The sequence below is a fragment of the Kitasatospora sp. NPDC086791 genome (assembly GCF_040685975.1).
Lineage (GTDB): Bacteria > Actinomycetota > Actinomycetes > Streptomycetales > Streptomycetaceae > Kitasatospora.
Map to the genome: position 1 here is coordinate 112,186 of NZ_JBFBOC010000010.1, position 115,343 is coordinate 227,528.

The 115,343-nt window shown below is 72.2% G+C and carries 90 protein-coding genes and 2 pseudogenes (1 of these 92 running past the window's edge); 39 read left to right on the forward strand and 53 right to left on the reverse strand.

What is annotated here, in order from left to right; all coding sequences use genetic code 11:
- Positions 1-34: 34 nt before the first annotated feature.
- From AB0Q99_RS16600 to AB0Q99_RS16640, 9 genes are all read right to left on the reverse strand, one after another.
- Entirely contained in the window at positions 35-694 is a 660-nt protein-coding gene (locus AB0Q99_RS16600) for a Uma2 family endonuclease (RefSeq protein ID WP_363572296.1), read from the reverse strand.
- A 125-nt stretch (positions 695-819) separates the two neighbouring features.
- On the reverse strand, positions 820-1,194 hold the full coding sequence (locus tag AB0Q99_RS16605; RefSeq protein WP_363572298.1) for a metal-sulfur cluster assembly factor: 375 nt from the start codon (positions 1,192-1,194) through the stop codon (positions 820-822).
- 21 nt (positions 1,195-1,215) lie between these two features.
- A complete protein-coding gene (gene sufU, locus AB0Q99_RS16610) occupies positions 1,216-1,668 on the reverse strand; it encodes a Fe-S cluster assembly sulfur transfer protein SufU (protein ID WP_363572300.1) in 453 nt (150 codons plus the stop codon).
- Positions 1,669-1,683: 15 nt separating this feature from the next.
- Positions 1,684-2,943 (reverse strand): cysteine desulfurase, encoded by a 1,260-nt coding sequence (locus AB0Q99_RS16615; protein WP_363572302.1) that lies wholly within the window; start codon positions 2,941-2,943, stop codon positions 1,684-1,686.
- The gene (gene sufC / locus AB0Q99_RS16620; protein ID WP_063349527.1) at positions 2,940-3,704 is read right to left on the reverse strand and encodes a Fe-S cluster assembly ATPase SufC; all 765 of its coding nucleotides are present in this window, start codon (positions 3,702-3,704) and stop codon (positions 2,940-2,942) included. Before sufC ends, AB0Q99_RS16615 begins: the two co-directional genes overlap by 4 nt.
- A gap of 6 nt (positions 3,705-3,710) precedes the next feature.
- Entirely contained in the window at positions 3,711-4,028 is a 318-nt protein-coding gene (locus AB0Q99_RS16625) for a bifunctional 3-phenylpropionate/cinnamic acid dioxygenase ferredoxin subunit (RefSeq protein WP_063349526.1), read from the reverse strand.
- Positions 4,029-4,033: 5 nt separating this feature from the next.
- Positions 4,034-5,281, reverse strand: a complete 1,248-nt coding sequence (gene sufD, locus AB0Q99_RS16630; protein WP_363572304.1) for a Fe-S cluster assembly protein SufD — start codon at positions 5,279-5,281, stop codon at positions 4,034-4,036.
- A 56-nt stretch (positions 5,282-5,337) separates the two neighbouring features.
- Positions 5,338-6,753 carry a Fe-S cluster assembly protein SufB gene (gene sufB, locus AB0Q99_RS16635; protein ID WP_363572305.1) on the reverse strand — a complete coding sequence of 472 codons (1,416 nt, stop codon included), beginning with the start codon at positions 6,751-6,753 and terminating at the stop codon, positions 5,338-5,340.
- Between the two features lie 9 nt (positions 6,754-6,762).
- Positions 6,763-7,605, reverse strand: a complete 843-nt coding sequence (locus tag AB0Q99_RS16640; RefSeq protein ID WP_363572307.1) for a helix-turn-helix domain-containing protein — start codon at positions 7,603-7,605, stop codon at positions 6,763-6,765.
- A 164-nt stretch (positions 7,606-7,769) separates the two neighbouring features.
- Between AB0Q99_RS16640 and AB0Q99_RS16645 the strand changes: the two genes are divergently transcribed.
- Complete coding sequence (locus AB0Q99_RS16645) at positions 7,770-8,696, forward strand: ABC transporter ATP-binding protein (protein WP_363572309.1); 927 nt, start codon at positions 7,770-7,772, stop codon at positions 8,694-8,696.
- Positions 8,693-9,493: an ABC transporter permease gene (locus AB0Q99_RS16650; protein WP_363572311.1), complete on the forward strand. Its 801-nt coding sequence runs from the start codon at positions 8,693-8,695 to the stop codon at positions 9,491-9,493. The genes AB0Q99_RS16645 and AB0Q99_RS16650 overlap by 4 nt, the downstream gene beginning before the upstream one ends.
- A 101-nt stretch (positions 9,494-9,594) precedes the next feature.
- Here the strand turns inward: AB0Q99_RS16650 and AB0Q99_RS16655 are convergent, their stop codons facing one another.
- Both AB0Q99_RS16655 and AB0Q99_RS16660 read right to left on the reverse strand, forming a co-directional pair.
- Positions 9,595-10,278 carry an LAETG motif-containing sortase-dependent surface protein gene (locus AB0Q99_RS16655; RefSeq protein WP_363572313.1) on the reverse strand — a complete coding sequence of 228 codons (684 nt, stop codon included), beginning with the start codon at positions 10,276-10,278 and terminating at the stop codon, positions 9,595-9,597.
- Between the two features lie 317 nt (positions 10,279-10,595).
- Positions 10,596-11,915: a choice-of-anchor A family protein gene (locus AB0Q99_RS16660; protein ID WP_363572315.1), complete on the reverse strand. Its 1,320-nt coding sequence runs from the start codon at positions 11,913-11,915 to the stop codon at positions 10,596-10,598.
- A gap of 354 nt (positions 11,916-12,269) precedes the next feature.
- Here AB0Q99_RS16660 and AB0Q99_RS16665 point away from each other — a divergent pair, with 354 nt between their 5' ends.
- Positions 12,270-13,217: a COX15/CtaA family protein gene (locus AB0Q99_RS16665; RefSeq protein ID WP_363572490.1), complete on the forward strand. Its 948-nt coding sequence runs from the start codon at positions 12,270-12,272 to the stop codon at positions 13,215-13,217.
- Positions 13,218-13,286: 69 nt separating this feature from the next.
- Here the strand turns inward: AB0Q99_RS16665 and AB0Q99_RS16670 are convergent, their stop codons facing one another.
- The gene (locus AB0Q99_RS16670) at positions 13,287-13,619 is read right to left on the reverse strand and encodes a hypothetical protein (protein ID WP_363572317.1); all 333 of its coding nucleotides are present in this window, start codon (positions 13,617-13,619) and stop codon (positions 13,287-13,289) included.
- 149 nt (positions 13,620-13,768) lie between these two features.
- Between AB0Q99_RS16670 and AB0Q99_RS16675 the strand changes: the two genes are divergently transcribed.
- Positions 13,769-14,410 carry a DUF2461 domain-containing protein gene (locus tag AB0Q99_RS16675; protein ID WP_363572319.1) on the forward strand — a complete coding sequence of 214 codons (642 nt, stop codon included), beginning with the start codon at positions 13,769-13,771 and terminating at the stop codon, positions 14,408-14,410.
- A 93-nt stretch (positions 14,411-14,503) separates the two neighbouring features.
- Here the strand turns inward: AB0Q99_RS16675 and AB0Q99_RS16680 are convergent, their stop codons facing one another.
- Positions 14,504-15,451: a heme o synthase gene (locus AB0Q99_RS16680; protein WP_363572321.1), complete on the reverse strand. Its 948-nt coding sequence runs from the start codon at positions 15,449-15,451 to the stop codon at positions 14,504-14,506.
- A 464-nt stretch (positions 15,452-15,915) separates the two neighbouring features.
- Here AB0Q99_RS16680 and tkt point away from each other — a divergent pair, with 464 nt between their 5' ends.
- The 5 genes from tkt to pgl all read left to right on the forward strand — a co-directional run bounded on the left by tkt (position 15,916) and on the right by pgl (position 22,737).
- Positions 15,916-18,015: a transketolase gene (tkt, locus tag AB0Q99_RS16685; protein WP_363572323.1), complete on the forward strand. Its 2,100-nt coding sequence runs from the start codon at positions 15,916-15,918 to the stop codon at positions 18,013-18,015.
- Positions 18,016-18,103: 88 nt separating this feature from the next.
- On the forward strand, positions 18,104-19,246 hold the full coding sequence (gene tal / locus AB0Q99_RS16690; protein ID WP_363572325.1) for a transaldolase: 1,143 nt from the start codon (positions 18,104-18,106) through the stop codon (positions 19,244-19,246).
- Between the two features lie 61 nt (positions 19,247-19,307).
- Positions 19,308-20,864 carry a glucose-6-phosphate dehydrogenase gene (gene zwf, locus AB0Q99_RS16695; protein WP_363572492.1) on the forward strand — a complete coding sequence of 519 codons (1,557 nt, stop codon included), beginning with the start codon at positions 19,308-19,310 and terminating at the stop codon, positions 20,862-20,864.
- Complete coding sequence (gene opcA / locus AB0Q99_RS16700) at positions 20,861-21,952, forward strand: glucose-6-phosphate dehydrogenase assembly protein OpcA (protein ID WP_363572327.1); 1,092 nt, start codon at positions 20,861-20,863, stop codon at positions 21,950-21,952. The genes zwf and opcA overlap by 4 nt, the downstream gene beginning before the upstream one ends.
- On the forward strand, positions 21,949-22,737 hold the full coding sequence (gene pgl / locus AB0Q99_RS16705) for a 6-phosphogluconolactonase (RefSeq protein WP_363572329.1): 789 nt from the start codon (positions 21,949-21,951) through the stop codon (positions 22,735-22,737). Before opcA ends, pgl begins: the two co-directional genes overlap by 4 nt.
- Before the next feature lie 101 nt (positions 22,738-22,838).
- On the opposite strand, the gene AB0Q99_RS16710 is transcribed toward pgl, so the two are convergent.
- The 11 genes from AB0Q99_RS16710 to uvrA all read right to left on the reverse strand — a co-directional run bounded on the left by AB0Q99_RS16710 (position 22,839) and on the right by uvrA (position 35,882).
- Positions 22,839-23,174 carry an RNA polymerase-binding protein RbpA gene (locus AB0Q99_RS16710; RefSeq protein WP_030055963.1) on the reverse strand — a complete coding sequence of 112 codons (336 nt, stop codon included), beginning with the start codon at positions 23,172-23,174 and terminating at the stop codon, positions 22,839-22,841.
- Positions 23,175-23,331: 157 nt separating this feature from the next.
- Entirely contained in the window at positions 23,332-23,568 is a 237-nt protein-coding gene (gene secG / locus AB0Q99_RS16715; protein ID WP_189916417.1) for a preprotein translocase subunit SecG, read from the reverse strand.
- A gap of 87 nt (positions 23,569-23,655) precedes the next feature.
- The gene (gene tpiA / locus AB0Q99_RS16720; RefSeq protein ID WP_363572331.1) at positions 23,656-24,441 is read right to left on the reverse strand and encodes a triose-phosphate isomerase; all 786 of its coding nucleotides are present in this window, start codon (positions 24,439-24,441) and stop codon (positions 23,656-23,658) included.
- 6 nt (positions 24,442-24,447) lie between these two features.
- A complete protein-coding gene (locus AB0Q99_RS16725) occupies positions 24,448-25,659 on the reverse strand; it encodes a phosphoglycerate kinase (RefSeq protein ID WP_363572333.1) in 1,212 nt (403 codons plus the stop codon).
- A gap of 152 nt (positions 25,660-25,811) precedes the next feature.
- Positions 25,812-26,819, reverse strand: a complete 1,008-nt coding sequence (gene gap / locus AB0Q99_RS16730) for a type I glyceraldehyde-3-phosphate dehydrogenase (RefSeq protein ID WP_363572335.1) — start codon at positions 26,817-26,819, stop codon at positions 25,812-25,814.
- Between the two features lie 301 nt (positions 26,820-27,120).
- On the reverse strand, positions 27,121-28,101 hold the full coding sequence (gene whiA, locus AB0Q99_RS16735; RefSeq protein WP_030238424.1) for a DNA-binding protein WhiA: 981 nt from the start codon (positions 28,099-28,101) through the stop codon (positions 27,121-27,123).
- Positions 28,092-29,177, reverse strand: a complete 1,086-nt coding sequence (yvcK, locus tag AB0Q99_RS16740) for a uridine diphosphate-N-acetylglucosamine-binding protein YvcK (RefSeq protein WP_363572337.1) — start codon at positions 29,175-29,177, stop codon at positions 28,092-28,094. The genes whiA and yvcK overlap by 10 nt, the downstream gene beginning before the upstream one ends.
- A gap of 77 nt (positions 29,178-29,254) precedes the next feature.
- Positions 29,255-30,139 (reverse strand): RNase adapter RapZ, encoded by an 885-nt coding sequence (rapZ, locus tag AB0Q99_RS16745; protein WP_363572339.1) that lies wholly within the window; start codon positions 30,137-30,139, stop codon positions 29,255-29,257.
- 118 nt (positions 30,140-30,257) lie between these two features.
- Positions 30,258-32,303, reverse strand: coding sequence for an excinuclease ABC subunit UvrC (gene uvrC / locus AB0Q99_RS16750; RefSeq protein WP_363572341.1), 2,046 nt, complete (start codon positions 32,301-32,303; stop codon positions 30,258-30,260).
- An 84-nt stretch (positions 32,304-32,387) separates the two neighbouring features.
- A complete protein-coding gene (locus AB0Q99_RS16755; protein ID WP_363572343.1) occupies positions 32,388-32,840 on the reverse strand; it encodes a Rieske (2Fe-2S) protein in 453 nt (150 codons plus the stop codon).
- A 126-nt stretch (positions 32,841-32,966) separates the two neighbouring features.
- On the reverse strand, positions 32,967-35,882 hold the full coding sequence (gene uvrA, locus AB0Q99_RS16760) for an excinuclease ABC subunit UvrA (RefSeq protein ID WP_363572345.1): 2,916 nt from the start codon (positions 35,880-35,882) through the stop codon (positions 32,967-32,969).
- Positions 35,883-36,159: 277 nt separating this feature from the next.
- On the opposite strand from uvrA, the gene AB0Q99_RS16765 reads away from it, so the two are divergent.
- Positions 36,160-36,897 carry a maleylpyruvate isomerase family mycothiol-dependent enzyme gene (locus tag AB0Q99_RS16765; RefSeq protein ID WP_363572347.1) on the forward strand — a complete coding sequence of 246 codons (738 nt, stop codon included), beginning with the start codon at positions 36,160-36,162 and terminating at the stop codon, positions 36,895-36,897.
- Positions 36,898-36,954: 57 nt separating this feature from the next.
- Positions 36,955-37,608: an MBL fold metallo-hydrolase gene (locus tag AB0Q99_RS16770; RefSeq protein WP_363572349.1), complete on the forward strand. Its 654-nt coding sequence runs from the start codon at positions 36,955-36,957 to the stop codon at positions 37,606-37,608.
- 260 nt (positions 37,609-37,868) lie between these two features.
- Here AB0Q99_RS16770 and AB0Q99_RS16775 read toward each other — a convergent pair whose 3' ends face one another.
- Positions 37,869-38,069: a hypothetical protein gene (locus AB0Q99_RS16775; protein WP_363572351.1), complete on the reverse strand. Its 201-nt coding sequence runs from the start codon at positions 38,067-38,069 to the stop codon at positions 37,869-37,871.
- 166 nt (positions 38,070-38,235) lie between these two features.
- Between AB0Q99_RS16775 and AB0Q99_RS16780 the strand changes: the two genes are divergently transcribed.
- The gene (locus tag AB0Q99_RS16780; RefSeq protein ID WP_363572353.1) at positions 38,236-38,991 is read left to right on the forward strand and encodes a GntR family transcriptional regulator; all 756 of its coding nucleotides are present in this window, start codon (positions 38,236-38,238) and stop codon (positions 38,989-38,991) included.
- 54 nt (positions 38,992-39,045) lie between these two features.
- On the opposite strand, the gene AB0Q99_RS16785 is transcribed toward AB0Q99_RS16780, so the two are convergent.
- The 4 genes from AB0Q99_RS16785 to zapE form a co-directional block, all read right to left on the reverse strand.
- On the reverse strand, positions 39,046-40,026 hold the full coding sequence (locus AB0Q99_RS16785) for a TerC family protein (protein WP_363572355.1): 981 nt from the start codon (positions 40,024-40,026) through the stop codon (positions 39,046-39,048).
- Positions 40,027-40,217: 191 nt separating this feature from the next.
- Positions 40,218-40,796, reverse strand: a complete 579-nt coding sequence (locus AB0Q99_RS16790; protein ID WP_363572357.1) for a TerD family protein — start codon at positions 40,794-40,796, stop codon at positions 40,218-40,220.
- A 270-nt stretch (positions 40,797-41,066) separates the two neighbouring features.
- On the reverse strand, positions 41,067-43,157 hold the full coding sequence (gene uvrB / locus AB0Q99_RS16795; protein ID WP_363572359.1) for an excinuclease ABC subunit UvrB: 2,091 nt from the start codon (positions 43,155-43,157) through the stop codon (positions 41,067-41,069).
- Between the two features lie 36 nt (positions 43,158-43,193).
- Positions 43,194-44,237: a cell division protein ZapE gene (gene zapE / locus AB0Q99_RS16800; RefSeq protein ID WP_363572494.1), complete on the reverse strand. Its 1,044-nt coding sequence runs from the start codon at positions 44,235-44,237 to the stop codon at positions 43,194-43,196.
- A gap of 158 nt (positions 44,238-44,395) precedes the next feature.
- Here zapE and AB0Q99_RS16805 point away from each other — a divergent pair, with 158 nt between their 5' ends.
- The 4 genes from AB0Q99_RS16805 (at position 44,396) to msrB (ending at position 47,802) form a co-directional block, all read left to right on the forward strand.
- Positions 44,396-45,166 carry a pyrimidine reductase family protein gene (locus AB0Q99_RS16805; protein WP_363572361.1) on the forward strand — a complete coding sequence of 257 codons (771 nt, stop codon included), beginning with the start codon at positions 44,396-44,398 and terminating at the stop codon, positions 45,164-45,166.
- A gap of 73 nt (positions 45,167-45,239) precedes the next feature.
- Positions 45,240-45,701: an indole-3-glycerol phosphate synthase gene (locus tag AB0Q99_RS16810; RefSeq protein ID WP_363572363.1), complete on the forward strand. Its 462-nt coding sequence runs from the start codon at positions 45,240-45,242 to the stop codon at positions 45,699-45,701.
- Between the two features lie 258 nt (positions 45,702-45,959).
- On the forward strand, positions 45,960-47,369 hold the full coding sequence (gene murC, locus AB0Q99_RS16815) for a UDP-N-acetylmuramate--L-alanine ligase (RefSeq protein WP_363572365.1): 1,410 nt from the start codon (positions 45,960-45,962) through the stop codon (positions 47,367-47,369).
- 28 nt (positions 47,370-47,397) lie between these two features.
- A complete protein-coding gene (gene msrB, locus AB0Q99_RS16820) occupies positions 47,398-47,802 on the forward strand; it encodes a peptide-methionine (R)-S-oxide reductase MsrB (protein ID WP_363572367.1) in 405 nt (134 codons plus the stop codon).
- 85 nt (positions 47,803-47,887) lie between these two features.
- On the opposite strand, the gene AB0Q99_RS16825 is transcribed toward msrB, so the two are convergent.
- The 7 genes from AB0Q99_RS16825 to AB0Q99_RS16855 form a co-directional block, all read right to left on the reverse strand.
- Positions 47,888-49,081 carry a cytochrome P450 gene (locus tag AB0Q99_RS16825; RefSeq protein WP_363572369.1) on the reverse strand — a complete coding sequence of 398 codons (1,194 nt, stop codon included), beginning with the start codon at positions 49,079-49,081 and terminating at the stop codon, positions 47,888-47,890.
- Complete coding sequence (locus AB0Q99_RS16830; protein WP_363572371.1) at positions 49,078-49,698, reverse strand: ATP/GTP-binding protein; 621 nt, start codon at positions 49,696-49,698, stop codon at positions 49,078-49,080. Before AB0Q99_RS16830 ends, AB0Q99_RS16825 begins: the two co-directional genes overlap by 4 nt.
- Positions 49,676-50,038 carry a DUF742 domain-containing protein gene (locus AB0Q99_RS16835; RefSeq protein WP_363572373.1) on the reverse strand — a complete coding sequence of 121 codons (363 nt, stop codon included), beginning with the start codon at positions 50,036-50,038 and terminating at the stop codon, positions 49,676-49,678. Before AB0Q99_RS16835 ends, AB0Q99_RS16830 begins: the two co-directional genes overlap by 23 nt.
- Complete coding sequence (locus AB0Q99_RS16840) at positions 50,035-50,466, reverse strand: roadblock/LC7 domain-containing protein (protein ID WP_363572375.1); 432 nt, start codon at positions 50,464-50,466, stop codon at positions 50,035-50,037. Before AB0Q99_RS16840 ends, AB0Q99_RS16835 begins: the two co-directional genes overlap by 4 nt.
- Positions 50,463-52,433 (reverse strand): ATP-binding protein, encoded by a 1,971-nt coding sequence (locus AB0Q99_RS16845; protein WP_363572377.1) that lies wholly within the window; start codon positions 52,431-52,433, stop codon positions 50,463-50,465. The genes AB0Q99_RS16840 and AB0Q99_RS16845 overlap by 4 nt, the downstream gene beginning before the upstream one ends.
- A gap of 92 nt (positions 52,434-52,525) precedes the next feature.
- Positions 52,526-53,539, reverse strand: a complete 1,014-nt coding sequence (locus AB0Q99_RS16850; RefSeq protein ID WP_363572379.1) for an MBL fold metallo-hydrolase — start codon at positions 53,537-53,539, stop codon at positions 52,526-52,528.
- Positions 53,540-53,660: 121 nt separating this feature from the next.
- Positions 53,661-54,464 (reverse strand): hypothetical protein, encoded by an 804-nt coding sequence (locus AB0Q99_RS16855; RefSeq protein ID WP_363572381.1) that lies wholly within the window; start codon positions 54,462-54,464, stop codon positions 53,661-53,663.
- 400 nt (positions 54,465-54,864) lie between these two features.
- Between AB0Q99_RS16855 and AB0Q99_RS16860 the strand changes: the two are divergent.
- The 3 genes and pseudogenes from AB0Q99_RS16860 (at position 54,865) to AB0Q99_RS16870 (ending at position 58,204) form a co-directional block, all read left to right on the forward strand.
- A pseudogene (locus AB0Q99_RS16860) lies at positions 54,865-56,171 on the forward strand (DUF692 domain-containing protein).
- Between the two features lie 30 nt (positions 56,172-56,201).
- Complete coding sequence (locus AB0Q99_RS16865; RefSeq protein ID WP_363572383.1) at positions 56,202-57,293, forward strand: TIGR04222 domain-containing membrane protein; 1,092 nt, start codon at positions 56,202-56,204, stop codon at positions 57,291-57,293.
- Between the two features lie 128 nt (positions 57,294-57,421).
- On the forward strand, positions 57,422-58,204 hold the full coding sequence (locus AB0Q99_RS16870) for a TIGR04222 domain-containing membrane protein (protein ID WP_363572385.1): 783 nt from the start codon (positions 57,422-57,424) through the stop codon (positions 58,202-58,204).
- A 132-nt stretch (positions 58,205-58,336) separates the two neighbouring features.
- Here the strand turns inward: AB0Q99_RS16870 and hemQ are convergent, their stop codons facing one another.
- From hemQ to AB0Q99_RS16885, 3 genes are read right to left on the reverse strand one after another with little or no spacing between them, the layout of a single operon-like run.
- On the reverse strand, positions 58,337-59,062 hold the full coding sequence (gene hemQ / locus AB0Q99_RS16875) for a hydrogen peroxide-dependent heme synthase (protein ID WP_363572387.1): 726 nt from the start codon (positions 59,060-59,062) through the stop codon (positions 58,337-58,339).
- Entirely contained in the window at positions 59,059-60,489 is a 1,431-nt protein-coding gene (gene hemG / locus AB0Q99_RS16880) for a protoporphyrinogen oxidase (RefSeq protein ID WP_363572389.1), read from the reverse strand. The genes hemQ and hemG overlap by 4 nt, the downstream gene beginning before the upstream one ends.
- A 34-nt stretch (positions 60,490-60,523) precedes the next feature.
- Positions 60,524-61,114, reverse strand: coding sequence for a Uma2 family endonuclease (locus AB0Q99_RS16885; RefSeq protein WP_363572391.1), 591 nt, complete (start codon positions 61,112-61,114; stop codon positions 60,524-60,526).
- Between the two features lie 55 nt (positions 61,115-61,169).
- Between AB0Q99_RS16885 and AB0Q99_RS16890 the strand changes: the two genes are divergently transcribed.
- Together AB0Q99_RS16890 and AB0Q99_RS16895 are read left to right on the forward strand one after the other, a co-directional pair.
- Positions 61,170-61,610: a DUF523 domain-containing protein gene (locus tag AB0Q99_RS16890; RefSeq protein ID WP_363572393.1), complete on the forward strand. Its 441-nt coding sequence runs from the start codon at positions 61,170-61,172 to the stop codon at positions 61,608-61,610.
- A gap of 116 nt (positions 61,611-61,726) precedes the next feature.
- Positions 61,727-62,674: a DUF4349 domain-containing protein gene (locus tag AB0Q99_RS16895; RefSeq protein ID WP_363572395.1), complete on the forward strand. Its 948-nt coding sequence runs from the start codon at positions 61,727-61,729 to the stop codon at positions 62,672-62,674.
- 61 nt (positions 62,675-62,735) lie between these two features.
- Here AB0Q99_RS16895 and hemE read toward each other — a convergent pair whose 3' ends face one another.
- Complete coding sequence (hemE, locus tag AB0Q99_RS16900) at positions 62,736-63,791, reverse strand: uroporphyrinogen decarboxylase (RefSeq protein WP_363572496.1); 1,056 nt, start codon at positions 63,789-63,791, stop codon at positions 62,736-62,738.
- A gap of 194 nt (positions 63,792-63,985) precedes the next feature.
- Here hemE and AB0Q99_RS16905 point away from each other — a divergent pair, with 194 nt between their 5' ends.
- The 5 genes from AB0Q99_RS16905 to AB0Q99_RS16925 all read left to right on the forward strand — a co-directional run bounded on the left by AB0Q99_RS16905 (position 63,986) and on the right by AB0Q99_RS16925 (position 70,755).
- Positions 63,986-64,648, forward strand: a complete 663-nt coding sequence (locus tag AB0Q99_RS16905) for a DUF3000 domain-containing protein (protein ID WP_363572397.1) — start codon at positions 63,986-63,988, stop codon at positions 64,646-64,648.
- A 320-nt stretch (positions 64,649-64,968) separates the two neighbouring features.
- Positions 64,969-65,694 (forward strand): response regulator transcription factor, encoded by a 726-nt coding sequence (locus AB0Q99_RS16910; protein WP_363572399.1) that lies wholly within the window; start codon positions 64,969-64,971, stop codon positions 65,692-65,694.
- A gap of 239 nt (positions 65,695-65,933) precedes the next feature.
- Positions 65,934-67,175 (forward strand): ribonuclease D, encoded by a 1,242-nt coding sequence (locus AB0Q99_RS16915; protein WP_363572401.1) that lies wholly within the window; start codon positions 65,934-65,936, stop codon positions 67,173-67,175.
- A gap of 230 nt (positions 67,176-67,405) precedes the next feature.
- Entirely contained in the window at positions 67,406-68,623 is a 1,218-nt protein-coding gene (locus AB0Q99_RS16920) for an acetyl-CoA C-acyltransferase (protein WP_363572403.1), read from the forward strand.
- A 2-nt stretch (positions 68,624-68,625) separates the two neighbouring features.
- Positions 68,626-70,755, forward strand: a complete 2,130-nt coding sequence (locus tag AB0Q99_RS16925) for a 3-hydroxyacyl-CoA dehydrogenase NAD-binding domain-containing protein (protein WP_363572405.1) — start codon at positions 68,626-68,628, stop codon at positions 70,753-70,755.
- Between the two features lie 151 nt (positions 70,756-70,906).
- Here AB0Q99_RS16925 and AB0Q99_RS16930 read toward each other — a convergent pair whose 3' ends face one another.
- From AB0Q99_RS16930 to AB0Q99_RS16940, 3 genes are all read right to left on the reverse strand, one after another.
- Positions 70,907-72,433: a glycosyltransferase family 39 protein gene (locus AB0Q99_RS16930; protein ID WP_363572406.1), complete on the reverse strand. Its 1,527-nt coding sequence runs from the start codon at positions 72,431-72,433 to the stop codon at positions 70,907-70,909.
- Between the two features lie 154 nt (positions 72,434-72,587).
- Positions 72,588-74,492 (reverse strand): 1-deoxy-D-xylulose-5-phosphate synthase, encoded by a 1,905-nt coding sequence (gene dxs, locus AB0Q99_RS16935; protein WP_363572408.1) that lies wholly within the window; start codon positions 74,490-74,492, stop codon positions 72,588-72,590.
- A 280-nt stretch (positions 74,493-74,772) separates the two neighbouring features.
- Positions 74,773-75,951, reverse strand: a complete 1,179-nt coding sequence (locus tag AB0Q99_RS16940; RefSeq protein WP_363572410.1) for an ROK family transcriptional regulator — start codon at positions 75,949-75,951, stop codon at positions 74,773-74,775.
- A gap of 554 nt (positions 75,952-76,505) precedes the next feature.
- Here AB0Q99_RS16940 and AB0Q99_RS16945 point away from each other — a divergent pair.
- Together AB0Q99_RS16945 and pepN are read left to right on the forward strand one after the other, a co-directional pair.
- Positions 76,506-78,185 (forward strand): PQQ-binding-like beta-propeller repeat protein, encoded by a 1,680-nt coding sequence (locus AB0Q99_RS16945; protein ID WP_363572412.1) that lies wholly within the window; start codon positions 76,506-76,508, stop codon positions 78,183-78,185.
- Between the two features lie 182 nt (positions 78,186-78,367).
- Positions 78,368-80,953, forward strand: a complete 2,586-nt coding sequence (gene pepN / locus AB0Q99_RS16950; protein WP_363572414.1) for an aminopeptidase N — start codon at positions 78,368-78,370, stop codon at positions 80,951-80,953.
- 155 nt (positions 80,954-81,108) lie between these two features.
- Here pepN and AB0Q99_RS16955 read toward each other — a convergent pair whose 3' ends face one another.
- From AB0Q99_RS16955 to AB0Q99_RS16985, 7 genes and pseudogenes are all read right to left on the reverse strand, one after another.
- Positions 81,109-81,336, reverse strand: a complete 228-nt coding sequence (locus AB0Q99_RS16955; RefSeq protein WP_363572416.1) for a hypothetical protein — start codon at positions 81,334-81,336, stop codon at positions 81,109-81,111.
- A 76-nt stretch (positions 81,337-81,412) separates the two neighbouring features.
- On the reverse strand, positions 81,413-83,437 hold the full coding sequence (gene malQ, locus AB0Q99_RS16960) for a 4-alpha-glucanotransferase (protein ID WP_363572498.1): 2,025 nt from the start codon (positions 83,435-83,437) through the stop codon (positions 81,413-81,415).
- 201 nt (positions 83,438-83,638) lie between these two features.
- Positions 83,639-83,989: a DUF3710 domain-containing protein gene (locus tag AB0Q99_RS16965; RefSeq protein ID WP_363572500.1), complete on the reverse strand. Its 351-nt coding sequence runs from the start codon at positions 83,987-83,989 to the stop codon at positions 83,639-83,641.
- A 26-nt stretch (positions 83,990-84,015) separates the two neighbouring features.
- Positions 84,016-84,645, reverse strand: a complete 630-nt coding sequence (locus AB0Q99_RS16970) for a hypothetical protein (RefSeq protein WP_363572506.1) — start codon at positions 84,643-84,645, stop codon at positions 84,016-84,018.
- 173 nt (positions 84,646-84,818) lie between these two features.
- A pseudogene (locus AB0Q99_RS16975) lies at positions 84,819-85,079 on the reverse strand (4-alpha-glucanotransferase); the annotation flags it as partial.
- 354 nt (positions 85,080-85,433) lie between these two features.
- Positions 85,434-85,847: a hypothetical protein gene (locus AB0Q99_RS16980; protein WP_363572418.1), complete on the reverse strand. Its 414-nt coding sequence runs from the start codon at positions 85,845-85,847 to the stop codon at positions 85,434-85,436.
- 18 nt (positions 85,848-85,865) lie between these two features.
- Complete coding sequence (locus tag AB0Q99_RS16985) at positions 85,866-93,149, reverse strand: RHS repeat-associated core domain-containing protein (protein WP_363572420.1); 7,284 nt, start codon at positions 93,147-93,149, stop codon at positions 85,866-85,868.
- Positions 93,150-93,736: 587 nt separating this feature from the next.
- Between AB0Q99_RS16985 and AB0Q99_RS16990 the strand changes: the two genes are divergently transcribed.
- Both AB0Q99_RS16990 and AB0Q99_RS16995 read left to right on the forward strand, forming a co-directional pair.
- The gene (locus AB0Q99_RS16990) at positions 93,737-97,813 is read left to right on the forward strand and encodes a ricin-type beta-trefoil lectin domain protein (RefSeq protein ID WP_363572422.1); all 4,077 of its coding nucleotides are present in this window, start codon (positions 93,737-93,739) and stop codon (positions 97,811-97,813) included.
- A gap of 359 nt (positions 97,814-98,172) precedes the next feature.
- Positions 98,173-102,126 carry a beta-N-acetylglucosaminidase domain-containing protein gene (locus AB0Q99_RS16995; RefSeq protein ID WP_363572424.1) on the forward strand — a complete coding sequence of 1,318 codons (3,954 nt, stop codon included), beginning with the start codon at positions 98,173-98,175 and terminating at the stop codon, positions 102,124-102,126.
- Between the two features lie 163 nt (positions 102,127-102,289).
- Here AB0Q99_RS16995 and AB0Q99_RS17000 read toward each other — a convergent pair whose 3' ends face one another.
- Positions 102,290-102,934, reverse strand: a complete 645-nt coding sequence (locus AB0Q99_RS17000; protein ID WP_363572426.1) for an HNH endonuclease — start codon at positions 102,932-102,934, stop codon at positions 102,290-102,292.
- A 491-nt stretch (positions 102,935-103,425) separates the two neighbouring features.
- Here AB0Q99_RS17000 and AB0Q99_RS17005 point away from each other — a divergent pair, with 491 nt between their 5' ends.
- The 8 genes from AB0Q99_RS17005 to AB0Q99_RS17040 all read left to right on the forward strand — a co-directional run bounded on the left by AB0Q99_RS17005 (position 103,426) and on the right by AB0Q99_RS17040 (position 112,840).
- Positions 103,426-104,610: a mechanosensitive ion channel family protein gene (locus AB0Q99_RS17005; protein ID WP_363572428.1), complete on the forward strand. Its 1,185-nt coding sequence runs from the start codon at positions 103,426-103,428 to the stop codon at positions 104,608-104,610.
- A gap of 278 nt (positions 104,611-104,888) precedes the next feature.
- Positions 104,889-106,079 carry an ROK family transcriptional regulator gene (locus tag AB0Q99_RS17010; RefSeq protein WP_363572430.1) on the forward strand — a complete coding sequence of 397 codons (1,191 nt, stop codon included), beginning with the start codon at positions 104,889-104,891 and terminating at the stop codon, positions 106,077-106,079.
- 145 nt (positions 106,080-106,224) lie between these two features.
- Positions 106,225-107,580: an ABC transporter substrate-binding protein gene (locus AB0Q99_RS17015; protein ID WP_363572432.1), complete on the forward strand. Its 1,356-nt coding sequence runs from the start codon at positions 106,225-106,227 to the stop codon at positions 107,578-107,580.
- 27 nt (positions 107,581-107,607) lie between these two features.
- A complete protein-coding gene (locus tag AB0Q99_RS17020; protein ID WP_363572434.1) occupies positions 107,608-108,624 on the forward strand; it encodes a sugar ABC transporter permease in 1,017 nt (338 codons plus the stop codon).
- A gap of 21 nt (positions 108,625-108,645) precedes the next feature.
- A complete protein-coding gene (locus AB0Q99_RS17025) occupies positions 108,646-109,581 on the forward strand; it encodes a carbohydrate ABC transporter permease (RefSeq protein ID WP_363572436.1) in 936 nt (311 codons plus the stop codon).
- Positions 109,581-110,894 (forward strand): 6-phospho-beta-glucosidase, encoded by a 1,314-nt coding sequence (locus AB0Q99_RS17030; protein WP_363572438.1) that lies wholly within the window; start codon positions 109,581-109,583, stop codon positions 110,892-110,894. The genes AB0Q99_RS17025 and AB0Q99_RS17030 overlap by 1 nt, the downstream gene beginning before the upstream one ends.
- A gap of 144 nt (positions 110,895-111,038) precedes the next feature.
- Positions 111,039-112,058 carry a BadF/BadG/BcrA/BcrD ATPase family protein gene (locus AB0Q99_RS17035; protein ID WP_363572440.1) on the forward strand — a complete coding sequence of 340 codons (1,020 nt, stop codon included), beginning with the start codon at positions 111,039-111,041 and terminating at the stop codon, positions 112,056-112,058.
- A 125-nt stretch (positions 112,059-112,183) separates the two neighbouring features.
- The gene (locus AB0Q99_RS17040) at positions 112,184-112,840 is read left to right on the forward strand and encodes a hypothetical protein (protein ID WP_363572442.1); all 657 of its coding nucleotides are present in this window, start codon (positions 112,184-112,186) and stop codon (positions 112,838-112,840) included.
- Positions 112,841-112,892: 52 nt separating this feature from the next.
- On the opposite strand, the gene AB0Q99_RS17045 is transcribed toward AB0Q99_RS17040, so the two are convergent.
- Positions 112,893-113,552 (reverse strand): response regulator transcription factor, encoded by a 660-nt coding sequence (locus tag AB0Q99_RS17045; RefSeq protein ID WP_363572444.1) that lies wholly within the window; start codon positions 113,550-113,552, stop codon positions 112,893-112,895.
- Positions 113,549-114,727, reverse strand: coding sequence for a histidine kinase (locus AB0Q99_RS17050; protein WP_363572446.1), 1,179 nt, complete (start codon positions 114,725-114,727; stop codon positions 113,549-113,551). The genes AB0Q99_RS17045 and AB0Q99_RS17050 overlap by 4 nt, the downstream gene beginning before the upstream one ends.
- 134 nt (positions 114,728-114,861) lie before the next feature.
- Here AB0Q99_RS17050 and AB0Q99_RS17055 point away from each other — a divergent pair, with 134 nt between their 5' ends.
- Positions 114,862-115,343, forward strand: partial view of an ATP-binding cassette domain-containing protein gene (locus AB0Q99_RS17055; RefSeq protein ID WP_363572448.1) — the 5' portion only. It continues 430 nt past the right edge of the window; the window shows 482 of its 912 coding nt (coding positions 1-482); its start codon is at positions 114,862-114,864; its stop codon lies off the right edge, out of view.

A 115,343-nucleotide genomic window follows, 5' to 3' on the forward strand; every position in this document is an offset into this window, starting at 1 on the left:
GAAGAAGTCCCGGGCAGCGGCGTCGGTGCCACACCTAGGCACTCCACGGCTTCCAGGCATCCGTGGTGATCTCGACGTCGAACGGCTCCGGCAGCCTGACGGACTCGCCGAACTTCCACTCGCCCAGCACCTCGTACGTCCCCTCGCCCCGGTCCGGCCCACCCAACAGCGTGACGCCGGGCTGCCGCGGATCACGATCCACCAGCAGGTAGTACGGCACCCCGACGCGGGCGTAACCGCTCCACTTGGTGGGTTTGACCTGGCGGCCGAACATCGGGCGCCGGTCGTGGCCGGCGGTGGAGGACGAGGTCACCTCGACCACCAGCTCGGCTTCGTGCGGGTGAAGGTGCAGAACGTCCTCCGCGCGCTTCTCCGCGTCGGTGTCCTTGCTCACCACCACCATGTCGGGGGTGTAACCGTCCCCGATCTCGATCAGATCCAGGTTGATGGTCTGCACCGCCCGCCACGGAAAGGCCGAATCACGCAGCCGGGCAGCGAGAAAGGACTCCTGGATGTCCGAGAGGATCCCACCATGGGCGTAAACAGGCGCCGGTGACACGACGATCTCCCCTCCGACCACTTCCACCCGCGTACCGTCGTCCGGGAGCCGGAGGTACTCCTCCAGTTCCCCCCCGACCCACATGGCGTACGGCGAGTCAGGCAGAAGCAACTGCGCGAACGCAACGACCGACATGACTTCGCTCCCTCCGGGGTCGCGGCACCAGCCTCGCCGCCCGCTGGCAGATATACCACTGCCGCGCGAACCTTTCCCTCGAAGGAGCGGTTCGCGCGGCAGCAGGTTGACGAACGACCCGTCCGTCAGACGTTGAAGCCCAGGGCGCGGAGCTGCTCGCGGCCGTCGTCGGTGATCTTGTCCGGGCCCCACGGCGGCATCCAGACCCAGTTGATGCGCAGGTCCTTCACCAGGCCGTCGGTGGCGGTCTTGGCCTGGTCCTCGATGACGTCGGTCAGCGGGCAGGCCGCCGAGGTGAGCGTCATGTCGATGGTGGCCACGTCGGACTCGTCGATGTGGACGCCGTAGATCAGGCCCAGGTTGACGACGTCGATGCCCAGTTCGGGGTCGACGACGTCCATCAGGGCCTCGGTCAGGTCCTCGACCGACACGGTGCCGGCCGTGGTGCCGACGATGATGCCGGTCGGCTCCTCCGCAGCGGAGGTGGTCTCGTCACTCATGGTCTGTCCTCCTCTGCGGGATCAGTCGTTCACGGCGGGGTGCTGGGCGAGCGCCTGGGCGGTGGCGTCCTTCCAGGCCATCCAGCTGAGCAGGGCGCACTTGACCCGGGCCGGGTACTTGGAGACGCCGGCGAACGCGACCGCGTCCTCCAGCACCTCCTCGTCGCCCTCGCCCTGGCCCTTGCTCTGCATCAGCTCCAGGAAGGCCTCCTGGACCGCCTGCGCCTCGCCCACGGACTTGCCGACCACCAGGTCGTTGAGCACCGAGGCGCTCGCCTGGCTGATCGAACAGCCCTGGGACTCGTACGAGACGTCGGTCACCGTCGCGCCGTCGAGCTTCACCCGCAGGGTGATCTCGTCGCCGCACGTCGGGTTGACGTGGTGCACTTCGGCGTCGCCGTCCCGCAGCCCCTTGCCGTGGGGGTTGCGGTAGTGGTCCAGGATGATGTCCTGGTACATCGAGTCGAGCTTCATGTCTCGCGCGTCCCGTCAGCCGAAGAAGTTCCGGACGTGGTGCAGGCCGTCGATCAGCGCGTCGACCTCGCCCGGCGTCGAGTACAGGTAGAACGACGCCCGCGTGGTCGCCGGAATTCCGTACCGGAGGCAGACCGGCCGCGCGCAGTGGTGGCCGACGCGCACGGCGATGCCCTGCTCGTCCAGCACCTGACCCACGTCGTGCGGGTGGATGTCACCGAGGGTGAAGGAGATCGCGGCACCGCGGTCCACGGCCGTGCGCGGGCCGATGATCCGCAGGTCGGGGACCTCCAGCAGCCGCTCGACGGCGTACTCGGTGATCGCGTGCTCGTGCGCCGCGATCTTCTCCATCCCGATGCCGGACAGGTAGTCGATGGCCGCGCCGAGTCCGACCGCCTGGGCGATCGGCGGGGTGCCGGCCTCGAACTTGTGCGGCGCCGGGGCGTAGGTGGACGAGCCCATGGTGACGGTCTCGATCATCTCGCCGCCACCGAGGAACGGCGGGAGGTCCTCCAGCAGCTCCTGGCGGCCCCAGAGCACGCCGATGCCGGTCGGGGCCAGCATCTTGTGGCCGGTGAAGGCGACGAAGTCGGCCTCCAGCGCCTGCACGTCCAGCACCATGTGCGGCGCGGCCTGCGAGGCGTCGATGACGACCAGCGCGCCGACCGACTGGGCCTTGCGGACTATCGTCTCGACCGGGTTGACCGTGCCGAGCAGGTTGGAGACCAGGGTGAAGGAGACCACCTTGGTCTTCTCGGTGATCAGCTCGTCGATGTTCGACAGGTCGAGCCGGCCCTCGTCGGTCAGCCCGAACCACCGCAGCTTCGCACCGGTGCGCTGCGACAGCAGCTGCCACGGGACGATGTTGGAGTGGTGCTCCATCTCCGTGATGACGATCTCGGAGTCGGCGTCGACCTTGTACGGCTCGTCGGCCCAACCGAGCATGTTGGCCACGAGGTTGAGCGACTCCGAGGCGTTCTTGGTGAAGATCACCTCGTTGCGGCTCGGCGCGTTGACGAAGGCCGCGACCTTGTCCCGGGCGCCCTCGTACAGCGCGGTGGCCTCCTCGGCGAGCACGTGCACGCCGCGGTGGACGTTGGCGTTGTGCCGCTCGTAGTAGGCGGTCAGTGCCTCCAGCACCTGGCGCGGCTTCTGCGACGTCGCCGCGTTGTCCAGGTAGACCAGCGGCTTGTCGTCGTGCAGCAGCCGCTGCAGGACCGGGAAGTCCTTGCGGATCGCGTCGGTGTCGAGCAGACCCGTGAACGCGTGCGTCACGCGGACGCGCCCCCCTTCACATACGCCTCGTAGCCCTCGTTCTCCAGCTTGTCGGCCAGCTCGGCACCGCCGGACTCGACGATGCGGCCGCCCGCGAAGACGTGGACGTAGTCGGGCTTGATGTACCGCAGGATGCGGGTGTAGTGGGTCACCAGCAGGGTGCCGACCTCGCCGGTCGAGCGGACCCGGTTGATGCCCTCGGAGACGATCCGCAGCGCGTCGACGTCCAGGCCGGAGTCGGTCTCGTCGAGGATCGCGATCTTCGGCTTGAGCAGTTCGAGCTGGAGGATCTCGTGGCGCTTCTTCTCGCCGCCGGAGAAACCCTCGTTGACGTTGCGCTCGGCGAAGGCCGGGTCCATCTGCAGGGCGGCCATCGCCTCCTTGACCTCCTTCACCCACAGCCGCAGCTTCGGGGCCTCGCCGCGGACGGCGGTGGCGGCGGTGCGCAGGAAGTTGCTGACCGAGACGCCAGGGACCTCGACCGGGTACTGCATGGCCAGGAAGACGCCGGCCTTGGCGCGCTCGTCGACGGACATCTCCAGGACGTCCTCGCCGTCCAGCAGCACCGAGCCGCCGGTGACGGTGTACTTGGGGTGGCCGGCGAGCGAGTAGGCCAGGGTGGACTTGCCGGAGCCGTTCGGACCCATGATGGCGTGGGTCTCGCCCTGCTTCACGGTCAGGTCGACGCCCTTCAGGATCTCGCGCGGGCCGTTCTCGGCCTCGACGGAGACGTGCAGGTCGCGGATTTCAAGGGTTGCCATGTGTACTCAGGACTCCTGGTTGACGGAGACGAGCACATCGTCCCCTTCGATCTTTACGGGGTAGACAGCGACCGGCTTGGTGGCGGGCAGGCCGGAGGGCTTGCCGGTGCGCAGGTCGAAGCTGGAGCCGTGCAGCCAGCACTCGATCATGCAGTCCTCGACCTCGCCCTCGGAGAGCGAGACGTTCGCGTGCGAGCAGGTGTCGTTGATCGCGAACACCCCCTCGTCGGTGCGGACGACGGAGACCGGCACGCCGTTGAGGTCCACGCGCTTGGGCACGTCCTCCTGGAGGTCGCTCAGCGCGCAGGCACGGAGGAAGGTCATCGCGTTCAGACCGCCGCTTCCAGCTCGGCGTCGATCTTCTCCATGAGCTGCTCCTGGATCTCGGCCACGCCGATCTGCTGGAGCAGCTCGGCGAAGAAGCCGCGCACCACCAGGCGGCGGGCCTCGTCCGCCGGAATGCCGCGGGCCTGCAGGTAGAACAGCTGCTCGTCGTCGAAGCGGCCGGTCGCCGAGGCGTGGCCGGCGCCGACGATCTCGCCGGTCTCGATCTCCAGGTTCGGGATCGAGTCGACCCGGGCACCGTCGGTGAGCACCAGGTTGCGGTTGAGCTCGTAGGTGTCGGTGCCGAGCGCGGCGGCGCGGATCAGCACGTCGCCGACCCAGACCGCGTGCGCGTCCTGGCCCTGCAGCGCGCCCTTGTACGCCACGTTCGACCGGCAGTGCGGCGTGTCGTGGTCGATCACCAGGCGGTGCTCCAGGTGCTGGCCGGCGTCGGCGAAGTAGAGGCCGAACAGCTCGGCCTCGCCGCCGGGGCCCGCGTAGTTGACCCGCGGGTGCAGGCGGACCAGGTCGCCGCCGAAGGTCACGACCACGGACTTGTACGTGGCGTCCCGGCCGACCAGCGCGTTGTGCTGGGCGACGTGGACGGCGTCCCGCTCCCAGTCCTGGACGGAGACGAAGGTGAGCTTGGCGCCGTCGCCGACCAGCAGCTCGACGTTGGCGGCCCGGATACCGGTGCCCACGTGGTTGAGCACCACGACGGCCTCGGCGAACGGCTTGACGTCGATCACCACGTGGGCGAAGCGGACGCCCCCCTCGCCGCGCACGTCGATCCTGACCGGCTCGGTCAGCACCGCGTCCTTGGGGACGGTCACCACCAGGGCCTGCTCGAAGGCGCTGAACGCCTGCGCGGCCACCCGGTCCACCGGCGTGCCGGCCTTGCCCAGGCGGGCGTCGTCCCGGCCGACGGTCTCGGCGGTGACGCCGTCCGGCAGCGTGAACTCGACCTTGTCCTCACCGCGCCCGGCGGTGGCGGCGGTCCCGTCGTGCAGCCCGCCGAGGCGGTGCAGCGGGGTGAACCGCCAGTCCTCCTCGCGGCCGTGCGGCACCGGGAAGTCGTTCACGTCGAAGGACGGCTTGACCGCGACGCGCGCGTCGATCGGCTGCTGGACCGTCGCCCGGCCGGTGCCGGGGCCGGCGAGCTGCGCGCCCGCGCCGGCGGTGCCGACCTCGATCGACCCGGCGGTGGTGGAGCCGGTGGTGTTCGCGGTGACATTCAAAGGCGTCTCAGCCATGGCTGTTCGTTGTGCTCTCTTCCTCGGAAATCAGTGGATGGCGGCTGCGGTCGGGGTCAGCCGACCGCGCCCTCCATCTGCAGCTCGATCAGCCGGTTGAGCTCCAGCGCGTACTCCATCGGCAGCTCGCGCGCGATCGGCTCGACGAAGCCGCGGACGATCATCGCCATCGCCTCGGTCTCGGTCAGACCGCGGCTCATCAGGTAGAACAGCTGGTCCTCGCTGACCTTGGAGACGGTCGCCTCGTGGCCCATGGACACGTCGTCCTCGCGGACGTCCACGTACGGGTAGGTGTCCGAGCGGGAGACGGTGTCGACCAGCAGCGCGTCGCACAGCACGTTGGACTTGGAACCGTGCGCGCCCTCGCCGATCTCGATCAGACCGCGGTAGGAGGTCCGGCCGCCGCCGCGCGCCACCGACTTGGAGACGATGTGCGAGGAGGTGTTCGGCGCCATGTGCACCATCTTGGCGCCGGCGTCCTGGTGCTGGCCCTCGCCCGCGAAGGCGATCGACAGGGTCTCGCCCTTGGCGTGCTCGCCCATCAGGTAGACGGCCGGGTACTTCATGGTGACCTTGGAGCCGATGTTGCCGTCGATCCACTCCATGGTCGCGCCCTCGTACGCCACGGCGCGCTTGGTGACCAGGTTGTAGACGTTGTTCGACCAGTTCTGGATGGTCGTGTAGCGGCAGCGGCCGCCCTTCTTGACGATGATCTCCACGACCGCGGAGTGCAGCGAGTCGGAGGAGTAGATCGGCGCGGTGCAGCCCTCGACGTAGTGGACGTAGGCGTCCTCGTCGACGATGATCAGCGTCCGCTCGAACTGGCCCATGTTCTCGGTGTTGATCCGGAAGTAGGCCTGCAGCGGGATGTCGACGCGCACGCCCTTCGGCACGTAGATGAACGAGCCGCCGGACCACACCGCGGTGTTCAGCGCGGCGAACTTGTTGTCGCCGGCCGGGATGACGGTGCCGAAGTACTCCCTGAACAGCTCCGGGTGCTCGCGCAGCGCGGTGTCGGTGTCCAGGAAGATGACGCCCTGCTCCTCCAGGTCCTCGCGGATCTGGTGGTAGACGACCTCGGACTCGTACTGGGCGGCGACACCGGCGACCAGGCGCTGCTTCTCCGCCTCCGGGATGCCCAGCTTGTCGTAGGTGGCCTTGATGTCCGCCGGCAGGTCCTCCCAGGACTCGGCCTGCTTCTCGGTGGAGCGGACGAAGTACTTGATGTTGTCGAAGTCGATGCCGGTGAGGTCGGAGCCCCAGGTCGGCATGGGCTTCTTGCCGAACAGCTTCAGGCCCTTGAGCCGCAGGTTCAGCATCCACTCGGACTCGGACTTCTTCGCGGAGATGTCGCGCACGACCTCCTCGCTGAGCCCGCGCTTGGCCACGGAGCCGGCGGCGTCCGGGTCGGCCCAGCCGTACTCGTAGTTGCCCAGGCCTTCGAGCTCCGGGTGCGAAACGGTGTCAGTCATGCGAGCTTCCTAACGCGCGGACGCAGAATCTTCGGTGGACGTACCGGCAGTCGGCACTGCATCGGAGCCGCGGCCCGCGGAACGCCGGGGGGACGACGATGCGGCACCGGTTGCCGGCACATAGGTGGTGCAGACCCCGTCGCCGTGGGCGATGGTGGCCAGCCGTTGCACATGGGTGCCCAGGAGCTGGGAGAAGACCTCGGTCTCCGCCTCGCAGAGCTGCGGGAACTGCTCGGCGATGTGCGCGACCGGGCAGTGGTGCTGGCAGAGCTGGGCGCCCGCCGGGGCCTTGGCCGCGGCCGACGGGACACGCCGCACCGTGGCAGCGTACCCGTCCGCGCTCAGCGCCTGGGCGAGTGCCTCGGTGCGCTCCCCCGCCCCGGCCAGGCGCAGTGCCTCCAGGTACTTCTCGCCCTGCTTGCCGAAGCGGGCCCGGGCGAAGGCGGCGACCGCCTCCTCGCCCGCCTTGCCGCCGCCCACCGACTCCGAGATCCAGCGCAGCGCGTCGGCCGCGAGCTGGTCGTACGCCTGGTAGAAGGCGTCCCGGCCGCCGTCGGTGAGGGCGAAGACCTTCGCCGGGCGGCCGCGGCCGCGGCTGCCGTAGACCCGCTGCTCGCGGGACTCGACCAGGCCCGCGGCGGCCAGTCCGTCGAGGTGGCGGCGGACGGCGGCGGCGGTGAGGCCGAGCCGGCTCGCCAGGTCGGCGGCGGAGGAGGGACCGTGATCCAGGATCGACCGGGCGACCCGGTCCCGGGTGGCCCGGTGGCCCTCCAGCAGCACCTCGGCCGCCGTCACGGGCACGTCGCAGTGGGAGGCCGACTCGGCCTCCTGCTGCTGGGCGTGCTCGCGCATGTTTTTCACAACACCAGTGTTGCGTAATTGCTTCCGTCGGGACAACCCGTGATCCAGGCCTCACCGGTGTCATCGATCACGCAGGTAAGCCTTACCTGGCCTGGTGGAACGACCGTCGAGGCCGCCGTGCCACCGATCCGTGAGCGCCTCTTACACTCGCCGGTATGCACTCCGAACCCGCGGTCCAGATCGCCGGGCTGGTCAAGCGCTACGGTGACAAGGCCGCGGTGGACGGTCTCGACCTCACCATCGCGGCCGGCGCGATCACCGCCGTCCTCGGCCCCAACGGCGCCGGCAAGACCACCACCATCGAGACCTGCGAGGGCTACCGCCGCCCCGACGCCGGCACCGTCCGCGTCCTCGGCCTCGACCCGGTCACCCAGAGCGCCGCGCTGCGCCCCCGGATCGGCGTCATGCTGCAGACCGGGGGCGTGTACGCGGGCGCCCGCGCCGTCGAGATGCTGCGGCACACCGCCAAGCTGCACGCCCACCCGCTGGACGTGGACGCCCTGGTCGAGCGCCTCGGCCTCGGCTCCTGCGGCCGGACCACCTACCGGCGGCTGTCCGGCGGCCAGCAGCAGCGGCTCGCCCTGGCGATGGCCGTGGTCGGCCGCCCCGAGCTGGTCTTCCTGGACGAGCCGACCGCCGGCCTCGACCCGCAGGCCCGCCGGGCCACCTGGGACCTGGTCCGCGACCTGCGCCGGGACGGCGTCACCGTGGTCGTCACCACCCACCACATGGACGAGGCCGAGCAGCTCGCCGACCGCGTCGCCGTCGTGGACCGCGGCCGGGTGATCGCCGACGGCACCGTCGAGGAGCTGTGCCGCGGCGGCGCCGAGAGCACCCTGCGCTTCGACGGCCCGCCCGGGCTCGACCTCGGCCCGCTGCTCAAGGAGCTGCCCGAGGGCGCCACCGCCACTGAGACCGCCCCCGGCAGCTACCGGGTCGAGGCGCCGGTGGACCCACAGCTGCTGGCCACCGTGACCGGCTGGTGCGCCGCCTCCGGGGTGCTGCCCGAACGGCTGTCCGTCCAGCGCCGCAGCCTCGAAGACGTCTTCCTCGACCTGACCGGACGGGAGCTCCGCTCATGAGCGCACGCAGCGGGGCGGCCGCGGACGCCGTCGCGACCGACTACTCCCCCCGGCCCGGCGCCGCCCCGGTCGGCCGGATGCTGCTCGCCCAGACCGCGTTCGAGACCCGGATGCTGCTGCGCAACGGTGAGCAGCTGCTGCTCACCGTGGTCATCCCGACCGTGCTGCTGGTGCTGTTCTCCGCCGTGGACGTCGTCGCGGTCGAGGGCCCCGGCAAGCGGGTCGACTTCCTCGCCCCCGGCCTGCTCGCGCTGGCCGTGATGTCCACCGCCTTCACCGGGCAGGCCATCGCCACCGGTTTCGAGCGCCGCTACGGCGTGCTGAAGCGGCTCGGTGCCAGCCCGCTCCCGCGCTGGACGCTGCTGACCGCCAAGACCGGCTGCGTCCTGGTGACGGAGGTGCTGCAGGTCGCGCTGCTGTCGGTGATCGCGCTGGCGCTCGGCTGGTCCCCGCACGGCGACCCGCTGTCCGTCGCCGCGCTGCTGGTCCTCGGCACCGCGGCCTTCTCCGGGCTCGGCCTGCTGATGGCCGGCACCCTGAAGGCCGAGGCCACGCTGGCCGCCGCCAACCTGGTGTTCATCCTGCTGCTGCTCGCGGGCGGGGTGATCGTGCCGCTCGGCAAGTTCCCCGACGCGGTGCGGTCGGTGCTGGAGCTGCTGCCGATCTCGGCGCTCTCGGACGGCCTGCGGTCGGTGCTGCAGACCGGCGCCGGGGTGCCCTGGGCGGACCTCGGGATCCTGGCCGGCTGGTCGGTGCTCGGGCTGGCGGCCGCCGCCCGCTTCTTCCGCTGGGAGTAACGGCTCCCCCGCGCGCTGCGCCACGACGCCCGACGCCCCCCGGCCTGATGAGGCCGGGGGGCGTCGGGCGTCGGGCGTCGTGGCTTCGGCCGACGGGAGCGTCAGCCCCGGCTGCCGCCGCGGCGCTTGCGGGCGAGCAGGACGAGCGCGCCGCCGACCAGCAGCACGCCGCCGCCGGCCGCCGCGATCATCGGGGTGGCGTCGCTGCTACCGGTCTGGGCGAGCACCGGCCCGCTGGTGGTGGGCACCGGGACCGGGGTCGTGCTCGGGGTCGGCGAGGCCGACGGGGTCTTCGACGGCGTCACGGTCGGCGTCGGCGTCGGCGTGGGGGTCTTCGTCGGCGTCACGGTGGGCGTCGGCGTCGGCGTGGGGGTCGGGGTCCTGGTGGGGGTCGGGGTCGGAGTCGGCGTGTGGCACGGCTCGATGGTCTTGGTCTCGTTGATGTTCCAGCCCTTCTCCTCCGGGTTCTCCGAGGTGGAGACCACCAGGGTCGCCTTGATCGGGGCCGTGTGGTCCTTCACCGGGAAGGTGCCGTGGAACTCGGCGGGGAAGGCCTTGGCGTCCAGGACCTTGTCGCCGTCGATGGTGAGGCTGACGGTGTTCTTCACGTCAGGCTTGGGGCTGTAGTTGATCAGGTCGATCACGACCTTGTCGCAGGTCACCGACCAACTCGGCACGTGCGCCGAGGCGTTGGTGGCCAGTGCCAGGGGCAGGAGAAAACCGGCCGCCGCCGTGCCGGCCAGTGCCGCCGCGCCGATCCCGATGTGCCGCTGCTGTCGCGCCATTACGCTGTTCCCCTCCGAACGGTCTTGTGCAGCAGGCGTGTTGACTGGTTCGCGGTGGCCCGCTACGACTGTCCGGGGGACTCTACCGGCACTCCCGCATCCCGCCACACCCCGCCGTCCGACCGGATTTCGTCTGTCCGTCCAGTCTTCGATGTGCATGACCAGCCCATCACAGCCGCCACCTCGCGGAACGCGGATTCGGCGAACGTGAATGAACTTCGTCACCGTCAAGACAGAACGGCGCCCCCGGTGATCGGGTTCAATCACCGGGGGCGCCGCGTCGGTCAGCCGAGGAACATCCGGGCCTCCGGGCCCGGTCAGGCCTTCTTGGCCGCCTTGCGCCGGGCGGCCACCAGGATCGCGCCACCGGCGGCGATCACCACGGCACCGCCGATCGCCAGCGGCAGCACCGGGCCCGAGCCGGTGTGCGCCAGGTTGCCGCCGCCGTCCGCGTGGGCGGACGGGCTCGGCGAACCGGAGGCCACCGGAGCGCCGGTCGAGCCGGAGGCCGACGGGCTCGCCGAACCGCTCGCGCTGGGCTTGCCGCTGGTCGGCGCGGACGGGCTGCCCGACGGGCTCGCCGATCCGCTCGGGGAGGCCGAACCGCTCGGCGACACCGACGGCGAGCCGCTCGGCGTGACCGGCGGCACGGTCGGCGTGCCGGTCGGCGTCGGGACGGCGGGGCCCGGCAGGCAGCCGGTGAAGGGGTAGTGGTGCGTCTCCGCGCCGCCCTTGCCGGTCAGCGAGGCGGCGATCACCGAGCCGTTGACCGGGCCGCCGCTGCCGAGGTCGAAGGCGGCGTTCGGGGCGAGCACGGTACCCGCCCAGGCGGCCTTGCTGTTCTTGACCACCTTGGTCGCGGCCGGGAAGTTCCAGAGCAGCTTGGCCCGGATCGCCCCGCCGGCCGCGCTCTGCAGCTTGTCGTCCAGGACGAAGGCCGAGGTGCCCGCGTCCCAGAGGTGGAAGCCGGTGGTCCCGGCCGCCGCCATGTCGTACGAACCGCCGGTCACGTTGATCACCGTCACCGCGCCGGTCGGCACCTTGACGTAGACGTCCTTGGCGCCCTGCAGCTTCGCCGCGTCGACGGTGAAGCTGTTGTACTTCGCGTCCCCGCCGGTGAACGTCAGCTTGGCGCCGTCGGCCTGGACGGTGGCGCCGGCGGTCTGCGGCACGGCGGCCAGCGCGGTGGCGGCGGCGCGCAGCCTGGCGAACTCGGCCTTGAAGTCGATCGGCGAGGCGCCCTGGGTGATGACGCCCTGGTGGGCCTGGACGACCGCGCCGTCGCCCTTGGAGCCGTAGACGCCGTTGCCCTTCATCACCTGGGTGTTGTGCCCGGTGATGCGGCCGGCCACGACCAGCGCGTTCCGGCCGGGCAGCGCGTCGACCTCGGCGGGGGTGAGCTCCTGACCGGCCGAGAAGCCGCCGGTGAAGTCGGCGTTGCCGCCGACCGCGACCGCGCCCTCGGCGTCGGGCGTGTGGGTGTCGTCGCCCTCGATGAACTCGCCGTAGAGGTTGGCGACCCCGAGGTTGCGGCACTCCTGGTCGGTGCCGACGGCCTGGGCGGCCGGGGCGACGAGGCCGGCCAGGGCGAGCGAGCCGCCGACCGCGAGCGCGGCGGCGGAAATGGGTATGCGCATGTGCAGGTCTCCGCTTGGGGTGCGGGAGTTTATGGGGGGATTTGGCCCGCAAGAGGTATGGACCAATGGGGCACTCTTTCGGCCGAACCGGCGATTGGTCAAGACCATTGGTCAGAGTTGAGCGAAATGCGGCTTTTGCCCGCGTGTCGCCCCCCGCGTGTCGTCGCCGCCTCCGCGACCGCCACTCGCCCCCACCCCGCCCCCGCCGCCGTTCCCGCCCCCGCCCCGCCGCAGTCCCCGCCCGGCCCCGCGCCGTCGCGCCCCGCCCCAAGATCGCCTGTAAGGCCGCCTACGATTGACCCCGTGCGTACCCCCTTCTCCCTGCTCGCCGAGCGCTGGCAGCCCTCCGCCGCGATGGTCCGGCGCGCCGCGTTCGCCGCGCTGGTGATGAGCGTGGTGATCGTCGTCACCGGCGGCGCCGTCCGGCTCACCGCCTCCGGCCTCGGCTGTACGACCTGGCCCCGCTGCACCGACGAGAGCCTGACGCCCACCGCCGAGATGGGCTTCCACGGCGTCGTCGAGTTCACCAACCGGATGCTCACCTACGTGCTGAGCGCCGCCGTCGGGTGGGCGATCCTGGCCGCCCGCTGCCACCGCCGGCCTTCGGCCGGGGGGACCTCGAGCCCCTGGCGGCGCAGCCTGACCAAGCTCGGCTGGGCCCAGTTCTGGCTGGTGATGAGCAACGCCGTGCTCGGCGGCATCACCGTGCTGACCGGCCTCAACCCGTACACCGTCGCGCTGCACATGGTCGCCGCGATGGCCCTGGTCTGGGTCGCGCTGCTGATGTGGGAGCGGTCCAAGGAGGGCGACGGCCCGGCCGTGCTCTCGGTGGCCCCGCCGATCCACCGGCTCTCGTACGTCCTGGTCGCCGTGGTCGGGCTGCTCGTCGCGGCCGGCACCCTGGTGACCGGCGCCGGCCACCACCCCGGCACGCCCAAGGACAACAAGATCGTCCCGCGGATCCCGATCGACTACGACCGCCTCGCCCAGTTCCACGCCGACTTCGCCTTCGTCTCGGTCGGCCTGGCCATCGCGGTGATCTTCGTCCTGGCCGCCGTGAAGGCCCCGCGGCCCGCCCGGGCCCGGGCCAAGGAGCTGCTCGGCGTCCTGCTGCTGCAGGGCGTGCTCGGCTTCGTGCAGTACTTCACCGACGCCCCCGAGCTGATGGTCGGCCTGCACATGCTCCTCGCCGCGCTCACCTGGATCGCCGCGCTGCGCGTCCCGCTCGCCCTGCGCACCCGCGCGGACCTGCCCGCCGGGCAGCTGCCCGCCCAGGCCCCGCCGCAGGCCGCGGCCGTCTGACGCCGCCGGAACGCCGAAGGCCCGGTTCCCCCGCACCGAGGGGAACCGGGCCTTCGCGGTGTCCGGGGCTCAGCCGCCGAGCTGGATCCCGGCCATCCGCTTCCACTCGTACGGGCCGGTCTTCACCTTGAGGCCCAGCTCGCCCTCGAAGTCGTCGTGCAGGGTCAGCCCGGCCAGCTCCGCGGCCCGCCGGCCGACGGCGTAGCTGGGGGCCACCTGGTCGCCCCAGGCGCCGTCCGCGCCGACCACGACGATCCGGGTGGCCACGGCGCCGACGTACTCGACGACCGCGTCGGCGCTGCCCCCGTGCTGCCGGGCGAAGCCGGTGAGGTTCTTGGCGATGCGCTTGGCGCGGCGCTCGGTGCGGGCGTCCGGCGCGGCGGCGGTCTCTGCGCTACTCATGCGCCCGCCTCGCTTCGCTCGGCAGGGGCGTTCGCCCGTACGCACCTCTCGATGATTCGCTCACTTCGCTCGCTCATGCGCCGATGCTACCCACCGGTAGAGGCACTGGCGACGGGAGCGCCCTGTGCACCGGGACACATACTGGAGGCGTGACCTTCTCCGGCTGGCCGACCGAGGCGCTCGACTTCTACGAGCACCTGGAGGCCGACAACTCGAAGACCTTCTGGCAGGCCCACAAGACGCGGTACGAGGACGTCGTCCGGGCCCCGATGGAGCAGCTGCTCGCCGACCTGGAGCCGGAGTTCGGGCCGGGGAAGATCTTCCGCCCGAACCGCGACGTCCGCTTCAGCGCCGACAAGTCCCCGTACAAGACGCACATCGGCGCGCACCTGGAGAGCGGCGGCTACATCCAGCTCTCCGCCGACGGCCTGGCCTGCGGCAACGGCATGTACCAGCTCGCCCCGGACCAGCTGGAGCGCTACCGCGCCGCCGTCGCCGAGGACGTCACCGGCGCCGAACTGGAGCGGGTGATCGCCCGGGTGGAGCAGGACGGCCCGCGGGTGTTCGGCCGGGACTCCCTCAAGTCGGCCCCGCGCGGCTACCCCAAGGACCACCCCCGGATCGAGCTGCTGCGCCACAAGGGCCTGGTGGCCTGGCAGGAGTGGGAGCCGGCGACGTGGCTGGGCACCCGCGCCGCGCACACCCGGATCACCGGTTTCCTGCGCGCCTCCCGGCCGCTGCGGGACTGGCTGGACGGCCACGTCGGCCCCTCCGAGCTCCCCGCCCGCTGAACCCCGCCGGGCCGCCCCGGACGCGCGAGAGCCCCGGTCCACCGGACCGGGGCTCTCGCGCACGCACCTCGTGCTCCGCGAACTACGTCGCGACTACTTCACGAACGGGTCGACCGCGCACACCACCATCAGCAGCGACAGGTAGGTGATCGACCAGTGGAACAGCCGCATCTCCTTGAGCTTGGCGCCCACGATCCCGGCCTTGGCCCGCCCGTACAGCGCGTGCGCCTCGCGCAGCCAGGCCGCGCCCAGCACCACCGCGGCGACCGGGTACAGCCAGCTCATGTGCCCCAGCGGCCACACCGCCAGTGAGGTCGCCACCATCACCCAGGAGTAGATGACGACCTGCTTGCCGACCGCCACGTTGCCCTTGACCACCGGCAGCATCGGCACCCCGGCCCGCAGGTAGTCGTCGCGCACCTTCATCGACAGCACCCAGGTGTGCGGCGGCGTCCAGAAGAACACCACCAGGAACAGCGCCACCGCCGCCCAGGACACCGAGTTCGTCACCGACGACCAGCCGACCAGCACCGGCATGCAGCCGGCGATGCCGCCCCAGACGATGTTCTGCGAGGTGCGCCGCTTGAGCCCCAGCGTGTAGACGAACACGTAGAACAGCAGCGCGCCCAACGCCAGTCCGGCGGAGAGCCAGTTGACGCCGAAGCCCAGCAGCAGCGTCGACACGACCGCGAGCACGATGCCGAACACCAGCGCCTCGCGCGGCGACACCATCCCGGTGACGATCGGCCGCCGCTCGGTCCGGGACATCACCGCGTCGATGTCGCGGTCGATGTACATGTTGAGGGCGTTGGCGCCGCCCGCCGAGAGGTAGCCGCCGACCACGACCTTCAGCACCAGCAGCATGTTCGGCACGCCCTGCTGGGCCAGGAACATCACCGGCACGGTGCTCATCAGCAGCAGCTCGATGATCCGGGGCTTGGTCAGTGCGACGAACGCGCCGACACGGGCCCCGATCGGCCGGTTCGCAGGCGTCGCCCCGGTGACCCCGGCGGGACGGGTTTCGACGGCGGTCACTAACACCCCAACTGAAGATGAAACTTCGCAGGCGTCCACAGGAACGAAGGGTCCCGAATCGTCCGCTCTGCGCGTACCACGACACCATAGACGCTCCATATATCCCATCCGGCCCCGGGGTCCCCCGGCGAGGCGGAACCGCACACCCGCGGGTGAACCGACTGGGTGAAGCCACGAACCGTCTCCGGCGGAGTCCGCTAGCCCGTCCTGACCACCCCGGCGGCGGAGGTCCGCGAACCGGGAGAGCCTGGGACAAAACCAGTCATACAGGCCTAGTGGGAATCACCATGCGGAAATCCCGGTTGTCTCAGCACGGAGGGTGAGCCCCGGCCCGGACGGTAGGCTCGCACGCAGAAGCGGGATCTACCCTCCGTGACCGGCACCACCCAGCGTCGGGACCACAGCGCCGTGGCCGACCCGGTCCCCATTCACGGGGTCACTCTTCAATACGGAAGGAGCCCTGAGACAGGGTGAGCACTGCGCCGACGAACGCATTCGAGTGGACCGATCTGGACGAGCGCACGGTGGACACCGCGCGAGTCCTCGCGATGGACGCTGTCCAGAAGGTCGGCAACGGGCACCCCGGGACGGCCATGTCGCTGGCCCCGGCCGCCTACCTGATCTTCCAGCGCTTCCTGCGCCACGACCCGACCGACCCGTCCTGGGTCGGCCGTGACCGCTTCGTCCTCTCCCCCGGGCACACCAGCCTGACGCTCTACACCCAGCTGTACCTGTCGGGCTACGGCCTGGAGCTGGACGACCTCAAGGCCTTCCGCGTCGCCGGCAGCCGCACCCCCGGCCACCCCGAGCACGGCCACACGGCCGGCGTGGAGACCACCACCGGTCCGCTCGGCCAGGGCATCGCCAACGCGGTCGGCATGGCGATGGCCGCCCGCTACGAGCGCGGCCTGTTCGACCCCGAGACGCCGGCCGGCGAGTCCCCCTTCGACCACACCATCTGGGCCGTCGTCTCCGACGGCGACCTGGAGGAGGGCATCTCCGCCGAGGCCTCCTCGCTGGCCGGTCACCAGCAGCTGGGCAACCTGGTCGCCCTCTACGACGACAACCACATCTCGATCGAGGGCGACACCGAGACGGCCTTCTCCGAGGACGTCCTCAAGCGCTACGAGGCGTACGGCTGGCACGTCCAGCGGGTCACCCCGAAGCCCAACGGCGACATCGACGTGGCCGCCCTCGCCGACGCGCTGGCCGCGGCCAAGGCCGAGACCTCCCGCCCGTCGATGATCGCGATGCGCACCATCATCGCCTGGCCGGCCCCGGACGCCCAGAACACCGCCAAGGCGCACGGCTCCGCGCTCGGCGCCGCCGAGATCGCCGCCACCAAGAAGGTCCTGGGCTTCGACCCGGAGAAGACCTTCGAGGTCAGCGACCAGGTCATCGAGCACGCCCGCCTGGTCATCAAGCGCGGCAAGGCCGCCCGCGACCAGTGGCAGCAGACCTTCGAGGCCTGGCGCGCCGCCCACCCGCAGCGCGCCGCCGACTTCGACCGGATCCAGGCCGGCGAGCTGCCCGAGGGCTGGAAGAAGGCCGTCCCCTCCTTCCCGGCCGGCAAGGACGTCGCCACCCGCAAGGCCTCCGGCGACACCCTCAAGGCGATCGGCGCGGTCATCCCGGAGCTGTGGGGCGGCTCGGCCGACCTCGCCGAGTCCAACCTGACCACCATCGACGAGGACAGCTCCTTCCTCCCCGCGGGCAACCCGCTGAAGACCGCGAGCCCGTACGGCCGCACGATCCACTTCGGCATCCGCGAGCACGCCATGGGCTCGACCATGAACGGCATCGCCCTGCACGGCAGGACCCGCGTGTACGGCGGCACCTTCCTGGTCTTCGCCGACTACATGCGCCCGGCCGTCCGCCTGGCCGCGCTGATGAAGCTGCCGGTCACCTACGTCTGGACGCACGACTCGATCGGCCTCGGCGAGGACGGCCCGACCCACCAGCCGGTCGAGCACCTGGCCTCGCTGCGCGCCATCCCGGGCCTGACCATGGTCCGCCCGGCCGACGCCAACGAGACCGCCGTCGCCTGGCGCACCGTCATCGAGCGCCAGACCAGCCACCCGGGCCCGGTCGGCCTGGCCCTCACCCGCCAGGGCGTCCCGACCTTCGACCGCGAGGTCTTCGGCTCCGCCGAGGGCACCGCGAAGGGCGGCTACATCCTGGCCGAGGCCTCCGACGGCGACCCGCAGGTGATCCTGATGGGCACCGGATCCGAGGTCCAGCTGGCCGTCAAGGCCCGCGAGGTGCTGGAGGCCGAGGGCATCGCGACCCGCGTGGTCTCGCTGCCGTCCTTCGAGTGGTTCCAGGAGCAGGACCAGGCCTACCGCGACAGCGTGCTGCCGCCGTCGGTCAAGGCCCGGGTCTCGGTCGAGGCCGGCATCGCCCAGGGCTGGCGCGAGCTGGTCGGCGACCACGGCCGGATCGTCTCGCTGGAGCACTTCGGCGCCTCCGCCGACTACCAGGTGCTGTTCGAGGAGTTCGGCATCACCGCCGAGCGCGTGGTGGCCGAGGCGCACAACGCCCTGCGCTCCCTCGAAGCCGTCAACCGCTAGCCGTCCAGGGCCGCGTACTCGCCCGCACGCGAGTGCGCGGCCCCGTCCGACTTCCCCACGAAGCAGAAGAACAAGGGACTGAAGCACCATGACTGACGCACTGAAGCGCCTCAGCGACGAAGGCGTTGCGATCTGGCTGGACGACCTCAGCCGCAAGCGACTGAACTCCGGCAACCTGGCCGAACTGGTGCAGAACAAGCACGTGGTGGGTGTCACCACCAACCCGACCATCTTCCAGAAGGCCATCGCCGGCAGCGGCGACGACTCCTACGACAGCCAGCTGCGCGACCTCGCCGTCCGCAAGGTCACCACCGACGAGGCGATCCGCATGATCACCACCTCCGACGTGCGCGACGCGGCCGACGTGCTGCGCCCGGTCTACGACGCCTCCAACGGCCGCGACGGCCGGGTCTCCATCGAGGTCGACCCGCGCCTGGCGCACGAGACCGCCGTCACCGTGGCCGAGGCCAAGCAGCTGTGGTGGCTGGTCGACCGCCCGAACGTCTTCATCAAGATCCCCGCCACCAAGGCCGGCCTGCCCGCGATCAGCGAGGTCATCGGCAAGGGCATCAGCGTCAACGTCACGCTGATCTTCTCGCTGGAGCGCTACAAGGCCGTCATCGACGCCTACCTGACCGGCCTGGAGACCGCCAAGGCCAAGGGCCTGGACCTCTCCCAGATCGAGTCGGTCGCCTCCTTCTTCGTCTCCCGCGTGGACACCGAGATCGACAAGCGCCTGGACAAGATCGGCGGCGACGCCCGGAACCTGCGCTCCAAGGCCGCCCTGGCCAACGCCCGCCTCGCCTACCAGGCGTACGAGGAGGTCTTCGGCAGCGTCGACGGCAAGACCGCCGGCAACGCCCGCTGGCGTGCGCTGGAGGCCGCCGGCGCCAAGCCGCAGCGCCCGCTGTGGGCCTCCACCGGCGTCAAGGACCCGGCCCTGCCGGACACCCTGTACGTCACCGAGCTGGTCGCCCCCGGCACCGTCAACACCATGCCCGAGGCCACCCTGGACGCCACCGGCGACCACGGCGTGGTCACCGGCAACACGATCGTCCCCAACTACGCCGACGCCAAGGCCGTGCTGGACGCGATCGCCGCCGCCGGCGTGGACTACGACGACGTGGTCCAGGTCCTGGAGGACGAGGGCGTCGAGAAGTTCGAACAGTCCTGGAACGAGCTGCTCGACACCGTCACCGCCTCGCTCGCCTCCTTCGCCGACGAGAAGTGACCCCTGCTCACAGCCAGCGCACGAAAGCGGAGCCCATCAAGTGAGCACTGATTTCCCCGAGTTGACTTCGGAATCGGACGCGGACGACCTCCCGCCCGCCCCCGTCAACCCGCTTCGTGACCCCTCCGACCGACGGCTCCCGCGCATCGCGGGGCCGTCCGGTCTGGTCATCTTCGGGGTCACCGGCGACCTGTCCCGCAAGAAGCTGATGCCGGCCATCTACGACCTGGCCAACCGCGGTCTGCTTCCGCCGGGCTTCTCCCTCGTCGGCTTCGCCCGCCGCGAGTGGGACGACGAGGACTTCGCCAAGGAGGTCCACGACGCCGTCCGGGACCACGCCCGCACCCCGTTCCGGGAGGAGGTCTGGCAGCAGCTCGCCAAGGGCATGCGCTTCGTCCACGGAACCTTCGACGACGACGAGGCCTTCGGCAAGCTGCGCGAGACCATCGAGGAGCTGGACAAGGCCCAGGGCACCGGCGGCAACTTCGCCTTCTACCTGTCCGTCCCGCCGAAGTTCTTCCCGACGGTCGTCCAGCAGCTCAAGAAGCACGGCCTGGCCGACCCTCCCCAGGGCTCCTGGCGCCGCGCGGTCATCGAGAAGCCCTTCGGCCACGACCTGGAGAGCGCCCAGGAGCTCAACAAGGTCGTCCACGAGGTCTTCCCCCGGGACGAGGTCTTCCGGATCGACCACTACCTGGGCAAGGAGACGGTCCAGAACATCCTGGCGCTGCGCTTCGCCAACCAGATGTTCGAGCCGATCTGGAACCGCTCGTACGTCGACCACGTGCAGATCACCATGGCCGAGGACATCGGCATCGGCGGCCGGGCCGGCTACTACGACGGCATCGGCTCCGCCCGTGACGTCATCCAGAACCACCTGCTCCAGCTGATGGCGCTCACCGCCATCGAGGAACCGGCCTCCTTCCACCCGAAGGCGCTGGTGGCCGAGAAGCTCAAGGTGCTCAGCGCCGTCAAGCTCCCGGCCGACCTCGGCCGGCACACCGTGCGCGGCCAGTACGCCTCCGGCTGGCAGGGCGGCGAGGAGGTCGTCGGTTACCTGGACGAGGACGGGATCGACCCCGACTCCAAGACCGACACCTACGCGGCCATCAAGCTGGAGATCAACAACCGCCGCTGGGCGGGCGTCCCGTTCTACCTGCGGACCGGCAAGCGCCTGGGCCGCCGGGTCACCGAGATCGCGGTCGTCTTCCAGCGCGCCCCGTACCTGCCGTTCGACTCCTACGCGACCGAGGAGCTGGGGCAGAACGCCCTGGTCATCCGGGTCCAGCCGGACGAGGGCGTGACGGTGCGGTTCGGCTCCAAGGTGCCGGGCACCTCCTTCGAGGTCCGGGACGTCACGATGGACTTCGCCTACGGCGAGTCCTTCACCGAGTCCAGCCCGGAGGCGTACGAGCGGCTCATCCTCGACGTGCTGCTCGGCGACGCCAACCTGTTCCCGCGTCACCAGGAGGTCGAGCTCTCCTGGCAGATCCTCGACCCGATCGAGAAGTACTGGGACACCCACGGCAAGCCCGCCCAGTACGCGGCGGGGACCTGGGGCCCCGTCGAGGCGGACGAGATGCTCGCACGAGACGGCAGGAGCTGGCGCCGGCCATGAAGATCGACCTCACCAACACGACGTCCAGCAAGATCAACGCCGCGCTCATGGAGGCGCGCCGGGCCAGTGGCTCCACCGCCGCCGGCATGGTGCTCACCCTGGTGATCGTGACCGACGAGGGCAGCGCCTACGACGCCCTCAAGGCCGCCAACGACGCCTCCCGCGAGCACCCGATGCGCACCCTCGCGGTGATCAAGCGCGCCGGGCGCTCGCCCCGGGCCCGCGCCGAGACCCGGCTGGACGCCGAGATCCTGGTCGGCTCGGACGCCGGCTCCGGCGAGACGGTCGTCCTGCGCATGCACGGCGAGCTCGCCGCGCACGCCCAGTCGGTCGTCCTGCCGCTGCTGCTGCCGGACGCCCCGGTCGTGGTCTGGTGGCCGGACAACGCGCCGCTGCACCCGGCGCAGGACCCGCTGGGCTCGCTCGCCCAGCGCCGGATCACCGACGCCGTCACCGCCGAGTCCCCGGTCGGCCAGCTCGCCCAGCGGGCCCAGAGCTACACCCCGGGCGACACCGACCTGGCCTGGACCCGGATCACCGGCTGGCGCTCGATGCTGGCCGCCGCGCTGGACCAGCGGCCGTCCCAGATCGTCTCCGCCGTGGTCGAGGGCGAGTCCTACAACCCCAGCGTCGAGCTGCTCGGCCTGTGGCTGACCAACCGGCTGCACGTTCCGGTCGAGCGGGTCGTCACCGGCGGCCCCGGCATCACCGCGGTGCACCTGCGCACCAAGGACGGGGACATCACCCTGGACCGCCCGGACGGCCTGATGGGCACGCTCTCCATGCCCGGCTCGCCGGACCGCCAGGTGGCGCTCAAGCGGCGCGAGACCGCGGAGCTGATCTCCGAGGAGCTGCGCCGCCTGGACCCGGACGACATCTACGCGACGGCCGTGCGCACGCCCGTCGACCGGCTGCACGAGCCCGTCAACGCGGAGACCACGGCGGCCGGGCGGATCGCCCGGGAGGCCGCCAGGGAGACCGCCGGGGAAGCCGGGGCCGCCCCGGAGGCCGACGCCGACGCCGACGCCGCGGAGAAGAAGCCCGCGAAGAAGGCCGCGGGCAAGCGCGCCGCCAAGGAAAGCGCATGACCAACGCGACCCCGCAGCTGGTCGTCCACCGGGACAAGGAGCTGATGGCCCAGGCGGCCGCGGCCCGGCTGATCACCCGGATCGTGGACGCCCAGGCCGCCCGCGGCACCGCCTCGGTGGTGCTCACCGGCGGCCGCAACGGCAACGCCCTGCTGGCCGCGATCGGCGCCTCCCCGGCGCGCGACGCGGTCGACTGGGGCCGGCTGGACCTCTGGTGGGGCGACGAGCGCTTCGTGCCCGCCGCCGATCCGGACCGCAACGCCGTCCAGGCCCGCGCGGAGCTGCTGGACGCCGTCCCGCTCGACCCGGCGCGGGTGCACGAGATGCCCGCCTCGGACGGGGTGGACGGCTCGGACGTGGAAGCCGCCGCGGCCCGTTACGCGGAGGAGCTGGCGAGGGCGGCCGGGCCGGGCGACCGGCTCGGCGTCCCCGCCTTCGACGTGCTGCTGCTCGGCGTCGGCCCGGACACCCACGTCGCCTCGCTCTTCCCCGAGCACCCGGGTGTGCGGGAGAAGGAGCTGACCGTGATCGGCGTGCGCGGGGCCCCCAAGCCCCCGCCGACCCGGATCTCGCTCACCCTCCCGGCCATCCGGGCCGCGCGTGAGGTCTGGCTGCTGGCCGCCGGAGAGGACAAGGCGGGCGCGGTCGCGCTGACCCTGTCCGGCCCCGGCGAGATCCAGGCGCCCGCCTCCGGCGCGTACGGCCGCAGCCGTACCCTGCTGCTGCTGGACCGGGCCGCCGCGGAGCGGATCCCGCCGCAGCTCTACCCGCCGGCCTCGGCGTAGCGGGCGGGCGACGACGCCGAAGGGCGCCACCGTCATCCGACGGTGGCGCCCTTCTCGGTTCGGTCGACGTCCGGTCGACGCCCGGTCGACGTCCGGTCGCCTCAGATCTCGCCGCGGAGCTTCGCCAGCGCCTCGGCCAGGATCGCCTCGCCGTCGGCGTCGGTGCGCCGCTCACGGACGTAGGCGAGGTGGGTCTTGTAGGGCTCGTTGCGCGAGGGTGCCGGCGGGTTGTGCTGGTCCTGCCCCGCCGGGAAGCCGCAGCGCGGGCAGTCCCAGGTGTCCGGGATCGCCGCTTCGGCGGCGAAGCTGGGCCGGGTCTCGTGCTTGTTGGCGCACCAGAAGGAGATCCGGTTGCGCGGGGCGGACTCGCCGCGCTCCGCCTCGCCCATCGGGCCGGCCCCAACCCTGCTGCCACGGATGGCATTGCCACTTGCCACGGTCTGACTCCCTGCGTACTGGTGCGCCGACCCGCCGCGGTGCGCGTCGGTGGCGAAAGTCGTCCTAGTGTAAGCAGGAGTTAAGCCTTCGCCACCACTGCCTCCGCGCCCGACCGTCCCAGGATAAGCGCTCGGGCGACGGGGCGTCAGGCTTGTGTCAGCTCTTGTACTTCAGCAGCAGGCTGAGCACGATGATGCTGGCGAACCAGCCCAGGCCGACCACGATGGTGATGCGGTCCAGGTTGCGCTCGGCCACCGCCGAGCCGCCGCCGGTGGACATCGCGCCACCGCCGAACATGTCCGACAGGCCGCCGCCCTTCCCCTTGTGCAGCAGCACGAGCAGGATCATCAGCAGACTGAAGATGATCAGGGCAATCGAGAACCCGAGAACCACGACGGGACCAACTCTCTCGTATCTTCGGCGAAGGGGCCGGGCCGCGTACGGCGGTCCGGCCCCAAAGCCTACGTTGCTGCGGCGGCGTTAGCCTACTGCCTGCTCACGGTAGCGCACGATCTTGACGAACTCGTCGGCGTCCAGCGAGGCACCGCCGATCAGGCCGCCGTCGATGTCGGGCTTGGCCATCAGGCCGGCCGCGCTCGACGACTTCACCGAACCGCCGTACAGCACACGGACCTTGTCGGCCAGCTCGGCGTCGTACAGCTCGGCGATCCGCCGACGGATGGCGGCGCAGACCTCCTGCGCGTCCTCCGGGGTGGCCACCTCGCCGGTGCCGATCGCCCAGACCGGCTCGTAGGCGACCACGATGGTCTCGGCCTGGTGGGCCGGGACGTCCGCGAGGGCGCCGTCCAGCTGGGCCAGGGTGTACTCGACGTGGGTGCCGGCCTTGCGGATGTCCAGCGGCTCGCCGATGCACAGGATCGGGGTGATCCCGGCCCGGTAGGCGGCCTTCACCTTGGCGTTGACGATCTCCTCGTCCTCGCCGTGGTACTGGCGGCGCTCCGAGTGGCCGATCACCGCGTAGGCGCACTGGAGCTTGGCCAGCATCGGGCCGGAGACCTCGCCGGTGTAGGCCCCGCCGTCGTGCTGCGAGATGTCCTGCGAGCCGTACTTGATCTTCAGCTTGTCGCCGAAGACCAGGGTCTGCACCGAGCGCAGGTCGGTGAACGGCACCAGGACGGCGACCTCGACGGCCTCGTAGTCCTTGTCGGCCAGCGCGAACGCCAGCTTCTGGGTGTGCTGGATGGCCTCAAGGTGGTTGAGGTTCATCTTCCAGTTGCCCGCCATGAGCGGGAGACGGTCGGTCATGTGTTTTCAGTCCTCCAGAGCGGCGAGACCGGGGAGGGTCTTGCCCTCCAGGTACTCGAGGCTCGCGCCGCCGCCGGTCGAGATGTGTCCGAAGGCGTTCTCGTCGAAGCCCAGGATGCGGACGGCCGCGGCGGAGTCGCCGCCGCCGACCACGGTGAACGCGTCGCTGTCCAGCAGGCCCTGCGCGACGGCCTTGGTGCCGTTCGCGTAGTCCGGGTGCTCGAAGACGCCCATCGGGCCGTTCCAGAACACCGTGCCGGCGTCGGCCAGCTTGGCCGCGTACAGCTCGCGGGTCTTCGGGCCGATGTCCAGACCCTCCTGGTCGGCCGGGATCGCGTCCGCGGCGACGAGGTCCGGGTTCGCCGGGGTCTTGCCCTTGAGGTCCGGGAACTCGGGGGAGACCAGGACGTCGACCGGCAGGACGAACTCGACGCCCCGCTTCTCGGCCTCGGCCAGGTACTCCAGGCAGACCGGGATCTGGTCCGCCTGCAGCAGCGAGATGCCGACCTCGTGGCCCTTGGCCTTGAGGAAGGTGTAGGCCATGCCGCCGCCGATCAGGATCCGGTCGGCCTTCTTCAGCAGGTTGTCGATCACGCCGAGCTTGTCGGACACCTTGGCGCCGCCGAGCACCACGACGTACGGCCGCCGCACCTCGTCGGTCAGCTTCTTCAGCACGCCGACCTCGGTGGCGATCAGGTCGCCCGCGGCGTGCGGCAGCAGCTTCGGCAGGTCGAACACGGAGGCGTGCTTGCGGTGCACGGCGCCGAAGCCGTCGCCGACGTACAGGTCGGCCAGCGCGGCGAGCTGCGCGGCGAAGGCCTGGCGCTCGGCGTCGTCCTTGCTGGTCTCACCGGCGTTGAAGCGCAGGTTCTCCAGCAGCGCGACCTCGCCGTCGCCCAGCGCGGCGACGACGGCCGCGGCGTTCTCCCCGACGGTGTCGGTCGCGAAGGCGACGTCCTTGCCGAGGATCTCGCCGAGCCGCTTGGCCGCGGGAGCGAGCGAGAACTGCGGGTCCGGCGCACCCTTGGGGCGACCGAGGTGCGAGGCGACGACGACCTTCGCACCGGCCGTCGCCAGCTTGGCGATGGTCGGGGCGACGGCGCGGATCCGGCCGTCGTCGGTGATCGTCTCGCCGTCCAGCGGCACGTTCAGGTCGGCGCGTACGAACACGCGCTTGCCTGCGACACCGGCTTCGATGAGCTCTTCGATGGTCTTCACGGGGATTCGGTTGCTCCTGGGGAGATGGTCGATGCGCAGAGGCGGCACGGCGCAGGGGCCGCCTGAGAAGTCCTTGAGCGCGGAGCGAGGGCCCGGTCGGCATGGTGCGCCGTCCGGGCCCTCGCCCCTACATCACGTCAGCTCCCACCGCGTCAGAGCTGGCCGCCGACGAGGGTGACCAGGTCGACGACGCGGTTCGAGTAGCCCCACTCGTTGTCGTACCAGCCGAGCACCTTGACCTGGTTGCCCTGGACCATGGTGAGCTGGCTGTCGAAGATGCAGGAGGCCGGGTCGTTGACGATGTCCGAGGAGACGATCGGGTCCTCGGTGTAGGCCAGGATGCCCTTGAGCGGGCCCTCCTGCGCGGCCTTCTGGAAGGCCGCGTTGACCTCGTCCTTGGTGACCTCGCGCTCCAGGGTGACGACCAGGTCCGTGATCGAGCCGGTCGGGACCGGGACGCGCAGCGAGGTGCCGTCCAGCTTGCCCTTCAGCTCCGGCAGGACCAGGGCGGTCGCCTTGGCGGCACCGGTCGAGGTCGGGATGATGTTCTGCGAGGCCGCACGAGCACGGCGCAGGTCCTTGTGCGGGAAGTCCAGGGTCACCTGGTCGTTGGTGAACGCGTGGACGGTGGTCATCAGACCCTTGACGATGCCGAAGCTCTCGTTCAGCACCTTCGCCATCGGCGCCACGCAGTTGGTGGTGCAGGAGGCGTTGGAGATGACGTGGTGGTTGGCGGCGTCGTACTTCTCGTCGTTGACGCCCAGGACGATGGTGACGTCCTCGTCGGTGGCGGGGGCCGAGATGATGACCTTCTTCGCACCGGCGGCGAGGTGCTTCTTCGCAGCCTCGGCCTTGGTGAAGATGCCGGTGGACTCGACGACGATGTCGGCGCCCAGGGCGGCCCACGGCAGGTTCGCGGGGTCACGCTCGGCGGTCACCTTGAAGGTGTGGCCGTCGACGGTGATGCTGTCCTCGGTGTGCGAGACCTCGCCCTGGAGGGTGCCCAGGGTGGTGTCGTACTTCAGCAGGTGGGCCAGGGTCTTCGTGTCGGTGAGGTCGTTGACACCGACGATCTCGATGTCCGCGCCCTGAGCCTTGACAGCGCGGAAGAAGTTGCGGCCGATGCGGCCAAAGCCGTTGATGCCTACCCGGATCGTCACGAACCGATCTCCTCGTTAGGTACGCCGGGCCGGAACCCGACGGGGATGAGATTTGGGAAGTCCCCGACCGCCTATGACCCTACCCCTCCCGGGCCTGGGAGGGCACATCGCGCCGCCTGGTGAGACCGGGCGTGGCGTGCCCCAAACCCGAATTCAGGCCGTCCGGCCTTGGTCCGGCGGGCAGTTGGTCCCGGGCCCAATGGTCTCTACCAATTCGGGAGTGCCGGGACCTCCGGGAACGACGACGGCCGGCGCCCGGGGAGCCGGGCGCCGGCCGTGTCGCGATCACGGGCGGTGGGCGTCAGTTCATCGCCATCTCGTCGGTCAGGCTGGCCTCGGTGCTCGGCAGGCCGAGCTCGGAGGCGCGCTTGTCGGCCATCGCCAGCAGCCGGCGGATCCGGCCGGCCACCGCGTCCTTGGTCAGCGGCGGGTCGGCGAGCGCGCCCAACTCCTCCAGCGAGGCCTGCTTGTGCTGCATCCGCAGCTGGCCGGCCGCGGCCAGGTGCTCGGGCACCTCCTCGCCGAGGATCTCCAGCGCGCGCTGCACCCGGGCGCCGGCCGCCACCGCGGCACGGGCCGAGCGGCGCAGGTTGGCGTCGTCGAAGTTGGCGAGCCGGTTGGCGGTGGCCCGCACCTCGCGGCGCATCCGGCGCTCCTCCCAGGCGAGCACCGACTCGTGCGCGCCCAGGCGGGTCAGCAGCGCGCCGATCGCGTCGCCGTCGCGGATGACCACCCGGTCCACCCCGCGGACCTCGCGGGCCTTGGCCGGGATGCCGAGCCGGCGGGCCGCGCCGACCAGGGCCAGCGCCGCCTCCGAGCCGGGGCAGGTGATCTCCAGAGAGGAAGAGCGGCCCGGCTCGGTGAGCGAGCCGTGCGCGAGGAAGGCGCCGCGCCAGGCCGCCTCGGCGTCGCAGGTGGCACCGGAGACGACCGCCGGGGGCAGGCCCCGGATCGGGCGCCCGCGCCCGTCCACCAGACCGGTCTGGCGCGCGAGCAGTTCGCCGTCCTTGACCACGCGGACCACGAAGCGGCTGCCGCGGCGCAGCCCGCCGGGGGCCATCACCACGAGGTCGGAGGAGTGCCCGAAGATCTCCAGGAGGTCCTTGCGCAGCCGTCGTGCCGCCGCGCCGGTGTCGAGCTCCGCCTCGATCACGATGCGGCCGCTCACGATGTGCAGTCCGCCCGCGAACCGCAGGATCGCCGACACCTCCGCCTTGCGGCAGCAGGCCCGGGTGACCGGGAGCCGGCTGATCTCGTCCTTCACCGCTGGAGTCATCGCCATGGCCCGATCCTTCCATGTGTCCGGAAAATCCGGTCGTACGCTGCCGCCAACAGCTCGGGGTCGTGTCGCGGCGTGCCGTCGGTGCGGGCCACCGAACCGAGCACCAGGGCGGCGCCCATCCGCTCGGCCGCCTTCTCCAGACCGGCGAGGTCCGCCTGGCCGAAGGCGCCGCCGGTGACGGCGCGCTCGTCCACCAGGATCGCATCCACCTCGAGTTCCGGGGCGTGGTCGGCGATGACCTCCAGGTGACGCTGCGGGGTGAAGCCCTCGGTCTCACCGGGCTGGGGGGCCAGGTTCAGGGTGAGCAGGCGGCGGGCGCGGGTCTCGGTGAGCGCCTCGGCCAGCTCGGGCACCAGCAGGTGCGGCAGCACGCTGGTGAACCAGGAGCCGGGGCCGAGCACCACCCAGTCCGCCTCGCGGACGGCGGTGACCGCCTCCGGGACGGCCGGCGGCCCGTCCGGCAGCAGCCGGATCGACTGCACGGTGCCGGGGGTGACCGCGACGTTCGCCTGGCCCCGGACCGCCGACACCTCGGCGGGGAGCTCCGGGTCGTGGCCCCGGACGGTCGCCTCGATGTCCAGCGGCACCGCCGACATCGGCAGCACCCGGCCCTGGACGTTGAGCAGTCGGCCGACCCAGTCCAGGGCCTCCACCGGGTCGCCCAGCTTCTCCCAGAGCGCGACGATCAGCAGGTTGCCGACGGCGTGGCCGCCGAGCTCGCCGTTGCCGGTGAAGCGCTGCTGGATCACCTCGGACCAGGTGCGGCCCCAGTCGTCGTCCCCGCACAGCGCGGCCAGCGCCTTGCGCAGGTCGCCCGGGGGCAGCACGCCCAGCTCGGTGCGCAGCCGCCCGCTGGAGCCGCCGTCGTCGGCGACGGTGACCACGGCGGTCAGGTCGCTGGTGAGGCGGCGCAGCGCGGACAGCGAGGCGGACAGCCCCTGGCCGCCGCCCAGCGCGGTGATCCTCGGAGCCGGGTTCGCCCGGGCGGGACTGCTGCGCGGACGGCTCGGCGCCGGGGGCCGGGCCGGGCTGCCCGCCCGGTCACCGGTCCTGCTCTGCGGCTGTCGCCCGGGCACGTATCCCGCCACACATCACCTCGCGTTCTCGGCCCCGCCACCGGCTCCGCCGGCGGGCCCGGCAGGGAAGGCGGCGGTTACTCCCGTCCCATGTCACGGTGGACGAGCACCGTCTCGACTCCGTCGGCGATGAGACGCTTGGTCAGACGCTCGGACATGGCGACGCTGCGGTGCTTGCCACCGGTGCAGCCTACGGCAAGCGTCATGTAGCGCTTCCCCTCGCGCCGGTACCCCTCGGTCACGATGCGCAGCAGCTCGGTGTAACCGTCCAGGAACTCGTTGGCCCCGGGCTGCTGGAACACGTAGTCGGCGACGTCCGCGTCGGTGCCGGTGCGGGCCCGGAGCTCGGGCACCCAGTGCGGGTTGGGCAGGAAGCGGCAGTCCACCACGAGGTCGGCGTCGACCGGCAGGCCGTACTTGAAGCCGAAGGACATCACGGTGGCGCGCAGCTCGGGTTCGTCGTGGTCGGCGAACTGGGCGTCCAGCTTGGCGCGCAGCTGGTGCACGTTGAGGTTGGAGGTGTCGATCACCAGGTCGGCCTCGCCGCGCAGGTCGCGCAGCAGGTCGCGCTCCTGGGCGATGCCGTCCACGATCCGGCCGTCGGCCTGCAGCGGGTGCGGGCGGCGGACGCTCTCGAAGCGGCGCACCAGCGCCTCGTCGGAGGAGTCCAGGAAGACGACCCGGAGCCGGACGCCGCGCTTCTCCAGCTCGTCCAGCGAGGTGAGCAGGTCGTCGAAGAACTGGCGGCCGCGGACGTCGACGACCACGCCGATCCGGGCGACGTTGCCCTGGGACCGGGCGCCCAGGTCGACCATGGTCGGGATCAGGGCCGGCGGCAGGTTGTCCACCACGAACCAGCCGAGGTCCTCCAGGCACTTGGCGGCGGTGGAGCGGCCGGCTCCGGACATGCCGGAGATGATCACCAGCTCCGGCGCGTTCTCGGCCACGTCTGACACGGTCACTTCGGTTCCCCGCTCTCGGTCTTTCTGCTGGGGAGAACGCGCACGGCGCGGCCGCCCTTCCCCGGCCCGGGCAGGCGGGCGGGGCCGGGGCACACCGGCTGACGGGCGGCGTCGGCCGTCATGGCGTCTCCTGGGATGGTGCGGTCTGGGGTGCTGCTGCCACCGGCTCGGTGGCCTGGTCGGCCCCGTCCTCGATGATCTCGCCGGTCGCGGTGTTGACCGCGGGTGCGGCGGGTGTACGGGACGACAACGCCGCCGCAACAGTCTCCGCGGTACGGCGTCCGATGCCGGGTACCGCGCAGAGCTCGTCCACGGTGGCGGCCCGGAGCTTCTTCAGCGAGCCGAAGTGCTTGAGCAGCGCCTGGCGGCGAGTCTCGCCGAGGCCCGGGACGGAGTCCAGTTCCCCGGCGGTGAGTCGCTTGGAACGCTTGGCGCGCTGGTAGCCGATCGCGAAGCGGTGGGCCTCGTCGCGCACCCGCTGGAGCAGGTAGAGGCCCTCGCTGGAGCGGGGCAGCACCACCGGGTCGTCCTCGCCGGGCAGCCAGACCTCCTCCAGCCGCTTGGCCAGGCCGCACAGCGCGACGTCGTCGATGCCGAGTTCGTCCAGGGCGCGCTTGGCGGCGGCGACCTGGGGCGGGCCGCCGTCGACCACCAGCAGCTGGGGCGGGTAGGCGAACCGCTTGGGGCGGCCCTCCTCGTCCCGGGTCGGCCCGGCCGGTCCGGCGGCGTCGGCCTCGTCCGGCTCGGGGACGGCCCACTCGCCGGTCCGCTCGCGCTCCTGGAGGTAGCGGCGGAAGCGGCGGCCGATCACCTCGTGCATCGAGCGGACGTCGTCCTGGCCCTCGAAACCCTTGATCTGGAAGCGCCGGTACTCGCTCTTGCGGGCCAGGCCGTCCTCGAAGACGACCATGGAGGCGACCACGTCCTCGCCCTGGAGGTGGGAGATGTCGTAGCACTCGATCCGCAGCGGGACGGAGTCCAGCTCCAGGGCGTCGGCGATCTCCTGCAGGGCGCGGCTGCGGGTGGTGAGGTCGGAGGCGCGCTTGGTCTTGTGCAGCGCGAGCGCCTGCTGGGCGTTGCGCTGCACGGTGGCCATCAGGTCCTTCTTGTCGCCGCGCTGCGGGATGCGCAGGTCGACCTGGCTGCCGCGCAGGCCGCTCAGCCACTCCCGCACCGGCTCGGCCGGTTCGGGCAGGGCCGGGACGAGCACCTCGCGGGGGACGGACTCGCCGCCGCCGTAGAGCTGTTGCAGGGCGTGCTCGACCAGACCGGCGGTGTCGACGTCCTCGACCTTGTCGGTGACCCAGCCGCGCTGGCCGCGCACCCGGCCGCCGCGGACGTGGAAGATCTGTACGGCGGCCTCCAGTTCGTCCTCGGCGACGGCCAGCAGGTCGGCGTCGGTGGCGTCGGCGAGCACGATGGCGTTCTTCTCCATCGCACGCTTGAGGGCGCCGATGTCGTCGCGCAGCCGGGCCGCCTTCTCGTACTCCAGCTCGGCCGCGGCCTCCCGCATCCGCTCTTCCAGCCGGCGCAGGTAGTTGCCGGTGCGCCCGGCCATGAAGTCGCAGAAGTCCTCGGCCAGGGCCCGGTGTTCGTCGGCCGAGACCTTGCCGACGCAGGGCGCGGCGCACTTGCCGATGTAGCCGAGCAGGCAGGGCCGGCCGACCTGCCGGGCGCGCTTGAAGACGCCGTTGGAGCAGGTGCGGACGGGGAAGACCCGCAGCATCAGGTCGACCGTCTCGCGGATCGCCCAGGCGTGCCCGTACGGGCCGAAGTAGCGCACGCCCTTCTTGTGCGCCCCGCGCATCACCTGGACCCGCGGGTACTCCTCGTCGAGGGTGACGGCGAGCTCCGGATAGCTCTTGTCGTCGCGGTACTTGACGTTGAACCGCGGGTCGAACTCCTTGATCCAGGAGTACTCCAGCTGGAGCGCCTCGACCTCGGTACCGACCACCGTCCACTCCACCGAGGCGGCGGTGGTGACCATGGTCGCGGTGCGCGGGTGCAGGCCGGCCAGGTCCTGGAAGTAGGACGACAGGCGCGGCCGCAGGCTCTTGGCCTTGCCGACGTAGATCACCCGGCCGTGGGCGTCACGGAACTTGTAGACGCCCGGGGAGGTCGGGATCGCGCCGGGCGCCGGGCGGTAGGTGCTCGGGTCAGCCATGGGTCCACCGTACCGAGTGCGGACGGGGCCCCGGGGGCGGGACCGGTCGCGGGAGCGGGGAGGGTCGGGAGGCGGTCAACTGCGTCAGCTCGGGGTCACCTTGAGGTTCCCGCCCTCGACCGTGACGGTGTAGGCGGGCAGCGGGGAGGGGGCCGGGCCGTCCTGCACGGCGCCGTCGACGATCCCGAACCGGCTGCCGTGGCAGGGGCACTGGATCTGCTCCTTCTGCACCTGGTCCACGATGCAGCCGGCGTGGGTGCACTTGGCACTGAAGGCCTTGTACTGGCCGGCGGTCGGCTGGGTGACCACGATCTTCTGCTCGCGGAAGACCTTGCCGCCGCCCTCCGGGACCGCCGAGGCCGGGCCGAGGTCCACCGGGCCCTGGGGGGCGCTGGCGGTGCCCGAGGAGGAGGAGGAGGAGGAGGAGGAGCCGCAGCCGGTGACCGCCACGGTGCCGCCGGCCGCCAGGACGGCCGCGGCCCCGCAGAGCAGGGTGCGGCGGGAGGCGGTGGGGCTGGTCTCGGGTGCCTCGGACATCGGTGCGCTCCTACGGTTGCTACTGCTGCGAGGGACCACGGAAGTCTATGCCGCAGGCGTCCCACCGCTCCCTGGGCTCCCACTGTTTCGATGGGAGCGGGAGCGGGAGCGGCGGGACGGGCTGGACTACTTCTTCGCGGCGGCGGCGCGCTTGCGCGGTGCCGCCTTCTTCGCCGGGGCGGCGGCCGGGGCGTCCGCGAAGTCGCTCGGCAGGATGTCCCGCAGGAACTTGCCGGTGTGGCTCTCCGGGACGGCGGCGATCTGCTCGGGAGTGCCCTCGGCGACCACCGTGCCGCCGCCGGAGCCGCCCTCGGGGCCCATGTCGACGACCCAGTCGGCGGTCTTGATCACATCGAGGTTGTGCTCGATGACGATCACCGTGTTGCCCTTGTCCACCAGCCCGCTGAGCACCTTGATCAGCTTGCTGATGTCCTCGAAGTGCAGGCCGGTGGTCGGCTCGTCCAGGACGTAGACCGTCCGCCCGGTGGAACGCTTCTGCAGCTCGGAGGCGAGCTTGACGCGCTGCGCCTCGCCGCCGGAGAGCGTCGGCGCGGACTGGCCGAGCCGGACGTAGCCGAGGCCGACGTCGTTGAGCGTCCTGAGGTGCCGGGCGATCGCCGGGACGGCCTCGAAGAAGGCCAGCGCCTCCTCGATCGGCATGTCCAGCACCTCGGCGATGGACTTGCCCTTGTAGTGCACCTCCAGCGTCTCCCGGTTGTACCGGGCGCCGTGGCAGACCTCGCACGGCACGTAGACGTCCGGCAGGAAGTTCATCTCGATCTTGATGGTGCCGTCGCCCGAGCAGTTCTCGCAGCGGCCGCCCTTGACGTTGAACGAGAACCGGCCGGGCAGGTAGCCGCGGACCTTGGCCTCCTGCGTCTCCGCGAAGAGCCGGCGGACGTGGTCGAACACCCCGGTGTAGGTGGCCGGGTTGGAGCGCGGCGTGCGGCCGATCGGCGACTGGTCCACGTGCACCACCTTGTCCACCTGGTCGGTGCCGGTGATCCGGGTGTGCCGGCCGGGCACGCTGCGGGCGCCGTTCAGCTCCCGGGCGAGGTGGGTGTAGAGGATGTCGTTGACCAGCGTCGACTTGCCGGAGCCGGAGACGCCGGTGATCGCGGTGAAGGTGCCGAGCGGGAAGCCGACCGTGACGTCCTTGAGGTTGTGCTCGCGGGCGCCGTGGACGGTCAGCTGGCGCTTCTTGTCCCGCTCGCGGCGGCCCGCCGGGATCGGGATGGAGCGCTTGCCGGAGAGGTACTGGCCGGTCAGCGACTCCTTGTTGGCGAGCAGCTGCTTCAGCGAACCGGAGTGCACCACCTTGCCGCCGTGCTCGCCGGCGCCCGGGCCGATGTCGACCACCCAGTCCGCGGTCTTGATGGTGTCCTCGTCGTGCTCGACCACGATCAGGGTGTTGCCGATGTCGCGCAGCCGCACCAGCGTCTCGATCAGCCGGTGGTTGTCGCGCTGGTGCAGGCCGATGGACGGCTCGTCCAGCACGTAGAGCACGCCGACCAGGCCGGAGCCGATCTGGGTGGCCAGCCGGATGCGCTGGGCCTCGCCGCCGGACAGGGTGCCGGCCGCGCGGTCGAGCGAGAGGTAGTCCAGGCCGACGTCGACCAGGAAGCGCAGCCGCTCGTTGACCTCCTTGAGGACCCGCTCGGCGATCTGCTTGTCCCGGGCGTTGAGCTTCATCGCGCCCAGGAACTCGGAGCAGTCGCTGATCGACATCGAGGAGACGTCGGCGATCGACTTGTCCTGGACGGTGACGGCGAGCACCACCGGCTTGAGCCGGGTGCCCCGGCACGTCGGGCAGGGCACCTCGCGCATGTAGCCCTCGAAGCGCTCGCGGCTGCTGTCGCTCTCCGCCTCGGTGTGCCGGCGCTGGATGAACGGGACGGCGCCCTCGAAGCCGGTGCTGTACGAGCGCTCGCGGCCGAAGCGGTTGCGGTAGCGGACCTGCACCTGGTGCTTGTGCCCGTTCAGCAGCGCCTTCTTGGCGCGGGCGGGCAGCCCGGCCCAGGGGATGTCGGTGCGGAAGCCGAGCTCCTCGGCGAGCGCGTCGATCAGGCGCTGGAAGTACTCCTTGGCGTGCCCGGCCGACCACGGGTGGATCGCGCCCTCGTCCAGCGAGCGCTCCGGGTCCGGCACGACCAGCTCCGGGTCGACCTCCATCCGGTTGCCCAGGCCCGAGCAGTCCGGGCACGCGCCGAACGGCGAGTTGAAGGAGAACGAGCGCGGCTCCAGCTCCTCGAACGACACGTCGTCGTACGGGCAGTAGAGGTGCTCGGAGTACATCCGCTCGCGCTCCGGGTCGTCCTCGGGGAGGTCGACGAAGTCGAGCACGACCATGCCGCCGGACAGCCGCAGGGCCGTCTCCACCGAGTCGGTGAGCCGCCGCTTGGCGCTCTCCTTGACGGTCAGGCGGTCGATGACCACCTGGACGGTGTGCTTCTCCTGCTTCTTGAGCTTCGGCGGCTCGGCGAGCTGGACCGTCTCGCCGTCCACCCGGGCCCGGGAGTAGCCCTTGGACTGCAGGTCGGCGAAGAGGTCGACGAACTCGCCCTTGCGCTCGCGCACCACCGGGCTGAGCACCTGGAAACGGGTGCCCTCGGCGAGCTCCAGCACCTTGTCCACGATCGCCTGCGGCGACTGCTTGGCGATCGGCCGGGCGCAGTGCGGACAGTGCGGCTTGCCGATCCGGGCGAACAGCAGGCGCAGGTAGTCGTAGACCTCGGTGATGGTGCCGACGGTCGAACGGGGGTTGCGGTTGGTGGACTTCTGGTCGATCGAGACGGCCGGGGAGAGGCCCTCGATGAAGTCCACGTCGGGCTTGTCCATCTGCCCGAGGAACTGACGGGCGTAGGAGGACAGCGACTCGACGTAGCGGCGCTGGCCCTCGGCGAAGATCGTGTCGAAGGCGAGCGAGGACTTGCCGGAGCCGGAGAGGCCCGTGAAGACGATGAGGGAATCGCGGGGCAGGTCGAGCGAGACGTTCTTGAGATTGTGCTCGCGAGCACCGCGGATGACGAGGCGGTCGGCCACTGCTTCTGGCGCCTTTCTCCGGGGCGAGAGGGCTTGCGGTGAGGTTCGGTACTTCTTCCAGGATGCGGCAGCCAGCCTATAGCTCAGGCGTTCGAATATCGACTCTGTCCAGTGGAGACCACCCGAACGAGTGAGGCCCGGGCCGGGACGGTCCGTACCCGCACCGTGCGCCTGTCGGAAAACCCCTGCTCAGCGCCCGGATCCGGAGGTAGCGTCGCCTGGTCAACGAGCGGAGCCCCCGCGGGCAACGCGCCGCCCCGTACCGAAGGCAGATCCGATGACCGACCCGCAGTCCGCCGCCGCCTCCGCCGCCGCCTGGCTGAGCCAGGTCGAGGAGAGCACCCAGCGCCTGCTGCAGACCGTCTCCGGGCTGGCGCCCGAGGCCCTCGCCGAGCCGTCCGCCCTCCCCGGCTGGACCCGCGGCCACGTGCTGGCCCACCTCGCCCGCAACGCCGACTCCCTGGTCAACCTGCTCACCGGCGCCCGCACCGGCACCGACATCCCGCAGTACACCAGCAACGAGGCCCGCGACCGGGACATCGACCGCGACGCGCCCCGCCCGCTCGACGTCCACCTCGCCGACCTGCGCGCGTCGCACGAGCGCTTCGCCGCGGCCGCCGCGCTGCTGCCCGCCGAGGCCTGGACGGTCCAGGTCAAGCACCGCCGCGGCTACCTCTTCCCGGCCTCCGACATCCCGCGCAGGCGCCTGCTGGAGGTCGAGTACCACCACGTCGACCTGGCCGGCGGCCGCACCCCCGCGCACTGGCCGGAGGACTTCGCCGTCGCCCAGTTCCGCGACCTCGCCGACGGGCTGGCCGGCGAGCCCGGACTGCCCACCGTCGAACTGGTCGCCGACGACACCGCGGACCGCGCCGTGATCGGCGCCGGCGAGCCCGCCCTGACCGTCGAGGGCCCGGTCCGCGCCCTGACCGCCTGGCTCTCCGGCCGCTCCGCCGGCGCGGACCTGCGCCGCACGCCCGACACCGCGCTCCCCCAGCTTCCCCCGATGGGCTGACGGCGCAAAGATGATCCCGAACCCTGTTTCAGCCGGACCCGGACGAGGAGCGGACGGATGACGTACCACGGAGCGGTCAAGGTCGGCGGACCGCCGGACGTGCGCGAGCTGGCCCACCTGATCATCACCAAGGTGGCCGTCGGCCCGTACGACAACAACGCCTACCTGCTGCGCTGCCGGGCCACCGACGAGCAGCTGCTGATCGACGCGGCCGCCGACGCCCCGGTGCTGCTGGAGACCGTCGGGGACGAGCTGGAGACGGTGGTCACCACCCACCGGCACCACGACCACTGGGGCGCGCTCGCCGAGGTGGTCGCCACCACCGGCGCCCGCACCGCGGCCGGCGAGCACGACGCCGAGGGCATCGACGTCCCCACCGAACTGCGGCTCGCCGACGGCGACACGCTGCGGGTCGGCGACGTCGAACTCACCGTCCGCCACCTGGTCGGCCACACCCCGGGCGCGATCGTGCTGATCTACGACGACCCGCAGGGCCACCCGCACGTCTTCACCGGCGACTGCCTCTTCCCGGGCGGCGTCGGCAACACCTGGGGCGACCCGGAGGCCTTCAAGAGCCTCTTCCGGGACGTCAGCAAGAAGATCTTCGACGTCCTCCCCGACGAGGCCTGGGTCTACCCCGGCCACGGCAACGACACCACCCTCGGCACCGAACGCCCCCACCTGGAGGAGTGGCGCGAGCGCGGCTGGTGACGCATCCCGGGCCGGCCGGCTCCATCCGGAGCCGACCGGCCCGGATCACCCCTCGCGCCCCGGGAGGTGCCGGGCGCACGCACACGACGGCTCCGCGCAGAGACACACCAGGGCGACGGCCCCGGAGACTTCCCGCATCCCGCCGGGACAGGCCCGATGCACGTCGAGCTGACACTCGGCGCTGACGTGGCGTCCGGCCCTGCCCACGTCGAAGCGGATCACGATGCCGGTCGGCGAGGCCGACCGGCGGGCGGCAGCGGTCACGACCAGGTCTCCGTGCCGATCATGGTGAAGTCCGCCAGTTCGACCCAGACGATGACCTCGCCCGTGGCGTCGGTGGAGCCCCACTCACAGCCCGCCCGAAGGATGTCGAGCACCTCGGTCCACTGCGTGGACGAGGTGTCATCCGGAGCGGTCGTCGAGAGCCGGACGCGGCCGGCCTTCCCCGCGGTGATTCGCACGGGGGCTCCGGCCGCCTGGCCGAGAGAAGCCTTGAGCAGGCTTGTGCGCATGCTGATCTGCACAGACACCCCCCTTATCGGTACAGTGAAATCGTATCGATAGAGTAGCCGCGTGAGCGTTACGGTGTCAGCCGCGACGCACCATCCGGAGCGAGGAGGCCGAGGCGTGAGCGACACACCCTCTTACCTGCACGTCGCGGACGCCCTGCGCGGCCACATCACCTCCCGGCGGCTTCGGCCGGGCGATCGGATGCCGTCCATCAGTGCACTCCAGCGCGAGCACAGCGTGTCGACCGGCGTGATCCAGCGGGCCTACGCCTTGTTGATCGATGAAGGACTCGTGCTCGCCCGCCCGGGCGCCGGGTACTACGTCAAGTCCCAGGAGCCACCGGCCGTCCTGGTGCGGCGCCAGCGCGTTGCGCCCGGCGACGGATCGCCGACGGAGGCCGCCCTCGCACGGCAAGGCGTGGTCGGCACTTGGCGGCACGAGTCGCAGCCTCGTGCCGCCGACGCCCGGATCGCAGCTCGACTGGAGATCCAGCCCGGCGATCCGGTGATGCACACCAGCTACGTCTACCTGGCCGACGGCGATCCGGCGCAGCTGGCCGAGAGCTGGGAGCCCATGGCGGTCACCGGGGGAAGCCTGATCGTCCTCCCGGAGGCCGGTCCACACGCCGGCATCGGCGTCGCCGACCGGATGGCTCTCATCGGTATCGAGGTCGGCACCCCGGTCGAGCGGGTCACCGCCCGCCAGGCCAGCCGCTCCGAGGCCCAGGCCCTCGGCGTAGCGCCCGCTGTGCCCGTGATGGCGATCGAGCGCACCTACTACGACCAGGCCACCGGCCGGCCGGTCGAGACCGCCGATGTCGTGCTGCTCGGCTCGCGCTGGATCGCCGAGTACGGCCGACGCCCGCAGAACTGAGCCCCGCCGCCGGATAGCGATCCGGCGGCGGGGCTCCAGCTCATTCGGTTTCGATCAGGCGTCGAGCTTCTCGCGCTCGTGTTCGGCCTCGGCGGCCTTCTTCGAGGCCCGGAGGCTGGTGAACGTGGTGACGGCCAGCACCACCACGATGAAGCCCAGCGAGAACGGGATGCCGATCTCCGGGACGTTCGCGCCGGCCTCGTGCGCGGCGTGCAGCACCAGCTTCACGCCGATGAAGCCGAGGATCACCGACAGGCCGTACGACAGGTGGACCAGCTTCTTCAGCAGACCGCCGATCAGGAAGTACAGCTGGCGCAGCCCCATCAGGGCGAAGGCGTTGGCGGTGAAGACGATGTACGGGTCCTGGGTGAGGCCGAAGATGGCCGGGATCGAGTCCAGGGCGAACAGCACGTCCGTGGTGCCGATCGCCAGCATGACGATCAGCATCGGGGTGATCAGCCGGCGGCCGTTCTCCCGGACGAACAGCTTGGTGCCGCGGTAGTCGTCGGTGGACGGGAAGCGCCGCGTGATCGACTTGAGCAGGCGGTTCTCCTCGAACTCCTCCTCCTCTTCCTCGGCCCGCGCCTCCTTGACCAGCTTCCACGCCGTCCAGATCAGGAAGGCGCCGAAGATGAAGAACACCCAGGAGAACTCGGCGACCAGCGCCGCACCGCCGGCGATGAACACCGCGCGGAGCACCAGTGCGATGATCACGCCGAACATCAGCACGCGCTGCTGGTAGATCCTGGGCACCGCGAACTTGCCCATGATCAGGATGAACACGAAGAGGTTGTCGACACTGAGCGACTTCTCGGTGATGTAGCCGGCGAAGAACTCACCCGCCGGCTGCGCGCCGGAGTGCCACCAGAGGAACCCGCCGAAGAGCAGCGCCAGCACGACCCAGACGGCCGTCCAGATCCCGGCCTCCTTGATCGAGACCTCGTGCGGCTTGCGGCCACCGATGAAGAAGTCGGCCACGATCAGTGCGATCAGCACACCGATCGTGGTGACCCACATGGTTACGGAAACGTCCACTACTGCTCCTCCGGCAGGTAGGCGAGACAGTCATCGTCACTGCCGGAGGTCTCTTCCGCCCGTCGGGCCAGCGCCCCGGGATGCCACGACGGGCACCCGTGATGACGGGGTCGGCTGTCGAGGAATACTCCCCTCCGCTGCCATCGAGAGTAACAGGGCGGGCAAGGAAAGGTAAAGAAGGTAAAGGACCGTCAGAGGTAGGGCTCGATCGCCGGCAGCAGGTCCTGGAAGGTCCGCCCCTTGGCGGGCGCGCCGATCGCCTGCATCTCCCAGCCGCCGTCGCCGTCCCGCACCACCTTGGCCATGATCTGCCCGGTGTGCGGCCCGCCGCCCGCCAGCTCGTAGCGGGCCAGTTCCAGCCCGGTGGTCTCGTCCACCAGGCGGCAGTGCGCCCGCTGCACCTCGGCGAAGGTCTGCCCGGTGTAGGAGCTCACCGTGAACACCACCTGGGTGATGTGCGCCGGCACGTGCAGCAGGTCGACCAGGATCGCCTCGTCGTCCTCCTGCCCCGAACCGCCCTCCAGGTTGTCCCCGGTGTGCCGGACGGAGCCGTCGTCGCTCTGCAGGTGCTGGAAGAACACCACGTCGGACGGGGTCCGCTCGGCGTACAGCAGTGCCGAGGCGTCCAGGTCGATCGTCCTGGTGCGGCTGCCGAACAGGCCCCGCTTGGGGGCGGCCTGCCAGCCGAGGCCCATCCGGACCACGGTCAGGGCGGCGCCCGGCCCCTTCTGGAGGCTGACCCGCTGCCCCTTGGCGAGGTTCACCGACACGACGTTGTCCTCTCTGCCGGCCACGCGGTCGCTGCCGCCCGGCCCCCCGGTGGAACACCCCGTCGCCGTCCCCCGGCTGAGGCCCCCTCTGCTACGGCCCGTACCCGTCCTGTGAGCACGATGCCGCAGGCCAGCCTAGGCCCTGCGGCACCCCGGGCTCTCCACGGTTTCCCCGTTTGTGGCAAGGCTGAGACACCGCCGGGCTTGACCGGTGTCATTCCGGCCAAGCACCGTCCGGCCAACCCCCTCCGGCCAAGCCCCGTCCGGCCGTCAGGCCACACCGGCCTCGCGCATCTGCCGCAGCTCCTTCTTCAGCTCCTTGACCTCGTCGCGCAGCCGCGCCGCGACCTCGAACTGCAGATCGGCGGCGGCCGTGTGCATCCGGTCGGTCATCTCCTGGATCAGGTCCGCCAGCTCGGCGGCCGGCAGGGACTTGGCGGGCTTGCGCTCCACGCCCAGCGACGGCACCGGAGCCTTGCCCTTGCCCTGGCCGCGGTAACCGGTGGAGAGCAGCTCGTCGGTGTCCACGTCCTCCCGGGCGAGGGTGTCCAGGATGTCGCCGATCTTCTTCCGCAGCGGCTGCGGGTCGATCCCGTGCTCCTTGTTGTAGGCCTGCTGGACGGCCCGGCGGCGGTTGGTCTCGTCGATCGCCTTCTCCATCGAGGGCGTGATCCGGTCCGCGTACATGTGGACCTCGCCGGAGACGTTGCGGGCCGCGCGGCCGATCGTCTGGATCAGCGAGGTCCCGGAGCGCAGGAAGCCCTCCTTGTCCGCGTCCAGGATCGCCACCAGCGACACCTCGGGCAGGTCCAGCCCCTCGCGCAGCAGGTTGATGCCGACCAGCACGTCGTACCGGCCCGCCCGCAGCTCGCGCAGCAGCTCCACCCGGCGCAGCGTGTCCACGTCGCTGTGCAGGTACCGGACCCGGATGTCCAGGCCGAGCATGTAGTCGGTGAGGTCCTCGGCCATCTTCTTGGTCAGCGTGGTGACCAGCACCCGCTCGTCCCGCTCGACCCGCCGGCGGACCTCGTGCACCAGGTCGTCGATCTGGCCCTCGGTCGGCTTGACGATCACCTCGGGGTCGATCAGGCCGGTCGGCCGGATGATCTGCTCGACCTGGCCGTCGCCGCGCGACAGCTCGTACGGGCCGGGCGTCGCCGACAGGTACACCGTCTGGCCGATCCGCTCCAGGAACTCCTCCCACTTCAGCGGGCGGTTGTCCATCGCGGACGGCAGCCGGAAGCCGTGCTCGACCAGCGTGCGCTTGCGCGAGGCGTCGCCCTCGTACATCGCGCCGATCTGCGGGACGGTGACGTGCGACTCGTCGATGACCAGGAGGAAGTCCTCCGGGAAGTAGTCGAGCAGGGTGTTCGGCGGGGAGCCGGGCTCGCGGCCGTCGAAGTGCATCGAGTAGTTCTCGACGCCCGAGCAGGTGCCGATCTGGCGCAGCATCTCGATGTCGTACGTGGTGCGCATCCGCAGCCGCTGGGCCTCCAGCAGCTTGCCCTGCTTCTCCAGCCTGGAGAGCGTCCGCTCCAGCTCCTGCTCGATGCCGGTGACCGCGCGCTCCATCCGCTCGGGGCCCGCGACGTAGTGCGAGGCGGGGAAGACGTAGACCGAGTCGTCCTGGCTGATGATCTCGCCGGTGAGCGGGTGCAGGGTGTAGAGCGCCTCGATCTCGTCGCCGAACATCTCGATCCGGACGGCGAGCTCCTCGTAGACCGGGAAGATCTCGATGGTGTCGCCGCGCACCCGGAAGGTGCCGCGGGTGAAGGCGACGTCGTTGCGGGCGTACTGGATGTCCACGAAGCGGCGCAGCAGGTCGTCCCGGTCGATCTCCTGGCCGATCCTGAGCGGGACCATCCGGTCCACGTACTCCTGCGGCGTGCCGAGGCCGTAGATGCAGGAGACGGACGCGACCACGATCACGTCCCGGCGGGTGAGCAGCGAGTTGGTCGCCGAGTGGCGCAGCCGCTCGACCTCCTCGTTGATCGAGGAGTCCTTCTCGATGTAGGTGTCCGTCTGCGGGACGTACGCCTCCGGCTGGTAGTAGTCGTAGTACGAGACGAAGTACTCGACCGCGTTGTTCGGCAGCAGCTCGCGGAACTCGTTCGCCAGCTGCGCGGCCAGCGTCTTGTTCGGCGCCATCACCAGGGTGGGCCGCTGCAGCTTCTCGATCATCCAGGCCGTGGTGGCCGACTTCCCGGTGCCGGTGGCACCGAGCAGCACGACGTCCTTCTCCCCTCCCCTGATCCGCCGCTCCAGCTCGGCGATCGCCGCCGGCTGGTCGCCGTTCGGCTGGAAGGGGCTGACGACCTCGAAGGGCGCCACGGACCGCTCAATACTCGTGATGGGACGCACGACTCCACCGTACGGCCCCCGACTGACAGGGGGGACCTACTCGGCGCTGTCCCGGGCGAGGGCGACCAGGCGGGAGATCGCGCGCAGGTACTTCTTGCGGTAGCCGCCGCGGAGCATCTCCTCCGGGAAGACCCGGTCGAAGGGCAGGCCGGAGGCGGTGACGGGCAGTTCGCGGTCGTACATGCGGTCGGCCAGCACCACCAGGCGCAGGGCGGTGGACTGGTCCTCGACCTGGTGCACGCCGCGCAGGCAGACGGCGGTGACGTCGTCCAGCAGCGCGCCGTAGCGGCTGGGGTGGACGGCCGAGAGGTGGGCGAGCAGGGCGTCGAAGTCGTCCAGGGAGGCGCCCGGGGTCCGGGCGGCGGCGGCCTCGACGGCCTCGTCGGAGTACGGCGGCGGGGCGGCGGGCAGGCCGCGGTGGCGGTAGTCCTGGCCGTCGATCCGCATCGGGCGGAAGTGCGCGGACAGGCCCTGGATCTCGCGCAGGAAGTCGGCGGCGGCGAAGCGGCCCTCGCCGAGCTTCTCCGGCAGGGTGTTCGAGGTGGCGCACAGCTTGACGCCGTTGTCGACCAGGCGGCCGAGCAGGGTCGAGACCAGCACGGTGTCGCCCGGGTCGTCCAGCTCGAACTCGTCGATGCAGAGCAGGGTGTGCCCGGAGAGGGTCCGCACGGCCTGCTGGAAGCCGAGCGCGCCGACCAGGTTGGTGAGCTCGACGAAGGTGCCGAAGGCCTTGGGGCCGGGGGCGGAGTGCCAGAGCGAGGCGAGCAGGTGGGTCTTGCCGACGCCGTAGCCGCCGTCGAGGTAGACCCCGGCCGGGCCGGTGGGCGCGGGGGCGGAGCGGCGGAACCAGCCGCGCTTGGGTGCGGAACCGTTTCCTCCCGCGAGGGTCGCCGCGAACTGCTCCAGGACCTGGACGGCCTCGTACTGGCTCGGCTGGCTCTGGTCCGGGATGTACGACCCGAAGCTCACGCCCGCGAACCGGGGCGGCGGGACCATCTCGGCGACCAGCCGCTCGGCGGGCACGACGGGGCGGCGGTCGGTGAGCGCGATCGGGGAGCCGGCCGCGCTCGCGGTGGCTATCGACTCGGTCGCGGTGTCGGGGTGGGAGGCTGCGGGCACATCAGTAGAGGGTACGCCTGGTCCCGGCCGCCTCCGAACCGCCTCCCGGCCTCCTCCGGACCCGCCTCCGGGCGGCCCGCGGACGGCCCGCGGACGGCCCGCGGTGGAACACTGAGGGCATGCAACAGTTGATCAGCCCGCTGGGCGCGCCGGTCGCCGATCCGGCCGCGCTGGAGTCGCTCGCCGCCGTGTACGCGTACCCCGAACAGGTGAATCGGGGCCGGCCGTGGCTGCGCGCCAACATGGTGGCCGGCCTGGACGGCGGGGCGCGGCTCGACGGCCTGTCCGAGGGGCTCTCCGGCGACGCCGACAAGCGGATCTTCGGGGTGCTGCGCGCACTGTCGGACGTGGTGCTGGTGGGCGCGGAGACGGTCCGCGCGGAGGGCTACCGGCCGGCCCGGGCCCGCAAGGAGTTCGCGGCGGCCCGGGCGGCCGCCGGGCAGGCGCCGGCCCCGGTGATCGCGGTCGTGACCCGCTCGCTGCAGCTGGACCTGACCGCACCGCTGTTCACGGAACCGCTGGTCAGGACGGTGGTGATCACCACCGAGGACGCCCCCGCGGAGCGCCGCCGGGCGGTCGCCGAGGTGGCCGACCTGGTGCTCGCCGGCACCGGTTCGGTGGACCTGCGGGCGGGCGTGGCGGCGCTGGCCGAACGGGGCTGGACCCGGCTGCTGACCGAGGGCGGTCCGCGCCTGCTGGGGCAGCTCGCGGCGGCGGGCCTGCTGGACGAGCTGTGCCTGTCGCTGGCCCCGCTGCTCACCGGCGGCGACGCGCCGCGCATCCTCCACGATGCGCAAATGCCTGACGTGCAGCGGATGCGGCTGGTCTCATTGATCGAGCAGAAAGGATTCCTCTTCACCCGCTACCTGCGTCACCCGGGCTCGGAATGACCCCGTGACCCCCCGGTCGGGATCCCGTTATGCGATGCCGGGGCCCGGGGGCCGGCCACTGGAAGGGACTCACGTGTTCAAGACGGTACTGATGATCGAAAAGGCTCTCTCCGACGCGGACGTGGAGCTCGTCACCACGCTCCACAGCGACGAGGAGGTCTCCTTCGTCGTCCTCATGCAGCCGCGCGGCAAGCAGGACGAGCTGCTGCGGGCGCTGGACGACGTCGCCCTCGGCCACCTCGACAAGGTGAGGCACGAGCACGACGAGTCCGAGACCGGGCCGACCCTGGCCACCGAGTCGCTGGAGCACAGCCTGCGCCACCTGCGCTCGGCCGGGGCCGAGGCGGTGGGCGAACTGGTCGAGGAGAAGCCGCTGGAACGGCTGCGCGCGGTCGTCGAGGAGCACCAGGCGGACGAGGTGGTGGTGCTCACCTCCCCGCACTTCGTGGAGGAGTTCTTCCACCGCGACTGGGCCTCCCAGGCCCGGCACAAGGTCGGGGTCCCGGTGCTGCGGCTGTTCGCCAGCGACTCCTAGCGTCCGTCCCCGGACCCCGCCCCGCGGGGGGAGTTCGCCGACGGGCCGTGGCTCCGCGCGCCGGTGGTGCAGAATCGTCCTTGCGGTCCGCCCGCGAGGACGGTTCCGACGCGTGTGACGTTCCCGACGTCCCCGACGTACCCGGTGTCCGTGACGTTCCGATGTCCTGACGTCCGTGACGCCGGTGACACCCGTGACGTCGACGCGCACCGGACCGTCCGCCCGACCTGTCTGCCCCCGCCCGTACGGAGCCACGCCTTGAACGACGCCGCGCACGACCTGCACGCCCCGCACTTCATCGGCATCGGCGGCGCCGGGATGTCCGGCCTGGCGAAGATCCTCGCAGTGCGCGGTGCCAGCGTCTCCGGCAGCGACTCCAGGGAGTCCGAGACCGTCCTCGCGCTGCGCGCCCTCGGCGCCACCGTGCACGTCGGCCACGCCGCCGAGCACGTGCCGGACGGCACCAGCAGCGTGGTCGTCTCCAGCGCGATCCGCGCCGACAACCCGGAGCTGGCCGCCGCCCGCGAGCGCGGCATCCCGGTGGTGCACCGCTCCGACGCGCTGGCCGCGCTGATGGGCGGCCGCCGCGCGCTCGCGGTGGCCGGCACCCACGGCAAGACCACCACCACCAGCATGCTCGCCGTCGCCCTCGGCGAGCTGGGCCTGGACCCGTCCTACGCGATCGGCGGCGACCTCGACGCGCCCGGCTCCAACGCCCACCACGGCACCGGCGGGATCTTCGTCGCCGAGGCCGACGAGAGCGACCGCAGCTTCCACAAGTACGCGCCCGAGGTGGCGATCGTGCTCAACGTGGAACTGGACCACCACGCCAACTACGCCTCGATCGACGAGATCTACGAGTCCTTCGAGACCTTCGTCGGCCGGATCGTCCCCGGCGGCACCCTGGTGGTCTCGGCCGACCACGACGGCGCCCGCGAGCTGACCTCCCGGGTGGCCGGCCGCGAGGGCCTGAACGTGGTCACCGTCGGCTCCGCCGAGGACGCCGACGTGCGGGTGCTCTCGGTGGTCGCCCGCGGTATGACCAGCGAGGTCACCGTCGTCCTGGACGGCACCGAGCTGACCTTCACCGTCTCGGTGCCCGGCCGCCACTACGCCCACAACGCCGTCGCCGCGCTGGCCGCCGGCGTCGCGCTGGACGTCCCGGCCGCCGACCTGGCCAAGGCGCTCGGCGCCTACACCGGCGTGCGCCGCCGGCTGCAGCTCAAGGGCGAGGCCGCCGGCGTCCAGGTGATCGACTCCTACGCCCACCACCCGACCGAGATGACCGCCGACCTGGAGGCGATCCGCGAGGGCCTGGACGGCCAGGGCCGGGTGCTGGTGGTCTTCCAGCCGCACCTGTTCAGCCGCACCCAGCAGCTCGCCGAGGAGATGGGTCACGCCCTGGCGCTGGCCGACGCCTCGGTGGTGCTGGACATCTACCCGGCCCGCGAGGACCCGATCCCCGGCGTGACCAGCGAGCTGATCATCGACGCCGCCCGCCGGGTCGGTGCCGAGGTCACCGCCGAGCACTCCTTCGCCGCCGCCCCCGCCCTGCTGGCCGGCCTCGCCCGCCCGGGCGACCTGCTGCTCACCATGGGCGCCGGCGACGTCACCAACCTCGGGCCCGAAATTCTGGAGCACCTCGCGAACGTTGCCTCCAACGTCTGACGTACGTCCACCGCGACCGGGAGCCGTGATGAGCTACGAGATCGAGAAGTCCGACGCCGAGTGGCGCGCCCAGCTCAGCCCCGAGGAGTACCACGTGCTCCGCGAGGCGGGCACCGAACGGCCGTTCACCGGCGAGTACACCGACACCAAGACGGTCGGCGTCTACGGCTGCCGGGCCTGCGGGGCGGAGCTGTTCAGCTCCGAGACCAAGTTCGACAGCCACTGCGGCTGGCCGTCGTACTTCGCGCCGCTGGCGGAGGACCGGGTCCAGTACATCGAGGACACCACGCTCGGCATGCGCCGGGTCGAGGTGCGCTGCGCGCGCTGCGGCGGGCACCTGGGGCACGTCTTCGAGGGCGAGGGCTACGGCACGCCGACCGACCAGCGGTACTGCATCAACAGCGTCTCGCTGACGCTCAAGCCGGCCGAGTAGCTCCGCTCGCGCCGAGGGCCCGGACACCGTCGTACGGCGGTGTCCGGGCCCTCGAACATGTCCGGACGTCCGGACCCGCGGGGCGCTAGCCGACGACCGGCTCGAAGCGGACCGGGAGGTGCACCAGGGCCCGGTGGAACGGCCCCGGCCGCCAGAGCAACTCCTCGGCCGGGGTGGATAGTTCGAGATCGCTGAGCCGGCTGCCCAGCTGCTCGATCGCGGTGATCGCGATCAGCAGGGCCGGATCGCGGGCCGGGCAGGCGTGCGGACCGGCCGCCCAGGCCAGGTGGGCGCTCTCGCCGCTGCGCAGCGCGCCGTCGTCGGTGGGCGGTGCCGCCTGGGAGTTGGCGGCCGCGTAGGAGACCAGCAGGAGGGTCCCGGCCTTGATCTCGCGGCCGTGGAAGACGATGTCGTAGCGCGGGTAGTGCGCGGAGAGGTTGGCGAGCGGCGGCTCGTGCCAGAGCACCTCGTCGATCGCCTGGTGGGCGGTCATCGCGCCGCCGAACAGCGAACCGGCGTAGCGGGCGTCGGTCAACAGGCGCAGCAGGGCGTTGCCGATCAGGTTGGTGGTCGGCTCGTGCCCGGCGATCATGGTCAGGGTGATCTGCCGGATCGCCTCGTCGTCGTCCAGCCCGACCGGGTGGGTGACGAACCAGGAGGCGAGGTCGTGCCGGGGGCGTTCGCGGCGCTCGGCGACCATGGCGGTGACGACCGCGAGGAGCTTCCCGTACGCGGCGCCGGCCTGCGCGGTGGACTCGATCAGCCCGGTGATCGCCGCGACCATCTCGCCGTGCTGCTCCTCGGGCACGCCGAACCAGGTGGTGAGCACGGAGGCGGGCAGCTGGCGGGCGTACTCGGCGATCAGGTCCGCGTGGCCGACCGCGGCGAACCGGTCGATCAGCCGGTGGGCGGTCTCGGCGACCTGGCGCTGCAGCCGGTGCGGTTCGAACAGCGCGAGGGCGTCGGTGATCACCGCGCGGTAGCGCGCGTGCGTCTCGCCGTCGCTGAACAGGGCGGTCGGGCGGTAGCCGAGGACCGGCAGCAGCGGGGAGTCCGGCGGGAGGGTCCGCTGCCAGGCGCGGGAGTCCTTGGAGAACGTGTCGCTGTCGCGCAGCAGGTCCAGCGCGGCCTGGTAGTCGGTGACCAGCAGGGCCTCGACGCCGGGCGCGATCTCCACCGGGGCGACCGGTCCGTGCCTGCGCAGCCGCTCGTAGACCAGCTGGGGGTCGGCGGCGAAGACCGGGCCGTGGATCGGGGTCGGGCGGGTCTCGACGGTCACGGGCGCTCCTGGGTGGCGGTGGAGGCGGCGGGCAGGGCGTCGAGGACGTGCTCGGCCAGCGCGATCAGCGCGTCCAGGCTGGCCTCGCGCTCGCGGGCGTCGCAGAGCAGCAGCGGGGTGGCGGGGTGCAGGTCCAGGTGGGCGCGGAGCACCTCGACCGAGTGGACCGGCGCGTCCGGGAAGCAGTTGACGGCGACGGCGTACGGCAGGCCCTGCTCCTCGACCATGTCCATGATCTCGAAGGAGTCGGCCAGTCGGCGGGTGTCGGCGAGCACCAGGGCGCCCAGGGCGCCGCGGGCGATGTCCTGCCAGAGCGGGAAGAACCGGCGCTGGCCGGGGGTGCCGAACATGTAGAGCACGACGTTGCCGGGCAGGGTGAGCCGGCCGAAGTCCACCGCGACCGTGGTGGTGGTCTTCTCGGGCAGGCCGGCGAGGTCGTCCACCGGCCGCCCCGTCTCGGTCATCGCCTCCTCGGTGTGCAGGGTGGCGATCTCGGAGAGGGTGCGGATGAGCGTGGTCTTGCCGACCCCGAACGGGCCGGCGACCACCAGCTTCATCAGCGTCTGGTCCCGGTCGGGCAGGTAGCCCACCCGGTCACCGGAGCGCACGGAGTCCAACGAGGAGCCTCTCGACGATGGAGCGGTCGGTCTGCTGGGCGGGCGGGATCGGCGCGCGGGCGTGCAGGCAGCCCGCCTCGACCAGATCGGCCGCGAGGAAGACGGTGGCGCTGACCGGCAGGCACAGGTGCGCGGCGGCCTCCACCACGGTCAGCGCGCCGGGGCGCAGCAACTCCCAGAGCCGGCGGTGTTCGGGTTCGAGACCGGTCGGCGGTTCGGCGCGGTCGGCGCGGTCGGCGAACAGGACGGTCAGCCGCTCGAAGCCCTTGGTGCCGGGGCGGCTGCGGCCGCCGGTGGCCAGGTAGGCGGGAACCATCCGCCTGCGGGAGACGGCGGTCATGACCGGGCGGTGTCGTCCTGCCGCCGCGACGGGCTCGCGAGCGCGCGGCCCAGCGCGGCGACCTGCACCTGCATCTGGTAGGACACGTTGCCGAGTTGGGCGTCCGGGGTGGTGAACACGGCGAGCGAGGTGTTCTCCCCGGCGGGCACGACGATGGCGTAGCCGAGGTCGGACTCCACCACGGTCTGGGCCAGTCGCGGCCGCTCGGCGTCGGTGAACGCGCCGGTGAACGCGCGGGCGGCGGCGTGCACGGTGGCGGTCATCGCGGCGACCCGCTCGGCGGAGGCCCGGCCCAGGCCCTCCGAGGCGCCTTCGACCAGACCGTCCCCGGTGGCGATGACCGCGTGGAGCACCCCCGGCAGCTCCAGCAGCGGGGTCAGCACCCACGAGATCTCGTCGATGGCGGTCTGGCTGGGCGAGCTGCTCACTGCTCGGCTCCTTCTAAGGTCGTCGGGCCGGTGGCGTGGCCACCGGTGGGGCGGTCGGCGGTGGTGTCGCCGGTGGTGGTGAGGGTGCCGGGGGTGCCGGGGCCGGGTCTGCCGGGACTGTCGGGAGTGTCGGGAGTGTCGGGGGCACCGGCGGCGCTCGTGCTGTCCTCGGTCGTGGCGCTTCCGGGTGCGGCACTCCCGCCGACGGCGCTCTCGCGGGCGGCCTGGGCCACGGCGGCGCGGCCGGAATCGGTGCCCTGCTGCAGCGCTTGCCAGCGGGCGGCGGCCCGCTCGGGGGTCCGGTCGGGCGAGGGCGCAGGGGCTGCGGCGTTGGTGGTGGGGACGGCCTTGGCGGCGGGTGCGCCGGCCTCCTCGGCTGCCAGCGGGCGGCGGCGCCGTCGGGTGGGCAGGCCGGTGCCGTCCGCCGCCGGGGAGTCCGGGCCGGCGGCCGCGGCGGCTGCCACGCCTGCCGCATCCACCGCGTCCACGCCGTCCGCCGCCGGACTGCCCACCGCCGGGACGTCCGCGCCCGGGTCGGGCACCACGCGGATGGCCGGCGCCGGGTGCGGTCCGGGCTGGTGGTGGCGGTCGGCGAGCCGCGGGCCGTCCTGCTCGTCGGCGTCGCGCATCGGTGGCACCGCGGCGACGGTGGGCGCGGCGGCGGGGCCGGAGCCGGCCCGCAGCGGCAGCGGGGTGAGCACCGAGAGCGGCTGCTCGTCGTCGACGACGGTCACCAGGCCGGCCGGGATGCGCAGGATGGTCCGCATGCCGCCGTACGGCGAGGGCTCGATGTGGCAGGCGAAGCCGTACTGGCGGGCGAGCTTGCCGATCACCGCGAAGCCGGTCTTGGGCGGGTTGCCGAGCTCGGTGAGCAGGAGGTCCGGCGGGCCGGCCAGCAGTCGGCGGGCGCGGCGCAGCTGGTCCTCGTCCATGCCGATGCCGCTGTCGTCGATGATCACCAGCGCGCCGCGGCCGCCCTGCTGGACGGTGACCGGGACGTCGGTCTCCGGGTGGGAGTAGGCGGTGGCGTTGGCGAGCAGTTCGGCGATGGTGACGGCGATCGGTTCGGCGGCCCGGGCGACCACCGCGAGCCGCTGCTCCCGCAGGTGGTTGGCGACCTTGATCCGGGCGTAGCCGGGCACCCGGGACAGCGCGCCGACGACCACCTCGGCGAGCGGCGAGTCGGTGCGGGCCAGGCCCGGCCAGGCCTCACAGAGCACGGCGACCGTCTGGATCCGGCGCAGCGCGACCTCGTTGCGGAAGTCGACCTCCAGCAGCCGAGGGTCGTCGTTGTCGTGCTGGAGCTGCTGGACCAGGCTCTGGATCTGGTAGAGCAGGGTCTGGATCCGGGAGGTCGCGCCGCGCATGGCGGCGCGGGCGGCGGCGTCCACCCGTTCGCGCTCGTCGGCGAGGGCGGCGGCGGTGGCGTCCAGCACGGACTGCAGCGCCCGGACGGCCTCCGGGCCGACGGTCCGCGGGTCCAGCGGGCCGACCAGCGGGGCGTTGGTGTGGGTGAGCCGTACGGCGGTGGCGGCGATCCGTTCCTCGGCGAGGTGGCCGATCTCGGCGAGCATCGCGGCGACGCGGGCCTCGGCGGCGGCGAGGCGGTGGCCGGTCTCCTCGGCCCGGCCGGCCGCGGCGGCGGCCTGCCGGCCGGCGTCCAGGACGGCCTCCTGCGCCTCGCGGGCCGCGTCCTGGGCCGCGCGGACGGCGTCCTCGGCGGCGCGGGTGCGGCCCTCCGCCCGCCGGGCCTCGTCGGTGGAGCGCCGGGTGATCTCCTGCGCCTCGCGCAGTTGCTGCTCGGCGCGGGCGAGGCGGCCCTCGGCGGCCCGGCCGCGCTCCTCGCCCCGGGCGAGCGCGGTCTCGGCGGCGGCGGCCCGGGCGACGGCCGCGGCCCGGCCGCGGGCGAGCAGGGCCGCGGCCACGGCGGCGACCAGCACCAGGGCGGTCAGCACGATCTGCGTCATCGGAGTCCTCGGGGGTGCTTGCGGGTCGGGCCGAGCAAGGGGCGGGACCGGGCCGGGGGCGGGCCCGGGCGGGGGTCGGTTCCGGGCGGGGATCAGCTCCGGGCGTGTGGGCGCGGGAACCGGGCGGCGGCGGCATCCTCGGCCAGCTCCCGGGCGACCAGGGCGACCTGCCCCATGGCCTCCAGCGCGCCCGGCGCCGGCGACCCGTCCAGGTGCCGGTACTCGGCCGCGACGGTGAGCACCAGCCGTTCGGGCAGGCCGAGTTCGGGGTGGCGCTGCTCGGCGATCACCCGCCGGGCGGCATCCAGGGCGGGTATCCCGGCGGCGTGCAGGGCGTGGGCGCGGTCGCGGACGTACGCGAGGTAGCCGATGTGCTCCCGGACGCCCGCGCGGTCGAGCACCGGGCCGTGGCCGGGGACGAAGATCTCCGCGCCGGTGGCCAGGGCCCGTTCACAGGCGCCGATGACGTTCTCCAGCGGGCCGGCCCAGTGCGAGGGGTGGTCGCCGGGCTGCTCGGGCGTCGAGGAGAAGATCACGTCGCCGGTGAACACCGCGCGCTGGTGCGGGAGGTGGACCATCAGGTCGCCGCCGGTGTGGGCGGCGGGCAGGCTGGTGATCTGCACGGGGTGGCGACCGACCCGCAGCTCCAGCTCACCGGTGAAGACGGTGTCCGGGTGCACCGGGTCGGCGCCGGACCAGTCGAACCGCCCGAAGTGCTCCCTGAGGTAGCCGCCGAGCGGGGAGTCCGGGTCGCTGTTGGCGACCAGCGCGTGCTGCTGCTGCGGGGTGGGCTCCCAGTGGATGTGCTCCAGCGCCTCGCGGGTGGCGATCACCTCGGCGTCCGGCAGCACCCCGGCGCCCCACAGGTGGTCACCGTTGGCGTGGGTGACGACCACCCGGTCGATCTCGACCCCGGCCGGCAGCAGCCGGCGGCTCGCGGCGAGGAACTCCCCGGCCATCGAGCGATCGTAGGGGGTGTCGATCCAGAGCGCGGTCGTCTCGGAGACCAGCAGGCCGCAGTTGGCCAGGCCCCAGCCCCGCTTCGGGGGGAGCCAGACGTACAGGTCCTCGGCAATCGCGCTCACGTTCGCACGGTTGATCGTCATGTGCGTGATTATGCCCATGATGTGCCGAGAGTGGGGCAAAACCTGAACGACCGATCAGAGTTCGTGACCTGGTCCCTCCCGTGGTGTCCTGATTCGCACCACGTGGTCGAGACCAATTATCTCACTGCTCGGGACGAGCGGCGGACACCTCGCCCCGGAAGCCCGACGGGACGTCCGCCCGGGGCGCGGGCAGGGCGCGGCAGACCTCGACCGTGACGTCCACGGTGTCCAGCCCGATCACCCGGCCCTCGACCGCGGCGAATCCTTTCTCCCCCGAACGGAAGAGCGCCGCCAGCGGCGAGTTCCGGCTCGCCGCGGTCAGCGCCTCCACCGCCATCGCGGAGCCGAAGGCGAACACCCCGCAGAGCACCACGCAGGGCGCGTGCCGGGGCGTGCGGGTCACGAAGACGAAGCCGTGATCGCGGATCAGCTCCCCGGCCGGGTTGAACAGCGCCTCGAAGGTCATTCCGCCCCAGCGGGCGCGGGCCTCCTCCGGGTACTCGATCGCGAAGTCCGGGAACACCGCGTCCAGCACCCCGGCGGAGTAGGCGTTGACGCTCGGGCCGCCGATCGAGAAGGTCGGCATCCGCGGGTCCTGGGAGCCCGCCACCACCAGCTCGATCGTCGCCTTCCGGTTGACCTTGCGCAGCAGGTCGGTGAGTTGGGCTATCGCCCTGGCCTCGGCCATCGGCATGAACAGCACGTTCTTCGGCCCGCGGCTGGTCAGCCGGCAGCCGTCCGTGGTGAAGGCGAACTCCGCGACCTCGATGCTCGGCGTGATGATCTGCACCCGGCTGTACGGGGCCAGCATCGCCCGCAGGAAGCCGTAGCGCAGGAGCAGTCTGGTCCGGGCCAGGGAGCGGGCCGCGAGGAAACCGATCACGGCCGGAACCGATGCGATCAGCACCTGGAGCAGGATGTCCATATCATCCCCCCGGAGGAAGACTCGGCCACGAACCGTACGCCCTGGTTAAGTCCCCGCCCGTGGCCGGAAATACCCCCTCCCGGCGGTCCGGAGCGTCAGAATCACCGTCCCGGGGGTCACTTCGGGCGCTTGGTGCCCTTGCGCTCCCCCGCGCAGCGCTCGTACCCCAGCCACGCGTCGACCGCGAGCACCGGCCCGTGGTCCCCGCGCCGCCGCCGGATTTTCCGAATCCCCCGGCACCGGAACGACAAGCTCAAATAATGCTCTGAGAAGACCGGGTGAGGCTTGGCAGCCGCCCCCACCGGGGACATCCTCGGCAACACGGCCGCGTGGTCCTGGCGACGGCGCCCGCACCACCCGACGGCCCTTCCCGTTCCGGCCCTCAGAAGGGGGCGAACCGATGACTTCTCCTGCCCTGGACCTGCCCGTACGGGCCACCGGCGGCCCCGCCGCCCCCACCCGCCTGGGCGTCGGCCTCGGCTGGCGCGCCGAGATCGACACCGTGGTCGAGCGCCAGCCCGGTCTGGACTGGGTCGAGGTGGTCGCCGAGAACATCTGCGCCGGCCACCTGCCCGACTCGCTGACGGTGCTGCGCGAACGCGGCGTCACCGTCGTCCCGCACGGCGTCGGCCTCGGCCTCGGCGGTGCCGACCTGCCCGACCCCGCCCGGCTCGGCAAGCTCGCCGAAACGGCGCTCGCGCTCGGCTCCCCACTGGTCACCGAGCACCTGGCCTTCGTCCGGGCCGGCGGCCTGGAGGCCGGCCACCTGCTGCCCGTCCCGCGGACCAGGGACTCGCTGCGGGTGATCGCCGAGAACGTCCGGATCGCCCAGGACCAGCTCCCGGTGCCGCTCGCCCTGGAGAACATAGCCGCCCAACTCTCCTGGCCGGACGACGAGTTCACCGAGGCGCAGTTCCTCGCCGAACTGGTCGCCCGCACCGGCGTCCGGCTGCTGATCGACGTCGCCAACCTGCACACCAACCGGGTCAACCTCGGCGTCGACCCGGCCGCCGAACTCGACCGCCTGCCGCTGGAGGCCCTCGCCTACGTCCACGTCGCGGGCGGCGAGCTGGTCGACGGAACCTGGCACGACACCCACGCCCACCCCGTCACCGAACCGGTGCTGGAGGTGCTGGCCGAGCTCTGCGCGCGGGTGGCGCCGCCCGGCGTCCTGCTGGAACGGGACGCGAACTTCCCGCCGCCCAGTGAGCTGGCCGGTGACCTGGACGCCGTCCGCCGGGTGCTGGAGGGGAGCACCCGACGATGAGCGACCCGACCGCGGCCACCGGCCCGGCCGCCGCGGAAGCCGCGGAAGCCGCCGCCCGGGAGCGTCTGGCCCGGCGCCAGCAGGAGCTGCTGGCCGCCCTGGTGGCCGGCGGGCCCGTCCCGCCCGGCTTCGACCCGGCCCAGGTCCGCGCCCAGTCCACCGGCCTCGCCGCCAAGCGGCGCGACACCGCCGCCAAGGTGGCCCCGGACCTGCCCCGCCTGCTCGGCGAACGGTACGGTCCGCTCTTCCTCGGCTACGCCCGCACCCACCCGCAGACCGGCGGCTACCGCGCCGACGCCCGGGCCTTCGCGCAGTGGGTGCTCACCGACGGCGGCCCGCTCGCCGCCGACCACCGCCGGGCCCTGGAGCGGTGGCTCCACCCGGCACCCGTACGGCCGACCGGCCCGCTGGCGCGCCTGCGCCGGGCCCTGCGCGGCTAGCGACCCATCATCACCCCGGGGGAACCGCCCATGTGGCACAACAGCTTCTTCATCGTCCCGGCCGTCCTGCTGGCGGCCGCCGCCCTGTACGCCGCCCGGACCCGGCGGCGCATCGGCCACGTCCCGCACGCCAGGGGCCTGCCCGGCCGCGGTCTGCCGCTGCTCGACGCCGCGTTCCTGTCCGGCGGCCCGGGCCGGGTGTTCGACACCGCGCTGGTCCGGATGCACCTGGGCGAGCAGGTCGTGATCAGCCGCTCCGGTCTGGTCACGCTCGTCGGCGCCCGGCCGTACGACGCCGTCGACCAAGCGGTCCAGGAGGCCGTCGGCCCCACCGGCAGCCGCGAGATCGCCCCGCTGCGCCGGACGGTGATGCGCTCCGCCGCCGTCCAGGAGATCGGCGACCGGCTCGCCGACCGCGGCCTGCTGCGCCGCCCCGAACGACTGCGGCGGGCCCGGACCGCCCGCCGGCTGCTCTGGTCGGCGATGCTCGTCGTCGTGGCCTTCACGGTGGCCGCCGAACTGCTCGACGACGGCGCCCACGGCCACGACCGCCCCAACCTGTGGATCCCCGGCGCCCTGCTGGTCGCCGGCGTCCTCACGCTGCTCGCCACGCCGTCGGTCAGGGGCCGGATCACCCCGGCCGGGACGCGCCAGCTGACCCTGATGGACGGCTCGCCGTGGACGCCCCACTCCGGTGTGCCGTCCCGGCTGGCGGGCGGCGCGCTGCTGGGCGCGCTCGCCCTCGGCGGGCTGGCCGCGGCCGGGCTGGACGACCAGGAGCTGGAGGCCGCGATGCTGGCGGCGGCGGCCGAGGAGGAGGCGGTGCGGCAGGCCGCCGCGAGCTCGTCCTCGTCCGTCTTCCCGTCCTCCTCCTCTTCTTCCTCCTCGTGCTCGTCCAGCTCCTGCGGCGGCTCCGCCTCCTGGTGCGGCTCCGCCGACTCCGGCTCCTCCGGCGGCGGCTGCGGTTCGTCGAGCTGCGGCTCCGGCTCGAGCTCCAGCAGCTGCGGATCGTCCTCCTCCAGCTGCGGGTCCTCGTCCAGCGGCGGGTCCTCGTCCAGCTGCGGCTCCAGCTCCAGCAGCTGCGGATCGAGCTGCGGTGGTGGCGGCGGCTGCGGCTCCTGACCCGCGCCCCGGGCGGCTGCGGGGGCGTCCTCCCGCGGCCGTGCCGCGTCCCCGGCCGACGTCACAGTTCGGTATCGCGGACCGGGAAGACGTTCCCCGCACCATCGGGCCAGGCATACAACAAGGCCATGTGGTTGCTGTTCCTCATACCGGCCTGTATCGCGGCGGTGCTCTCCTGTCTCCGGCTGGTCCGGATGGCCGCCACCGCCGACGCCCTGGCCGAACAGGACGGGCTGCGCCCACCGGAAGCCGTCGGCATCGGCCTGTACGAGACCGCCTACCTGGCGGGCGGCCCTGACCGGGTGGTCGAACTGGCGCTCGTGCTGATGGCCGGCCGGGGCCGCCTGCACCTGGCGCACACCGGCTGGACCACCGTCGTCGACCCCCGGGGCCGCAGCCGGCTGGAACGGGCGGTCATCGCCACCGTCGGCCCCGAGGGCCAGTGCCGCACGGACGAGCTGCGCCGCGCGATGGCCGAGCACCCCACCGTGCTGGAGATCGGCGCCCGGCTCTCGCTGGCCGGCCTCGCGACCCCGGCGCTGGTACAGCGCAGCACCCTCGTGGTGGTCCGGCAGGTCCGCCACGCGCTGCTGCTGTCCCTGCTCCTGCTGGCCGCCTCGCTGGCCGTCAGCGGCTTCACCGGCGACGACGCCCTCGCGCCGCTCGCCTGGTTCTCGCTGCCGCTGGTGCTCACCTCGGGCACCCTGCTGATGGCCCGGGTCGACGTCTACCCCTACACCCGCTGGGCCTCCCCGATCGGCCAGGAGGTGCTGCGCGAGGTCCGGCCCACCCGCCAGCGCGGCCTCGCCGACGACGAGGAGCGCGAACTGCTCACCGCCGTCGCCATGAACGGCCCGGCCGTCCTCCCCGACGCCCGCCTGCGCGCCGCCCTGCGCCCGCACCGCACCTGAGCTCGCGCCCGGACGGACGGACGCACCGACCGGCCGCACCCCGCGGGAACGCCCGGAGGCCGGTTCCCCGTGCGTACGGGGAACCGGCCTCCGGGAGGGAAACCGCGGTCGCTCAGGCCAGGCCGTCGACGCTCAGGCCAGGCCGTTGAGCAGCTCGCCGAGCGGCTTGCGGCGGCCGGTGAAGAACGGCACCTCCTCGCGGACGTGCAGCCGGGCCCGGGACGGGCGCAGGTCGCGCATCAGGTCGACGATCCGGTGCAGCTCGTCCGCCTCGAAGGCGAGCAGCCACTCGTAGTCGCCGAGCGCGAACGAGGCCACCGTGTTGGCCCGCACGTCCGGGTAGCCGCGCGCCATCTTGCCGTGCTCGGCGAGCATCGCGCGCCGCTCGTCGTCCGGCAGCAGGTACCACTCGTAAGAGCGGACGAACGGGTACACGCAGACGTAGTCCCGGGCGCGCTCGTCGGCGAGGAAGGCCGGGATGTGCGACTTGTTGAACTCGGCCGGGCGGTGCAGCGCCATGTTCGACCAGACCGGCTCCAGCCGGCGGCCCAGGCCGGTGCGGCGGAAGCGGTTGTACGCCTCCTGCAGGTCGTCCGAGTCGGCGGCGTGCCACCAGACCAGGATGTCGGCGTCCGCACGCAGACCGGAGACGTCGTACGTGCCGCGCACGGTCACGTCCTTGGCGGCCAGCTGCTCGAACAGCTCGTCCACCTCGGCGGCCAGGGCGGTGCGGTCCTCGGGCAGGACGTCCTTGAGCTTGAACACCGACCACATGGTGTAGCGGATGACCTGGTTCAGGTCGCGCGCCTTCTTCTTCTCGGGCCGCTGCTCCGGCTCCCGCTCAACGCTCTCAGTCATGCGCCCATTGTCCTCTCCGTGGAACCTTCCCCGGTCGCCGGGGTCAACAGTCTGTCGATGGTGGCCGCCGCGGCGGCGGCCGAGCCGATGCACGCCGGAATGCCCACCCCGTCGTACGCGGCGCCGCACAGCGCCAGGCCGCCCACCCGCCCGGCCGCCGCCCGGATCCGGGCCACCTTGTCCGGGTGACCCACCGGGTACTGCGGCAGGCCCGCCGCGAAGCGCGAGACGAAGGTGTCGTACGGCCGGGCGGTCAGCCCGATCGCCTCCCCCAGGTCCGCCAGCGAGCGGGCCACCAGCTCCTCGTCCGGCAGGCCCAGCGCCTCCTCCTCGCGGTGCCGGCCCAGCGAGGTGCGCAGCAGGAACGCGTCCGGCGCGGAGCGCTCCAGCCAGCCCCACTTGTTGGAGGAGAAGGTCGACGCCTTGATCCGCCGCCCGTCCACCGGCGGCACCAGGAAGCCGCTGCCGCTCGGGAGTTCGGCCAGCTCGGAGCGCCGGAACGCCAGGGTCACCAGCGCCATGCCCGCGTACTCGACGGTGTCCAGCTCGGCGGCGGCCGCCGGGGCGTCCGCGCGCAGCAGCCGGGCCGCGGCGGGGGCCGGAACGGCCAGCACCACGGCGTCCGCGCGCAGTACCTCGCCGCCGGCCACCACCCGCCAGCCGTCGGGGGTGCGGCGCAGCTCGTCCACCGGGGCGTCCGTCCGCAGGTCGACGCCCGCCCCGACGCAGGCCGCGGCGACCGCCTGCGGCAGGGTGCCGAGGCCGCCGCGCAGGCCGTTGAACACCGGGGTGTCGGCGGTCTTCGGCCGGGACGCCAGCTCGTGCACGCCCTCGACCAGCGAACCGCCGCCCCGGGCGATCGCCAGCAGCTGCGGTACGGCGGCCCGCAGCGAGATCTCGTCGGCGCGCCCGGCGTAGACGCCGCCCAGCAGCGGTTCGACCAGCCGGTCGACCACCTCCCGGCCCAGCCGGTCGGCGACGTAGCGGCCGATCGCGACGTCCTCCCCCACCTCGGTGCTCCGCTCGTGCCGGGCCCGCTCCAGGCCCTCGGCGGTGAGCACCCCGGAGGCCGCCAGCGCCTCCAGGTCGCCCGGCACGCCCATCACCTGCCCGCCCGGCAGCGGCCGCAGCGCCCCGCGGGTCCAGATCGCCGCCTTCGCGGTGGTCGGCGGCTCCAGTTCCCCGCCCAGCCCGACCGCCCGCGCCAGCTCGACCGCCTCCGGCCGCCGGGCCAGCACCGACTCGGCCCCGAGGTCGACCCGGACCCCGCCGACCTCCCCGCCCCACAGCTTCCCGCCGACCCGTTCCGACGCCTCCAGCACCGTCACCCGCGCCCGCGCCGGACCGCCGGCCGCCCCGCTCAGAAAAGCGGCCGCAGCCAGCCCCGCGATCCCACCACCGACGACGACGACCTGTGCATCCGACATGCTCCGCAGTCTCGCAGGTCTTTACGCCGGACCCTCAATCCCCTGCACGCCCGCCGCCCGGCACCAGTGCGTCCAGGTCGACGGTGACCGGGAACGGCACCGGGCGTTCGAGCGTGCCCCGGAAGATCCCGGCCGGGGCGTAGGCGTTCGTCGCCCGATCCAGCTCGTAGACGTGCACGACCGGTCGCCCGGCCTCGTCCTCGACGATCCAGTAGTGCGGGATGCCCGCCTCGGCGTACTTGCGGACCTTGACCGTACGATCGCGGTGCGCGGACTCGGGGGAGACGACCTCCACGACCAGCAGTACGTCAGCCGGGGCGTACCGGGTCCGGTCGGGGTCGTACTCCGCCGTGGCGACCACCACGTCCGGTTCCGGCCGGTTACGGGGATCGAGCTTGATCGTCATCTCGCCCTCGGCCAGCACTCCGTCCGGCACCGACTGCTCCAGCACGTCGGTCAGCCGCCGCACGACCCGGGTGTGCCACGAACGCTGCGGGGACATCATGAAGACCAGCGCTCCGTCGATCAGTTCGGTGTGGCGCGGGGCCTGCGGCAGGTGGTCGAGGTCGTCGGCAAACCAACCCTCGGCTCTGGGCGCGTACATCCAGTCCGGCAGCTCGCTCATGCCCTCAAGATAGCGAGTTCCAGGGCGCGAGGGACCGCCGCCTAGTCTGTGCGCCATGGAACCGATCGTGGTGAGTGCGTGTCTGGCCGGGGTCCCCTGCCGGTACGACGGGCAGGCGAAGAGCTCCGACGGCGCGCTGCGCCTGGTCGAGGAGGGGCGGGCCGTCGTGGTCTGCCCGGAGGGGGCGGGCGGGCTGCCGACCCCGCGGCCCCCGGCGGAGATCGTGGGCGGGGACGGCGCGGACGTGCTGGACGGGCGGGCGCGGGTGGTGGACGCGACCGGGGCGGACTGCACCGGGGAGTTCCTGGCCGGTGCCCGGGCCGCGCTGGCGGCGGCCGAGGCGGCGGGAGCGCGGCGGGCGCTGCTGATGGCGCGCAGTCCGTCCTGCGGCTGCGGGCGGGTGTACGACGGGACGTTCACCGGCGAGCTCCGGCCCGGGGACGGCGTGACGGCGGCGCTGCTGCGCCGGGCGGGGATCGAGGTCACCGCCGGGTAGGTCGTGTCCGGCCCGTCGCCGAGCCGTGATGGAGTCGCGATCTCCCGGGCGGATCCGCACGGCCGGCTCTCCCGTCCAAGGGGGAGACCTGTCAACGGAGTTGGGGAGGAACGGACATGGGGAGACGGACCGGAGCCGGTGCGCTGGGGGCGGCGGCGGCCGCGGCGGTGCTGCTGGTCGGGGGGTGCGGTGCGAGCGGCTCGGGGGAGTCGGCCAGGCCCGACGCGGCGGTGGCCCCGGCGAAACAGGCCGGTCCGGGCGGCGGGGCGGCGGCCGCGACCGGCGCCGCCCAGCCCTCCGGAGCCCCCGCGGCGGCCGGGGTGTCCCCGGTCGCCGACAGCGGCCGGCTGATCGCGTACACCGCGCAGCTCAGCCTGAGCACCCAGGACGTCGGCCAGGTGCTGGCCAGGGCACGGGAGTTGACCACGACGGCGGGCGGCTACGTGGGCGCCGAGTCGGTCACCGGCGGCGGCGCGAACCAGTCGGGCCAGCTGACGCTGAGGATCCCGTCGGCCGCCTACCAGCAGACCCTGGACCAGCTCGCCGCCCTGGGCGAGGTGTCCTCCCGCAAGAGCCAGGCGGACGACCTGACCCAGCAGGTCGCCGACGTGGCGAGCCGGGTGCAGACCCAGCAGGCGAGCGTGGAGCGGGTGCGGGCGCTGATGGCGCAGGCGAAGTCGCTGAGCGAGGTCACCTCGCTGGAGACCGAGCTGAGCCGCCGCGAGGCCGACCTGGAGTCCCTCCAGAAGCAGCAGAAGGAGCTGTCCGCCCGGACCTCGTACTCCACCGTCACCCTGGAGGTCCGCCGCGAGGTCACCGCCCCGACGCCGGCGCCGGTGCCGAAGGCCGAGGCCGAGGGCTTCGGCGACGCGGTCGGCTCCGCGCTCGGCGGCGGCTGGCACGCCCTGTCGGTGATCGCCCGCGGCCTGTCCGTGGCCTTCGCCGCGGTGGCGCCGTTCCTGCTGGTGCTGGGCGTCCCCGCGGCCCTGGTGTACCGCTACTGGTGGCGCCGCCGCCCGGTGCCGGCCGGGCCGAACGCCGAGGAGCCCCGGGCCGAGGGCTGAACGACGGCGGGGCCGGGCCCTCCGCGAGCAGGAGGGCCCGGCTCCGCCGTACGTCGGCGCGTCAGCGCGCGCTGGCCTCGTGGACGAAGGCGACGAGCCGGCTGAGCGCGTCCGGGTCCATGGACGGCATGACACCGTGGCCGAGGTTGAAGATGTGGCCGCTGGGGCCGACCGCCCGGGCGGCGTCCAGCACCTCGCGGGCCTTGGTCTCCACGACCGCGGTGGGCGCGAACAGCACGGCCGGGTCGAGGTTGCCCTGCAGGCCCTTGCCCGGGCCGACCCGCTCGGCGGCGACGTCCAGCGGCACCCGCCAGTCGACGCCGACGACGTCCGCGCCGGCCTGGCCCATCAGCCCGAGCAGTTCGCCGGTGCCGACGCCGAAGTGGATCCGCGGCACGCCGTACCCGGCGACGGCGTCGAAGACCTTGGTGCTGGCCGGCATCACCGAGCGGCGGTAGTCCGCCGGCGCGAGCGAGCCGACCCAGGAGTCGAACAGCTGGACGGCCGAGGCGCCGGCTTCGATCTGCACCTTCAGGAAGGCCGAGGTGATGTCCGCGAGCCGGTCCACCAAGGCGGCCCACAGCTCGGGCTGCCCGTACATCATGGCCTTGGTGTTCTCGTGGTTCTTGGAGGGGCCGCCCTCGACCAGGTAGCTGGCCAGCGTGTACGGCGCGCCGGCGAAGCCGATCAGCGGGGTCCCGCCGAGCTCGTCCACCAGCAGGCCGACGGCCTCGGTGATGTAGGGGACGTCGTCCGGCTCGAGCGGGCGCAGCCGCCGGAGGTCCTCGAAGGTGCGGATCGGGTCGGCGATGACCGGGCCGACGCCGGCCTTGATGTCGACGTCGATGCCGACCGCCTTGAGCGGCACCACGATGTCGCTGAAGAAGATCGCCGCGTCCACCTCGTGCCGGCGCACCGGCTGCAGGGTGATCTCCTTGACCAGCTCGGGCCGCATGCAGGACTCCAGCATGGGGATGCCCTCGCGGACCTTCAGGTACTCGGGCAGCGAGCGGCCGGCCTGGCGCATGAACCAGACGGGCGTGTGCGGCACCGGCTCGTGCCGGCAGGCGCGCAGGAACGCGGAGTCGTACGCGGCGCCGCGGCGCGCGGGGGTGATCGGGCCGCCGTGGGTGCCCGCCGTGGTGTCTGCCGTAGTCTCGCTCACACGTCAAATCTTCGCACGCGTCCCGGGGGCCTCCCCCCGGCCGCTCTCGTCGGTTCCTCCAAGATCTGCCCGGGTTTGCCGTTCCGGCACGCCGCAGCGGGAGAAGTTGCGGCGATAACCCCGGTCTTCGACCTAGTCTTCGGGTCATGGCAGCGGTCGGAGGGCACCCCGCGCAGGGTGGCGGAGCAGGTGGCGGAACGGGTCGCGAGGGGGCGCCGAGCGAGTTCCGGGCTGCCGTGGCGGCCCTGGACGGGGCCCGGCTGCGGCCCGAGGTGCAGCTCTCCCCCGCGCCGGCCCCGCGCCGGCTCGCCCCGCACGCCTTCGCGGTGACGGCCGCGGTCGAGGTGGACGGCGAGGAGCTCTCGGACGGCCGGCTGGTGCTGCTGTACGACCCGGCCGGGCAGGAGGCCTGGAACGGCGAGTTCCGGGTGGTCACGATGACCCGGGCCGAGCTGGAGCCGGAGATGGCCGGCGACCCGATGCTCTGCGAGGTCGGCTGGGCCTGGCTGCTGGACTCCCTGCAGACGCACGGCGCCGGGTACGCGGAGCCGTCCGGCACGGTGACCAGGTGCGCGTCCCAGTACTTCGGCGGCCTGGCGGACCGCCCGTCGTCGACCGAGATCGAGATCCGGGCCTCGTGGACGCCGGCCGACGGCCGCTTCGAACGGCACCTGGCGGCCTGGGCGGAGCTGCTCTGCATCAGCGCCGGCCTGCCGCCGGCCGCGCCCGCGCCGCAGGGCCCCGGCGAGGTTCCGTCACTCGGTGGAGTGGTCCCGATGCCCGCCCGGCGACGCCCCCGGTCGCACTGACGAGTGGCGTCCGGCCCCGACGGCACCGGACGGCCGGACGCCACCCCCAGGGCTGACGGAGTGTGACTTCGGACCCGCTCTGCGTCAATTAGGCGGTCGAAACCGACCGATCGGCATCGAATCTGATCGATTTTGTGCGAATACCAGGCATGTCGCATCAATCATTTGCGCGATTTGTCCGTATTGTTACTCACTAGATCGTGATCTTTCGCTAAAGCCGGGCACGGTTGCTGCCGAAGCAGACTGTGACCCTTTCCGAACGCGGAACACTCCGACCGCCCCCATCGGGGTTCCGTCCGCCACTCCCCGCAGGAGGCCTGGTGTCGGTCCTTCTTGAGCACCCCGCAAACGTGGTCGCCTACCGCCCGACGAAGCCCACCGCCATGGTGGTCATCGCCGATCCCCGCGTCCGAAACACCGTCACCCGCCACCTGTGGGCGCTCGGCGTCCGGGACGTGATCGAGGTGTCCTCGATCGCCGAGGCCCGCCCCCGGGTCTCCACCCCGCGTGACATCTGCGTCGCCGACGTCCACCTGCCGGACGGCTCCGGGCTGACCATCCTCGCCGAGACCCGCGCCGCGGGCTGGCCCAACGGCCTGGCGCTCTCCGCCGCCGACGACATCGGCGCGGTCCGCAGCGCGCTGGCCGGCGGCGTCAAGGGCTACGTGGTCACCGGCACCCGGACGAACGTCGCGATGCCGGGCCGCCCGGGCCTGCCGATCGGCGCCGCCGGGCTGGCCGGCCGGATGCGCCGCCCCGGGATGCCGGGCATGCCGGGCGCCGCCGGCGCTCCGGGCGCCCCCGGAGCCCCCGGCGCCCCCGGTCAGCCGGGCCCGCAGCAGGCCGCCTACCGCGAGCTGTCCGGCCGCGAGGTCGAGGTGCTGCGGCTGGTCGCCGAGGGCCAGTCGAACAAGGCGATCGGCGTGGCGATGGGCCTGTCGGCGCTCACCGTGAAGAGCCACCTGGCCCGGATCGCCCGCAAGCTGGGCACCGGCGACCGCGCCGGGATGGTCGCCGTCGCGCTGCGCACCGGAATCATTCACTGAGCCGAGAGCTCCGGACCGCCGCGGCGGCCGAGGAGGAACGTTTCCTCCTCGGCCGCCGCGGCACTGTCCGCCGCCGGGCAGGAGCGGGCGCGAGCGGACGCGGACCGTCGGGCGCCCCGGCCGGAGCGGCCGCGGACCCCCGGCGCCGGATCCCCCATCGCCCGCTGTGGGGCGGGCGAGTGACTGTCTGACCAGTCCGACAACACTCCCGGTCGTGAGGACCGTCGTACCCTTGGGGGGTGACCGACGCCGTAGCAGCCATCCCAGAAGAAGCAGCCCCGGTCCCGCTCCTCGAACCGAAGGAGGGGATCCCGCCCGTCGTGGCGGACGAGCGGGCGCTGGCCGCCACGATCGCCGCCTTCGCCGCGGGCTCCGGACCGGTCGCCGTCGACGCCGAGCGCGCCTCCGGCTACCGCTACGGGCAGCGGGCCTACCTCATCCAGCTGCGCCGCGCGGGCTCCGGCTCCGCCCTGATCGACCCGATCGCCTGCCCCGACCTCAGCGCGCTCGACGCCGCGATCGGGGACGCCGAATGGGTGGTGCACGCGGCCACCCAGGACCTGCCCTGCCTCGCCGAGGTGGGCATGAGACCCCGGCGCCTGTTCGACACCGAGCTGGCCGGGCGGATCGCCGGCTTCGCCCGGGTCGGCCTCGGACCGATGACCGAGAACGTGCTCGGCCTGAGCCTGGCCAAGGAGCACTCGGCGGTCGACTGGTCCACCCGCCCCCTGCCCGAGCCGTGGCTGCGCTACGCCGCTCTGGACGTCGAGGTGCTGGTCGAGCTGCGGGACGCACTCGAACAGGAGCTGGACGCCCAGGGCAAGCTCGAATGGGCCCTGGAGGAGTTCGCCGCGATCGCCGCCGCGCCCCGCCCCGCCCCGCGCACCGACCCGTGGCGGCGCACCTCGCAGCTGCACAAGGTCCGCCGGCGCCGTCAGCTGGCCGTGGTGCGCGAGCTCTGGCAGGCCCGCGACCGGATGGCGCAGGAGCGCGACGTCTCCCCCGGCCGGGTGCTCTCGGACGCCGCGATCGTCAACGCCGCGCTGGCCATGCCGCTGAACATCGCCGCGCTGCAGGCCGTGCAGGGCTTCGGACCGCGGGTGCACCGGCGCCAGCTGGAGCAGTGGCTGGCCGCCGTGCAGCGCGGCCGGGAGATCCCGGAGGGCCAGCTGCCGCCGGCCGCCGCCCCGCACGACGGTCCGCCGCCGCCGCGGGCCTGGGCCGAGAAGGACCCGGTGGCCGCCGCCCGCCTCTCCGGCGCGCGAAGCGCGGTCAGCGAGCTGGCCGAGCGGCACCACCTGCCGGCCGAGAACCTGATCACCCCGGACCTGGTCCGGCGGGTCTCCTGGGAGCCGCCGGCCGACCGCGGCCCCGAGGGCGTGGCCGCCGCGCTGCGCCGGCTCGGCGCCCGGCAGTGGCAGGTCGACCTGGTGGCGCCCGCGGTGGCCGCCGCCTTCGCCTCGGCCGCGGCCGAGGGCTGACCGCGACAGGGCCGGAAGGGGATGTCGTCCGTACGGGCGGCATCCCCTTCGTCGTGCCCGGGAACAGCTCTCCTGGTCGGACGTGTCGCGGGACACACGACCGGAACCGTCCGAGGGGCCTGGGCAGGGTGGTTACCGACCGGTAGCATGACCGTGATGCGGCGCCGCTCGGGTCTTCGCCGGCGGCAGCCTGCCCACCTCAAATGTTGGTCCCTGGGAGGAGAGCCCCCGTGCCTCGTACCGCGAGGGACGTCGTCTTCGTCGATGGCGTCCGCACCCCGTTCGGCAAGGCCGGCCCGAAGGGCATCTACCACGAGACGCGCGCCGACGACCTCGTCGTCAAGTGCATCCGGGAGCTCGTGCGCCGTAACCCGAACCTGCCCGTCGAGCGCATCGACGAGGTCGCCGTGGCGGCCACCACGCAGATCGGCGACCAGGGTCTGACCATCGGGCGCACCGCCGCCCTGCTGGCAGGCCTGCCGAAGTCCGTCCCCGGCTACGCGATCGACCGCATGTGCGCCGGTGCGCTGACCGCCGTGACCACCACCGCCGGCGGCATCGCCTTCGGCGCGTACGACGTGGTCGTGGCCGGCGGCGTCGAGCACATGGGCCGCCACCCGATGGGCGAGGGCGTCGACCCGAACCCGCGCTTCGTCTCCGAGAAGCTGGTCGACGAGTCCGCCCTGTTCATGGGCATGACCGCGGAGAACCTGCACGACCGCTTCCCGCACATCACCAAGGAGCGCTGCGACGCCTACGCCGTGCGCTCCCAGGAGAAGGCCGCCAAGGCGTACGCCAACGGCGACATCCAGCCCGACCTGGTGCCGATCTCGATCCGCAACACCAACCCCGAGGTCGGCGAGACCGGCTGGGGCCTGGCCACCGTGGACGAGCCGCTGCGCCCGGGCACCACGATGGAGTCGCTGGCCGGCCTCAAGACCCCGTTCCGCCCGCACGGCAACATCACCGCGGGCAACTCGGCCGGTCTGAACGACGGTGCCACCGCCTCGCTGCTGGCCGCCGAGGACGTCGCCGAGGAGCTCGGCCTCCCGGTCAAGATGCGCCTGGTCTCCTACGCCTTCGCCGGCGTCGAGCCCGAGGTCATGGGCATCGGCCCGGTCCCGGCCACCGAGAAGGCGCTGGCCAAGGCCGGTCTGACCATCGACGACATCGACGCGTTCGAGGTCAACGAGGCCTTCGCCGTCCAGGTGCTGGCCTTCCTCGACCACTACGGCATCGCGGACGACGACGAGCGGGTCAACCCGTTCGGCGGCGCGATCGCCTTCGGCCACCCGCTGGCCTCCTCCGGCGTGCGCCTGATGAACCAGCTGGCCCGCCGCTTCGAGCAGCGCCCGGACGTCCGCTACGGCCTCACCACGATGTGCATCGGCTTCGGCATGGGCGGCACCATCATCTGGGAGAACCCGCACTTCGAGGGTGGTAAGTGATCATGACGAGCACCACTGAGCTGCTCCAGCACGGCGCCGAGCTGTTCCCGGGCGAGGTCGTCACGACCGCCCACGTGCGCCACCTGGACCTGCCGCTGCAGGCCGGCAAGCTGGCCCTGATCACCCTGGACAACGGCTTCGACCACACCAAGCCGACCACCTTCGGCCCGGGCTCGCTGCTCAAGCTGTCCGCCGCGCTGGACCAGGTCGAGGCCGAGGCCGCCGCGGGCACGATCGTCGGCGCCGCGATCACCGGCAAGCCGTTCATCTTCGCGGTCGGCGCCGACCTCAAGGGCGTCGAGCTGCTCAAGGAGCACGCGGACGCGCTGGCCATCGGCAAGGGCGGCCACGAGGTCTTCAAGCGGATCGCCGCGCTGCCCGTCCCCACCTTCGCCTTCTACAACGGCGCGGCGATGGGCGGCGGCGTCGAGGTCGGCCTGCACGCCACCTACCGCACGGTCAGCTCGGGCGTCCCGGCGTTCTCGCTGCCGGAGGTCTTCCTGGGCCTCGTCCCGGGCTGGGGCGGCTGCAGCATCCTGCCGAACCTGATCGGCCCCTCGAAGGCGATCAAGGTCATCATCGAGAACTCGATGAACCAGAACAAGCAGCTCAAGGGCAAGGACGTGTTCGAGCTGGGGATCGCCGACGCGATCTTCGAGCCGGCCGACTTCCTGGAGCAGTCGCTGCTGTGGGCCGCCAAGGTCCTCAAGGGCGACGTGGTCGTCGAGCGCGAGGAGATCGACCGCGGCAAGGCCTGGGACGACGCCGTCGCCTGGGGCCGCCTGGTCGCCGACGCCAAGGTGCACGGCGCCGCCCCGGCCGCCTACAAGGCGCTGGACATCATCGCCCGGGTGAAGGACGCCGACCTGCAGGCCGGCTTCGACGCCGAGGACGCGGCCCTGGCCGACCTCATCATGAGCGGCGAGCTGCGCAGCGGCATCTACGCCTTCAACCTGGTGCAGCGCCGGGCCAAGCGCCCGGTCGGCGCGCCGGACAAGTCGCTGGCCCGCCCGGTCTCCAAGGTCGGCGTCGTCGGCGCCGGCCTGATGGCCTCGCAGCTGGCGCTGCTGTTCGCCCGCCGTCTGGAGGTGCCGGTGGTCCTCACCGACATCGACCAGGAGCGCGTGGACAAGGGTGTCGGCTACGTCCACGCCGAGATCGACAAGCTGCTCGCCAAGAGCCGCATCGGCAAGGACAAGGCCAACCGCCTCAAGGGCCTGGTCTCCGGCTCGCTCGACAAGGCCGAGGCCTTCGGCGACGCGGACTTCGTCATCGAGGCCGTGTTCGAGGAGATGGGCGTCAAGCAGACCGTCTTCGCGGACCTGGAGGACGTGGTCTCGCCGACCTGCGTGCTGGCGACCAACACCTCCTCGCTGTCGGTCACCGAGATGGCCTCGAAGCTGAAGCACCCCGAGCGGGTCGTCGGCTTCCACTTCTTCAACCCGGTCGCGATCCTGCCGCTGCTGGAGATCGTCCGCGGCGACGCCACCGACGACGCCGCGCTGGCCACCGCCTTCGCCGTGTCGAAGAAGCTGAAGAAGACCTCGGTGCTGTGCAAGGACGCCCCGGCGTTCGTGGTGAACCGGATCCTGACCCGCTTCATGGGCGAGATCCAGAACATCATCGACGAGGGCACCCCGATCGCCGACGTCGAGAAGGCCGTCGAGCCGCTCGGCCTGCCGATGTCCCCGATCGTGCTGCTGGAGCTGGTCGGCCCGGCCATCGCGCTGCACGTCTCGGAGACCCTGCACGGCGCGTTCCCGGAGCGGTTCACCGTCTCCGCGAACCTCGCCGAGGTGGTCAAGGCCGGCAAGCGCGGCTTCTACACCTGGGTGGACGGCCGGCAGGTGCTCGACCCCGAGGTGCTGGAGCTGCTGACCTTCGGCGACTCGGTGCTCACCGAGGAGCAGGTCCGCGCCCGCGCCCTGGAGGCCGTGGCGCAGGAGATCGGCCTGATGCTGGCGGAGGGTGTCGTCGCCGAGGCGCAGGACATCGACCTTTGCATGATCACCGGTGCCGGCTGGCCCTTCCACCTGGGCGGGATCACCCCGTACCTGGACCGTGAGGGCATCTCGGAGCGCGTGAACGGCAAGCCGTTCCTGGCCCCCGGTGTGGCCTCGGTGCCCGCGTAACGCTGGGCCCCGAAACCGAGGAGCCCCGGTGACCTGGTGGTCACCGGGGCTCCTCGGTGTGTCCGGAGGGTTCGGCACGCGGGCCGGGTACCGGGACGGCCTCCACGCGGAGGCCTGGTACGGGCAGCCTCCACCCGGAGGCCGGGGCGGCTCAGTGCTTGAGGCGGTAGACCACGGTGTCGGCGAAGACGCCGACCATCTCGTAGTGGGTGTCCAGCAGGTTCTCGATCCGCGGGACCATGACCGGCTGGTACGGCGCGATGCCGGAGTCGTCGACCACGACCTCGGGCAGGCCGTTGGCCAGCTCCTTGTCGAAGGTCTGCCAGGCGTTGGAGACGCTGAACTGCTCGCCGACGTTGGCGCTGCCGTCCTTGCCGCCGCTGTAGTTGGTGAGGAAGCCGGCGGTCAGGTAGCGGGAGGCGGGCTTGCGGTCGGCCAGCCAGTACAGCTCGGGGTGCATGCCCCAGACCAGCACGGTGTCCTTGGGGGTGGTCTGGGCGGCGACGGCGGTGGCGACCTCGGTGGTGCGGTTGAGCCGCTCCCCCGGCCAGGCCAGCGCCAGGCCCCAGAACGCCGTGGCGGCGACCGTGGTGTACACCAGGACCGGCTTCCAGCGGATCGCCGAGGTGGCGACCGCCCCGGTGCCCAGCAGCACCAGCGGCGGGATCAGCTGCAGGTAGTAGTGGCCGAAGAAGTGGAAGCCCACGCTGACCGCGACGACCGAGGAGAGCAGCCAGACCCACAGGTCGGTGGTGGAGCCGTGCTCCTCGCCGGCCACCGGCAGCGGGCGGTGGCGGTGCTTGAGCCAGAGCCGGCGCCCGACCGGGAGCAGGAAGCCCAGGCCGGCCACGGCCAGGATGGCCGAGTTGCCGAGCGCGCGGCCGATCATCTGCAGCCAGGCGCCGCCGAAGGAGGCGTAGTCGCCGCTGCCGGTGACCACCCAGAAGAGGAAGCCCTTGGGCTTGGTGAGGATCACCGCGACCAGCGCTATCGGCAGGGTGAAGCCGAAGCCGATCTTGAAGAGCGCGGGCGGCCAGCGCACCCCGCGCCGGCGGGCGTCCTGGAACAGCATCCAGAGCACCGGCAGCAGCACCGCGCCGCCGGTCTGCTTGGTCAGCGAGCAGAGCGCCACCGCGATGCCCGCGGCCAGCCAGCGGCGCCGCTCGGCGTACCGGAAGGCGGCCACCATGGCGGGCAGCATGAAGACCTCGAAGGTCGCCGCCTGGGTGTCCTCCGGGGAGAGTCCGATGGAGACCAGCAGGTAGAGGAGTCCGGCGCCGGCCCCGGCCCGGTTGCCCCAGCGGCCGCGGGCGATCGAGGCCAGCAGGATCGCGGTGACCAGGTGGGCCGCCACCGCCAGGGTACGCAGCGGCCAGAGCGAGGCGGAGCCGAAGACCGCGAAGCAGGCCTGGTAGAGCCAGGGCAGCAGCGGGGGCTTGCGGTCCACCACGGTGTCGTACAGCACGCCGCCGTCCGCCAGCATCCGGGCCTGGGTGGCCAGGAAGCCCTCGTCCGGGCTCCAGACGGGCCGGGCGAAGGAGGGGATGTGGGTGATCAGCGCGACCAGCGCGAGAACCGGCACCAGCCTGGTCCAGTACCCGCTCCGGATTCGGGTACGGACGCGCTCGGGCAGGCGCTCGGCCAGTCCGGCGGGGCGGAGGCGGGTGGGGGTCGGCACGGTTGACAACCTACCGGGCGGGACCGGCGCGGGCGGCGCCGGTCCCGCCTTTCGGTGCGATTGTCAGCTTGTTCCGTGACGAACTGTTACGGAGTTACGACAAACGGTCGTCGGCGGATCGGGGGACCGGCCGTGGCCGGCCGGTCCCTCCGGATCAGGCCTTGACCGGCGTCGCGTCCAGCTTGGCGACCAGGGCGGTCACCTTCCGGGCGATGTCCGGGGCGTTCAGACCGATCTCGGCCAGGATCTCGTTCCGGCTCGCGTGGTCCAGGAACTCCTGCGGGATGCCGAAGTCGCGCACCGGGAGGTCCACGTCCGCGTCCCGCAGTGCCTGCGCCACGGCGGCGCCGACGCCGCCCACCCGGCCGTTGTCCTCGATCGTGACGACCACCCGGTGCTCGGCGGCCAGGCCCGGCAGGGCCGGGTCGACCGGCTTGACCCAGCGCGGGTCCACCACGGTGGCGGTGATGCCCTGGGCGGCCAGCAGCTCGGCGACCTCCAGGCTGGTCGGGGCCATCGCGCCGACCGAGACGATCAGCACGTCGGCGCGGTGGGCGCCGGAGGGCTCCGCGGCGGCGCGCAGCACGTCCATGCCGCCGACCTTGCCGACCGCGGCGACGGCCGGGCCGACCGTGCCCTTGGAGTAGCGGACCACGGTCGGGGCGTCCTTGACCTGGACGGCCTCGCGCAGCTGGGCGCGCAGCTGGTCGGCGTCGCGCGGGGCGGCCAGCCGCAGGGTCGGGACGACCTGCAGGATCGACATGTCCCACATGCCGTTGTGCGAGGCGCCGTCGGTGCCGGTGACGCCGGCCCGGTCCAGCACGAAGGTGACGCCCAGCTTGTGCAGGGCGACGTCCATCAGGACCTGGTCGAAGGCCCGGTTGAGGAAGGTCGCGTAGACCGCGAAGACCGGGTGCAGGCCGTTGGTGGCCAGGCCGGCCGCGCTGGTGACGGCGTGCTGCTCGGCGATGCCGACGTCGAAGATGCGGTCCGGGAAGGCCTCGGCGAACGGGGCCAGGCCGACCGGGTGGAGCATCGCGGCGGTGATGCCGACGATGTCCTCGCGCTCGTGGCCGAGCGCGACCATCTCCTCGGCGAAGACGGACGTCCAGTCCTTGCCCGCGCTCTTGATCGGCAGGCCGGTCTCCGGGTGGATCACGCCGACCGCGTGGAAGCGGTCCTCGTCGTTGTTCTCGGCGGCGTGGTAGCCGCGGCCCTTCTCGGTGAGGCAGTGCACGATCACCGGGCCGCCGAAGCCGCGCGCCTTGGTCAGCGCGGACTCCAGGGCGGTGAGGTCGTGGCCGTCGATCGGACCGATGTACTTGAGGCCGAGGTCCTCGAACATGCCCTGCGGGGCGATGAAGTCCTTGAGGCCCTTCTTGGCGCCGTGCAGCGTCTCGAACAGCTGCTGGCCGACGACCGGGGTGCGCTGCAGCGCGTCCTTGCCCCAGGACAGGAAGCGCTCGTAGCCCTGGGTGGTGCGCAGGGTGGCGAGGTGGTTGGCCAGGCCGCCGATGGTCGGCGAGTAGGAGCGCTCGTTGTCGTTGACGACGATGACGACCGGGCGGTCCTTGGCGTCGGCGATGTTGTTGAGCGCCTCCCAGGCCATGCCGCCGGTGAGCGCGCCGTCGCCGATCACGGCGACGACCGGGTCGTTCTTGCCCAGCAGCTGGTTGGCCTTGGCCAGGCCGTCGGCGTACGAGAGCACGGTGGAGGCGTGCGAGTTCTCGATCACGTCGTGCTCGGACTCGGCGCGGGAGGGGTAGCCGGACAGGCCGCCCTTCATCCGCAGCTGCGAGAAGTCCTGGCGGCCGGTGAGCAGCTTGTGGACGTAGCTCTGGTGACCGGTGTCGAAGAGGATGCGGTCGCGCGGGGAGTCGAAGACCCGGTGCAGGGCCATGGTGAGCTCCACCACGCCGAGGTTGGGGCCGAGGTGGCCGCCCGTCTTGGAGACCTCCGTCACCAGGAAGGTCCGGATCTCCTGGGCCAGTGCGGCCAGCTGTCCGGGCGTGAGCCGGTCGAGATCGCGCGGTCCCCGAATGCGGGTCAGCAGGGCCACCCGTTCCTCCTCGTTCAGTGTTCGCGGACCGCGGGCGGTCCGACGGGCGTCGCTGCCCGGTCCGGCGTCAGGCCGGCGGTCGCGGCCGGTACCGACCGGTCGAGTCTAATGTCCGCCTGCCGGACACCGAGCGGCGCGCCCGGTGCCACCGTTCGGTTACCGCCATTCCGGGAGGTCGGCCGGGGGATGAGGGTCACACCGGGTTGACGCACTGGCGTTCGACCGGCCGTGTGCCGGTGGGAGTCGTGCCGTGGCCGGCGCCGGCGCGGCCCCGGTGGCGTCAGGCGCGGCCCAGTGCCCCGGACTCGCCCATCTCGCTCATCACCAGCGCCAGCGCGCCGAGCACCTCGGCCCGGCCGCCGAGGGTGCCGGGGACCACCGAGAGCTGCCGGGCTGCGCTGGGGATGGCGTAGCGGGCCACCGAGTCGCGGATGGGGGCGAGCACCAGCTCACCGGCCTCGGCGAGGTCCCCGCCGAGGATCACCCGGCGCGGGTTGAGCAGGTTGCACAGGGTCGCGACGCCGGTGCCGATCTGCCGGCCGGCGTCGGCGATCACCCGGCGGCAGCCGAGGTCGCCCTGGTGGGCCAGCTCGACCACCCGGGGCAGCGTGAGGTCCGGGCCGAGGGTGGAGATGAGCAGGGAGAGCAGGTAGCGGGAGCCCACGAAGGTCTCCAGGCATCCGCGGTTGCCGCAGCGGCAGACCGGCCCGGCCTCGTCCAGGGTGATGTGCCCGATCTCACCCGCCGTACCGCCCGGGCCGCGGTAGATCTGGCCGTTGATCACCAGGCCGGCGCCCACACCGCTGGCGACCTTGATGTACGCGAGGTCGCTCAGCCCGCGGCCGGCGCCCCAGACCAGCTCGCCGAGCGCGCCGAGGTTGGCGTCGTTGTCCACGTGCACCGGCATGCCGAGCCGTTCCCCGAGCTCCCGGCCCGGGGCGATGCCCGTCCAGCCGGGCAGGATCGCGGTGGAGCCGAGCGCGCCGGTCTCCACGTCGATCGGGCCGGGCACGCCGAGGCCGACGCCGATCACCTTGTCCGACCGGAAGCCGGCCTGTGCCAGCAGCCGGTCGACCATCGCCTCGGCGCGGTCGAAACCCTGCTGGGCGGAGACGTCCACGTCGATCGGCGCGCTCTCCTCGGCCAGCACCCGGTGGGCCAGGTTGCCGACCGCGACCCGCAGGTGGGTGTGGCCGAAGTCGATGCCGACCACGATGCCGGCGTCCCCGCTGAGCGAGACGCTGCGGGCGCGGCGGCCGCCGGAGGAGGTGTCGGCGACCACGACGGTGCCGCTCTCCTTCAGTTCCCGCACGATGTTGGACACGGTGGCCGCGGAGAGGCCGGTGCCGCGGGCGATCTCGGCCTGGGTCAGCGAACCGGCCATCCGCACCGCGCGCAGCACCCGCTCCAGGTTCGCCCGGTGCAGGGACGACTGCGAGCCCGGTGTGTCCGTCGACATGATCCACCCTCCCAGGGCGGGGAACCCTCCGCCGGGCGTCCCCTTCAACTCCTGAAGGGTACGGCCCGGGGGCCCGGGCGGGGGCGTTGAGCGGGACGGCCGGGTGGCGGTGGAACCGGGCGGGCGGGGCCGGGCGGTCGGGGCGGGGCGGTCGGGGCGGTCGGGGCGGGGCGGCAGCGGCCCCGGCGGCGGGAGCGGGTGGGGCGGCGCACGGCGGGGCCCGGGGTCACGTCACGGTGTCGGCGATGGCGGCGGGGTGATCGGCGGGTGAAGGTGTTGCACGGCCGGGACCTGCGGGGGCGGGGTTCGGCGGTCCTGGCCGCGGCCGAAAACCACGCACCACTAGCATGGTCCCCATTCTCACCCGTCCCACCGGCACCGAGGACGGTACCGGCAGGGGGGCGCTACCAAACATGACGGGGAATCAGATGGCAGGGGATCACCCTAGGCCGGGGGCAGGCGAAACGCCGGGCAACGGTCCGCAGGACAACCGGGGCGTCTCGTTCGGACGTCCGCCGGGCGGCGCTGTGGATCCGGCCGCCGTCGCGGACCAGATGACACAGCTCGACCGGTCGGCCGTCCCGGGGGCCGCCCCCGTAGGACCGCCGCCCGCGCAGCCGCCCGTGCCGCCACCGGCCCAGCCGCCGGCACCGCCTGCCCAGCCGCCCGCCCAACCGCCCGTCGGCGCCGCCGAGTACGCCGCGTACGCGCCGACCGCAGCCGGCTTCCCCAGCCAGGCCCCGCCGCCCCCGGTCGGCGCACCGGTCGGCCCGTACGACCCGGTGCCCGGTGCCCCGTACGGCCCGGACGGCGGGCCGGGCTACGCCCCCGGCGGCTACAACTACCCGCCGCAGCAGCCCGGGTACAGCTACCCCGGCGTTCCCACCACGCCCAAGCGCAACCCCGTCATGCTCTGGGGCGGGATCATCGGCGGTGTGCTGGCGATCGCGATCGTGGTCGCCCTGGTCGTCCTGCTCAAGGACCCCTCCCCCGCCCCCACGCCGTCCCCGGGCCCGGTCACCAGCGGCGGCACCAGCGACGGCCCGAGCAACGACCCCGCCCCCGGCCCCGCCGCCAAGGGCGCCACCTTCAACGTCGCCTGGAGCGCCCCCAAGGGCGCCAACACCGACGCCTCGAACCAGATGCTCGGCGTCTGGGGCACCGACAAGTTCGCCATCCGGGCCGACAGCAACGGCATCAAGGCCTACAACCTGGCGGACGGCAAGGAGGCCTGGACCATCCCCGTCCCGGCCGGCAGCAAGGAGCTGTGCACCGCCTCGTACGCGGCCAACTCCAAGGGTGTCGCCGCCGTCTCCTTCAACACCGGTGACAGCGACTGCTCCACCGTCGGCGCCGTCGACCTCACCCAGGGCAAGCTGCTCTGGAGCGTCAAGGTCTCGGCCGACCGGCTGTCCTCGCCGACCCTGAGCGTCACCGAGAACGTCGTCGCCATCGGCGGCAACACGGTCGGCGCGCTGAACATCGCCACCGGCCAGCCGGCCTGGCAGTACCAGCCGCGCGACAAGGACTGCAGCGTGCGCGGCCGCGCCGCCGGGGCCCAGATCGCCGTCAGCGACCGCTGCTACGGCGGCAGCGGCCCGAAGTCCCAGCTGGTCATCGTCAACGCCGAGACGGGCAAGGCGGCCAGCACGCCGATCACCCTGACCGGCACCATCGAGCAGGTCGACCAGGTCGTCCAGGACAAGCCGCTCGTCCTGCTGATGTCCAGCGGCCCGCAGGGCGACTACATCCTGCCGTTCGACAAGGACGACAAGCCGGGCAGCCAGATGTCCGTCAAGGAGCCCGGATCGGACAGCCTGCGCCTGTCCGGCCAGGGCGACGCCCTCAGCCGCAACGTGGTCAGCGGTTCCACCCTGTACGTCCAGGTCAGCGGCACCAAGCCGGGCATCAACGCCTACGACCTGAACACCGGCAAGCGCCTGTGGGCGGCCACCACCTCCTCGGCCACCAACGACATGCGCCTGGTCTCCGGCACCGACAAGGACGGCAAGGTCCGCGCCGTCGTCGAGCAGGGCTACGACAAGCCGGCCCGCCTGGTGACGCTCTCGCCGGCCGACGGCTCGATGACCGACATCGGCACCATCGCGATGTCGAACGGCCTGGACATCGGCAGCAGCACCTCCGAGTACGTCATCTCGGACGACGGCGCCGCGGTGTACGCCTTCCGTCGCTACAGCTCCACGGACGGTCCGCTGACCAAGTGGAAGAAGTGACGACCGGGGCATGACCCCCCGCCGCGGCCGGATCGGGCCGCGGCGGCACACCGGCCGTACCGGAACGGGCGGGGCGGGAACGGGCGAACGGCCCGTTCCCGCCCCGCCCGTGAATTTCCGGCGGGTCGGCCCGTCGGACGTGCGAGGATTCGGAGCATCAGCCTGACAAAGGAGTGCAGCGAGTGCCCGGCACAAACCTGACCCGCGAGGAGGCCCGCACCCGGGCCGATCTTCTCCGGGTGGACGCGTACGACATCGAGCTCGACCTGGGCTCGGCCCGCGAGGGCGGTACCTTCCGGTCCACCACCGTCGTCCGGTTCACCGCCACCACGCCCGGCGCGGACACCTTCATCGACCTCGTCGCGCCGAGCGTCGAGGAGATCACCCTCAACGGCGCGTCGCTCGACCCGGCGAGCTTCGCCGACAGCCGCATCCCGCTGCCGGGCCTGGCCGCCGAGAACGAGCTGCGGATCGTCGCCGACTGCGCGTACACCAACACCGGTGAGGGCCTGCACCGGTTCGTCGACCCGGTCGACGGCGAGACCTACCTGTACACCCAGTTCGAGGTGCCGGACGCCCGCCGGGTCTTCGCCACCTTCGAACAGCCCGACCTGAAGGCCGCGTTCACGTTCACCGTGACCGCCCCCACCGGCTGGGTCGTGGTCTCCAACTCGCCGACCCCCGAGCCGGCCGCGACCGGCGACGGCTCCACGCAGGTCTGGAAGTTCGAGCCCACCGGCCGGATCTCCAGCTACATCACCGCGCTGATCGCCGGCCCGTACGTCGGCGTCTTCGACAGCTACGAGAAGGGTGAGCAGAAGGTGCCGCTGGGCGTCTACTGCCGGCCCTCGCTGCGCGAGTTCCTGGACCCGGAGGCCGTCTTCGCGGTCACCAAGCAGGGCTTCGACTACTTCCAGGAGAAGTTCGACTTCCCGTACCCGTTCGCCAAGTACGACCAGCTGTTCGTCCCGGAGTTCAACGCCGGCGCGATGGAGAACGCGGGCGCCGTCACCCTGCGCGACCAGTACGTGTTCCGCTCCAAGGTCACCGACGCCGCCTACGAGGCCCGCGCCGCGACGATCCTGCACGAGCTCGCCCACATGTGGTTCGGCGACCTCGTCACCATGGAGTGGTGGAACGACCTCTGGCTGAACGAGTCCTTCGCCACCTTCGCCGAGGCCGTCTGCCAGGCCGAGGCCCCCGGCTCCAAGTGGCCGCACTCCTGGACCACCTTCGCCAACCAGATGAAGACCTGGGCGTACCGGCAGGACCAGCTGCCGTCCACCCACCCGATCATGGCCGACATCAACGACCTGGAGGACGTCCAGGTCAACTTCGACGGCATCACCTACGCCAAGGGCGCCTCGGTGCTCAAGCAGCTGGTGGCCTACGTCGGCCAGGACGCCTTCTTCCAGGGCGTGCAGGCCTACTTCAAGCGTCACGCCTGGGGCAACACCCGGCTCAGCGACCTGCTCGGCGCCCTGGAGGAGGCCAGCGGCCGCGACCTCAAGGCCTGGTCCAAGTCCTGGCTGGAGACCGCCGGCATCAACGTGCTGCGGCCCGCGATCACGCTCAACACCGACGGCGAGATCGAGTCCTTCGCCGTGCTGCAGGACGCCCCCGCGCTGCCCGCCGGCGCCAAGGGCGAGGCCGTGCTGCGGCCGCACCGCATCGCGATCGGCCTGTACGAGCTCGACGGCGACACCCTGGTGCGCACCGACCGGATCGAGCTGGACGTCGACGGCCCGCGCACCGAGGTGCCGGAGCTGGTCGGACGTCACCGCCCGGCCGTCGTGCTGCTGAACGACGACGACCTCTCGTACGCCAAGATCCGGCTCGACGAGGACTCGCTGGCCGTCGTCACCGAGAACCTCGGCGGCTTCACCGACTCGCTGCCCCGCGCGCTCTGCTGGGCCTCCGCCTGGGACATGACCCGCGACGGCGAACTCGCCGCCCGCGACTACCTGTCGCTCGCGCTGTCCGGCATCGGCCGGGAGTCCGACATCGGCGTGGTGCAGTCCGTGCAGCGCCAGGTCAAGCTCGCCCTCGACGCGTACGCCGACCCGGACTGGCGCGAGGAGGGCCTCGCCCGCTGGGCCGCCGCCGCCGAGGAGCACCTGCGCGCCGCCGAGCCGGGCAGCGACCACCAGCTGGCCTGGGCCCGCACCCTCGCCTCGGTCGCCCGGACCGACGGTCAGCTCGGGCTGCTCGCCGGGCTGCTGGACGGCTCGGTCGAGGTCAAGGGCCTCGCGGTGGACACCGAGCTGCGCTGGACGCTGCTCACCCGCCTCGCGGCCACGGGTCGGGCGGACGAGGCCGCGATCGCGGCCGAGCTGGAGCGGGACAACACCGCGGCCGGCCAGGAGCACGCGGCCACCTGCCGCGCCGCCCGGCCGACCGCCGAGGCCAAGGCGGAGGCCTGGGCCTCGGTGGTGGAGTCCGACCAGCTGACCAACTACGTCCAGGAGGCCGTCATCGCCGGCTTCCAGCAGTCCGACCAGCGCGAGCTGCTCGCGCCGTACGCGGCGAAGTACTTCGCGGCGGTCAAGGGAATCTGGGAGACCCGCAGCCACGAGATCTCGCAGCAGATCATCATCGGGCTGTACCCGGGGCTGGAGGTCACGCAGGCGACGCTGGACGCGACGGACGCCTGGCTGGCCTCGGCCGAGCCGGCGCCGGCGCTGCGGCGGCAGGTCGTCGAGTCGCGGGCCGGGGTCGAGCGCGCGCTCAAGGCGCAGGCGGCCGACCGTGCGGCGGGCGGGCGCTGAGACGCGCTCGTCGGACGCCCTCGCAGGGGGCCCTCGCAGGGGGCGCTGAAACCGCGAAGGGGCGCCGGACGATCGTCCGGCGCCCCTTCGGGGTTCGTGCGGGATCGGGTCCTGACGGACGCCGTGCGTGCCCGGACGGACCGGGCACGCGATGGTCAGTTCTTCTTGCCCTTGCCCCACGGGATGCCGGCCAGGGCGGCGATGACCACGAAGAGGAAGAGCGGGAGAAACACGAACAGGCCGAGGGTCTGGCCGATGCTCAGGCCGGAACCGGGGTCATCGCCGTCGTCCCTGGTGTAGGCCATGGCGGGCGACGACAGCAGCATCATCAGCGTGACCGTTGCGGAGACCGCGCCGGCTCGCAAAGCGTTCCTCTTGTCCACGTTTCCAACTTACCCGCCGCTTATGGGAGGGCGCGCGTCGGGGTCGGCCTGGTGGGTCGGCAGGCCCGCGCCGGCTTCAGCGGGGCGGGGTGCGGGGGCCGGGCGGGGCCAGCAGGTGGGCGAGCAGGCGGGCGGCCGGGGCGGTGGCGAGGCGGTCGAGGGTGACCGGATCGCCCGTGCCGTCGGCGACCGGGAGGCGCCAGTTCGGGTACTGGTCCCAGGTGCCCGGCAGGTTCTGCGGGCGCGGGTCCCCGACCAGGTCCGGCAGCCAGACCCCGACCAGCTCCGCCGGGGTCGCCTGCAGGAAGCGGTACAGCACCGGCATCGACAGCGGCTCACCCGGCGTGAGCAGTCCCCGCGCGGCCAGCTCGGCCCGCCAGTCCGCCAGCTCCTCGGCCGCCTCCTGCTGCTCCTCCCCCAGCGGACGGGCCAGCAGGCCCAGCCGGTGGCGCAGCTCGACGTGCTCGCCGGAGAGGCGGGCCGCGGTGCTCGGCAGGTCGTGGGTGGTGAGGGTGGCCAGGCAGCCCGGCCGCCAGCGGTCCGGGGCCAGGATGCCGCCGCCGGCCTGCCAGTCCCGCTCGAACCAGAGGACCGAGGTGCCGAGCACGCCGCGCGCCGCCAGCTCCTCCCGCACGCCGGGTTCGACCGTGCCGAGGTCCTCGCCGATCACCGCCGTCCCGGCCCGGTGCGCCTCCAGGGCCAGTACGCCGAGCATCGCCTCCGCGTCGTAGCGGACGTAGGCGCCTTCGGTCGGCGGGTGGCCGGCCGGGACCCACCAGAGGCGGAAGAGGCCCATCACGTGGTCGATGCGCAGGGCGCCCGCGTGCCTCGTCGTCGCGCGCAGCAGCTCCGCGAACGGGGCGTAGCCGGCCTCGGCGAGGGCGTCCGGGCGCCAGGGCGGCAGGCCCCAGTCCTGGCCGTGGGCGTTGAAGGCGTCCGGCGGGGCGCCGACCGAGATGCCGCCGGCCAGCACGTCCTGCAGCGCCCAGGCGTCGGCGCCGTCCGGGTGGACGCCGACCGCGAGGTCGTGGATCAGGCCGACCGCCATGCCGGCCTCCCGGGCGGCCCGCTGGGCGTCGGCGAGCTGCTGGTCGATCTGCCAGGCCAGCCAGCGGTGGAACTCGACCCGCTCCTGGAGTTCCTTCTCCGCCTGCTCGACCTGTGGGCCGTCCGGGTGACGCAGGCCCTTCGGCCAGTGGTGCCAGTCGGCGCCGTACACCTCGGCCAGGGCGCCCCACAGCGCGTGCCGGTCCAGCCACTCGCCCTCGCGGCGCCGGAACCCCTCGTACGCGGCCTGCCGGCCCGGCCCCCGCGGCACCTCGTGCAACAGCTCCAGTGCCTCGCGCTTCAGCGCCCAGACGGCGTCGCGGTCGATCAGACCGTCGTGGCCGAGGACCTCGTCGCGGAGCCGGGCGGCCCGCAGGGCGAGGTCGTCAGCCCTTCGCCGTTGCTCCGCGGTCAGGTATGCGTACTCGGGGACGGCCTCGATCCGCAGGTGCACCGGGTCGGCGAAGCGGCGGGAGGAGGGGCGGTAGGGGGACGGGTCGGAGGGGGTGCCGGGCAGGCCCTGGTGCAGCGGGTTGATCTGCACGAAGCCCGCGCCGAGACCGGCCCCCGCCCACTGGGCCAGCTCGGCGAGGTCGCCGAGGTCGCCCATGCCCCAGGAGCGGTCGGACAGGACGGAATAGAGCTGGGCGAGGAACCCCCAACTGCGGCCGGGGAGTTGGGGCAGTCGCTCGGGGGCGACGATCAGCGGTGCCCGGGCGCTTCCCTCGGCGGTCTCCGCCGTGAGGGTGTGCCGCCCGAGCGGCAGGTCGGCCGGCAGCCAGTGCGAGTGACCGCGCGGCAGCTCCCAACTCCCGCCGCCCTCCAGCTCCACCCGCAACCGGGCGTCCGCCGGCACGTCCAACGCGGTGCGCCGCCCCTGCCGCACCACCACGCACGGCGGCAGCAACCGGGCACGCTGCTCGGCCCGCTGACGCTCCAACGCCTCCCGCGCCTCCTCCGGCGTCCCGGCCGCCACCCCCAGCGCCGCCAGCACCGCGACCAGCGTCCGCGCCCCCACCCCCTGCCCACCCGCCCCCGGGTACCGGGCCTCCACCCCGTACGCCTGCGCCAGCGCCACCAGTTCGGCGGGCGGCGGCGGGGCATCCTGCGCCGGCACCTGCCCGGCTCCGTCACTGTCGTGGTAAGCGGCCACTCGCGGCTCCTGCGATGTCTCGGCAACGCCCGGTCAGGACTCCCCAAGTCCTACCCGGGTAACCACCCGGCCACGCTGCGCGACACGGCGGCGACGGGCGTCTCAGTTTGGCCGGCGCAGCGGGATCGGCTGGTTGTCGCTGACGGAACGCAGGCCGACGAAGCCGGTCGGAGACAGGAGCGCGGCACGGTCCTCCCGACAGGAGGAGTCCACCACGATCCGTTCGAAGAATTCGTACGCCCACTCGTCACGGCTATCCGCAGCGCCCCCGTCGCCGCTGACAATGCCTCTCAGCAGCCATCCAGGACCCTCGGAGCCCTCCTTCGCGCTCATTTCACCCGACCGACTTCTTACCGGCACCTCGCACCTGAGCTCCACCCCCGCCCGGCCCGCCCAGGCATGCCGCCGAGCTGCTGCAGGTTCTCCGCGAAGCGCCCCCGAGCTCTTGCCCAGGAGTCCGACAGGGTGGCATGGAAGGCTTACAGTTGCAGGCCCGTCCGGCCTCGAGTGATGACAGCCTCCAGCGGAACGCCGGAGGCCGCGCCGGAGAGATCGACCCTGAGGCCCAGCTCCCGAGGGATCCTGAGCCCACCGAGATCGATAAGGTCCGAGCCCCGCCAACCCTGCTCGCTCACATCCCAAGGCCCGGTGTCGACACCCCGCACTGTCATATGGAATGGGTCTTCTGCTCGGAGGAACTCGTCCGCGAACTCCTCCGCGGTGATCAGAATATCGGTGACATCGCCATCATCCAGAGCCTCATCGTTCACAAATGTCACCAGCAGAGCCAAGAAGTGCCGCAACGTGACCAATCCACTGTCGCGCACTGCCTGAACGGCAGACAGATCTCCGGCCAAGGCGGCAATCAGCTTCTCGATCTCATCCCTGCCGATCCCCTGCGCGAGCAGCACCGGCGACTCGACCGGACCAGCGCCCCTCTCCTGTCGCGCCTTGAAAAGCACCCTCGTCGCGATCAGCAGAAGCAGGCCCGGCGTGACTCGTGTCGGATGGTCCTCCCAATCAGCCTCAACCGAACTCTCCTCAGCGAGGAGCCCATCCCTACGGAACTCCTCAAGGATCCTCAGTGCCGAATAGCTCGCTTCACCCACGTCGCCCCTCAAATGATTGACAAGCCCGCACTACCGGAGACCGCCCCTGCGACCAGCACCTCGGCGACACCGCCAGAAGCGTCTCCGCGATCGAAGACTTTCGCCACCTGCCTGGCGCTGCTGACACTCCTCTGCACAGTCGATGCCCAAGTTCTTACCCCTTTTGCAACCTCTTCAAGGGCCTCGCGCTTCAGCGCCCAGACGGCGTCGCGGTCGATCAGGCCGTCGTGGCCGAGGACCCCGTCCCGGAGCCGGGCGACCCGCAGGGCCTACTCCTCGGCCCGCGCCCGCTGCTCCGCATCCAGGTGCGCGCACTCGGGGACGGCCTCGATCCACAGGTGCGCCGGGTTGATCTGCACGAAGCCCGCACCGAGACCGGCCCCCGCCCACTGGGCCAGCTCGGCGAGGTCGCCGAGGTCGCCCATGCCCCAGGACGCGGACGCCTCCCGCACCTTCTCTGGCGCCCCCGCTGGCCCCGCACCGCCGCCAGCACCGCAACCAGCGTCCGCACCCCACCGCCACTGTCGTGGCAAGCGTCCACTCGCGGCTCCTGCGACATCCCGGCGATGCCCGGCGACGACTTCCCAAGGCCCGCCCAGGTAACCGCCCGGCCGCGCTGCGCGACGCGGCGGCGTCCATCCGGTCAGCAGCACTCGACGCCGACTCGCGTTCGCGACGACGCCGCGATCGGCGCTCGACCATCCGCGTTGGACGCAGGAATGAAACGGTGAGCGGCCCCACCCGAAAACAGGTGGGGCCGCTCACCGTGACGAAGGATTGACCAGATCTCAGATCACACTACCCGGAAGACCCCGCAGCCGCTCATTAGCGGACTGCAGCCGAGAAAACAAAGAATCCCGGCTCTCCTGGATGGCTTCCCTGACGTCTTCCGAACGTCCACCACTCTCAATGGCCGCCCGAAAATCCTCCCAGCCCTCGTAGACGATTCGAGTCGCTTCCCGGAGGACGCCCCCAAAGCGCGCCTGGCGATCGAAGTTCATGGGGGCTTCCATCGGCCTCAAGTGACAGCGAGACGCCTCTGCAATAAATTCCCCCAAGAGTGCCTTTATTTCATGATCAAGGAGTTCGCAGGAGAGCATTTGAATAGCCAGATTTGTCGGAACTTGACGAACCGGGCCTCGCAGTGAGTCCGGAACGATCCACCTACCCTCCTCCGAGGATTCACCTTCGCCCACTTTCATCCACATCCTCCTTTCGGGTCATCCATGCCTTGCCATCAACCAGCGCTGCGCCTCGTCATTATCCAACGGAATTCCATGCAGACCGCCAGCCTGCAAGACCTGGGCACAGTAGGTCACGCAACCCTGATCCGGCATCGAGTACGGCGGCCAACGCCTCTCACTAGTTTTAAAGAGAGCATTTTCAATGAACATCCTGGCCCGACCCTCATGGGGCAGGCTGATGCGCAAGTTCAAGGTGAGGGACGGAAGGTCTCGGGGGTCAAACGTCTCGACACCATTATCACTTCGGCTCATAGCACCAAACTGGTGAGTACTTAACTCTCCTTCTGCATCACGAATCGTGATCAGAGCATGCTGCCTGCCATCCGGATAGTTTGCGAGATGGACAGTGGCTTCGTCGCCGCAATTGTGAACGAGGACCGGCGTGGCGCCTGCGAGCACATAGTACGTGTGGAGCAGGTTGACGGTGAGGTTGTGAGTGGTAACTGCGTAGGGGTAGTTGCGGACGGTCTGGATGGTGAGGGTGGTGCCGTCGGGCTGGCGGAGGTGTTCGCCCGGGGTGAGTTCGCCGGCGTCGACCCACTGCCGGCGGGTCTCGCTCCAGTAGGGGTGGTGGTGGGTGGAGGTGATCTTCGCCTGGTCGGCGGCCGGCGGGCCTCGGGGGCCGGCGTCGTCGGTGAGGGTGAGGTCGGTGAAGTCCTTGTCGTCGGGGGTGGTGATGGTGGCGGTGACCGGCTCGGGGTGGGTCTCGCCGGTTTGAGGGTCGGTCGCCATGACGACGTCGCCCTCGTGGATGTCCTCGATGGACTTGAGCGTGCCGTCTCCCATCAGGACCTTGGTCCCGGACGGGAAGCTGTTCGGTCGGCCTATCAGGCAACTTTCGCCAACCGAATCGTCAGCTTCCTTGGCTACGGCCTTGGGCTCTGTTCCGGCCGCATCGGGTGCTGATTCTCTTGCGGCTTTTTCCTCTGCCGCCTTGGCTGCTGCCTTTTCGGCCGCGCGGGCCTCGCCTGCGGCTGTCGTTGCAGCGACCAGGGTGGCTTCGGCTTCCTTGGCTGCGCGTTCGCCGCTCCGGATGGCGGTGTAGATCTTGTCGATCTCTTTGTAGATCTTGAGGGCCTCGACACCGGCCTTGAGAACCTTGGCGACCTTCCCCCACGGCACCACGTTCAGCGCTGTGCTGATGCAGCTCATCACGTCGCCCTTGGTGAAGCAGTCACGGGCGTCGTTGTAGCCGATCAGATCGCCGACGACGTCGACGACCTTGTTCACGAGTTCGTCGCGCTTGCGCTTGTTCACGCGGACGATGTGGTCGGCCTCATCCACGGCCTGCCTGGCCTTCTGCACGTCGGCCGTGGGCTTCTCCACGACGTCGACCTGGGTCGTTTCGCCGTGGGAGTCCGTGTGCCAGCCGGCGCACTCGGAGGCCTGGTCACAGTCCAGGCGCAGGCCGTTGGCGTCGGACTTGTTGATGGGGCTGTTGTTGGCGTACGCGTAGGCGTTCCACTGCTGCGGGTCGCCCGGGTCGGTGATGGGGTCGGGACTGATGAAGCGGCCCGTCCTGGGGTCGTACTCGCGGGCGCCGAGGAGGGTGAAGCCGGTGGCCTTCTCCTTGGTGCCGCCGACGAAGCCCTTGTCTCCGGCCCAGACGCCCGCCTCGGGCTGGGTGCCGCGCTCGTTGCCGAACGGGTCGGTGGGGCGGCGAACGTGGGCGAGGGTCTCCGAGTCGAACTGGACACCGTTGGTGCCGTGCGGGTCCGCGCCCTGGTAGGCGAACGTGGAGGTGCCGCTGGTGGTGGTGCGGGTGATGGAGAGGCCGTCGGGAGCCGCGTAGGAACGGACGTTGGTGACGACCTTGGTGGTGGTGTCCAGGGTGAGCTGGTCGGCGCCCAGGTTGAGAGTGACCTTGCCGGGGTCACGGCGGATCAGCTGGTTGCCGGACACGTCGTACAGGTAGCTGGTCGCACCGCTCTGGCTGGTGCCGGTGATCTGGTCGAGTTTGCCCTGGGCGTTCCAGGTCAGCGTCCTGGTACCCGGGGTGTCGGTGATGGAGGTGGTGTTGCCCGCGGCGTCATAGGTGTACGAGGTCACCGCAGTACCGGCCGGGCCGGTCCGGGTGGACTTCATCAGCGCGTGCGGACCGCCGGTGCCGCCGCCCGTCTTCGGGTCGGTGGACGGGGTGTTGGGGCCGGTGCCGAAGGTCTGGGTGGTGGTGACGTCCTTGCCGGCGTCGCCGTTGACGTCCTTCTGGACCAGCTTGGTGCGGTTGCCGATGAGGTCGTACTCGTACTGCTGCCAGTAGGGGGCCGGTCCGCCGACGCTCGGCTTGCCGGCGTCCACCGACGGTCCGTCGGTGTTGGCGCAGGCGCCGACACCCGGGACGCTGGGCTGGGGCCTGGTGGTCTGGGTGCCGGTGTCGGTCCAGGCCTGGGTCAGCCGGCCGAGGTAGTCGTGGGTGAAGCACTGCAGATCGGCGCTCTCGCCGTCCTGCGCGTTGCGGGCCGAGGTGACCTGGCCGAGCGGGTTGTAGGTGTAGTCGACCGAGTCGACGTGGGCGGTCTCGGCGGTCTGCTTGTCCAGGGTCGAACGGGTGACCCGCCCGGTGGCGTCGTCGATGTCCAGCGTGGCGACCACCTGGGCACCTGCGCCACCCACGGTGGTGCGGTACGGACGGCCGTACGGGTCGTAACGGACGTCGGCCACGTAGGTTGTCGACGGGTCAAACCCGAAGACGCTGCTCAGGCCGACGAACTGGCCAACGATATCGGTGGCGAAGCTCAGCTTCTCCCGACCCATGCCGGCCACCGCGGGCATCGTCGTACTGTCGAGGCGGCCTGCGGCGTCGTAGACGTTGTCGGTCTGGTAGACGCCGGCGAGTTGCCCCTCGACAGCCGGAATGGTCGTCTTCGCACCGGTCTCGCGGTACCCGATGTCGTAGCCGGTGACCTCCGACGTGTACGCGGCCCCGCTCGCACCGCCGACGTAGCGGGTCGAGGAGGTCGGCTTGCCCTTGGCGAGGGTGTCGAAGGTCCACGCGGCGACCTGCTTGGCCGGGTCGACCGCCGTGCCCTCATAGGCCGCGACGGTGCGGCCGAGCAGGTCGGTGACCGTGGTGGCGCTCTTGCCCCGCGAGTCAGTGGCGGTGACGAGATTCTTGCTGTCGTCGTACGCCGTCGTTCCCGTGCCCGAGTCCGGGTCGGTGGACCTCACCGGCCGGCCCAGCAAGTCGTACTCGTACGTCCACTGGTTGCCGGCCGCGTCCTTGCGCCAGACCTCCTTGCCGTCCGGCGCGTAGCCGTAGGTGGTCTCGTCGTACGCGCCGGTCGGGGTGTTGCCCTTGTACTGGCGCAGGGCGACGGTGTTACCGCGGGCGTCGGTGATGGTCGCGGAGGCGTAGCCACCGGCCGGCGGGGTGGTGCGGACCTCGTCGGCGCCGACGAAGTCGGTGTGGGTGCGCCACTGCTCGACGCCGTAGGACTGGAAGATCGAGTCGGTGGTCCGGCCCATGCCGTCGAACTTCTGGACGGTCTGGGAGGGGATCTTGCCGTCCGGTTCGACACCGCCGTTGGGCAGGAAGAGCTGGCCGCTCGGCTGCGCCTGGTCGTTGTAGTAGGCCGCGCTGGTCTTGGTCTGCCAGCCGTGCGAGTCGAACAGCGCGTCGGTGATCATGCGGCCGGTGGCACCCGAGGGCGTGCTGGCCTGCGTCTGCCGGACCCGGCCGAGGCCGTCGTAGATGGTGTAGCTGGAGGTGTAGGTCTTCAGATCGCCCATCAGCGCTTGGCTGAGTACCTGTGAGGGCGCGTTGGTGCCGTTGACCGCGTACGAGATCTTGCGGTTCGGGCGGTTCGGGTTCTTGCTCCGGTCGTTGTCCGGGCTCCAACTGGCCTGTGCGCGGCCGAGGGCGTCGAAGTCCTGCTCGCTGATCCGGCCGTTCTCGTCCTTGATCTTGAGCGGTGAGCCGCGGCCCACGTCCAGGGTGCTGACGGTCTGCCAGCCCATCGGGTTGGTGTGGGTGACCTGCGTGGGCAGTTGTCCGGTGGCCGGGGAGTACGCGGTCCTGGTCTCGGCGCCGGTCGGGTGGCCGGCGTCGGTGCGGGTCGGGTCGACAGTGCTGACGACGCGGCCGTAGGCGTCGAAGCTCACCCGGGCGGTGGTCCGGTAGACCGGCTTGCCCGCGGCGTCGTAGCGCTCCAGGGCCTCGGTGGAGGTCTGCTCGGACTTGGCGCCGGCCTGGCCGAGGGGCAGGCCGTCGAAGTACGAGCGGGTGTCGGCGACGGTGTTGTCCTTGGTCGCGGTCTGACCGCAGGCGCCCTTGAGAACCAGGGTGCGTGAGGCCAGCTGCGTGGTTGCGCCGCCGGGGCCGGCGGCGTACTCGAAGGAGGTGCAGAGCAGTTGCTCGGGGTGGGTCGGATCGCCGTTGTCGTAGACGGTCAGCGGACGGGCGAACGGTGTCGAGTCGTAGGAGGTGGAGCGCTCGCGGGTGCGCCAGCCGTCGGCCAGCTTGTCGCGGTTGGTCACCTTGAGGACGTTGACGGCCCGGGCGGTGATGGCCGGCATGCCGCCCGACTGGTTGCGGGTGGCCGTGACCGGGCCGATCCACGGGTCGGAGACCACGGTGGAGAGGACCTCGCCGTTCTCGCCGTTGTAGGTGGCGGAGTCCCGGATGAAGCCGACCAGGGCGTTCTCGTCCTTGATCGTGCCGCCGTGGACGTCGGTCACGGACACCTGGCGGGTGGTCCCGTTCTTGAGGACGTCACCGTCCATGCCGCGCAGGAACGTGGCGACCGACTTGGTGCGCGGCCCCTCGGCGTCGCTGCCGTTGCCGGTGAGGGTCGTGACCGTCGCGTACCCGCGGAACTGGTCCCAGGTGCGGTTCTTGGCGTCGGCCATCTCGGAGTCGTTGCGGTGCCAGGCCGCACCGCCGCCGTACACGTAGTCGGTGACGACCGCGGGCTGACCACCGGCGACCGAGTCCTCCTGGGTGACGGTCTGCACGATGATCTTGTTGAACCAGTCGTTCACCGGATCCGGCGCGCTCTGCCCGGGCAGGTACCACTTGACCGGCATGCAGGCCATGGTGTTGCCGTCCTCGGACGCCGGCATCTTCCCGCCGGCCTCGCGCGAACACTCGGCGGGCCGGTAGACCACGTCGATCAGACCGCCGGTCTCGGTGGTGATCTTCTGGATGCGCGGCCGGTTGAACGGCTCGACCGAGGCCGAGGTGCCGTCGATCGGTCCCTTGACGCGGTTGGCGATCTGCAGTGGCTGGAAGGACACCGCCGGCAGGGTGATCGGTGTGCGGTTGTTGCTGCCGGTGTGCTGGACCGACTCCAGCCAGAGCGACGGCGAGGTTCCGTCACCGGGGTCCGGGAAGGACTGGTTGAGGGCGAAGGAGTCGACCGAACGGTACGCGGCGCCGTCCCAGACCTCGGTGTCGATCTTCGTGAGGCGCTTGGTGGTCCAGAAGGTGGGCGAGTACACGGTGCAGTCACCGGTCGGGTCGCAGTTCTGGTCGACCGGGGTGTCCGGCCAGCGTTTGGCGTTGGCCTTGGTCCGCTGGGACGGGTCGCAGGTGAAGTCCTTGTCCGGCAGGCAGCGCTCGGCGGTGCGGAACCACACCTGGGCGGCCGGGTTGGCCTTGCCCTTGGCGGCGATCTGGTCGGGCAGGCGCTGTCCGTAACCCACCCAGGTCGGGTAGGCGGCGCGCTGGTACCGGGTCCGGGGGCCCTTGCCGTTGTTCTGGCCACCGCCCTGGACGTAGTAGTTCTGCTCCTGCTCGTACCGGTAGGTGATCAGGTTCTGGTGCGGGTCGACCACGTAGTCCAGCGACCACTGCCAGCCCATCTGGTTCCAGGAGCCGGTGGCCGGGGAACCGGTCTTCAGGCACGGGTCCTGACCGCCGGGCCAGTAGACCGGCAGGGTGGCGACCGAGTTGCTGGCCTGGTCGGTGCCGTCGCCACCGGGCAGGTGGTTGGCGCCGAAGTAGTACTGGGTGCCGTCGACGGTGGTGATCCGCCAGGCCTCGCCGTTCCAGGCGCCGTTGTTCTGACCGGTCAGCCGCTCGACCTTGGTGCCGTCCTCGCCCTGCAGGTGCCAGTCGCAGGACTCACCGTCCTTGACCAGCTGGCCCGCGTGGCCCGCGAGCGAGAGCTGGAGCAGATCACCGCCCCAGCACTGGTCGCCCGACTTGTCGATGCCGGCGTCCTTGCAGCCCTTGTAGCCGCGGACGATGGAGCCCGGCTGCCACGCCCAGCCCTCGCCGACCCAGGACGACTGGGCATTGGTGGAGGCCGTCCTGCCGTCCACCGCGGAGGAGTCGTAGCCGAGCGAGACGTCGGGCGCGGGGCCGGCCAGCGCGGAGGGCAGCTCGACGGTGTAGCCGTACGTGAAGTTGCCCGCGTTGGCACCGGCCTGCCAGGAGGCGGACGGGGTGATCGGGGAGGCGGTGAAGTCGCCGCTGCTGCCCTTGGCGTCCGCCTCCACGGCGAGCGCCACCGTGAGGGCGACTGCCGCCGGACCCTCGAAGGCGCCGGAGGTGGAGGACGTGGCAGCCCCGGCGGACGGCTGCGGGAGGTCGACCTCGGTCACCAGCCGACCGGTGGCCTCGTCTCGGTGGGACGGCATCGGGGTACGCGTCCTGCAGTCCTCGGCGCCCGGGGTCGTCAGCGCGCAACCGGGCAACTGGACGACCCTGGCCCGCGAGGCCCAGTCGGCCCCGGCGTTCTTCGCCCAGGCCTGGACGTCGATCCCGACCTGGATCCGGCCGGCCTGGGCGCCGCTACCGGTGTCGGTGAGGGCGACCAGTGCGCCGTTCACTCCGGCGGCCTTGGTCCGGCCCTGATCGGCCAGGTCGACCTGGATCGCCGGGGAGCCACCTTCGGCCGGGGCTGCCGGTGCGGTTCGGGAGGACTTCGCGCCGGAGCCCGGGGCGACCCAGACCGGCAGGGAGCCCGCCTGGACCGGCCGCGAGCGCGCAGCCGTCGGCGCCGCGTCGGATGCGGCCGGTGCCGAAGCCGCCTTGGCGTCGGCGCCGTCCAGGACCGCGGTGGCTCTACCGGACGGTGGACTGGCATCGGCCGGTGGCGACCACTTCTTTCCAGGGTCGGGCTGGTGACCGGCGGCCTTGCCGTTCGTGCCCTTCACCGGGCGGGTCTCCGGCACCGGTGTGTTCGGTGGGACCCAGACCTTCGGTGGATCGGCCGCGTGGGTGACCGCCTCGACCGAGGGGATCGTCACCACCGACATGCAGACGGCCAGGGCGGCCGCGACGGCCACTCTCAGGCAGCGCGGGCGCGTGAACACGCGGACGCGACGAAACAATTGATCCCCCCACAGATCACCGGAGCTCGAATCGGGCCGGCCTTGTCGGTCCGGACCTCCGGCACCCTAGGGGCATACGACCTATCCGGAACAGGAGGACTTCATGATCACGCAGTGTGAGGATGGTCACCCGGAGAGCAATGTGTGATCTCCCGCGACAACTCGGACACCCTGTCGACAAAACGCTTTGACAGCGAAGCAAGTGTGCGGGCAGCGTGCGGCTGACTTCCGCTCACCTCTCCTTCGACGACGGGGTATTCATGTCGAGGCCAAAACCTCCATCTCCTCCAACTCCCTCACGGAGCAAGAGAATTCGGACATTCGGCGCGGCTCTCCTCCCACTCGCCTGCACGGCCGTCCTCTCTCTCGGCGCCGGTCTGCTCGGGGTGCCCGGTGTCGCGGCGGCGGCATCCGCCGACCGCAACCACGGCCCGGCCGACACCTCCTGGCCCACGCCTCCGCCGCCTCCGGCCAAGGGGCAGTCCGATACCCGCACGGCGCAGATCGCGGCGATACGCACCGCACAGGCGAAGGCGAAGAGCGCCGGAAAGCCCGTCGTCGTCGATGCGTTGACCACGGGGAGCAGCCAGACCACCGCCAACCCGAACGGCACGCTGACCAGCGACTCCTCGCCCGTGGCGGAACGGGTCAAGAACGCCGACGGCACCTGGCGCGCCGTGGACGCGACCCTCCGTGCCAACGCCGACGGCACGGTCGCACCGGCCGCCGTCCCGTCCGCGCTCACGTTCTCGGGCGGGGGCAGCGGCCCGCTGGCCACCATGACGACGGCGGACGGCAAGAAGCTGTCGGTCAAGGCACCGTTCACCCTGCCGAAGCCCGAACTCACCGGTAGCAGCGCGCTCTACCGCTCCGTCCTGCCGGATGTCGACCTGGAGCTGAGCGCCACCTCCGCGGGCGGATGGCGGCAGGTGCTGATCGTCCGCACCGCGCAGGCGGCCGCCGATCCGAAGATCAAGAAGCTGCACCTCGACACCGCCACCGACGGGCTGATCGTCAAGGCGGACGCCAACGGCAACCTGACGGCCGAGGACGCCGCCGGCAAGGCCCGCTTCACCGCTCCGGCGCCGCTGATGTGGGACTCCACCACGGCGGGCGCCCCCGCTGCGGCGGCTCAGCCCGAGGCGGCCAAGTCCGCGGCAGCACCGGCGGCGGACGGCGGCACGACCGCGGTCGGATCCGACAGCAAAGCTCCCGGCCCCGGCGCCCGGACCGCACCCATCGCCACGACCGTCAGCGGCGGCGGCATCGACCTGGTGCCGGACGCCTCGGTCCTCGCGCAGGGCACCGGCCCCTGGTACCTCGACCCGGGCTGGAACCCCAGCGCCGACAACGGCACCCAGGCCTGGGCCCAGGTGCAGTCGGCCTACCCCGAGACCCCGGAGTACAACGGCACCCAGTACGGCCAGGACAAGCCGGGATCCGGCTACTGCGGCTACATCGACACCAACAACCGCTGTGTGAAGGAAGGCAAGGAGCGCGCTTACTTCCAGGTCGGCCTGAACACGGTGTTCTGGGACTCGGCCGTGCTGAGCGCCAAGCTCTACGCCACCGTCGCCGAGTCGTCCAGCCCCTCGACGCCCACACCGATGGGCCTCTACTCGACCGGTTCGGGCAACAACAACCCGATCAACCAGTGGACGCGCTGGAACGCCCAGCCCTGCCCGCAGCTCTCGAACTGCGCCAAGGTCGGCCTGAACCGGATCCAGGGGGCGGGCGGCAAGGAGTTCGACGTCCTCGCCCAGATGACCCAGGCGGCGAGCGAGCACTGGGGCGGGTGGACCTTCATGTTCGCCCCCGACGACGAGTCCAACAAGTACTACCACCAGCGGTTCGACAAGAGCCCGCACATCGTCGTCACCTATGACTTCGCACCCTCCATCGGCAGCCCCGCCACCAGTCCGACCCCCGGTTTCGCCCGTGACGCCGCGTACAGCCCGTGCCAGACCCCGGGGACCGGCAACCCGTGGGACAACCCTGGCTGGGTCGGGATCAACACCGACATCAACCTGAGCGTCGACACCTGGTCGCCGACCGGAGAGCAGCTCTGGACCACGTTCAAGATCTGGGACGACGACGACAACGGTTCCTCGAAGACCTCCGACACCAACTGGGCGGCGAGTTCCGGTCGCAGGAACGTGAGCGTCGGTTCGTTGATCGACGGACACCAGTACGGCTGGTACGCCGTCACCGAGGACGGCACGCTCCGCAGCGGGAACTCCCCGATGTGCTTCCTGCGCATCGACCGCACCCCGCCGACCGCCCGGATCACCTCGACGGACTTCCCCGAGTCGGGCACCCTCGGCGGGCACCCGAAGCTCGTCGGCCAGGAGGGCGTCTTCACCCTGACCGGCACCGATCCGGCCCCGGCCGGCGGCGGCCGCTCCTCCGGCCTGGCCTGCGCCCGGTGGACCACGGACCCCGTCCAGGCCGCGGCCACCGGATGGAACTGCACCGACGGCGGAAACGTCGTCAAGATGAACGGTGACGGCAGCTTCCAGCTGAACTACACGCCCTGGCACTGGGGGACCAACTTCCTCTACCTGCAGACCCAGGACAACGCCGGCAACATGTCGCAGCCGGTCGCGTACACCTACTTCGTGCCGGGCAACCCCGCCGCCGGCGACCCGGTCATGGGCGACATCGACGGCGACCGGAAGGGCGACGTCCTCCTGCCGGACGGCACCGGCTCCCTGCGCCTGGTGGGAGCGAACGCCGACCCGTACGCGGCTCCGAACACCAAGCCCGCCTCGGCGCCCGGAGCGGCGGGCAACCAGGACTGGAGCACCGTCCAGATCACCCACCGGGGTTCGTTCACCGATCGGAACGTGGATGACCTGGTCGCACATGCTCCCGGCGCCGCCGAGTTGTACCTCTACTCCAATGACGACATCGCCGCCCACCTGGACGGCCGGGCCTCGATCCCCCTGGCGAAGTCGAGCCGTTGCGGGCTTCCCGACGGGACTCCGATCACGTGTTCGGACTACGGGAACGGTGGCGACTGGTCCTCGGTGACCCAGATCGCCGCGTTCGGATCACCCACGGGCGACACTCCCCGGAAGCCGGGGACAACCACGGCCGGTCTGCCGCGGTCATCGCTGCTCTACGTCGAGAAGGGCCGGCTCTGGCTCGCGCTGTCCTCGAACGTCGGGAGGCTCGACGGAGCGAACATCCTGCTCTCACAGGACCAGGCCTGGGACTACTACGACCTGATCACCCCTGGCCCGACCAAGGGCACGAACATCCCCACCGTCTGGGGCCGGTCAAAGGGCGACGGCACCATCCACGCCTACCAGTTGCTCAAGGGCAGCACCCCGGGGGCCTTCGACGCATCCGGCTTCGCCGACCCCACCAAGGGCTGGCTGGCCAACGGCGTCGACGCCAAGCTGTACCCGAAGGTCGGCTCCAGCGGCGACGTGACCGGCGACGGCGTCCCGGACCTGTGGGCCGTCGACACCGACAACCAGCTGGTCGCCTGGGCCGGCGTCGGCACCAAGGCGCCCGACGTCACCAGCGGCCCGACGGTGACCGGCTTGGAGGCGAGCCCGGTCGCGCTCGGCAGCCTCGACCACCCGATCGGCAACTGGCTGGCCGCGCCCGACGGCGGCAACACCGTCGGCGACGGGCAGAAGCGCACCGGCGGTACGGCCTCGGGCGTCGGCTGGGTCGGGGACACCGTGGACGGCCGGGCCGTCACCGTGGGCGCCTTCAGCCCCGGCGCGGGCTCGAACGTGACCATGTCCGGTCCGGTGGTCGACACCCGCAAGAGCTTCACCGTCTCCACCTGGGCCAAGGCGGGCCAGGGCGGCGGCGTGGTCGCCAGCCAGGAGACCGTCCACGGCAGCAACTTCATGCTCTACACCGACGGCCCCGGGCAGAACTGGAACTTCGCCCTGGCGTACGGGGACGACGACAACTGGTCGTACGACTTCACCCGCGTGGCGAACGCCAGTGCGCAGACCCGTCCCGGTGTCTGGACTCGGCTGACCGCCTCCTACAACGCGAACACGGGCCTGATGGCGCTGTACGTCGACGGCGTCCTCGCCGGGACCGCCGTCCACCGGGCGAGCACCAGCCCGCCGCCCTCGGGGCCGTTCGAACTCGGCCGCTACCGGTACCAGTCCAAGCCGAGCCCGAGCTTCGACGGCGGCATCAGCAGCACCGCCGTCTACCCCTTCGCGGTGGCGCCCACCGCGCCGGGCGCCACCGGCGTCGTCCGCTCGGCCGTCAACGGCGACATGTGCGTCGACGACACCGGCGCGGGCACCGCCGACGGCACCGCGATCCAGCTCTACGGCTGCCACGGCGGGCCCTCACAGCAGCTGTCGCTCGGCAACGACGGCACCCTCCGCGTCCTCGGCGGGTGCGTGGCGCCGCTGAACTCCGGCACCGGGAACGGCACTCCGCTGGAGTACCGCACCTGTGACGGCACCGCGGCGCAGACGTGGGTGCCGTTCGCGAACGACGTGCTGTACCACCCGGTCTCGGGCCGGTGCCTCGACCTTCCGGAGTGGAAGGCGACCAACGGCGCCCGGCTCGACCTGTGGGACTGCACCTACGGGGCGAACGAGCAGTGGGGCGTTCCGGCGCTGCGGACGGCCGTGCCGCCCGCTCCGCCGCGTTCCTGACACCCGCGCCCCGAGCAGGTGCCCGGGCCCGCTCCGTCGATCGGCGGGGCGGGCCCGGGGCTTTCGGGCGGCCGGCGGCCGGGCGGACGGGGCGGCGGTACGGGGTGGCTGTGATGACGGTCGTTCAGGGCATCCGTGGAATCGTCACGGAATCATCACGGACCGGCTCCGACCTGCGGTGGAGGGGTGTGGGCGGCGGTGTCCGGGGGGCTCGGGACGGGGGCGTCGGGGGGCTGATCGGATGGTCGGACATATGATCGAACTCGGCAAAACGGTCATAGCCGTCACCGGCGTTGACACCGGGTTGGGTAGCTGGTGGGGTGGCGGCGATGTGGTTCCGGCCTGGCGAGGAGGCTCCTGTGCAAGCCCGAGTGTCCGTCGCGGCCGGGCGGCGGCTGCGGTCGCAGTTGGAGCAGAGTCCGGCGTTGCGGGAGGTGCTGCAGCACCCGGCGGCGCTGGTGGCGCGGCGGGCCACCGCGCGGACGTGCCGTCAGTTGGCGCCGAGGACGGCGGACCGGCTGATCGCCGACCTCAAGGGGACCGAGCCGCTGTTGGCGTCGGTGCGCGCGGAGCGGGCGGCCGGGCGGCCGGGCCGGCGGGCGATGCAGATCGCGGCCGGAGTCGCGGCCGCGGCGGTGGTCGGCGGGCTGCTGGCCGGGCCGATGCCCTCGGCGGCGTACGCGGCGACGCCGGGGCCGGACGTGGTGAGCACCGCGCCGCAGACGCCGCTGGGGAGCGTGACCGACCCTCAGGTGTTCCCGCGGCCGCAGGAGCAGACGGTGGCGGGCAAGGCGGTCGTGGTGCCGACCGCCGTGACGCTGGTGACCTCGCCCAAGGCGGACATCGGCGCGGTGCTGGCCGTCCGCGAGGTGCTGACCGTCGCCGGCACCACCGACGTGACCCCGCAGCCGAACGGCGGGACGCCGGCGGCCGGCTCGCTCGTGGTGTACGTCGGCGGGCCCGCCGAGGGCGCCGACGGCGAGGTGGACCGGGTGCTGCGGCAGCTGACCGCCGCGGCCGGCGGCAAGGAGGGCACCGCGCCCTCGACCGCGAACCTGCCGGCCGGCGGGTACGTGCTGTCGGTCGGTCAACTGCCCGCCCAGGGCGGCGGGACCTACGGCGCCGTGGTGCTGGCGGGCGTGGACGCCACCGGGACCTTCTACGCCGCGCAGAGCCTGCGCCAGCTGCTGGCCGCCGTACCGGCCGGGCAGGGCCAGGCGGCGGGCGCGAACGGGCTCGGCCTGCCCGGGATCACGCTGCGGGACTGGCCGAGCGGCGCGCCGGTGCGCGGCACCGCCGAGGCGTTCTACGGCACCCCGTGGACCGCGCAGCAGCGGCTGGACCAGGTCGACTTCCTCGGCCGCTCGAAGCAGAACTTCTACCTCTACGCCCCCGGTGACGACCCGTACCGGCTCTCCCGCTGGCGCGACGCCTACCCGGCCGCGCAGGCGGACGAGCTGCGCGAGCTGGCCGGCCGGGCCCGGCGCGACCACGTCACGCTCGGCTACGCGATCGACCCCGGGCAGTCCCTCTGCTTCAGCTCCGGCAAGGACGTGGACGCGCTGGTGGCCAAGCTGGACGGGCTGCGCAAGATCGGCTTCACCGCCTTCCAGCTGCAGTTCCTGGACGTCAGCTACGACGAGTGGCACTGCGACGACGACCGCGACGAGTACGGCACCGGGCCCGCCGCGGCCGCCAAGGCGCAGGCCGAGCTGGTGAAGAAGGTGCAGGACCGGCTGATCGCCAGGAACCCGGGCCTGGCACCGCTGTCCGTCGTCCCGACCGAGTACCACCAGCAGGGCGCCACACCGTACCGCAAGGCGCTGGCCGCGGCGCTGCCGGAGGGCGTGCAGGTGGCCTGGAGCGGGGTCGGGGTGATCCCGGAGAAGATCACCGCCGCGCAGGCCTCCGACACCGCCGACCTGTACGGCCACCCGCTGCTCACCATGGACAACTACCCGGTCAACGACGCCAGCCCGGACCGGCTCTTCCTCGGCGCCTACACCGGGCGCGACCCGGGCGTGGCCACCCGCTCGGCGGTGATGCTGACCGGCGCGATGCAGCAGCCGGTGGCCTCCCGGATAGCCCTCGCCACGGCCGGCGACTTCGCCTGGAACCCGGTCGGCTACCAGCCGGACGAGTCCTGGCAGGCGGCCGTGCGCTCGCTGGCCGGGCCGACCGGCGCCGGTGCGACGCCCGCCGGGGCGGCCCTGCCCGCGGTCACCGCGCTGGCCGGCAACAGCATCTCCTCGCCGCTGTCCAAGCAGGAGTCCGGGTACCTGGCGCCGCTGCTCGACCGCTTCTGGGCCGTCGCCGAACCGACCTCCGGTGTGGCCCCCGACCTCGCCAAGCTGATCGAGGCCGCCGGCCCGCTGCGGGAGTCCTTCGCCGCGATGGCCACCGCCCAGCAGACCCTGGCCGGCACCCCGGCCACCGCCCAGCTGGCCGCCGAGGCCGCGCCCTGGCTGGGCCCGCTGCGCGACTACGGGCTGGCCGGGCAGGCCGCCCTGAACATGCTGCTGGCCCAGCACGGCGGCGACGGCGCGGCGGCCTGGAAGGCCCGGGTGGAGCTCAACCGGCTGCGCGAGCTGCTCGACCGGGCCCCGGCCACCATCGGCGCCGGGGTGCTCGGCCCCTTCCTCACGCGCGCCGTGCGGGCCGCCGACAACTGGGCGGGCGTGGTCAGCGGCGGGGTCACCCCGACCACCACCATGGGCACCGCGCAGGACCACCTGCCCGGGCTGATGGCCGACGGTGTGGCGGACACCTTCTACTGGAGCTCCGCTCCCCCGCAGCCCGGCGACGCGGTCGGCCTGGACCTCGGCGCGGGCCGGCCGGTCAGCGGCGTGACCGTGCTGATGGGCAGCTGGGGCAACGGCGCGGACGCCCGGACCGCCGTGGACGACTACATCCGCGACGGCGTGCTGGAGTACTCCACCGGCGCGGGCGGCTGGAAGCAGCTCGCCGTCGTCAAGAACCAGAAGACGGTCAGCGCCCAGCTCCCGCCGGGCACCGTCGTCCGGGCGGTGCGGCTGCGGGCCACCGCCGCGCAGAAGACCGCCGTCGCGGTGCGCGAGTTCACCGTCACCGCCCCGGACGAGGCCCCGGCGAGCGTCACCGGCGGGCCGGACGCGCTGCCCGGCTCCTCCGCCGCCGCCGTGCTGGACGGCAACCCGGACACCGCGTACCGGGCCGCCAAGTCCCCGACCGCGCAGGACGAGCCGCTCACCGTCGAGCTCGGCGCCGCCCGGCCGCTGGACCGGCTCACCGTGCTGACCGACCCGGGCGTGCGCGCCACCGCCACCGTCGCGGTGCGCCGCGCCGACGGCACCTGGGCGGACATCGGCACCGTGCAGCCCGGCTACAACGAGCTGCCGGCCGGCGGGCAGCTGGCCGACGCGTTCCGGATGACCTGGAAGCCCGGCGGCGACCCGCCGGTGGTCAACCAGGTGATCCCCTGGTACGCGGACGCCCCGGCGGCCCGGCTCAGCCTGTCCGACCCGGCCCTGGACGTGGTGACCGGCGCGCCCGCGCCCGCCCAGACCCGGGCCACCGTGGAGGCCGGACGCCCCGAGGGCACCACCGGCGAGCTGCGCGCCGAGGTGCCGGCCGCCGCCAAGGGCCTGACCGTGACCCCGGCCGGGCCGGTGACCGTGCCGCGCGGCGGCCGGGTGGGCGTGCCGCTGCTGGTCGGCGCCGCGCCGGGCACGCCGTCCGGGACGTACCAGGTGCCGGTGCAGTTCGTGGCCGGGACGACCACCGTCAAGCAGGTGCTCCAGGTGCACGTGGTGCCGCCGACCAGTGGCGCCGACCTGGCGCTCGGCGCCAAGGCCACCTCCTCGGGCGACGAGGCGGCGGGCTTCCCGGCCTCGGCGGTCACCGACGGCGATCCGAAGACCCGCTGGTCCTCGCCGGCCAAGGACGACGCCTGGGTGCGGCTGGAGCTGCCGCAGGCGACCCGGCTGGGCGCGGCGGTGCTGCACTGGCAGACCGCGTACGCCGCCTCGTACAAGATCCAGGTCTCGGCGGACGGGAACTCCTGGACCGACGCGGCGACGGTGGACAACGGCAAGGGCGGCGACGAGACGGTGCGCTTCGACGCGCCCGGCGTCCGGTTCGTCCGGGTCCAGGGCGTGGCGCGGGCGACCAAGTACGGCTACTCGCTGTGGGGGGTCGAGCTGTACGCGGTGACCCCGCCGGCCCAGCCGCAGCCCCCGGCCGGCCAGCCGGGGCAGCAGCCCGCGCAGCCGGTGCAGCCGGGCGGTGCGCCGGGCACGGTCGCGACCCCCGCACCGACGACGCCGAAGCCGTAGCGGGAACGGAAACGGGCACGGGCAGCCCAGCCCGTGGCCGTGGCCCTGCCGCGCCCGAGAGCGGACGCAACGCGGCGGGCCGCCGTGCTCCCCGGTGCGGGGGGCGCGGCGGCCCATGAGGCGCGTACCGGCGGTGTGCCGGGCCGGCCCTGTGTCGCTTCGGTCAGGCGGAGAGCGGTTCGGGCCGCTCGCCGCGGCGGACGGGGGTGGGGTGGGCGCCGTGCGCCCGGCCGATCGGGACCGAGTGGTTGGGCTCGGTATGGTCGTGGTGCTCGTACTCGCCCCACTGTGGGGCGCGCAGCTGGTCCCCACCGCCGTAGGGCTCCAGGTAGGGGCGCCAGCGCGGGTCCTTGATGCCGGTGCCGATGATCCGCCAGGCGAGTCCGCTGGGCGGTGCGGGTGGGCGCTTCATCCGCCACCCCAGTTCGGTGAGGTGGCGGTCGGCCTTGGTGTGGTTGCAGCGGCGGCAGGCGGCCACCACGTTGTCCCACCGGTGCTGGCCGCCCCGGCTGCGCGGGATGACGTGGTCGACGCTGGTGGCGGCGGCCCCGCAGTAGACGCAGCGGCCGTGGTCGCGGGCGAACAGCGCCCGGCGGGTGAGCGGGACGGGCCCGCAGAACGGGACCCGGACGAAGCGGGTCAGACGGACGACGGACGGCGCCGGAAGGGCGCTGGTGGCGCTGTGCAGAGTGACTCCCGAGTCCTCCAGGCTGACCGCCTTGTGGTTGAGGACCAGGATGAGTGCGCGGCGCATCGATACGACGCCGAGTGGCTCGTAGGACGCGTTGAGGACCAGGACATGCGGCACGGATGCCTCCTTGGACGCCTGCGGCGCGTGGCTCGCGCCGGGACGAGCGGTTGGATCGCACAACGAGTGCGCGATCTCCCCCAGTGTCGCCTTACGCCTTTGTACGGCGCCACCACTCCTGTGTAACCGACCTGACGTGAACTCCTGGTGTGGTCTCTGTCATAACCGGTATGCCCGGGGAAGGTCGGGTTGCACCCGGGTGCCGACCGGGCACCCTCCGGCGGCCCTCCCGGGGGACGACTCGGCCGGTCGGAGCAGTGTCAGGGCCAGGCGGAACGGCGTCCGGGACGGGGTGCGGGGGGAGCGCACCGGGGCGTTGACGGGGCGTCCGGACCGTTCCGTACGCCCTCGGGCGGCTTCCCGCGAGGCGGCGGACGGCCCCCGGCGTGTCCGGGCGGGTGTTCACCGGCGGATAGGCTGAGGCGCACGGTCCCCGGGCCGCTTGCCGGCGGTGCGGGTCCGACACGCAACCCTGCAAGGAAGGTCCGCACGTGTTCAGCTCCGGCGCCACCGGTCTGTCCGACGCGTCCTCGACGCCCGCCGCCCCGACGCCGGCTCCCAGCCCCACCGCGCAGCTGCCGAACCTGGACCTGCGGATCCCGACCAGCGCGCAGGAGGTCACGGACACCACCAAGCAGGCCGCCAGCTGGTTCGACACCCACTGGCAGGGCTGGCTGTCCTCGGGCCTGCGGATCGTCCTCATCGTGCTGCTGGCGCTGGTGCTGCGGGCGATGGTGCGCAAGCTGATCACCCAGCTGATAGGGCGGATGGCGCGCCTCCCGGAGCACCAGGAGGAGAGCCGGCTGGGCGGGCTGCTGGCCAACACCGGGGTGGTGAACCCGGAGCGGCGCCAGCAGCGCTCGGAGGCGATCGGCTCGGTGCTGCGCAGCGTGGCCTCCTTCACCATCCTGGGCACGGCGGCGCTGATGGTGCTCTCCGCGCTGGGGGTGAACCTGGCGCCGCTGCTGGCGAGCGCCGGTGTGGCCGGTGTGGCGATCGGTTTCGGCGCCCGCAACCTGGTCACCGACTTCCTCTCCGGGGTCTTCATGATCATGGAGGACCAGTACGGCGTCGGCGACGAGATCGACACCGGGGTCGCCACCGGCACGGTGCTGGAGGTCGGCCTGCGGGTGACCAAGCTGCGCGGCGCGAACGGCGAGATCTGGTACATCCGCAACGGCGAGGTGAAGCGGATCGCCAACATGAGCCAGGGCTGGGCGACCGCCTCGGTGGACGTGCAGATCGGGTACAAGGAGGACCTGCTGCGGGTCGAGGACCTGATCCTGCAGACCGCCGAGGAGCTGGCCAAGGAGGCGCCGTACGACGAGCTGGTCTGGGCGCCGGTGTCGATCCTGGGCGTGGAGTCGGTCGCGGCGGACTCGGTGATGGTCCGGGTCGAGGCCCGGACCGCGCCCGGCAAGGCGGCGGTGGTCTCCCGGGCGCTGCGGCAGCGGCTGAAGGTGGCCTTCGACCGGGCCGGGATCAAGGTCAAGGAGGAGGCCCTGACGGCCGCGGGTGCGGCGGCGGCCGCCGCGGCCGGGGCGGCGACCGGGGTGGTGATCGCGCCGGCACCGGCCCCCGCGGTGGAGCAGGCGGCGCCGTCCGCGCTGGCCGACCCGAACTCGGCCCGGTTCAAGGCGACGGAGCCGATCCCGGTACCGAAGCCGGAGCCGTAGGCCCCGCCCGCGCCCGCGGGCCGTCGGACCGCAGGCACCGGCACGGGCCTCGCGAACCGGACGAAAGCCCCGCTCCCACCGTCGTGGGGGCGGGGCTCCGCGTTGTCCGGTAACGCTTCGGCATCCTCCGTTCCACCGGCCATTGACACCCCGCTGACGTGGCCCTTACGGTCCTTCCCAAGCGACTGGAAAGTTTCCTAACAGTTCGCCCGGAGCCACCCCGGAGCCACCGGACGGCTTCCCGGACCGATGCAGCCGACAGGAGGAGGATCCCGGGCATGACGAAGAGCACCGCCAAGGCCCCCCTCGCCGGCACCCCGAGCCTCCTGCGGGCCATCAACGACCGCGCCGCCCTCGAACTCCTGCTGGAGAACGGCCCGCTCTCCCGCACCCAGATCGGGACCCTGACCGGGTTGTCCAAGCCCACCGCCTCCCAGCTGCTGGCCCGGCTGGAGTCGGCCGGGCTGGTCCTGCCGGTCGGCACCACGGCGGGTGGACCGGGGCCCAACGCGCAGCTCTACCAGGTGAATCCCGCCGCCGGGTACGTCGCCGGGCTGGACGTCACCAACAGCGGGATCCGGGTCGCCGTCGCCGACATCACCGGCACCACGCTGGCCGAGCACACCGTCACCACCAAGGGCGTGCCGGCCGCCGAGACCGTGCCCAGGGTCGCCGCCGCGGTCGCCGGGACGGTCCGGGCCGCCGGGATCGCCGAGGACGGTCTGCGCACCGTCGCGATCGGTCTCGGCGGCGCCCCCGACCCGGTCACCGGCAAGCTGCGCTACGCCTCCCACCTGCCCGGATGGCACTCGCCGCGGCTGGTCGAGGAGCTGTCGGAGGCGATCGGCGCGCCGGTGTCGATCGAGAACGACGTCAACCTGGCCGCGGTCGCCGAGCAGGCCTCCGGCGCGGCGGCGGGCTTCGAGGACTTCGTCCTGCTCTGGGCCGAGGCGGGCGTGGGCGCGGCGATCGTGATCGCCGGGCGGCTGCACCGCGGCTTCACCGGCGGGGCCGGGGAGGTCGGCTACATGCCGGTGCCCGACTCGCCGGTCGAGTGGGACTCCCGCCGTCGCAATTTCGGCGGGTACCAGGCCCTGGTCGGCGCACCGGCCGTCCGGGTGCTGGCCCGCGAGCACGGGCTCGGCGCGCCCACCGCGGAGGAGTCGATCGCCAAGGCCCTGGCCACCCCGGGAGCCGGCGACGCCTTCCTCGCCGAACTGGCCGGGCGGCTCGCCGTCGGGCTGACCGTGATCGTCGCCGTCGTCGACCCCCAGCTGGTGGTCCTCTCCGGCGCGGTGCCGAGCGCGGGCGGCGAACGGCTGCGCGCGCTCGTCGAGGACGAACTCGCCAGGCTCTCCATCGCCCGGCCGGAAGTGCGGAGCAGCGCCCTGTCCGGATCCCCGGTGCTGCTCGGCGCCCTGCAACGTGCCCTGTCGGACGCCCGCGAGGCGGTCTTCTCCACTCACTGACGCCACTCACCGACGCCACGCGCGCCGACGCGGCCGCCCCGCCGCTCCCACCCACAGACGCTCCCCCGCACCCGACTCTCCCCAACCCCCGAACGCGGGACCCGAGGCAACGACGCCTGCCCGCGCACTCCCAGGAGGACCCGAAGTGCACGCCACCACCTCCCGCCGAGGCCGCCGCACCATAGCCGCCGTCACCGGCACCGCCGTCCTGGCCCTGCTCGCCACCGCCTGCACCGGTTCCAGCGACTCGGGCGGCACCGACGACTCGGCCAGCGGCAAGGACGTCACCATCACCTTCTGGCACGGCTGGAGCCAGGACAACGAGACCAAGGCGATCAACGACAACATCGCCGCCTTCGAGAAGGCCCACCCCAACATCCACGTCAAGGCCGTGGGCAACATCCCGGACGACAAGGTCAACCAGGCCCTGCGGGCCGGCGGTGACGACGCGCCCGACGTGGTCTCCTCCTTCAGCACCAACAACGTCGGCATGTTCTGTTCGACCAAGGCCTTCATCGACCTCAACCCGCTGCTCCAGAAGAGCGGCATCGACGCGGCCAAGACCTTCCCGGCCGCGATGCTCAACTACACCCAGTTCCAGGGCAACCAGTGCTCGCTGCCGCTGCTCGGCGACGCGTACGGCCTGTACTACAACAAGAAGGCCTTCGCCGCCGCGGGCATCGCCAACCCGCCCAAGACCTTCAGCGAGTTCGCCGAGGACGCCGCCAAGCTGACCGTCACCGACGGCGACTCGTACAAGCAGCTCGGCTTCATGCCCCTCTACCACGGCTACGAGTCCACCACCGAGCACTTCCTCGGCCAGTACGGCCCCACCTACTTCGGCGCCGACGGCAAGTCGAACATCGCCGCCGACCCGAAGGTGGCCGCGATGCTCAGGTGGCAGAAGGGCCTGGTCGACCAGCTCGGCGGCTACGCCAAGCTGGACAAGTTCCGCTCGACCTTCGGCGAGGAGTTCAGCGCCAAGAACCCCTTCCACACCGGCCAGGTCGCGATGGCCATCGACGGCGAGTGGCGCACCGCCTCGCTCGCCGACAACAAGCCCGACTTCGAGTGGGCCACCGCCGCCTTCCCCGTCCCGGACGACCAGGCCGACACCTACGGCCGCGGCTACCAGACCGGCACCATCGTCGGCATCGCCAGCACCAGCAAGAAGCAGGCCGCCGCCTGGGAGTTCGTCAAGTACCTGACCACCGACACCGACGCGGTGGTCAGCTTCGCCAACGCGATCCACAACGTGCCCAGCACCTTCGCCGCGCTCGGCTCGCCCAAGCTGGTCAGCGACGACAACGTCAAGACCTTCCTGGACGTCGCCAAGAACGCCCACTCCGGCACCACCCCGCCGGCCGTCAACGGCAGCGGCTACATCGTCTCCCTGCAGAACCTGGGCTACGACTACGAGTCCGGCAAGCAGACCGACCTCCAGGCCGGCCTGGCCGCCACGGCCAAGCAGATCGACACCGACATCGCCCAGGCCAAGTAGGCCCGGGGAACGGCCCACGGAGCTCCCATGTCACTCGCGTTCGGCACCCGTAAGGGAAGCGGCGGCACGGCCGGCGCCGGACCGTCCGACCCGGCGGCGCCCTCCACGCAGCACCTGCTGCGCCGGAAGCGCCGCCGGGAGGCGGCCCGCACCCTCGCCTTCCTCTCGCCCTGGCTGATCGGGTTCAGCGTCTTCTTCGTCTACCCGCTGGTCTCCACCGCCTACTTCTCCTTCACCTCGTACAACGGCTTCGGCCGGCCGACCTTCAACGGCCTCAAGAACTGGGACTACGTCTTCAACCAGCTGCCAACCTTCTGGCAGGGCCTGGGCAACACCCTGTGGCTGGTCGTCGTCATGGTGAGCCTGCGGGTCGCCTTCGGCCTCGGTGTCGGGATGCTGATCACCAAGGTCAAGACCGGCACCGGCTTCTTCCGCACCGTCTTCTACCTGCCGTACCTGGCCCCGCCGGTGGCCGCGACCGTCGCCTTCGCCTTCCTGTTCAACCCCGGCACCGGCCCGGTCAACCACCTGCTCGGCGAGATCGGCCTGCCGCAGCCCGGCTGGTTCGCCGACCCGGACTGGTCCAAGCCCGCGCTCACCCTGCTCGCCATGTGGGGCGTCGGCGACCTGATGGTCATCTTCATGGCCTCGCTGCTGGACGTCCCCAAGGAGCAGTACGAGGCGGCGGAGCTGGACGGCGCCGGCCCGTTCCAGCGGTTCCGGTACGTCACCCTGCCGAACATCTCGCCGATCATCATGTTCGCGGTGGTCACCGGGGTGATCCAGACCATGCAGTACTACACCCAGGCGATCGTCGCCGGGAAGGTCGCCAGCGGCATCGCCGGCAACTCCGGCCAGCAGTTCGAGCCCGGGTACCCGAGCGGCTCCACCTGGACCCTGCCGCAGATGGTCTACAACCTGGGCTTCCAGCGCTTCAACTACGGCGCGGCCTGCGTCGTCGCCCTGGTGCTGTTCGCCATCTCGATGGCCGTCACCTCCATCCTGCTCCGCCGCAAGTCCGGCTTCATGGCGAGCGACGACTAGCGGGCCAGTGAGGAACTGATCATGACTCTCGGCAACACACTCTCCGAGGCGCCGGCCGCGACCGGCTCCGCCCGTCCCGCCCGCTCCGGACGCTCCGGCCGGCCCGGCAGCCCCGCCGAGCGGGCCGCCCGGCGCCGCGCGCTGCTCGACTGGGTGGCCGTCCACTCGCTGGCCATCGCCGCCGCGCTGTTCTTCCTGCTGCCCTTCGTCTTCGTCCTGCTCACCTCGCTGATGAACGACCAGCAGGCGCTCACCACCGACTACTGGCCGACCCACTGGGAGTGGGGCAACTACGGCAAGGTGTGGAACACCCCCGGTTTCCTCACCTGGTGGCGCAACACCCTGCTGTACGCCGCCGCCGGCACCCTGCTGACCGTCGTCTCCAGCCTCCCGGTCGCCTACGCGCTCGCCAAGTTCCGCTTCCGGGGCCGCAACCTGGCGCTGATGGCGGTCATCGCGATGATGATGCTGCCGCCGCAGGTCACCGTCATCCCGATGTACCTGTTCTGGTCCAAGCAGATGGGCCTGAGCGGCTCGCTCTGGCCGCTGATCATCCCGATGGCCTTCGGCGACGCGTTCTCCATCTTCCTGCTGCGCCAGTTCCTGATGACCATCCCCAAGGAGTACATCGAGGCCGCCCGGATCGACGGCTGCGGCGACCTGCGCACCCTGCTGCGGGTCGTCCTGCCGATGGCCAGGCCGGCCATCGCGGCGGTCGCGCTGTTCCAGTTCTTCTACTGCTGGAACGACTACTTCGGGCCGCAGATCTACGCCAGCAACAACCGCGAGGCCTGGACCCTCTCGTACGGGCTGGAGTCCTTCAAGGCCGCCCACCACACCAACTGGAACCTCACCATGGCCGCCACCCTGCTGGTGATGGCACCGGTGATCGTCCTCTTCTTCTTCGCTCAGAAGGCCTTCATCGAAGGCGTGACACTGACAGGGGTCAAGGGCTGATGTCCGCACCGAAGACGTCCGGAGCCGGCGCGCTCAAGCTGGCCATCGTGGGCGGTGGTTCGACGTACACCCCGGAGCTGATCGACGGCTTCGCCCGGCTGCGCGACACCCTGCCGATCGGCGAGCTGGTGCTGATCGACCCGGCCGCCGAGCGGCTGGAGCTGATCGGCGGGCTCGCCCGGCGGATCTTCGCCAAGCAGGGGCACACCGCGGCGGTCTCCGTGACCACCGACCTCGCGGCGGGCGTCGCGGACGCCGACGCCGTCCTGCTGCAGCTGCGCGTCGGCGGGCAGGCGGCCCGCAACCAGGACGAGACCTGGCCGCTGGAGTGCGGCTGCGTCGGGCAGGAGACCACCGGCGCCGGCGGGCTCGCCAAGGCGCTGCGCACCGTCCCGGTGGTGCTGGACATCGCCGAGCAGGTCCGCCGGGCCAACCCGGACGCCTGGATCGTCGACTTCACCAACCCGGTCGGCATCGTCACCCGGGCGCTGCAGACCGCCGGTCACAAGGCCGTCGGGCTGTGCAACGTCGCCATCGGCTTCCAGCGCAAGTTCGCCGCGCACCTCGGGGTGGACCCGGAGCTGGTCCGGCTGGACCACGTCGGGCTCAACCACCTCACCTGGGAGCGCGGGGTGACCCTGCTGGACGGGCCCGGCGCGTCCGGCGGGCGGGAGGTGCTGCCCGAACTGCTGCGGGACTTCGGCAAGGACATCGCCGCCGACCTGCACCTGCCGCAGCCTGTCATCGAGCGGCTCGGCGTCGTGCCGTCGTACTACCTGCGGTACTTCTACCAGCACGACGCGGTGGTCGCCGAACTGCGGGAGCAGGGCTCGCGGGCCGCCCAGGTCGCCGAGATCGAGCGGCAGCTCCTGGAGCTGTACGCCGACCCGGCCCTGGACACCAAGCCCGAGCTGCTCGGCAAGCGCGGCGGGGCCTTCTACTCGGAGGCCGCCGTCCAGCTGATCGCCGCACTGCTCGGGACCGGCGGCGGGACCTCCGTCCAGGTGGTCAACACCCGCAACGACGGCGTGCTGCCCTTCCTGCCGGACGACGCCGTCATCGAGGTGCCCGCCGAGGTCGATGCGGCCGGCGTGCGCCCGCTGCCGCAGCGCCCGCTGGAACCGCTGTACGCCGGCCTCGTCGCCGCCGTCACCGCCTACGAGCACCTCGCCCTCGACGCCGCCCTGCGCGGCGGGCGCGACCGGGTCTTCGACGCGCTGCTCGCCCACCCGCTGGTCGGCCAGATCGAACTCGCCGACGAGCTCACGGACCGGCTGCTCGCCCACAACCGCGAGCACCTCGCCTGGGCCTGACCCGGCCCGCGCCGGCCGGCCCGCGGCTCCTTCGGGGCCCGGGTCGGCCGGCGCGAGGAGACCGTCCACCCCCGGCCGGGCACCGGCCGGGCACCCCCGGCCGACGACTACCCGGCCGGGCCACGTACGAGCCGCGGGGACCCGATGACCCACCAGCCCGAACCACTTCTGCCCGGCGTACTCGCCATCGACGCGGGGAACTCCAAGACCGACGTCGCCCTGATCGGCGCCGACGGCACCATCCTCGGCACCGCCCGCGGCGGCGGCTTCGAACCCCAGAAGATCGGCGGCGCCGCAGCCGTCGCCGGCCTCGCCCCGCTCGTCCGGCAGGCCGCCGCCGAGGCCGGCCACCCGACCTGGAGCGGCGTGCTCACCAGCCACGTCAGCGCCTGCCTCGCCAACGCCGACCTGCCGGTCGAGGAGCAGGCGCTGCGCGACGCCCTCGAATCCCACCCCTGGGGCGCCAGCAACACCGTCGTCAACGACACCTTCGGCCTGCTGCGGGCCGGCACCGACGGCCCGCGCGGCGTCGCGGTCGTCTGCGGCGCCGGGATCAACTGCGTCGGCCTGCTGCCGGACGGCCGCACCGCCCGCTTCCCCGCCCTCGGCGAACTCACCGGCGACTGGGGCGGCGGCTCCGGCCTCGCCATCACCAGCATGTGGCACGCCGTCCGGGCGGAGGACGGCCGCGGCGGGCCGACCGCGCTCGCCCGCGCCATCGCCGAGCACTTCGGCCTGGCCAGCGCCGGCGCCGTCGCCGAGGCCGTCCACCTCCGGCACCTGCCGAGCACGCGGCTGCACGAGATCGTCCGGGTGCTGTTCGCGGTCGCGCGGGACGGGGACGCCGTCGCGCTGGAGCTGATCGACCGCCAGGCCGACGAGATCGTCCGGCTCGCGGTGGTCGCGCTGAAGCGCCTGGACCTGCTGGACTCCCCGACCCCGGTCGTGCTCGGCGGCGGCGTGCTCGCCTCCGAACAGCCGCTGCTGCTCGACAACCTGAAGGACCGTCTCACCCGGGCCGCGCCGCTGGCCGAGCCCCGGGTCGTCGTCGCGCCGCCGGTCCTGGGCGCGGCACTGCTCGGGCTCGACCACCTGGACGCGGGCGCGGAGGCACAGACGCGGCTGCGCGAGGCGTACGAGGGGCCGCGGCCGGTGGCGGCCTGACGCCGCCTCCACGACTTCCCTCCCCTGCCGGACCCGCACGTCCGGCGGGGGAGGGAACCACACTCCCGGTAGTTGTCGTATGACCTGAGTACCGACAACCGCCGCCGCCCGGGGAGACTGGTGCCATGGCCGTGCCCCGCAAGCTCCTCACCGCAGCCCTGCTGGTCTGCGGCACCAGCGCCGCCCTCAGCGGCTGCACCCCCGCCGAATCCCGCCCGACGGTCGCCGCCGCCTCCGCCGCGGCGGTCGCCGACGAGGCACCGGACGACTTCCTGGACGACTTCCTCCTGGACGAGGGCGACTACGTCCCGGAGGAGGATCAGGACCAGGAGGCGACGGAGGCCTACTCCCCCGCCGCCGGCCCGTCCGCAACGTCCGACCAGTCCGCAACGTCCGACCAGTCCGCGCCGTCCGACCCGGCACCGGACTGCACGGCCCCCGCCGAGGCCCCCGGCCACCAGGTCCTCGTCGTCGTCTCCGCCGGCCCCGCCGAGCTCACCGCCCAGCCCGCCCGCCACGACTGCGACCCGGCCCGCTACACGCCCACCGGCAGTCCCGTCCACTACGGCTTCGCGGCGGACGGCGTCACGGCCACCCTGGTCGACCGGCCGCACGGCGACCCGGCCCGGGCGGTACCGCTGGAGGCGCTGATCATCCACCTCAACGACTGCCTGGCGGAGCGGGACCCGGCGGATCCGTACGGGTGCCACGGGAACGCGTACGACGTGGTGCTGGACCAGCACGGGCTGATCAGCCGGATCGGCGAGGTCGCCGGGCCGTAGCGGCGGCGGGCCACGGACTTCGGGCTAAGGACTTCGGGCAAACGGACTTCGGCTATGGGCTGACCAGGCCGAACTCGTAGGCCTGGATGACCAGGTGGACCCGGTCACGGGCGTCGAGCTTGGCGAAGAGCCGGGCGACGTGGGCCTTGGCGGTGGCCACGCTGATGGTGAGCTCCTCGGCGATCTCGGCGTTGGACAGGCCGCGCCCGACCAGGGTGAGCACCTCGCGCTCGCGCTCGGTGACGCCCCCGGCGACGGCCCGCCGGGGCCGGTTCGCGGCGGCGTCCGGGCGGGCGGCGAACTCGCCGATCAGGCGGCGGGTGATGCCCGGGGCGATCAACGCGTCCCCCGCGGCGACGACCCGGACGCCGTCCAGGATGGTCTCCAGGGCGAGGTCCTTGACCAGGAAGCCGCTCGCACCGGCCCGCAGCGCGCCGTACACGTAGTCGTCGTCGTCGAAGGTGGTGAGGACGAGGACGTGGGTGGGCAGGTCGGGGTCGGCGGTGATCCGACGGGTCGCCTCGATGCCGTCCACGCCGGGCATCCGGATGTCCATCACGGCGACGTCGGGGCGCAGCCGGGCGACGAGTTCGACGGCTTCGGCGCCGTCGCCGGCCTCGCCGACCACCTCCAGGTCCGGTGCGTCGGCGATGAGCACGCGCAGACCGGTGCGGATGAGCGGCTGGTCGTCCACCAGGACGACACGGATCACGGTCCCACCTCCACGGGGATCGGCAGTCGGGCGGCGACCAGGAAGCCGCCGTCGGGGCGCGGGCCGGCGCTGAACTCGCCCTGCAGCAGGGCGACCCGCTCGCGCATGCCGGCGATGCCGTAGCCGGTGCCGGGGCCGGCCGCCGCCGGTCCGGCCCCCAGGTCGACGACGGCGACGGCGAGTTCGTGCGGCCGGTAGTCGACGGTGACGCGGCAGTCGCGGGTGCCGGAGTGCTTGACCACGTTGGTCACCGCCTCCTGGACGATCCGGAAGGCGGCGAGGTCGACGTCGGCGGGCAGCGCGCGCGGCTCGCCGCCGCGGGTCAGCGCGACCCGGACGCCGGCGCCCGCGCTCCGCTCCACCAGTCGGTCCAACTCGGCCAGTCCCGGGGAGACTTCGAGCGGAGCGGACTCCGGCTCGCCGGCCCGCAGGGCGCCGAGCATCCGGCGCAGGCCGGCCAGCGTCTCCCGGCTGGTGGCCTCGATGGCGTTCAGTGCGTTGCGGGTCTCGGCGGGCTGGGTGTCCATGACCCGGCTGCCCATGCCGGCCTGGATCGCGATGATGCCGATGTTGTGCGCGACCATGTCGTGCAACTCGCGGGCGATCCGCAGCCGTTCGGCGGTCACGGCCTGCTCGGTGGCGCGGCCGCGCAGGGCCTCGGTGTGGGCGCGGCCCTGGTGGACGGTGTTGCCGATCAGCCAGGCGATCAGGACCGTCCCGGCGAGGGCCCCGAAGGCCATCGGGTTGGCCGGGTAGCCGTTCCGGAGGCCCCAGGCCAGCATCCCCGCGGCCAGCGCGACCGGCATCGCCGCCGCGCACAGCGACACGGCGCGGGAACGGGTGGCCGCGGTGTGACCGACGACCGCGTCGGCGATCAGGAACTGCGCCACCGCCGTCTCCGGGACCCTCGTCATCCCCAGGGTGAAGAGGAATCCGGCCAGTGCCACGGCGATCGCGGCCAGCGGCAGCCGGACCAGCAGGGACGTGACCAGGGTGGTGACCACCGCGGTGACCAGCAGCGGCATGGACTCGATGTTGCCGTCGTACTCGAAGAGACAGCGCAGCTCGTCGTCGCGGGTGAACACCCGGAAGACGATCACGAGCGTCCAGAACGCCCCCACCCACACCCCGGCGGGCAGGCGCCGGAGCAGCGGCGGGCGGGCTTCGATGATCACGACGTGATGGTAGCCGCGGCCCGCGCGGGGGCACATCGGCCCGGGGGCGTAATCCCCGGGGCCAGTGCGGCGGTCCGCGGTTGTGGCCCGCCGCCCGATGCCGGGGTGGGGCGCCGACCGGCAGCGTTGTCCCCGTGATCGAGATCGAACGACTGACCAAGCGGTACGGCGCCACCACGGCCGTCGACCAGATGACCTTCACCGTCCGGCCGGGCACCGTCACCGGCTTCCTCGGCCCCAACGGCGCCGGTAAGTCCACCACGCTGCGGATGATCCTGGGCCTCGACACCCCCACCGAGGGCACCGCCACCGTGGCCGGCGTGCCCTTCGCGGGCCGGCCGCGCGGACTGCGGCACGTCGGCGCGCTGCTGGACGCGGGCGACGTGCACGGCGGGCGCAGCGCCCGGGCGCACCTTGCGGCGCTGGCCCGCAGCAACCGGATCCCGCTCGGCCGGGTGGACGAGGTGCTGGCGGAGGTCGGGCTCGGCAACGCCGCCGGGCGGCGGATCGGCGGCTACTCGCTGGGCATGAAGCAGCGGCTCGGCATCGCGGGCGCCCTGCTCGGCGACCCGCCGGTGCTGCTGTTCGACGAGCCGCTGAACGGCCTGGACCCGGA

Excerpts from the sequence above, each read along its gene's own strand:
- uvrC (WP_363572341.1), bottom strand. The coding sequence starts at position 32,303 with ATGGCTGACCCGAGCACCTACCGCCCGGCGCCCGGCGCGATCCCGACC.
- sufD (WP_363572304.1), bottom strand. The coding sequence starts at position 5,281 with ATGGCTGAGACGCCTTTGAATGTCACCGCGAACACCACCGGCTCCACC.
- AB0Q99_RS16945 (WP_363572412.1), top strand. The coding sequence starts at position 76,506 with ATGACACAGCTCGACCGGTCGGCCGTCCCGGGGGCCGCCCCCGTAGGA.
- AB0Q99_RS16650 (WP_363572311.1), top strand. The coding sequence starts at position 8,693 with ATGAGCGCACGCAGCGGGGCGGCCGCGGACGCCGTCGCGACCGACTAC.
- AB0Q99_RS16890 (WP_363572393.1), top strand. The coding sequence starts at position 61,170 with ATGGAACCGATCGTGGTGAGTGCGTGTCTGGCCGGGGTCCCCTGCCGG.
- AB0Q99_RS16980 (WP_363572418.1), bottom strand. The coding sequence starts at position 85,847 with ATGAAAGTGGGCGAAGGTGAATCCTCGGAGGAGGGTAGGTGGATCGTT.
- hemQ (WP_363572387.1), bottom strand. The coding sequence starts at position 59,062 with ATGACTGAGAGCGTTGAGCGGGAGCCGGAGCAGCGGCCCGAGAAGAAG.
- AB0Q99_RS16895 (WP_363572395.1), top strand. The coding sequence starts at position 61,727 with ATGGGGAGACGGACCGGAGCCGGTGCGCTGGGGGCGGCGGCGGCCGCG.
- AB0Q99_RS16605 (WP_363572298.1), bottom strand. The coding sequence starts at position 1,194 with ATGAGTGACGAGACCACCTCCGCTGCGGAGGAGCCGACCGGCATCATC.
- AB0Q99_RS17035 (WP_363572440.1), top strand. The coding sequence starts at position 111,039 with ATGACCCACCAGCCCGAACCACTTCTGCCCGGCGTACTCGCCATCGAC.
- AB0Q99_RS17020 (WP_363572434.1), top strand. The coding sequence starts at position 107,608 with ATGTCACTCGCGTTCGGCACCCGTAAGGGAAGCGGCGGCACGGCCGGC.
- AB0Q99_RS16925 (WP_363572405.1), top strand. The coding sequence starts at position 68,626 with ATGACGAGCACCACTGAGCTGCTCCAGCACGGCGCCGAGCTGTTCCCG.
- AB0Q99_RS16670 (WP_363572317.1), bottom strand. The coding sequence starts at position 13,619 with ATGAGTAGCGCAGAGACCGCCGCCGCGCCGGACGCCCGCACCGAGCGC.
- msrB (WP_363572367.1), top strand. The coding sequence starts at position 47,398 with ATGAGCTACGAGATCGAGAAGTCCGACGCCGAGTGGCGCGCCCAGCTC.
- AB0Q99_RS17030 (WP_363572438.1), top strand. The coding sequence starts at position 109,581 with ATGTCCGCACCGAAGACGTCCGGAGCCGGCGCGCTCAAGCTGGCCATC.
- sufB (WP_363572305.1), bottom strand. The coding sequence starts at position 6,753 with ATGACTGACACCGTTTCGCACCCGGAGCTCGAAGGCCTGGGCAACTAC.
- AB0Q99_RS16865 (WP_363572383.1), top strand. The coding sequence starts at position 56,202 with ATGTGGCACAACAGCTTCTTCATCGTCCCGGCCGTCCTGCTGGCGGCC.
- tpiA (WP_363572331.1), bottom strand. The coding sequence starts at position 24,441 with ATGACCGACCGTCTCCCGCTCATGGCGGGCAACTGGAAGATGAACCTC.
- AB0Q99_RS16885 (WP_363572391.1), bottom strand. The coding sequence starts at position 61,114 with ATGAGCGAGCTGCCGGACTGGATGTACGCGCCCAGAGCCGAGGGTTGG.
- AB0Q99_RS16600 (WP_363572296.1), bottom strand. The coding sequence starts at position 694 with ATGTCGGTCGTTGCGTTCGCGCAGTTGCTTCTGCCTGACTCGCCGTAC.
- tal (WP_363572325.1), top strand. The coding sequence starts at position 18,104 with ATGACTGACGCACTGAAGCGCCTCAGCGACGAAGGCGTTGCGATCTGG.
- AB0Q99_RS17025 (WP_363572436.1), top strand. The coding sequence starts at position 108,646 with ATGACTCTCGGCAACACACTCTCCGAGGCGCCGGCCGCGACCGGCTCC.
- AB0Q99_RS16755 (WP_363572343.1), bottom strand. The coding sequence starts at position 32,840 with ATGTCCGAGGCACCCGAGACCAGCCCCACCGCCTCCCGCCGCACCCTG.
- AB0Q99_RS17040 (WP_363572442.1), top strand. The coding sequence starts at position 112,184 with ATGGCCGTGCCCCGCAAGCTCCTCACCGCAGCCCTGCTGGTCTGCGGC.
- AB0Q99_RS16870 (WP_363572385.1), top strand. The coding sequence starts at position 57,422 with ATGTGGTTGCTGTTCCTCATACCGGCCTGTATCGCGGCGGTGCTCTCC.
- sufU (WP_363572300.1), bottom strand. The coding sequence starts at position 1,668 with ATGAAGCTCGACTCGATGTACCAGGACATCATCCTGGACCACTACCGC.
- AB0Q99_RS16645 (WP_363572309.1), top strand. The coding sequence starts at position 7,770 with ATGCACTCCGAACCCGCGGTCCAGATCGCCGGGCTGGTCAAGCGCTAC.
- whiA (WP_030238424.1), bottom strand. The coding sequence starts at position 28,101 with ATGGCGATGACTCCAGCGGTGAAGGACGAGATCAGCCGGCTCCCGGTC.
- AB0Q99_RS16640 (WP_363572307.1), bottom strand. The coding sequence starts at position 7,605 with ATGCGCGAGCACGCCCAGCAGCAGGAGGCCGAGTCGGCCTCCCACTGC.
- AB0Q99_RS17010 (WP_363572430.1), top strand. The coding sequence starts at position 104,889 with ATGACGAAGAGCACCGCCAAGGCCCCCCTCGCCGGCACCCCGAGCCTC.
- AB0Q99_RS16805 (WP_363572361.1), top strand. The coding sequence starts at position 44,396 with ATGCAACAGTTGATCAGCCCGCTGGGCGCGCCGGTCGCCGATCCGGCC.
- pgl (WP_363572329.1), top strand. The coding sequence starts at position 21,949 with ATGACCAACGCGACCCCGCAGCTGGTCGTCCACCGGGACAAGGAGCTG.
- AB0Q99_RS16665 (WP_363572490.1), top strand. The coding sequence starts at position 12,270 with ATGGTCCGGCGCGCCGCGTTCGCCGCGCTGGTGATGAGCGTGGTGATC.
- AB0Q99_RS16845 (WP_363572377.1), bottom strand. The coding sequence starts at position 52,433 with ATGACGCAGATCGTGCTGACCGCCCTGGTGCTGGTCGCCGCCGTGGCC.
- AB0Q99_RS16625 (WP_063349526.1), bottom strand. The coding sequence starts at position 4,028 with ATGACCTTCCTCCGTGCCTGCGCGCTGAGCGACCTCCAGGAGGACGTG.
- AB0Q99_RS16855 (WP_363572381.1), bottom strand. The coding sequence starts at position 54,464 with ATGGACATCCTGCTCCAGGTGCTGATCGCATCGGTTCCGGCCGTGATC.
- AB0Q99_RS16905 (WP_363572397.1), top strand. The coding sequence starts at position 63,986 with ATGGCAGCGGTCGGAGGGCACCCCGCGCAGGGTGGCGGAGCAGGTGGC.
- AB0Q99_RS16940 (WP_363572410.1), bottom strand. The coding sequence starts at position 75,951 with ATGTCGACGGACACACCGGGCTCGCAGTCGTCCCTGCACCGGGCGAAC.
- AB0Q99_RS16770 (WP_363572349.1), top strand. The coding sequence starts at position 36,955 with ATGACGTACCACGGAGCGGTCAAGGTCGGCGGACCGCCGGACGTGCGC.
- AB0Q99_RS16660 (WP_363572315.1), bottom strand. The coding sequence starts at position 11,915 with ATGCGCATACCCATTTCCGCCGCCGCGCTCGCGGTCGGCGGCTCGCTC.
- AB0Q99_RS16850 (WP_363572379.1), bottom strand. The coding sequence starts at position 53,539 with ATGACGATCAACCGTGCGAACGTGAGCGCGATTGCCGAGGACCTGTAC.
- AB0Q99_RS16835 (WP_363572373.1), bottom strand. The coding sequence starts at position 50,038 with ATGACCGCCGTCTCCCGCAGGCGGATGGTTCCCGCCTACCTGGCCACC.
- sufC (WP_063349527.1), bottom strand. The coding sequence starts at position 3,704 with ATGGCAACCCTTGAAATCCGCGACCTGCACGTCTCCGTCGAGGCCGAG.
- AB0Q99_RS16655 (WP_363572313.1), bottom strand. The coding sequence starts at position 10,278 with ATGGCGCGACAGCAGCGGCACATCGGGATCGGCGCGGCGGCACTGGCC.
- hemG (WP_363572389.1), bottom strand. The coding sequence starts at position 60,489 with ATGTCGGATGCACAGGTCGTCGTCGTCGGTGGTGGGATCGCGGGGCTG.
- opcA (WP_363572327.1), top strand. The coding sequence starts at position 20,861 with ATGAAGATCGACCTCACCAACACGACGTCCAGCAAGATCAACGCCGCG.
- AB0Q99_RS16765 (WP_363572347.1), top strand. The coding sequence starts at position 36,160 with ATGACCGACCCGCAGTCCGCCGCCGCCTCCGCCGCCGCCTGGCTGAGC.